General features: G+C 61.3%; 93 protein-coding genes and 8 pseudogenes (2 of these 101 only partly in view). 79 read left to right on the top strand and 22 right to left on the bottom strand.

Going from position 1 to position 115343, the window contains the following annotated elements; translation table 11 throughout:
* The 4 genes from AC0V7N_RS33470 to AC0V7N_RS33455 all read left to right on the top strand — a co-directional run.
* Window positions 1-700 carry the 3' portion of an SDR family oxidoreductase gene (locus tag AC0V7N_RS33470; protein WP_496627577.1) on the top strand. 107 nt of this gene lie to the left of the window's left edge, so only the last 700 of its 807 coding nucleotides appear in the window; the start codon falls outside the window, past its left edge; the stop codon is at window positions 698-700.
* Window positions 701-766: 66 nt separating this feature from the next.
* Window positions 767-1705: an ABC transporter substrate-binding protein gene (locus AC0V7N_RS33465; protein ID WP_475452479.1), complete on the top strand. Its 939-nt coding sequence runs from the start codon at window positions 767-769 to the stop codon at window positions 1703-1705.
* An 82-nt stretch (window positions 1706-1787) separates the two neighbouring features.
* Window positions 1788-2894, top strand: a complete 1107-nt coding sequence (locus AC0V7N_RS33460) for a quaternary amine ABC transporter ATP-binding protein (protein ID WP_475452478.1) — start codon at window positions 1788-1790, stop codon at window positions 2892-2894.
* On the top strand, window positions 2891-4867 hold the full coding sequence (locus tag AC0V7N_RS33455; RefSeq protein WP_496627576.1) for an ABC transporter permease subunit: 1977 nt from the start codon (window positions 2891-2893) through the stop codon (window positions 4865-4867). Before AC0V7N_RS33460 ends, AC0V7N_RS33455 begins: the two co-directional genes overlap by 4 nt.
* Window positions 4868-5004: 137 nt before the next feature.
* Here the strand turns inward: AC0V7N_RS33455 and betI are convergent, their stop codons facing one another.
* Window positions 5005-5682, bottom strand: a complete 678-nt coding sequence (gene betI / locus AC0V7N_RS33450; protein WP_475452476.1) for a transcriptional regulator BetI — start codon at window positions 5680-5682, stop codon at window positions 5005-5007.
* Between the two features lie 325 nt (window positions 5683-6007).
* Between betI and AC0V7N_RS33445 the strand changes: the two genes are divergently transcribed.
* The 4 genes from AC0V7N_RS33445 to AC0V7N_RS33430 all read left to right on the top strand — a co-directional run bounded on the left by AC0V7N_RS33445 (window position 6008) and on the right by AC0V7N_RS33430 (window position 10727).
* A complete protein-coding gene (locus AC0V7N_RS33445; RefSeq protein ID WP_475452475.1) occupies window positions 6008-6538 on the top strand; it encodes a thiamine pyrophosphate-dependent dehydrogenase E1 component subunit alpha in 531 nt (176 codons plus the stop codon).
* A gap of 112 nt (window positions 6539-6650) precedes the next feature.
* Window positions 6651-7106 (top strand): (2Fe-2S)-binding protein, encoded by a 456-nt coding sequence (locus tag AC0V7N_RS33440; RefSeq protein WP_475452474.1) that lies wholly within the window; start codon window positions 6651-6653, stop codon window positions 7104-7106.
* A 5-nt stretch (window positions 7107-7111) separates the two neighbouring features.
* Window positions 7112-9307, top strand: coding sequence for a molybdopterin cofactor-binding domain-containing protein (locus AC0V7N_RS33435; protein WP_496627575.1), 2196 nt, complete (start codon window positions 7112-7114; stop codon window positions 9305-9307).
* Between the two features lie 46 nt (window positions 9308-9353).
* The gene (locus tag AC0V7N_RS33430; RefSeq protein WP_496627574.1) at window positions 9354-10727 is read left to right on the top strand and encodes a c-type cytochrome; all 1374 of its coding nucleotides are present in this window, start codon (window positions 9354-9356) and stop codon (window positions 10725-10727) included.
* 17 nt (window positions 10728-10744) lie between these two features.
* Here the strand turns inward: AC0V7N_RS33430 and AC0V7N_RS33425 are convergent, their stop codons facing one another.
* Window positions 10745-11773 (bottom strand): FadR/GntR family transcriptional regulator, encoded by a 1029-nt coding sequence (locus AC0V7N_RS33425; RefSeq protein WP_475452470.1) that lies wholly within the window; start codon window positions 11771-11773, stop codon window positions 10745-10747.
* Between the two features lie 15 nt (window positions 11774-11788).
* Between AC0V7N_RS33425 and AC0V7N_RS33420 the strand changes: the two genes are divergently transcribed.
* The 23 genes and pseudogenes from AC0V7N_RS33420 (at window position 11789) to AC0V7N_RS33310 (ending at window position 34667) form a co-directional block, all read left to right on the top strand.
* Complete coding sequence (locus AC0V7N_RS33420; RefSeq protein ID WP_475452469.1) at window positions 11789-12583, top strand: substrate-binding domain-containing protein; 795 nt, start codon at window positions 11789-11791, stop codon at window positions 12581-12583.
* 8 nt (window positions 12584-12591) lie between these two features.
* Window positions 12592-13706 (top strand): annotated as a pseudogene (locus AC0V7N_RS33415) (mandelate racemase/muconate lactonizing enzyme family protein).
* Between the two features lie 17 nt (window positions 13707-13723).
* Window positions 13724-14524: an SDR family NAD(P)-dependent oxidoreductase gene (locus AC0V7N_RS33410; RefSeq protein ID WP_475452467.1), complete on the top strand. Its 801-nt coding sequence runs from the start codon at window positions 13724-13726 to the stop codon at window positions 14522-14524.
* A 17-nt stretch (window positions 14525-14541) separates the two neighbouring features.
* On the top strand, window positions 14542-15390 hold the full coding sequence (locus tag AC0V7N_RS33405) for an amidohydrolase family protein (protein ID WP_496627573.1): 849 nt from the start codon (window positions 14542-14544) through the stop codon (window positions 15388-15390).
* Window positions 15391-15556: 166 nt separating this feature from the next.
* Complete coding sequence (locus AC0V7N_RS33400) at window positions 15557-16594, top strand: substrate-binding domain-containing protein (RefSeq protein WP_496627572.1); 1038 nt, start codon at window positions 15557-15559, stop codon at window positions 16592-16594.
* 90 nt (window positions 16595-16684) lie between these two features.
* Window positions 16685-17695, top strand: coding sequence for an ABC transporter permease (locus AC0V7N_RS33395; RefSeq protein ID WP_475452464.1), 1011 nt, complete (start codon window positions 16685-16687; stop codon window positions 17693-17695).
* The gene (locus AC0V7N_RS33390) at window positions 17692-18648 is read left to right on the top strand and encodes an ABC transporter permease (protein WP_475452463.1); all 957 of its coding nucleotides are present in this window, start codon (window positions 17692-17694) and stop codon (window positions 18646-18648) included. Before AC0V7N_RS33395 ends, AC0V7N_RS33390 begins: the two co-directional genes overlap by 4 nt.
* Window positions 18645-20192 (top strand): ATP-binding cassette domain-containing protein, encoded by a 1548-nt coding sequence (locus AC0V7N_RS33385; RefSeq protein WP_496627571.1) that lies wholly within the window; start codon window positions 18645-18647, stop codon window positions 20190-20192. The genes AC0V7N_RS33390 and AC0V7N_RS33385 overlap by 4 nt, the downstream gene beginning before the upstream one ends.
* Window positions 20176-21111: a LysR family transcriptional regulator gene (locus tag AC0V7N_RS33380; protein ID WP_475460620.1), complete on the top strand. Its 936-nt coding sequence runs from the start codon at window positions 20176-20178 to the stop codon at window positions 21109-21111. Before AC0V7N_RS33385 ends, AC0V7N_RS33380 begins: the two co-directional genes overlap by 17 nt.
* Before the next feature lie 282 nt (window positions 21112-21393).
* Window positions 21394-21759, top strand: a complete 366-nt coding sequence (locus tag AC0V7N_RS33375) for a nuclear transport factor 2 family protein (protein ID WP_475452461.1) — start codon at window positions 21394-21396, stop codon at window positions 21757-21759.
* Between the two features lie 118 nt (window positions 21760-21877).
* On the top strand, window positions 21878-22558 hold the full coding sequence (locus AC0V7N_RS33370; RefSeq protein WP_496627570.1) for a patatin-like phospholipase family protein: 681 nt from the start codon (window positions 21878-21880) through the stop codon (window positions 22556-22558).
* Window positions 22555-23061, top strand: a complete 507-nt coding sequence (locus AC0V7N_RS33365) for a patatin-like phospholipase domain-containing protein (protein ID WP_496627569.1) — start codon at window positions 22555-22557, stop codon at window positions 23059-23061. The genes AC0V7N_RS33370 and AC0V7N_RS33365 overlap by 4 nt, the downstream gene beginning before the upstream one ends.
* Before the next feature lie 597 nt (window positions 23062-23658).
* Complete coding sequence (locus AC0V7N_RS33360; protein WP_475452459.1) at window positions 23659-24504, top strand: AraC family transcriptional regulator; 846 nt, start codon at window positions 23659-23661, stop codon at window positions 24502-24504.
* A gap of 308 nt (window positions 24505-24812) precedes the next feature.
* Complete coding sequence (locus tag AC0V7N_RS33355; protein WP_475460618.1) at window positions 24813-25160, top strand: ester cyclase; 348 nt, start codon at window positions 24813-24815, stop codon at window positions 25158-25160.
* Between the two features lie 64 nt (window positions 25161-25224).
* Window positions 25225-26204 (top strand): annotated as a pseudogene (locus AC0V7N_RS33350) (alpha/beta hydrolase).
* Between the two features lie 48 nt (window positions 26205-26252).
* Window positions 26253-26906, top strand: coding sequence for an NAD(P)H-dependent oxidoreductase (locus tag AC0V7N_RS33345; protein ID WP_496627568.1), 654 nt, complete (start codon window positions 26253-26255; stop codon window positions 26904-26906).
* Window position 26907: 1 nt separating this feature from the next.
* Window positions 26908-27768 carry an SDR family oxidoreductase gene (locus AC0V7N_RS33340; RefSeq protein ID WP_475452457.1) on the top strand — a complete coding sequence of 287 codons (861 nt, stop codon included), beginning with the start codon at window positions 26908-26910 and terminating at the stop codon, window positions 27766-27768.
* Between the two features lie 201 nt (window positions 27769-27969).
* A pseudogene (locus tag AC0V7N_RS33335) lies at window positions 27970-28659 on the top strand (pirin family protein); the annotation flags it as partial.
* A 702-nt stretch (window positions 28660-29361) separates the two neighbouring features.
* Window positions 29362-30942 (top strand): GMC family oxidoreductase, encoded by a 1581-nt coding sequence (locus AC0V7N_RS33330; protein ID WP_475452456.1) that lies wholly within the window; start codon window positions 29362-29364, stop codon window positions 30940-30942.
* A gap of 10 nt (window positions 30943-30952) precedes the next feature.
* A complete protein-coding gene (locus tag AC0V7N_RS33325; RefSeq protein WP_475452455.1) occupies window positions 30953-31936 on the top strand; it encodes an amidohydrolase family protein in 984 nt (327 codons plus the stop codon).
* Between the two features lie 35 nt (window positions 31937-31971).
* Window positions 31972-32457, top strand: coding sequence for a nuclear transport factor 2 family protein (locus AC0V7N_RS33320; protein WP_475452454.1), 486 nt, complete (start codon window positions 31972-31974; stop codon window positions 32455-32457).
* Between the two features lie 81 nt (window positions 32458-32538).
* Window positions 32539-32925 carry a DoxX family protein gene (locus AC0V7N_RS33315; RefSeq protein WP_475460616.1) on the top strand — a complete coding sequence of 129 codons (387 nt, stop codon included), beginning with the start codon at window positions 32539-32541 and terminating at the stop codon, window positions 32923-32925.
* Between the two features lie 1007 nt (window positions 32926-33932).
* Entirely contained in the window at window positions 33933-34667 is a 735-nt protein-coding gene (locus AC0V7N_RS33310) for an alpha/beta hydrolase (RefSeq protein WP_475460614.1), read from the top strand.
* 403 nt (window positions 34668-35070) lie between these two features.
* On the opposite strand, the gene AC0V7N_RS33305 is transcribed toward AC0V7N_RS33310, so the two are convergent.
* Together AC0V7N_RS33305 and AC0V7N_RS33300 are read right to left on the bottom strand one after the other, a co-directional pair.
* Window positions 35071-35280, bottom strand: a complete 210-nt coding sequence (locus AC0V7N_RS33305) for a hypothetical protein (protein WP_475452453.1) — start codon at window positions 35278-35280, stop codon at window positions 35071-35073.
* Window positions 35281-36215: 935 nt separating this feature from the next.
* Entirely contained in the window at window positions 36216-37655 is a 1440-nt protein-coding gene (locus tag AC0V7N_RS33300) for a calcium-binding protein (protein ID WP_475452452.1), read from the bottom strand.
* Window positions 37656-38832: 1177 nt separating this feature from the next.
* On the opposite strand from AC0V7N_RS33300, the gene AC0V7N_RS33295 reads away from it, so the two are divergent.
* Together AC0V7N_RS33295 and AC0V7N_RS33290 are read left to right on the top strand one after the other, a co-directional pair.
* On the top strand, window positions 38833-39237 hold the full coding sequence (locus AC0V7N_RS33295; RefSeq protein ID WP_475452451.1) for a hypothetical protein: 405 nt from the start codon (window positions 38833-38835) through the stop codon (window positions 39235-39237).
* The gene (locus AC0V7N_RS33290; RefSeq protein ID WP_496627567.1) at window positions 39234-40682 is read left to right on the top strand and encodes a lipopolysaccharide biosynthesis protein; all 1449 of its coding nucleotides are present in this window, start codon (window positions 39234-39236) and stop codon (window positions 40680-40682) included. Before AC0V7N_RS33295 ends, AC0V7N_RS33290 begins: the two co-directional genes overlap by 4 nt.
* A gap of 175 nt (window positions 40683-40857) precedes the next feature.
* Here AC0V7N_RS33290 and AC0V7N_RS33285 read toward each other — a convergent pair whose 3' ends face one another.
* Entirely contained in the window at window positions 40858-41076 is a 219-nt protein-coding gene (locus AC0V7N_RS33285; RefSeq protein WP_475452448.1) for a hypothetical protein, read from the bottom strand.
* A gap of 120 nt (window positions 41077-41196) precedes the next feature.
* On the opposite strand from AC0V7N_RS33285, the gene AC0V7N_RS33280 reads away from it, so the two are divergent.
* The 7 genes from AC0V7N_RS33280 (at window position 41197) to AC0V7N_RS33250 (ending at window position 49062) form a co-directional block, all read left to right on the top strand.
* Entirely contained in the window at window positions 41197-41706 is a 510-nt protein-coding gene (locus tag AC0V7N_RS33280; RefSeq protein ID WP_475452447.1) for a nucleotidyltransferase family protein, read from the top strand.
* The gene (locus tag AC0V7N_RS33275) at window positions 41588-42862 is read left to right on the top strand and encodes a glycosyltransferase (protein WP_496627566.1); all 1275 of its coding nucleotides are present in this window, start codon (window positions 41588-41590) and stop codon (window positions 42860-42862) included. Before AC0V7N_RS33280 ends, AC0V7N_RS33275 begins: the two co-directional genes overlap by 119 nt.
* Before the next feature lie 124 nt (window positions 42863-42986).
* A complete protein-coding gene (locus tag AC0V7N_RS33270; protein WP_475452445.1) occupies window positions 42987-43916 on the top strand; it encodes a hypothetical protein in 930 nt (309 codons plus the stop codon).
* Window positions 43917-44100: 184 nt separating this feature from the next.
* The gene (locus AC0V7N_RS33265) at window positions 44101-45483 is read left to right on the top strand and encodes an O-antigen ligase family protein (protein ID WP_475452444.1); all 1383 of its coding nucleotides are present in this window, start codon (window positions 44101-44103) and stop codon (window positions 45481-45483) included.
* 33 nt (window positions 45484-45516) lie between these two features.
* Complete coding sequence (locus AC0V7N_RS33260; protein WP_496627565.1) at window positions 45517-46488, top strand: Wzz/FepE/Etk N-terminal domain-containing protein; 972 nt, start codon at window positions 45517-45519, stop codon at window positions 46486-46488.
* Window positions 46489-46576: 88 nt separating this feature from the next.
* On the top strand, window positions 46577-47467 hold the full coding sequence (locus AC0V7N_RS33255) for a tyrosine-protein kinase family protein (protein ID WP_496627564.1): 891 nt from the start codon (window positions 46577-46579) through the stop codon (window positions 47465-47467).
* 65 nt (window positions 47468-47532) lie between these two features.
* Entirely contained in the window at window positions 47533-49062 is a 1530-nt protein-coding gene (locus AC0V7N_RS33250; protein ID WP_475452442.1) for a hypothetical protein, read from the top strand.
* A gap of 517 nt (window positions 49063-49579) precedes the next feature.
* On the opposite strand, the gene AC0V7N_RS33245 is transcribed toward AC0V7N_RS33250, so the two are convergent.
* The gene (locus AC0V7N_RS33245) at window positions 49580-50272 is read right to left on the bottom strand and encodes a helix-turn-helix transcriptional regulator (RefSeq protein ID WP_496627563.1); all 693 of its coding nucleotides are present in this window, start codon (window positions 50270-50272) and stop codon (window positions 49580-49582) included.
* A gap of 299 nt (window positions 50273-50571) precedes the next feature.
* Here AC0V7N_RS33245 and AC0V7N_RS33240 point away from each other — a divergent pair, with 299 nt between their 5' ends.
* Window positions 50572-52314 (top strand): PAS domain S-box protein, encoded by a 1743-nt coding sequence (locus AC0V7N_RS33240; RefSeq protein WP_496627562.1) that lies wholly within the window; start codon window positions 50572-50574, stop codon window positions 52312-52314.
* On the opposite strand, the gene AC0V7N_RS33235 is transcribed toward AC0V7N_RS33240, so the two are convergent.
* On the bottom strand, window positions 52311-52988 hold the full coding sequence (locus AC0V7N_RS33235; RefSeq protein WP_475452439.1) for a LuxR C-terminal-related transcriptional regulator: 678 nt from the start codon (window positions 52986-52988) through the stop codon (window positions 52311-52313). The genes AC0V7N_RS33240 and AC0V7N_RS33235 overlap by 4 nt on opposite strands.
* A 598-nt stretch (window positions 52989-53586) precedes the next feature.
* On the opposite strand from AC0V7N_RS33235, the pseudogene AC0V7N_RS33230 reads away from it, so the two are divergent.
* From AC0V7N_RS33230 to AC0V7N_RS33195, 8 genes and pseudogenes are all read left to right on the top strand, one after another.
* A pseudogene (locus AC0V7N_RS33230) lies at window positions 53587-54308 on the top strand (nucleotidyltransferase family protein).
* Between the two features lie 46 nt (window positions 54309-54354).
* Window positions 54355-55491 (top strand): DegT/DnrJ/EryC1/StrS family aminotransferase, encoded by a 1137-nt coding sequence (locus AC0V7N_RS33225; protein ID WP_475452437.1) that lies wholly within the window; start codon window positions 54355-54357, stop codon window positions 55489-55491.
* Window positions 55488-56159 carry a sugar transferase gene (locus AC0V7N_RS33220; protein ID WP_475452436.1) on the top strand — a complete coding sequence of 224 codons (672 nt, stop codon included), beginning with the start codon at window positions 55488-55490 and terminating at the stop codon, window positions 56157-56159. The genes AC0V7N_RS33225 and AC0V7N_RS33220 overlap by 4 nt, the downstream gene beginning before the upstream one ends.
* Window positions 56160-56230: 71 nt before the next feature.
* Entirely contained in the window at window positions 56231-57235 is a 1005-nt protein-coding gene (locus AC0V7N_RS33215) for an SDR family NAD(P)-dependent oxidoreductase (RefSeq protein WP_496627561.1), read from the top strand.
* Window positions 57236-57264: 29 nt separating this feature from the next.
* Window positions 57265-57744 (top strand): annotated as a pseudogene (locus AC0V7N_RS33210) (hypothetical protein); the annotation flags it as partial.
* Complete coding sequence (locus AC0V7N_RS33205; RefSeq protein ID WP_475452435.1) at window positions 57731-58993, top strand: polysaccharide biosynthesis/export family protein; 1263 nt, start codon at window positions 57731-57733, stop codon at window positions 58991-58993. The pseudogene AC0V7N_RS33210 and the gene AC0V7N_RS33205, both read left to right, overlap by 14 nt.
* A gap of 382 nt (window positions 58994-59375) precedes the next feature.
* Complete coding sequence (locus AC0V7N_RS33200; RefSeq protein ID WP_475452434.1) at window positions 59376-61130, top strand: type I secretion system permease/ATPase; 1755 nt, start codon at window positions 59376-59378, stop codon at window positions 61128-61130.
* Window positions 61131-61156: 26 nt separating this feature from the next.
* Window positions 61157-62494, top strand: a complete 1338-nt coding sequence (locus tag AC0V7N_RS33195; protein ID WP_475452433.1) for an HlyD family type I secretion periplasmic adaptor subunit — start codon at window positions 61157-61159, stop codon at window positions 62492-62494.
* A 40-nt stretch (window positions 62495-62534) separates the two neighbouring features.
* Here AC0V7N_RS33195 and AC0V7N_RS33190 read toward each other — a convergent pair whose 3' ends face one another.
* Window positions 62535-63956: a coiled-coil domain-containing protein gene (locus AC0V7N_RS33190; protein WP_496627560.1), complete on the bottom strand. Its 1422-nt coding sequence runs from the start codon at window positions 63954-63956 to the stop codon at window positions 62535-62537.
* An 80-nt stretch (window positions 63957-64036) separates the two neighbouring features.
* Complete coding sequence (locus AC0V7N_RS33185; protein WP_496627559.1) at window positions 64037-64426, bottom strand: hypothetical protein; 390 nt, start codon at window positions 64424-64426, stop codon at window positions 64037-64039.
* Window positions 64427-65405: 979 nt separating this feature from the next.
* Between AC0V7N_RS33185 and AC0V7N_RS33180 the strand changes: the two genes are divergently transcribed.
* From AC0V7N_RS33180 to AC0V7N_RS33115, 14 genes and pseudogenes are all read left to right on the top strand, one after another.
* Complete coding sequence (locus AC0V7N_RS33180; RefSeq protein ID WP_496627558.1) at window positions 65406-65603, top strand: hypothetical protein; 198 nt, start codon at window positions 65406-65408, stop codon at window positions 65601-65603.
* Between the two features lie 499 nt (window positions 65604-66102).
* Window positions 66103-70350 carry an Ig-like domain-containing protein gene (locus AC0V7N_RS33175; RefSeq protein WP_496627557.1) on the top strand — a complete coding sequence of 1416 codons (4248 nt, stop codon included), beginning with the start codon at window positions 66103-66105 and terminating at the stop codon, window positions 70348-70350.
* Between the two features lie 7 nt (window positions 70351-70357).
* On the top strand, window positions 70358-71959 hold the full coding sequence (locus AC0V7N_RS33170) for a beta strand repeat-containing protein (protein WP_496627556.1): 1602 nt from the start codon (window positions 70358-70360) through the stop codon (window positions 71957-71959).
* 12 nt (window positions 71960-71971) lie between these two features.
* A complete protein-coding gene (locus AC0V7N_RS33165; RefSeq protein WP_475452427.1) occupies window positions 71972-74131 on the top strand; it encodes a type I secretion system permease/ATPase in 2160 nt (719 codons plus the stop codon).
* Window positions 74106-75536: an HlyD family type I secretion periplasmic adaptor subunit gene (locus AC0V7N_RS33160; protein ID WP_475452426.1), complete on the top strand. Its 1431-nt coding sequence runs from the start codon at window positions 74106-74108 to the stop codon at window positions 75534-75536. The genes AC0V7N_RS33165 and AC0V7N_RS33160 overlap by 26 nt, the downstream gene beginning before the upstream one ends.
* 1025 nt (window positions 75537-76561) lie before the next feature.
* On the top strand, window positions 76562-78001 hold the full coding sequence (locus AC0V7N_RS33155) for an NAD(P)-binding domain-containing protein (protein WP_475452425.1): 1440 nt from the start codon (window positions 76562-76564) through the stop codon (window positions 77999-78001).
* A gap of 23 nt (window positions 78002-78024) precedes the next feature.
* Window positions 78025-79200 carry an acyl-CoA dehydrogenase family protein gene (locus AC0V7N_RS33150; RefSeq protein ID WP_475452424.1) on the top strand — a complete coding sequence of 392 codons (1176 nt, stop codon included), beginning with the start codon at window positions 78025-78027 and terminating at the stop codon, window positions 79198-79200.
* 13 nt (window positions 79201-79213) lie between these two features.
* Window positions 79214-80569, top strand: coding sequence for an LLM class flavin-dependent oxidoreductase (locus tag AC0V7N_RS33145; protein WP_475452423.1), 1356 nt, complete (start codon window positions 79214-79216; stop codon window positions 80567-80569).
* A 7-nt stretch (window positions 80570-80576) separates the two neighbouring features.
* Window positions 80577-80918, top strand: coding sequence for a DUF3088 domain-containing protein (locus tag AC0V7N_RS33140; RefSeq protein ID WP_475452422.1), 342 nt, complete (start codon window positions 80577-80579; stop codon window positions 80916-80918).
* A 4-nt stretch (window positions 80919-80922) separates the two neighbouring features.
* A pseudogene (locus AC0V7N_RS33135) lies at window positions 80923-82103 on the top strand (acyl-CoA dehydrogenase family protein).
* Entirely contained in the window at window positions 82100-83539 is a 1440-nt protein-coding gene (locus tag AC0V7N_RS33130) for an NtaA/DmoA family FMN-dependent monooxygenase (protein WP_496627555.1), read from the top strand. The pseudogene AC0V7N_RS33135 and the gene AC0V7N_RS33130 overlap by 4 nt, the downstream one beginning before the upstream one ends.
* Window positions 83529-84605 carry an LLM class flavin-dependent oxidoreductase gene (locus AC0V7N_RS33125; RefSeq protein WP_475452419.1) on the top strand — a complete coding sequence of 359 codons (1077 nt, stop codon included), beginning with the start codon at window positions 83529-83531 and terminating at the stop codon, window positions 84603-84605. The genes AC0V7N_RS33130 and AC0V7N_RS33125 overlap by 11 nt, the downstream gene beginning before the upstream one ends.
* 60 nt (window positions 84606-84665) lie before the next feature.
* Window positions 84666-85709: an aldo/keto reductase gene (locus AC0V7N_RS33120; protein ID WP_475452418.1), complete on the top strand. Its 1044-nt coding sequence runs from the start codon at window positions 84666-84668 to the stop codon at window positions 85707-85709.
* Window positions 85710-85788: 79 nt separating this feature from the next.
* On the top strand, window positions 85789-86649 hold the full coding sequence (locus AC0V7N_RS33115; protein ID WP_475452417.1) for an NADPH-dependent oxidoreductase: 861 nt from the start codon (window positions 85789-85791) through the stop codon (window positions 86647-86649).
* 29 nt (window positions 86650-86678) lie between these two features.
* On the opposite strand, the gene gcvA is transcribed toward AC0V7N_RS33115, so the two are convergent.
* The gene (gcvA, locus tag AC0V7N_RS33110) at window positions 86679-87689 is read right to left on the bottom strand and encodes a transcriptional regulator GcvA (protein WP_475452416.1); all 1011 of its coding nucleotides are present in this window, start codon (window positions 87687-87689) and stop codon (window positions 86679-86681) included.
* Window positions 87690-88031: 342 nt separating this feature from the next.
* Between gcvA and AC0V7N_RS33105 the strand changes: the two genes are divergently transcribed.
* The gene (locus AC0V7N_RS33105) at window positions 88032-89627 is read left to right on the top strand and encodes an ABC transporter substrate-binding protein (RefSeq protein ID WP_475452415.1); all 1596 of its coding nucleotides are present in this window, start codon (window positions 88032-88034) and stop codon (window positions 89625-89627) included.
* Between the two features lie 95 nt (window positions 89628-89722).
* The gene (locus AC0V7N_RS33100; RefSeq protein WP_475452414.1) at window positions 89723-91318 is read left to right on the top strand and encodes an ABC transporter substrate-binding protein; all 1596 of its coding nucleotides are present in this window, start codon (window positions 89723-89725) and stop codon (window positions 91316-91318) included.
* Between the two features lie 71 nt (window positions 91319-91389).
* Here the strand turns inward: AC0V7N_RS33100 and AC0V7N_RS33095 are convergent, their stop codons facing one another.
* Window positions 91390-92844, bottom strand: coding sequence for an FAD/NAD(P)-binding protein (locus tag AC0V7N_RS33095; RefSeq protein ID WP_475452413.1), 1455 nt, complete (start codon window positions 92842-92844; stop codon window positions 91390-91392).
* On the opposite strand from AC0V7N_RS33095, the gene AC0V7N_RS33090 reads away from it, so the two are divergent.
* From AC0V7N_RS33090 to AC0V7N_RS33080, 3 genes are read left to right on the top strand one after another with little or no spacing between them, the layout of a single operon-like run.
* The gene (locus AC0V7N_RS33090) at window positions 92836-92991 is read left to right on the top strand and encodes a hypothetical protein (protein ID WP_475452412.1); all 156 of its coding nucleotides are present in this window, start codon (window positions 92836-92838) and stop codon (window positions 92989-92991) included. The genes AC0V7N_RS33095 and AC0V7N_RS33090 overlap by 9 nt on opposite strands.
* 37 nt (window positions 92992-93028) lie before the next feature.
* The gene (locus AC0V7N_RS33085) at window positions 93029-94387 is read left to right on the top strand and encodes an LLM class flavin-dependent oxidoreductase (protein WP_475452411.1); all 1359 of its coding nucleotides are present in this window, start codon (window positions 93029-93031) and stop codon (window positions 94385-94387) included.
* Window positions 94384-95475 (top strand): rhodanese-like domain-containing protein, encoded by a 1092-nt coding sequence (locus AC0V7N_RS33080; RefSeq protein ID WP_475452410.1) that lies wholly within the window; start codon window positions 94384-94386, stop codon window positions 95473-95475. The genes AC0V7N_RS33085 and AC0V7N_RS33080 overlap by 4 nt, the downstream gene beginning before the upstream one ends.
* Before the next feature lie 35 nt (window positions 95476-95510).
* On the opposite strand, the gene AC0V7N_RS33075 is transcribed toward AC0V7N_RS33080, so the two are convergent.
* The 5 genes from AC0V7N_RS33075 to AC0V7N_RS33055 all read right to left on the bottom strand — a co-directional run bounded on the left by AC0V7N_RS33075 (window position 95511) and on the right by AC0V7N_RS33055 (window position 101924).
* Window positions 95511-96770, bottom strand: a complete 1260-nt coding sequence (locus AC0V7N_RS33075) for an FAD-dependent monooxygenase (protein ID WP_496627554.1) — start codon at window positions 96768-96770, stop codon at window positions 95511-95513.
* Between the two features lie 10 nt (window positions 96771-96780).
* A complete protein-coding gene (locus AC0V7N_RS33070) occupies window positions 96781-98004 on the bottom strand; it encodes an acyl-CoA dehydrogenase family protein (RefSeq protein WP_475452408.1) in 1224 nt (407 codons plus the stop codon).
* Window positions 98005-98019: 15 nt separating this feature from the next.
* Complete coding sequence (locus AC0V7N_RS33065; RefSeq protein ID WP_475452407.1) at window positions 98020-99057, bottom strand: ABC transporter substrate-binding protein; 1038 nt, start codon at window positions 99055-99057, stop codon at window positions 98020-98022.
* A gap of 9 nt (window positions 99058-99066) precedes the next feature.
* A complete protein-coding gene (locus AC0V7N_RS33060; RefSeq protein ID WP_353035441.1) occupies window positions 99067-100251 on the bottom strand; it encodes an LLM class flavin-dependent oxidoreductase in 1185 nt (394 codons plus the stop codon).
* A 62-nt stretch (window positions 100252-100313) separates the two neighbouring features.
* Complete coding sequence (locus AC0V7N_RS33055; RefSeq protein ID WP_496627553.1) at window positions 100314-101924, bottom strand: ABC transporter substrate-binding protein; 1611 nt, start codon at window positions 101922-101924, stop codon at window positions 100314-100316.
* A gap of 309 nt (window positions 101925-102233) precedes the next feature.
* On the opposite strand from AC0V7N_RS33055, the gene AC0V7N_RS33050 reads away from it, so the two are divergent.
* The 7 genes and pseudogenes from AC0V7N_RS33050 (at window position 102234) to greA (ending at window position 109176) form a co-directional block, all read left to right on the top strand.
* A complete protein-coding gene (locus AC0V7N_RS33050) occupies window positions 102234-103220 on the top strand; it encodes an ABC transporter permease subunit (protein WP_496627552.1) in 987 nt (328 codons plus the stop codon).
* Window positions 103220-104218 (top strand): ABC transporter permease, encoded by a 999-nt coding sequence (locus AC0V7N_RS33045; RefSeq protein ID WP_475452405.1) that lies wholly within the window; start codon window positions 103220-103222, stop codon window positions 104216-104218. Before AC0V7N_RS33050 ends, AC0V7N_RS33045 begins: the two co-directional genes overlap by 1 nt.
* A gap of 2 nt (window positions 104219-104220) precedes the next feature.
* Complete coding sequence (locus AC0V7N_RS33040; RefSeq protein ID WP_475452404.1) at window positions 104221-105219, top strand: ABC transporter ATP-binding protein; 999 nt, start codon at window positions 104221-104223, stop codon at window positions 105217-105219.
* Window positions 105197-106144: an ABC transporter ATP-binding protein gene (locus AC0V7N_RS33035; RefSeq protein ID WP_475452403.1), complete on the top strand. Its 948-nt coding sequence runs from the start codon at window positions 105197-105199 to the stop codon at window positions 106142-106144. The genes AC0V7N_RS33040 and AC0V7N_RS33035 overlap by 23 nt, the downstream gene beginning before the upstream one ends.
* 20 nt (window positions 106145-106164) lie before the next feature.
* Window positions 106165-107220 carry an aldo/keto reductase gene (locus AC0V7N_RS33030; RefSeq protein ID WP_475452402.1) on the top strand — a complete coding sequence of 352 codons (1056 nt, stop codon included), beginning with the start codon at window positions 106165-106167 and terminating at the stop codon, window positions 107218-107220.
* A gap of 73 nt (window positions 107221-107293) precedes the next feature.
* On the top strand, window positions 107294-107884 hold the full coding sequence (msuE, locus tag AC0V7N_RS33025; protein WP_475452401.1) for an FMN reductase: 591 nt from the start codon (window positions 107294-107296) through the stop codon (window positions 107882-107884).
* Window positions 107885-108695: 811 nt separating this feature from the next.
* A pseudogene (greA, locus tag AC0V7N_RS33020) lies at window positions 108696-109176 on the top strand (transcription elongation factor GreA).
* Window positions 109177-109245: 69 nt separating this feature from the next.
* On the opposite strand, the pseudogene AC0V7N_RS33015 reads toward greA, so the two are convergent.
* Window positions 109246-109377 (bottom strand): annotated as a pseudogene (locus AC0V7N_RS33015) (NADP oxidoreductase coenzyme); the annotation flags it as partial.
* Window positions 109378-109637: 260 nt separating this feature from the next.
* On the opposite strand from AC0V7N_RS33015, the gene AC0V7N_RS33010 reads away from it, so the two are divergent.
* A complete protein-coding gene (locus AC0V7N_RS33010) occupies window positions 109638-109856 on the top strand; it encodes a VOC family protein (protein WP_496627551.1) in 219 nt (72 codons plus the stop codon).
* Window positions 109823-110032: a VOC family protein gene (locus tag AC0V7N_RS33005; RefSeq protein WP_496627550.1), complete on the top strand. Its 210-nt coding sequence runs from the start codon at window positions 109823-109825 to the stop codon at window positions 110030-110032. Before AC0V7N_RS33010 ends, AC0V7N_RS33005 begins: the two co-directional genes overlap by 34 nt.
* Here the strand turns inward: AC0V7N_RS33005 and AC0V7N_RS33000 are convergent.
* Window positions 109957-110301 (bottom strand): hypothetical protein, encoded by a 345-nt coding sequence (locus AC0V7N_RS33000; protein WP_496628050.1) that lies wholly within the window; start codon window positions 110299-110301, stop codon window positions 109957-109959. The two genes, AC0V7N_RS33005 and AC0V7N_RS33000, sit on opposite strands and share 76 nt — an antisense overlap.
* A 238-nt stretch (window positions 110302-110539) precedes the next feature.
* Between AC0V7N_RS33000 and AC0V7N_RS32995 the strand changes: the two genes are divergently transcribed.
* Window positions 110540-112159 (top strand): GMC family oxidoreductase, encoded by a 1620-nt coding sequence (locus AC0V7N_RS32995; protein ID WP_475452399.1) that lies wholly within the window; start codon window positions 110540-110542, stop codon window positions 112157-112159.
* A 120-nt stretch (window positions 112160-112279) separates the two neighbouring features.
* On the opposite strand, the gene AC0V7N_RS32990 is transcribed toward AC0V7N_RS32995, so the two are convergent.
* The 4 genes from AC0V7N_RS32990 to AC0V7N_RS32975 are packed head-to-tail and all read right to left on the bottom strand — an operon-like array spanning window position 112280 to window position 114421.
* Complete coding sequence (locus AC0V7N_RS32990; RefSeq protein ID WP_167434275.1) at window positions 112280-112453, bottom strand: hypothetical protein; 174 nt, start codon at window positions 112451-112453, stop codon at window positions 112280-112282.
* Window positions 112454-112485: 32 nt separating this feature from the next.
* Window positions 112486-113613, bottom strand: coding sequence for a WD40 repeat domain-containing protein (locus AC0V7N_RS32985; RefSeq protein WP_496627549.1), 1128 nt, complete (start codon window positions 113611-113613; stop codon window positions 112486-112488).
* Between the two features lie 14 nt (window positions 113614-113627).
* The gene (locus tag AC0V7N_RS32980) at window positions 113628-113951 is read right to left on the bottom strand and encodes a hypothetical protein (protein WP_475452396.1); all 324 of its coding nucleotides are present in this window, start codon (window positions 113949-113951) and stop codon (window positions 113628-113630) included.
* The gene (locus AC0V7N_RS32975; RefSeq protein ID WP_475452395.1) at window positions 113948-114421 is read right to left on the bottom strand and encodes a hypothetical protein; all 474 of its coding nucleotides are present in this window, start codon (window positions 114419-114421) and stop codon (window positions 113948-113950) included. The genes AC0V7N_RS32980 and AC0V7N_RS32975 overlap by 4 nt, the downstream gene beginning before the upstream one ends.
* A 553-nt stretch (window positions 114422-114974) precedes the next feature.
* Here AC0V7N_RS32975 and AC0V7N_RS32970 point away from each other — a divergent pair.
* Window positions 114975-115343, top strand: partial view of an aromatic/alkene/methane monooxygenase hydroxylase/oxygenase subunit alpha gene (locus AC0V7N_RS32970; protein ID WP_197033322.1) — the 5' end (the start) only. 1305 nt of this gene lie beyond the right edge of the window; the window shows 369 of its 1674 coding nt (coding positions 1-369); its start codon is at window positions 114975-114977; its stop codon lies beyond the right edge, outside the window.

The following is a 115343-nucleotide window of genomic DNA, read 5'->3' as shown; positions in this document are numbered from 1 at the left end:
GGGTGACATCGATTGCGAGAGAGGTGCGGCTGCTGCCGCTGAGATCGGCCCGCAGGCGCAGTTTGTCGCGCTCAACGTTACGCAGGAGCACTCATGGTCGGCAGCATTCGAAATCGTGCTCGCGCACGCCGGCCGGATCGACATCCTGGTCAACTCGGCCGGCATATGGACGGGTGGCGATTTCATCGACTGCTCGCTGGCCGACTGGCAGCAGACGATGGATATCAACGCCACCGGCACCTTCCTGGGTTGTCGGGCCGCGGTAAAGGCGATCAAGGCAACGGGCAATACCGGCGCGATCGTCAACATCTCGTCGATCTACGGCAACATCGCCGCGGACGATGCCGTTGCCTATGCCGCCAGCAAAGGCGCTGTTCGGCTGTTGACCAAAGGTGTTGCGCTCTACTGCGCGGCCAATGCGCTGCCCGTTCGATGCAATTCCGTTCATCCCACTTATGTCGATTCCGAAATGCTGGAACGGTTTGCCGACGCCTTTGGCGGACGCGAGATGGAAGTCGCCAGACTGAGCAGCGTCGTTCCGATGCGCAAGCTGCCGGTGCCATCCGATATCGCCGAGGCCATCCTCTTTCTCGCATCGGATGCAGCTCGTTTCATCACTGGCGCTGAACTGCCGGTCGATGGCGGGATGCTGGCCGGCATAGTCGCTCCTGCCAGCATTCCAGCGCGGCTCGTGTCCTGACCGACCGGGAAGCGCGATCCGGGGTTACGGGTCAGACAAGACAACAAATATGGGAGGATGCACTTCATGCTTACCAAGATCAGAGTTGCCTTATGGGCCATCCCGGTTGCCTTCGGTGTTACGGTGGCATCGGGCGCGATGGCCAAACCACTCGGGGATACGACCACCGCCATCAAAATCGCGATCAACGAATGGACCGGCCAGAATCTGACCGCGCATATTGCCGGCAAGCTGCTGGAAAAACTCGGTTACAAGGTCGAATACGTAACGGCCGGAACGTTGCCGCAATTCACCGGCATTGCCAGCGGCAGCCTGTCTCTCTCTCCGGAAGTCTGGCCCAGCAATCTCGGCGACGTCTATCCGAAGGCGAAAGCTGAAGGGAAGCTGGAGGAGATCGGCGAACTCGGCCTGCAGACCCGGGATGGCTGGATCTATACATCAGACACCAAAGCCGTTTGCCCAGGGCTTCCCGACTGGACAGCCTTGAAGAACCCGTCATGCGTCCAAGCCCTGGCAACGCCGGAAACCTTCCCGAACGGCCGGCTGTTGGACTATCCGGCCGACTGGGGATCGGCGAGCGGTCCGGAACTCAAGAATGCCGATATTCCCTTCACCACCGTGCCGGCCGGATCGGAAGGGTCTCTCATCGCCGAACTGCAGGCTGCCACTGCGGCCCACAAGCCATTGCTGATGCGCTTCTGGGCACCGCATTGGGTTCTGGCCGAAGTGCCGGTCGAGTGGCTGAAGATGCCGCCTTGCGATGAACACAACCTGGCGGAGTGCATCGTTGCCCCACCCGTGATCAAGGTCGTCTGGTCGGGTTTCGCGGAAAAATGGCCGGCTGGTTATGCCCTGATGAAATCGCTCCAGGTCCATGCTGATGACCAGCAGAAAATGATCTACGCCGTCGACAAGCAAGGCAAGAGCCTGGACGTCGCTGTCGACGAGTGGATGGATCAGCACCAGAGCGATTGGCAGGGCTGGTTCAAGGCCGCACAGAATTGATCGTCCATGGCCGCGTTACTGCCCCTCCGTTCTCGGCTCAATACATCGTCACTTTGCTGGCGGCCGTAGAGAAAGTTGGTTCATGATGAGCCCTGTAGATGGGACCGGACTCTCGCTTGAGTCGACAGCTGAGGCGGTCGCCAAGCTTCGATGCCGAAATATCTGGAAGATCTATGGACAGCGGCCCGCCAAGGCGCTGGCCACGGCGCTGGCAGCTTCGGAACCGCCACTGACGTTGAAGCGTCAGCTGGAAGAGACTGGCCATTTTCTCGCCTTGGCGGATGTCAGCTTTGATGTCCGGCAAGGCGAGATCTTTGTTGTCATGGGCCTCTCCGGATCAGGCAAATCAACGCTGGTGCGATGTCTGTCGCGTCTTGTCGAGCCGACGAGCGGCGAAGTCTGGCTTGGCGACGAGAACCTGCTGGCCGCGAGCGAGCGCCGGATGGTTGAAGTACGGCGCAAGGTCATGGGGATGGTGTTCCAGAACTTCGGGCTGTTGCCGCACCTGGATGTCCTCGACAATGTCGCGTTTCCGCTGCGGATGCAGGGTATGCCGCCGGCCGATCGCACTGCAAAGGCTCGCGATATGATCGAGCTGGTAGGGTTGCGCGGCCGAGAAAACAGCATGCCCCTCGAGCTTTCCGGAGGCCAACAACAGCGTGTCGGCATCGCTCGATCGCTGGCTGTCGACCCAGAGTTATGGTTCCTCGATGAACCGTTCTCGGCGCTCGATCCGCTGATCCGACGCCAGATGCAGGACGAATTCCTGCGGCTGCAGCAACTGCTGCAGAAAACGATTGTCTTCATCACGCACGATATTCAAGAGGCCTTCCGACTGGCGGATCGGATCGCGATCATGCGCGAAGGGCGGATTATCCAGATCGGGACGCCTGCTGACATTCTGCTCACGCCAGTCGACGCCTACGTTGCGAGCTTCACCGAGGATGTATCGCTGGCCAAGGTGGTGACCGCAGGCTCCGTCATGGCCAAGCTTCCGGGCAACTGGGACGCAAGTCGGGCTCACGAAATCGATGCAGCGACCCCGATCGAAATGCTGTTGCCACACAGCCTTGCAGGCACACAGACATTTGTCATCACCCGCGAAGGGGAGGGACCGGTTGGCCTGCTGACCTCCGAGATCATTGGGAAGGTGCTGGCCAATGACACGGCGCGAAGGGTGACTCGGTGAGCATTCTGGCTGCTTTGCCTGTGCGGGTCGACAATCCGCCTGTGTGGCTTCGGCGGCAGACGGTCTGGCTCGGCATTCTGATTTTCGTCGCGCTTTGCCTCGCCCAGCGAACAGCGTGGCCCTGGCTTCTGACTTACCCCAAGGCCTGGATCCTGCCGATTGCGCCGGCTGTGAGCGGCATCTTCGACTGGCTCGTGCCGCTGCTGACCCCGGCCTGCGCGGTGATATCATCGATCCTGGCCGCCGCCCTCGATGCTTGCGGTTTTGTCTTGCGCTGGATGCCGTGGCCGGCCTCAATTGTTTTCTTCGCATTGCTCGGTTGGTGGGCGCAAAGCTGGCGGCTGGCGCTCTTTACCCTAGCCGCTCTCGGTTACATCGTGCTCGCCGGTTACTGGCAGCAAGGCATGAACACCTTGTCCATGGTAATCCTCGCCGTGCCGCTTGCCGTCGCTATCGGCTTCCTGCTCGGGGTCGCTGCTCACACGTCGCACCCTGTGCGAAGGGTGACGCTGGTGGCGCTCGATCTGTTGCAGACGGTGCCGGCCTTTGCCTTTCTCATCCCGCTTTTGTTGTTGTTCGGCTTCGGACCGATCGCGGGCCTGGTTGCCTGTGTGGCTTACGCGATCCCGCCCATGGTCCATTGCACCATGCTCGGCCTCGCGCGTGTACCGGTCTCTCTGCTGGAAGTGGGTGGCATGGCCGGTTGTACGCGATGGCAACGTTTCCGGCATGTCGTACTGCCGACCGCCCGACCGCAAATTCTGACCGGCGTCAACCAGACGACCATGGCGAGCTTCAGCATGGTGATCATGGCGGCGATCATCGGCGGCTTCAACGACGTCGGCTGGGAAGTGCTCAATGCGATGCGCAAAGCCGATTTCGGCCACAGCCTGTTATCCGGCCTGGTCATCGCGGTGCTGGCGATGGTGGTCGATCGCATCACCCGCGGCTTCGCGCAACCAGGCCACGGCTCGGGCCACCAAACGCGACATGATGCCGTCCGCGTGGCGGCCGTCCTGGCAGTCCCGCTTCTCGGCGGCGTTTTGTTGCATCTTGCGCCGGCAAGCATGGCGCGGATCGATGCACTGCAGGGCGTGATCGATCCCAATGCCTTGAACACGCTGGTGCTCGATCTGGTCCGTGCCTTTTCGGCGCCACTCGACAGCTTCAAGGTGTTTGTCCTCTATCATTTCATGCTGCCGCTTCGGATCGGATTGGCTGCTGCGGTGACGCCCTTCACCTGGGGCTTCGCCTGGACACCGCAGGCAAGCGCCCTCTATGCCGCGACGACGCTGGTGCTGGCGGCTTGGCTGATGGTCAAGGGCCGGTGGGGCGCTGGCATTGTGGTGCTGCTAGGAGCCGCATTGCTGCTCTTTGGCTTCAACGGGTTCCCTTGGCCAGCATTCATCGCGGTGACAGCAGGGCTTGCCTGGTCGGTCGGCGGCGGCAGGTTGGCGGTTCCGGTCGTGGTCGGGACGTCCTTCGTCGTTACGGCAGGCCTCTACGAGCCACTAGGACAATCCCTCTATCTCTGCGTCCTGGCGGTCCTGATCTGCACTTTTTCAGGAGGACTGATTGGCATAGCGGCGGCAAAGAGCGACCGGTTTTCGGCTCTCCTGCGGCCATGCTGCGATACGCTGCAAACCATGCCGCAATTCATCTTCCTCATCCCCGCATTGATGTTCTTCCAGGTGGGTGAACTCACGGGCCTGATTGCGATAGCACTCTATGCAATCGTGCCGCCAATTCGCTACGTCGAATATGGGATAAGAAGCGTGCCGGCCGATCTTGTCGAGACGTCGCGCCAGATTGGCTGTACTGCCTGGCAGCGCCTGATCCATGTTGAATTTCCAGTCGCAAAGCCGGAAATCGTGCTTGGCGTCAATCAAACCATCATGGCGGCATTGTCGATGTTGCCTGTGGCCGCTCTGGTCGGCACGAAGATCTTGGGCAGCAGGTCTATATTGGACTGAGCAAAGCCGATGCGGGTCTTGGTTTGGTCGCAGGCTTGTCGATTGCAATCGTCGCGATGATCTCGGATCGCATCATGCGGGCGACCGTTTCAAAAGCTGGTAACCTACTGGACTAGCGACCCAGGCGAGAACAGGTTTCAATGGCGTTTGGATACGCGCGGACGACCGAGTGTCGGCGGGCTGCTTGAACCCAACAGGCTGTCGACCAGGCTGGTCAACATGGCCAGAGCTGCTTCTCGCGACGGTTCGGTCTTGGTCGCAGCCATGCGAACCCAGATGCCATCCATCAACATGGCGATCATTTCCGCCGCGCGCTCAGCCTCCACCTTGGGCAGGAGCTGGCGCAGTTCGTGCAGCAGATTGCTGCGCATGCGCGCGTTCTGGACATTGAGCAATCTTGCGAAACGTGCGGAGAAGGTTGCTTGAGCGCAGTAGGAAATCCAATATTGAGCCCGGCTGGCGATGTACATCCGCTCGTCGAAATTGCCATTGCAGATCGTGGTTAGACGTTCGTGCGGTGTCTTGCAGCGGCGCAGGCTAGCTGCGATCTGTTCCGAGATCAGCCGATTCCCGAAGCGTACGGCGGCTTCCAGCAATTCGTCCTTGCTGGTGAAGTAATGGTGGACCAGGCCGCGCGACATGCCGAGGCGATCGGCTACCTTGGCCAGCGTCACGCCATGGAAACCTTCCTCGGCAAGGACGTCGAACGCCACCTGCTGCATGTCCTTGCGGCGTATGTCGCGAATTCGTGTTTTCATCCAGTCCTCTGGAGCATGATCCCGAAAAGGGGGAGTCCTGTTTTCGGAAAAGATCATGCTCAAACAAAGAGATAGAGCCCCCTCCCGATTTCATTGAGATGGCGCGCTCTTCAGGCCACTGACAGCACGCGGCCGGGGCGACAGTCAAGGCAGATTATGCCTTGAGCCCATAAATTGGCATGCTGCCAAAAAATTGGCTTATGAGCCAACTTTTTGTTGACAAGAGCCTGCCCCGACGCCAACCTGCACCAATCGCATTGAAGCATTGGGAGAGGCGAATGGTCCGGCTCGACGACAGAGTTGCGCTGATTTCAGGGCGCGCGGCAGGCGAGGTTGCGTTCGCTACAGCTGCACCCGTCGCCATTTCCAACGCGATCCGTGCATGGCCGAGGACCCACTCATGCAGATGAGCCGGCAGACATTGCGCACCGCTTATCGCCAGATGCGGACGATCCGCGCTTTCGAGGATGCTGTGAACCGCGCTTTCTCCAATGGCGAGATACCGGGCTTCGTTCACCTCTACAGCGGTCAGGAAGCCTGTGCTGTCGGTGTCTGCATGCATCTCGATGACCGTGACTACATCGGCTCGACTCATCGCGGCCACGGTCATTGCATCGCCAAGGGGTGCGATATCGACGGCATGATGATGGAGATCTTCGGCAAGGCGGGCGGCCTTTGCGGCGGCAAGGGTGGCTCGATGCACATCGCCGACATCGAGCGCGGCATGCTCGGCGCCAATGCCATTGTCGGCGGCAGCCCGCCCTTGGCGGTCGGCGCCGCGCTGACTGCCAAGACGCTCGGAACCGACCGTGTCGCCGTTGCCTTCACCGGCGATGGCGGGTCCAACCAGGGGACGATGTTCGAGGCCATGAACATGGCCGTTGTCCTCAGGCTGCCGAGGCAAGGCCGGTAAAAACATTAGCAAGGATGGGAAAGACTGCAAGCCGGTCGCATGGTTCCATCGCCTGTCCCGACGATCCCGGCCGAGGGGTGAAGCTGTTTCTTCAGGGGCGGGAGAACCACATTTGATCACGATCGACATCAATGGAACGTCGCGGCTAATCGACATCGAACCGGATACCCCGCTTCTGTGGGTGTTGCGCGATGTGATCGGTCTGACCGGTACAAAATTCGGCTGCGGCATCGCGCAATGCGGCGCTTGCACGGTGCATATCAACGGTGCTGCCATGCGCTCCTGCTCGGTGCCAGTCGGCGCTCTCGACGGCGCGAAGGTCGTTACCATCGAAGGCCTCTCCGCGGACAACAACCATCCGGTGCAACGCGCATGGATTGAAGAAGGCGTTCCGCAATGCGGCTACTGCCAGTCCGGGCAGATCATGGCCGTGGTTGCGTTCTTGAAGAATTTCGCCGCGCCGACGGATGCCGACATCGACGCGAATATCTCCAATATCTGTCGTTGCGGCACCTACGAACGACTGCGCCGCGCCATTCATCGCGCCGCCGACATGGCGAAGGCCTGAGGAGGATGGCCAAGACCCGTTTCGCCTCACCCGTCAGCCGCCGCGATTTCATTTTCCTGGCCGCGTCCGCCGCGGGCGGTTTGATGCTGGGCATCGGCGCCGCTCCGAGCAACGCCCGCGCCGCAACCATCGCGAACCAGCCCTGGACCGACAATGACTACGCGCCGCATGAAATCGACGCCTGGATCGCCATCGACCCGGATGATTCGATTCTGATCCGCTACCAGCGGTCGGAGATGGGGCAGGGCAGCATGACGGCGCTGCCGATGCTGATTACCGAAGAGCTGCAATGCGACTGGTCGCGGGTGCGGATCGAGTATGCCTCGTCGAACCGCAGCATTCGGGAGAACAGAATCTACGGCAACATGTACTCGCACGGCAGTTTCTCCGTTCGCGAGTCGCAAAAGATGGTGCAGCAGGTCGGCGCCAGCGCGCGGGAGCGCATCATTGCCGCGGCCGCCGCGCGCTGGAACGTTTCGGCTTCAGAATGCACTGCGGCGCAGAGCGCGATCACCCATCGACCTTCGGGTCGCACGCTGCGTTACGGCGAGCTCGCCGCCGACGCCGCAAAGGTCGTGCTGGCAAAGGAGCCGGCGATCAAGGCGCCGGATCAGTTCACTTTTCTCCCCCGGCCGATGCCGCGCGTCGACCTGGTGCACAAGACCAACGGATCGGCCATGTTCGGCATCGACGCGCAGGTCCCAGGCATGGTATTCGCCGCCATCAACGCTTGTCCGGTACGTGGAGGCAAGCTTAGGGATGTCGATGAGTCCGTGCTGTCAGGTGTGCCCGGCGTCGTTGGCGTGGTCAAACTTGAAAATGCCGTTGCCGTCGTCGCGACGGGAACCTTCTGGCGCGCCAAACGCGCCCTGTCCCGCCTGCAGCCCGAATGGGATGTCGGGGTCGGCGGAAGCGTCGACAGCGAAGGGCTTTCGACCGAATTCCGCGCCGCGTTGAGCGAACCCATGGTGAGCGCGCGCAACGACGGCGATGTCGACAAGGCGATGGCGGGCGCGGCCAAGACGTTCGAGGCCATCTATGAGACGCCTTATCTGGCGCACTCGCCGATGGAGCCGATGAACGCGACCGTGGATTTGCAGCCCGACCGGCTCGATGTCTGGGTCGGAACGCAGGATGCGGAGGCGGCGCTCGGCGCGGCCGCGCGTGCCTCCGGCTTGAAGCCGGAGCAAGTCCACATTCACAATGCGTTCCTCGGAGGAGGCTTCGGCCGTCGCGATGCCAGCGACGAGATTGCGCAAGCCATCGCCATCGCGAAGGCCGTCAAGCGTCCCGTCAAGCTGATCTGGACGCGCGAAGAGGACACGCGACAGGACAGGTTCCGCCCGCATGCGGTGGTCGGCTTCAAAGCTGCAACGGGGTCCGATGGAATGCCGGTCGCGTGGTCGATGCGGGTGGTAACCTCGTCGATCTTCAAATGGTACGGCGTTCCGTTTCCAGCCGATCAAGCAGAGCCGATGGCCGTCGATTGCCTGGCAAGCAACGGCTACAACGTCCCGAACACGCGCGTGGAAGCGCTTCTCAGGGATACCCACCTGGCGGTGTGGTTCTATCGCGCGCCCGGCGGCAACCAGAATGTCTTCGCCATCGAGGGTTTCCTCGATGAGATCGCGTCGGCGAGCGGCATCGATCCCTATCAGATGCGGCGCAAGCTCCTCGAAGGCAAGCCGGACTGGCTCAGGGTGCTGGATACCGCAGCCAAGGAAGGCAATTGGGGCAAACCGCTGCCAAAAGGCAGCGGGCGCGGCATCGCCATTTGCAACTTTGTGGACAGTATTTGCGCGCAGGTCGCCGAAGTTACGGTGAACCCGGACGGTCATCTGAAGGTCGATCGGGTCACTGTCGCGCTCGATACCCGTCACATGGTCAATCCGCAGACCATCGTAGAGCAGGCCGAGGGCTCGGTGATCTTTGGATTGACTGCCGCTCTGTACGGTAAGATCACGATCAGGAACGGCGCCGCGGTGCAGGGGAACTTCGACACCTATCGCATGGTGCGGCTTGCGGAAGCGCCGAAGATCGACGTGCATCTGGTGCCGAGCGGCGGGGACATATGGGGCGGCGCGGGTGAGCCTGCCGTTCCGCCGGTCATCGCAGCGGTGGCAAATGCGATCTTCGCGGCGACGGGCAAGCGCATTCGCGCGCTGCCGATCATGGACACCGATCTCAGGGAAACGGCGTAGGCCGGTGAGCCGACGATCTATGTCAACGACTGCTTGGCGCCCGTTGGTGGGGGCGGCTTTTGCTCGAGGATCCAGAGACGTGAAGTCTGTTTTGAGGAAGGCCTTTTTGGGCGGGCTGATCTTGCTGTGCGCCGTGGCGATATTCGCCTATTTCGTGCTGGCGCAAATTCATGAGTTCCCGCTGCAGGCCGCGGGAGATGTCGGTCCGTCGCTAAGTGGCGACGAATATCTGGCGCGAGCCTCGGATTGCGTCGCTTGCCACTCGATCCCCGGCGGCAAGGCGTTCGCCGGCGGCCTCAAAATGGGCACGCCGCTCGGCGCCATATATTCGACGAACATCACACCGGACCCCGAGACGGGGATCGGCAGTTATAGCGTGGCTGATTTCGATCGTGCCGTCCGGCAAGGCATTGCCAAGGACGGCCGCCGCCTCTATCCGGCGATGCCTTATCCCTCTTACGCCAAGCTTTCCGACGCCGACGTGGTGGGGCTCTACCGCTTCTTCATGAAGCAGGTGCCCCCTGTCCATCAGCCGAATCTGAAGAATGAGATCCCGGCGCTGCTCAGCTTCCGCTGGCCGCTCACCTTCTGGAATTTCGTCTTCGCCCCAAATGGCAGCTACGTCGCCAAGGCGGACCATGATGACGCGTGGAACCGTGGCGCCTATCTGGTCCAAGGCCCCGGCCATTGCGGTGCCTGTCACACGCCACGCGGCATCGGTATTCAGGAGAAAGCGCTGGACGACAGCGGTCCGCGCTATCTCGCCGGAGCGGAACTGGACGCCTGGTACGCGCCGAGCCTGCGCGGCGACATGAGGACCGGTCTCGGCACCTGGTCGAAGGAGGACATCGCGGCGTTTCTCAAGCATGGTCACAACCGTGTCGGTACTGCATTCGGGTCGATGACCGAGGTCGTCAACAATTCCACGTCGTACTTGTCGGACGGCGATATCGACGCCATCGCGATCTACCTGAAATCGTTGCCGGCGACGTCCCTGCAGCAGGCAGTTGCCTATGACAACACGACAACCGCGACACTGCTCAACAGGCCTGCAACGCAAGCGGGCGGCGTCATTTACGCCGGTACCTGCGCAAGCTGTCACGGGTTTGATGGCAAGGGTTTCACGCCGTATATGTCTGCCCTTGCCGGCAACCCGGTGGTGCTTGACGAGGATCCGTCTTCACTCATCAATTTGGTGTTGAACGGCTCGATCCCGCTCGCCGCCCAAGCTACGCCTGACGCCTACCGCATGCCGCAATTCCGGCAGCAGTTGTCGGACCAGGACATTGCTGACGTGCTCACCTTCGTTCGCGTCGGTTGGGGCAACCAGGCGCCGCCGGTTACTGCCGCGCAAGTCGCCAAACTACGTGGCAACACCGATCCCATGAGCGATCAGGTCATCATCCTGAAAATGCGTTGATGGATCATTTTGCAGCATTATCTCGTGGAGCCCCTGATGAACGCGCTCAGCACCGCGTCCAGATGCTGTTTCATCGCCCTTCCGGCGGCTGGCGCATCGCCGGCGGCGATCGCCTCGAAAATGCTCTTATGTTCGGTGGCTGTTTCTGCCGGACGGTCAGGCCCTACAAGCATTTTCTCGAAACGTTCGAACAGTGGCTTTGTCCGATATTCCCACAGCTTGGAGACGACCACTTCGTAGGCCGGGTTTCCGCTCGCCCGGGCGATCTCGACATGAAACAGGCGATCCCCCTCTCGGTAGCTTTCCGACGTTGCGGACTCTGCCGACTCCTGCAGGCGCATCGCCGAGCGCATGCCGTCGAGATTCTCCTGCCTATGGTTGGCGGCCGCCAGTTCAGCTACCCGAGGCTCGATCACTCGTCTCGCCTCCATGATCTGAATGGGTCCGATGTCCACTTCAGGAGGATTCGATGTCGCCGGACGCTGGGCGCCCAACAGGACCTGGACCCCATGGCCGTGTCGGATGGCGACGCGACCGGTCACCTCAAGGGCAATAAGGGCTTCGCGTACCGACGTCCGACTGACCGCCAGTTGCTCGGCAAGTTCCCGCTCGGAAGGCAAGAAGGTGCCAGCGGGAAACAGTCCCTGGTCGATACGCGTCTCCAGCAGTTCGGCGATCCGACGATAAAGACGGGTCGTTTCCAATTGCGGCAGACGCGCCGCGGCCCTCTCTTCGGACGAGGATGGCTGTGCCGGATCCGTGTTGCGCAAAATTGGTTCTCTCTCTGCGTCGGTCTGAAGGTCAGCTGCATGCCGCGCGTCGCCAGCCGACGGACTGTCTGCTTCGGCCTCATGGAAGTTTCTCATTGACGGCGTAAGCGAAATTGGATTACTGGTCAAGTGGTTGGACCACTGGGCCAGTATGCTAAACTGCTGGACTGCTGGGAAGACCGACGCCGGGAACCGGAACCAGGGAGGAGCCGTATGATCGACGATAGACTGCGGTTTCGCCTGATTACGATCGCCAGCGATGAGGAACTGTTCCATGTCGTCGAGCGCGGGATGAGTGATGCCGCCACGGCGTTGAATGTGGATGCCGAACTGGTAGGCACCCCCGGCTTCGATGTGGATGATGTGATCCGCATGGTCCGGTCTGCCGTCCACGCCGGCGTCGATGGCATAGGGCTCAATATTTTTCACCCCACCGCCCTGGCAGGCGTTGTCGCCGAAGCAAATGCCGCCGGCGTTCCGGTGGTCGCCTTCAACATCGATGCGGCCAAAACCGGCAGCGGCAATCTCAGCTACATCATGCAGGATTTCTTCGCCGCAGGTGCGATCCTGGGACGCCGCGCGGCTGCGTCTATTGGCGATGGCGAACACATCATCGTCGCCATGCATGACGGCGGCGTGGGGGCACTGGAGGAGCGGGCGGCCGGGATCGCGTCAGGCCTTGCCTCGCGAAGCGCCGTGGTCACACCTATCGTCACCGGACGCGTGCCCGCAAGAGGCGCGGAGATTCTCGAGGAAGCCCTGGCCCGTTTGGGCGCCCACGCAATCATCGGCACCGGCCAACCGGACACCGAGGCAGCCGGGCTGGTTGCCAAAGCGAGTCCGAAGCGCGCCCTCTACGCGGCGGGTTTCGATCTGTCGCCTGGCATAGTCGACCTTATCGCCGAGGGGCATCTCGACTGCGTCGTCGATCAACAGCCCTACGCTCAGGGCTTCTATCCAATCGTGCAACTCGCTCTCTACCGGCGATTTGGCCTGATGCCGCCGTCTCTGGACGCCGGTGCTGCCATCGTCGATCGCCAGAACGTCGAACTGGTTCGCCAGCTCAGCAAGCAATCCATCCGTTAGGTCGCCACATGAAAATCACGTCCGTCGAGCCCTTCATCGTGCATGCGCCGATAAACGTCCCGTCGATCTCGGACTCGACCCATACGATCACCCATTGGGGAATAGTCGGGGTCAAGATCGGTACGGACAATGGTCTTTTCGGCTACGGCTATACCGGCACGCACGCCCATCTTGAGTCCGACCGGCTGGTGACTTCCTGCATCACCGGATCCTACAGACCGATGCTGATCGGCGAGGACGCGCTCGATGGAGACCGGTTGTGGCTGAAGCTGGCGCGTTTTCCTGCGGTGCAATGGGTAGGCAGAGCCGGCATCACCCATATCGCGTTGGCTGCGATTGACATCGCCTTGTGGGATCTCCGCAGCAAGGCCGCTGGACTGCCGCTCTGGAAGCTGCTTGGCGGCGCCACGACCGAGCGGCTGGAAGCCTACAACACCGATATCGGCTGGCTCTCCATTCCCAAGGACAGACTTGTCGATGGCTGCCGGCGAGCCATCGAGCATGACGGCTTTCGCCGTCTGAAGATCAAGGTGGGCCACGCCGATCCCATGATCGATATCGACCGCTTCGAGGCTGTGCGAGAGGCCGTCGGTCCCAATGTCACAATCGCAATCGATGCAAACGGCAAATGGGATCTGCCAACCTGTCAGCGGTTCTGCGCGCAGGCCGAACCGCTCGACGTCTACTGGTTCGAGGAACCGATGTGGTATGACGATGTGGGTCCCACGCCGCGCTTGCGCGATCGACGTCGATCCCGGTGGCGCTCGGCGAGCAGCTTTATACCGCCGAAGCGTTCAGCACCTTCATCGATGCCGGCGCGGTGCAATATGTGCAGCCTGACGTCACGCGGGTCGCCGGCATCACCGAATACATCCGGGTCGCGCACAACGCGCACTCGCACCGTTTGCCGGTGGTCGCTCACGTGGGCGACATGGGGCAGGTGCATGTCCACCTTTCATACTGGCATCCGGCGACCTCGATGCTGGAATACATTCCCTGGATCAAGGACTGCTTCGTCGAGCCCATCAAGGTGGAGGGCGGCCACTATGTCCGGCCACAAATGCCGGGGGCCGGTTGCACGCTGACCGACCAGGCCGTGTCGGCATTCGGTCAGCCCTGTTAGTGCCGGAGGAGAAGATGGTGAAGCTTCTGCCAGTGGAGCGTGAGTTCGAGGGCCGAACGGCCTTTGTCGTCGGAGGAAGTTCCGGCATTGGCCTGGCCACGGCACGGCTGCTTGCCGAGCGGGGCGCCAACGTCGCCATCGTCGGTCATGCGGACGACACACTCATCGTCGCGAAACAATTCACCGACGATGGGCTCAAAGCGATTGGCTTTGTCGGCGATGCCAGCCAATCCGCATTCGTAAACCACGCCATCGATCGGACCGTCGAGACCTTCGAAGGTCTCGACATACTGGTCTGCTCGGCCGCCATCCATCCCGTTGGCGATGTGCTGGAAACGGACGAGCCGACTTGGGACCGAACTTTCGCGGTCAACGTGAAGTCGATGTATCTTACCTGCCACTACGGTGTGCCGCATCTGATTGCCAGCAAGGGTGGGTCGATCATCACCGTGGCCTCGGTGCAGGCCACATCGAACACGCCCGGCGTTTGCGCCTACGCGACGACGAAAGGCGCCATCATAACGTTCACCCATACCCTCGCCGTGGACCTGGCCAAGCACAACATCCGCGCCAACACGATCTGCCCGGGGTCGATCATCACGCCGATGCAGGAACATTTTGCCAGGGCGAACGGCAATGGGCGCAGCGTCGAGGAAATGTACCGCGAATTCGCAAAACCGGTGCCTCTCGGGCGCCTAGGTCACGCCTGGGAAATCGCCGAACTCGCCGCCTTTCTGGCAAGCCCGAGGTCGGGGTTCTGCACCGGAGCGCAATTCACCGCCGACGGCGGCCTGCTGGCGGGCTTGCGGATTTTCTAGAGCGGCAAGGAGAGAGAATGAGCATGCGTCGCATCGATACTCACATGCATTTCTGGACCCTGGCGATGGAGCGATCCTACTCGCTCTGGATGACGCCCGAACTGAAGGTTCTCTACGGCGACTACGGTCCGCGTGATGCCCGACCGCTGATGGCGGCGAACGGCGTCGAGGGCTGCGTGCTGGTCGCGGCCGGGTCCACCGCCGAGGAGCTGGGTTATCTGCTCGGCCTTGCCGAGGGACACGACTTCATACGCGGTGTCGTCGGTTGGTTGGATATGCTGGCTGCCGATGCGGTTCGTGACCTTGAGCAATGGGCTCATTCGCCGGTGCTGAAGGGTATTCGGCCCTACCTGCAGGATCTTCCCGAGGATGACTGGATCCTGCGTCCTGAACTCGATGCGGTGGTCAGGAAGCTGCCCGAACTCGGCCTGCGTTTCGACGCCCTGATCAAGCCGCGGCACATACTCAACACGGTCCGTTTCGTCGAGCGCTATCCTGACCTCCCGGTCATTGTCGACCATATGGCGAAGCCGATGATCAACCAGGGAGAGCTCAAGTCCTGGGCCCGCGACATGGAAGAGTTCCGTCAGCTCGGCCACGTCCATTGCAAGCTCTCTGGCATCCTGACCGAAGACGGCCCCGAATGGACGCTCGAACGGGTGCGACCCTATCTGGAAACCGTCATCGACATCTTCGGACCAGACCGCCTCGTCTTCGGCAGCGATTGGCCCGTGGTCAATCTGGTCGCCGAGTATGGCGCGTGGGTCGATGTCGTCGATGCCGTTCTCAAGCACATGACGCGCGCCGACCAACAGAAGGTTTGGGCTGCGAACGCCGAAGATCTACGGCCTCTGAGGCAAGACTAGCCGCGCACCGTCTGATCGCGAGGCTGCAGGCAACAGGATACTGCCCATTTGGTGGACCCAGTCCCCCAATGGGTCGGCAAGGCGCAAAGCTGGGCGCCAGGACAACCAGCGAGCAACTTGGGAGGATGAATTGACGATAGGACAAATACAAATTGAAACCAGTCTCATGACTGACCGCGCGAAACGCGTTGGTCGCGGCGTACTCGCCGCGTGCCTCGCCGGCCCGCTGGCGCTGTCACCCGCGAACGCGTCCGATCACAAAATTGCGCTCGTGCCGGGCGGACCGCACCCGTACTTTGCCGGCTGGGAGCCCGGTGCGGCCGATGCCGCGAAGGATTTCGGCATTGGAAAGGTCGAGTACCAGGTGCCGGCCGAGTGGAAGCTTGAGGCTCAGACGCAACTGCTCGAAAGCCTTGCGGCGCAGGGCACCAACGCGTTTGGCTTCTTCCCCGGCGACGCCGTTGGCATCAATTCGACCTTGGGAGAACTGAAGGCAGGCGGCATTCCTTCGATTGCGATCGCAGGCTGCGCCAAGGATCCGACCGACGCGGCATTCTGCTTCTCCACGGATGTGTTTCAGGCCGCCTATGTCGGCACCAAGGCGCTGATCGCGGCCATGGGCGGCAAGGGCGCCATCGTCCATGTCGCGGGGTTGCTGGTCGACCCGAACACCACGCTGCGCGAGCAGGCGGTGCAGAAGGCTGTCGATGAGACCCAAGGTGCGGTCACGCTTCTGCAGACTGTCGGTGACACCGACAACCAGGAGCAGGGCGACCAGAAGATCAACGCCTTGCTGGCCGCCCAGAAGGACAAGATCGGCGGCATCATCGCCACCGCCTATATCTCCTCTGTTGTTACTGCGACCGCGCTGCGCAATCTCGGTGACAAGCGGATCAAGATGGTTGGCATCGACGACGACAAGATCGTGCTCAACGGCATTCGTGACGGCTTTGTCGCTGGTACGATTGCCCAGAACCCCTACGGCCAGGCCTATATCGGCGCCTACGCGCTCGATCTGTTGGCGGGCGGTTGCACCGTCAAGGCGGATGCGCCGTGGATCACCACGCCACAGACCGCTCATTTCGTCGACTCCGGCACCGTCGTGGTCTCGGCCGCCAACGTCGGCACCTATGCCGAGGACCTGAAGGCGCTGACCAAGAAGATGCAGGCGACTTTCAAGGACACCTACCTTACCTGTAAATAATCACGCGGGCGGTGCCGATCGCCGGCGCCGCCCTGTTACCCGGCGTCGGTCATCATTCCGGGACAGGTCAGGTCAGTCGCGAGCAGGTCAATGACAGCACAAGTCCCGGCAAGGTCGGGTGCATCCATTTCGTTCACAGGACTGCTGACGCGGGGATCGACCCAATTTGGCCTTTTGATCATCCTGTTCGTCCTCTGGGTGGTGTTCGCCACCCTGTCGCCAGGTTTCCTTTCGAGATTCAACCTGAATTCGATAGGTCGTTCGGTGGCTGTGGACGTCGTCGTGGGCTTCGCTCAGATGGTCGTCCTGGCAACAGGTGGAATGAACCTGTCGGTAGGCGCGATCGGCGTCTGTTCGGTCATGCTCGCCGGTTACTTTCTCCAGGTCTTGGGATTGCCCATACCGCTCGCACTCGCTGGTACGTTGGCCTTCGGCGGCTTGCTCGGGTGGCTTAACGGGACCGCCATCACCAAGACTGGCGTGAACAGCTTTGTGGTGACGCTGGCGACGGCCAGCCTGTTTTCGGGCGGCATGCTGATCCTCAGCCATGGTGTGCCGCTCAACGGCCTGCCGCGTGAAATCGGGACCTTTGGCAAGGCGATGGTTGGCCCTGTTCCAGCGCTTGCCGTCGTGGCCCTGCTGATTGGCGGCCTGCTCTACATGCTGTTCGCGCACAGCGTGCTCGGCCGGCAGATACTCGCGGTCGGCGCCAACGCCAGGGCAGCGGAGATGTCGGGCATACCGGTGCCCCGCGTGATCGTCTTCGTGCATGTGCTGTCAGGAGCACTGGCAGCGGCCGCCGCCCTGATGCTGATGGCGCGGCTCGGCGCGGCAATGCCGGCAGTGGCTGGCGACGACTGGCTTCTGCCATCCTTCCTTGCGCCTGTCATCGGTGGCACGTCGCTCGCCGGCGGCGCCGCATCCGTGATTGGCACGATCCTCGGTGCGCTGCTGGTTTCCACCATTCGAAGCGGGCTTTTGATCCTGCAATTCGCGAGCTTCTGGCTGCAGTTCTTTCTTGGCGTGTTCCTGCTCGCGGCCATCCTGATCGAACGCTATCGATCGGTGCTGTCGGCCCGCCAACAGACGAGGCAGGCATGAGACCGCTTACGGTTCTGCTCCGCCAGCAATGGTCCGGCATCTTCCTCGCCGTGGTCCTGGGCATCGTGGCGTTGAGCATCGCAACCCCCACCTTCAACACCGAATTCAACTGGTTTGTCCTGCTGCGCAGCATCTGCGTCGTCGCGCTGGCTGCCTTCAGCCAGATGATCATGCTCGGCGTCGGCCAGATGAACCTCTCTGTCGGCGCGTTGGGAGGACTGGTTGCCATCCTGGTCGGGGGCCTCATGGACTGGTGGGGGGTCCCGGCCATCCCGGCCGTGTGCATTGCTGTTCTGGTCGGCGGCGCAGCCGGCTTGCTGAACGGCTGGCTAACGGTCAGCACCGGTATCAACGGCTTCGTGGTTACGCTCGCCACGGCTTCGGCATTCTCCGGCATCAATCTCGGCCTCACCAAGGCTGTGCCGTTCTACAACCTGCCTGCCGGCTTCGTCGCGTTCGGCAATGGCCGCATCGGGGCGTTCCCGCTCCTGATGGTCGTTCCGATCATCGTCACCGCCTTGCTCGCGGTCTTCCTCAATCGCACCGTCAAGGGTCGTCACCTGCTTGCAGTCGGCGGCAACAGCAACGCGGCGGAGCTTTCGGGCATCTCGGTATCGCGCGCAATCATGCTGGCGCATGGTCTTTCCGGTCTTATCGCCGCCATCGCCGGCGTGCTCGCGGTGGCGCAACTCGGATCGGCTCAGCCCACCATCGGATCGGACTGGCTGATCATCTCTTTCGCGGCGCCGATCATTGGCGGCGCGAGCCTGTCAGGCGGCTCGGTGTCGATAACGGGGACGGTGATCGCCGTTGTTCTCATCGGACTGATCCAGAATGCGATGGTTCTGCTTGCGGTCGATCCCTATTGGGTAACGTTCCTGCTCGGCGCATTGATCCTGGCCGCAGTCTGGATAAACCGGGCCCGCACGGTTCACATGGAGCGGGCGCAATGAGGCTTGCCCTCCAAAACATCATCAAGTCGTTTCCGGGAGTTCGCGCTCTCAGCAATGCGTCGCTGACCCTGGAGGGGGGCGAGATCCATGCGTTGATAGGGGAAAACGGTGCGGGCAAGTCGACCCTGATCAAGATCATCACCGGGGTCTACAAAGCCGACAGCGGCAGCCTCAAGCTCGATGATCGCGACCTGTTTTTCGCCTCGCCCAGGGATGCGATCTCGGCGGGGATCGCCGTCGTCCATCAGGAGCGCAATCTCATCCCGCATTTTTCCGTGGCCGAGAACATCCTTCTGGAGCGGCTGCCGACGCGGAACGGACTGGTCGACTTCGCCCGCGCGCACGCGGAGACGCGCCAGCACCTGGCCAAGGTTGGGCTCGATGACGATCCGGCTGTCGAAGTGCGGCGACTGAGCGTTGCCCAGATGCAGATGGTCGAGATCGCAAAGGCTTTGAGTCACAAGGCGAATGTGCTGTTGCTCGACGAGCCCACCGCGTCACTCACGGAAGCCGAGGCGGAGACCCTCTTCCGGCTCGTTCGCCAGTTGCGGGAAGCGGGGACGGCGATCCTCTTCGTCAGCCACAAACTCGAGGAGGTGCTGTCGCTCTGCGACCGTGTCACTGTGTTGCGCGACGGCGAGACGACGCTGATGGGCGCACCGGTGGCGGGCATGACGCGTGGACATCTGATCCAGGCCATGATCGGCAGATCGGAACGCCCTGTGCTGCCACGCAAGCAGCAGCCGCATATGGATCAGCCGCGGCTGCAGGCCCAGGCTCTTGCCACCTCCTACGGACATGAGGGAGTCGACTTCACCCTTCACCGAGGGGAGATTCTCGGCCTGTACGGCCTGGTGGGTGCTGGCCGGACCGAACTTGCGCATGCTCTTCTGGGACAAGGCAAGATACGTTCCGGCACTGTCCTGGTTGACGGTGTGGCAGTGCGCGTGCGCTCGGTGCGCGACGCCATCAAGCGATTGCGCATAGGCTATGTCAGCGAGGACCGACAATATGAAGGCGTGATCCTCGATCACCCCATCCGCAGCAATGTCGCGATCACGGTTTGGGACTTTATCGCTCGCAGGCTCGGCCTGCTCACGCGCAACGATGAGATCGCTTTGGCCGCGCCGCTGGCCGCGCGCCTCGAGATCCGCGCCCCGAACCTCGAACAGCGCGTCGGCAATCTGTCCGGCGGCAACCAGCAGAAGGTATCGCTGGCGAAATGGCTGGCGGCCGACGTCGACATCCTCATCATCGACGAGCCTACCGTCGGCATCGACATCAAGGCCAAGTCCTATATCCACGAACTCATCAACGAGCTCGCGGACAGGGGCATGGCAATCCTGCTTATCTCCAGCGATATGCCTGAAATGGTGGCGATGGCCGACCGCATCCTGGTGATGCACGACTTTTCGCTGATCGACGAATTCGTCAACGACAGGCGCTACGAAACAGCCAGCGCCAGGATCATGGACGCCATCCATTCCGTGAGTGCTGCAGCGAACCAGGAGGTCGAGATCCGTAGCCATGGCCAGACTGCCTGATTTTGAAGGTCTCGCTATCTTCGCGAAGGTCGCGGAGTGCCGCTCTTTCGCGGAGGCGGCCGCGGAGCTGCGGCTGTCGAAAGCCACGGTGTCCAAGGCGATCAGCAGAATTGAAGCGAAGATCGGGGCGCGGTTGATTGTCCGCACGGCCCGGCGCTTTGACCTGACCGAAGCCGGGCGCCAACTCGTGGGACGCGCGGCGCATATTCTTGCCGAAGGGGAGGCGGCCGAGGATGCCGCGCAGGCCGAGGCAAGAACACCACAGGGACTGGTGCGTCTTGCGGCGCCAATGTCGTTCGGTACGCTGCATGTCGCTCCGCTGTTGCCGGAATTCCTTGCCACCTACCCGGATATATCAGTCGACCTGCATTTGAGCGACGCGACAACCGACCTGATCGGCGAAGGTTTCGATGCAGCGATCCGCATCGCCGTCCAGCCCGGCAATACGCTTGCCGTGCAGCGTCTTTGCGAAATGCCGCGCTATCTGGTCGGCTCTCCGGACTATCTCGACAAACACGGGCGCCCGAAACATCCTCTTCACCTGACACAGCACCGCTGCATCTGCTACAGCTACACCGGGAACACCGAGATCTGGCGCTTCACCAAGGGTGGCAGGTCCGCCAGCGTGAAGCCTTCGGGCCCACTTCGCGCGAACAATGGTCACGCCATCATGGCGGCACTGATTGCAGGCACCGGTCTCGGCGTCCTGCCGGAGTTCTTCTTGCGCGAGGAGCTCGAGTCTCGCCGGCTCGAGCGCTTATTGCCTGAATGGTTCATTCCGCTTGGCGCCGTCTACTGGGTGACGCCGCCCGAGGGGCCGTTGCCCAAGCGCGTCGAAGTCCTCGGCGAGTATCTTGTCAAGAAGCTCACCCGGGAGTGGGGCGAGCCGGGTTACTTGCCTGCCGCATCCGGCATGTGACCAGCGGCAATCGCTCGCCCGCGGCGAATTCCTCAACCTTCATCGCGCCTTGGCGGCAAAATGCGCCGGGAACCGGCATGGCAGGCAATCGGGGTCAAAAGAATCGCAAATCCGGGAAAGACGCATACCACTCCGCTTGATGGAATGGGCGCAGATGCAAGCCGGCTGGTTGGCAGGTCGAGGACTATCTGTGTCCATTCGTGAAGGCGGTTGGCGTGCTTGCCCGTAGCGGGCCGACACATAAGCTGCGCGTAATCGTTGGCATTCCAATGGAGAAAAGCCATGTCCGCAACACCATCGGCACTAGCGCTTCGCAATCTTCACGACGTGTTCGGTGAGACCGACCCCAAGCGTCGGCGCGCAACGATCGAAGAGATTTTCCACGAAGACGCCGTCTTCTACGAGCCACGCGGCGCCTACCATGGCTGGGATGAAATTGACCGCGTCGCAGGCGTGATCAAAGCCATGCATCCCGATTTCAAGTACCAACTGCTCAGCCCGCCTGAGGAGGTGGGCAATGGCGGCCGGGTTCGGTGGGTAGAGGGCAGCCCCGGCAAGCCGGCTGAGGTGGCCGGGACCGATATCATAGTCGCCCGCGACGGCAAGATCGCCGCAATCTATCTCTTCTTCGACAAGCTTCCGGATTGAACGTTGAAGCGACTAGCGTAGCTGCGGGAGCAAGAGCGGTAAAGAAATCCGCAAGCCGGGGAAAGACGACGCCGGTGAACCGTGTTTCGGTCGCCGGCGTTTTCGCGAGCGAGCAGTCATGGCGCAAACCGTCGGAGTCCCGCTTCTGCCGGCCAAAAGGCGGCGCTGTCGTTTCGCGTCAATAGGGTTGATCTCCTGCCTCGTCTTCCTTGCTGGATGCGGAACCCTTACGCGCACGGCATATACCGCTGCCGAAGCAGCAAGGCCCGAGGTCCTCGGCGTTTCGACCTTGCGATACTTTGCCGACGATCCAATCCAATCACTCGACGCACTTCGCCCGCGAGCAACTGTCAACGGCGAGATCACCTATCTTGCCCTGTCTGGCGGCGGGGCCGATGGCGCGTTCGGCGCAGGGTTTCTCGCCGGGTTGTCCGATGCCGGCAAGCGGCCGGAATTTTCCGCCGTGTCGGGGGTAAGCACCGGCGCGCTGATCGCACCCTTTGCCTTTCTTGGCCCGCAATACGATCAGAAGCTGAAGGAACTTTACACCAGCGGAATAGCAGCAGGCCTGGCGCAGGGTGGAGGCCCGCTCGGTATCCTCTCGACTTCAGGGCCATTCGCCAACCATCGCCTGGAGCGACTGGTGGACCGCTATGTGGATACACAGTTGCTGCAAGCGGTCGCGGTCGAAAGTACAAAAGGGCGCCGGCTACTGGTCGTCACGACCAATCTGGACACGCAACAGACCAACATCTGGGACATGGGTAGGATCGCGGAACTAGGCACCCCGGCGCATTGACGCTGTTTCGCAAAGTGCTCACCGCATCAGCAAGCATTCCCGTCGCTTTTCCGCCCGTCCCCATCCAGGCAGAGGTCAACGGACATCATTTTGAGGAGCTGCATGTTGACGGTGGCGTGACATCGCCGGTCCTCACCTTGCCAGAGACATTTCTGCTACGGGGGCGTCGCGTGCCCGGACCGCCGATAAACATGTACATCTTGATCAACAACGAAGTCGATCGGCGCTTTGAAGTCGTTCCGGGTGATACGAAATCACTTGCGGTGCGCAGCGCAAGCACCTTGGTCAAGGTGCAGACGCGTTCGACGATTTTCGATTCCTATCACCTCACGCGCCGCAACAATTTCAAATTCAACCTCGCCTATGTCGGTGGCGACTTTCACGGGGAGGAGACGCAAGATTTTTCCACCGGCTTCATGCGGTCCCTCTACCGGTATGGATATGCGAAGGGCCGCTCGCCGGCAGCGTGGATACATCAGCCGCCACCCGAAGCCTCGCATTAGCCCGCGACCAGTTCTTCTTCCAAACGAGCCGCAGCACCCCGCCACTTCAGTGGCCAGGGTACCGCTCTCCCGCACATGCAGGGGGCGCGAATCTCGTCGATCTTCGCCTCGCCCGCCTGCGATGGCAAAACTGGTAACGGGCAAATTGTTGTTGGCTGAGATGCGCCCAACGCACATTTCTCCTTGCAGGCCAATCTCACCCGGGCGTTCCACCGCGCGACGCGGCGGTGACGCCTGACGAATACCGGCGTCGAAGATGTCAGCTCGCACTGTTCTAACCATTTGCTTTCACACGATTTCTAGATGGAGAGCGGCCATGCACTCGTTCTGGAGTTGGTTCCGGCCAGAAGTTTGGCACTGCCATGAGTACAGATTCCGAAACCATTGGTTTCGATAGTTTCTATTTCTAGATCGAGCTTATGCTCGTATAGTGGGCCAATGCTCAGACAGCCGATTTTCGCAGTCTCCTTTGTGTCCCGTGTCAGTCGCGAAACGGTGTTGGGCAATGGGAGGAAAGCTCAAAGGAGGAGTTCAAGGGAGTGGGTGCGGCCGGGGTAACCAATAGCATTCTCGCAATGTTCGACGATGGAGCGAATTTTGTCAGCGAACCTTGAACATGAAAGGCGTGACAATGACGCCGTGAGTGCCGGAGCCGCAAACTATCAGCTGCATCGCGCCGAGGCGCACCGGATGCCATTTGCGACGCAATCACAAAAGGTGAGCGAGCAGGAATTCCAGCAGATCCTCGACCTTACGCCGTTGTTCGTAACCGTCCTCGGGCCTCGCCGGGAACGTCTCTACGTCAACCGGATGGGGCTGGAGTTTCTCGGCACCACTCACAATCGCTGGCGTGACACTCGGCCCGAGGCCGAGCTTCACCCGGAGGATTTGGAACTGGTCCGGCTTCATTGGGATCGCGCGTTTTTAGACAGCCTTCCCTTTGAGTGTGAATTCCGGTCGCGCAGGAGCGATGGGACGTATCGTTGGCTTCTGGGGCGCTGCACAACTGTCTGTGACGAGGAAGGCCACGTCCGTCGCTGGCATGCCGCGTTTACCGACATCGATGACCGCAAGGAAAGGCTTCGGCAGGAGAAGGCTGCGTTTCACGCGGTGATCGGCCTCGACGACAGCCGCCTCCAACGCGTTCTCGACTATATCGCCGCAAATCTCAAACGCGACGTGACGCTTGAAGACCTTGCCGGGATTGCGGGCTACAGCACCTTCCATTTCGCCCGCAAATTCGCGCTTGCGGTAGGAGTTCCACCGCACCGCTATATAGGCCGCATGCGTCTGGAAAATGCGATGGCTGAACTCGAGGCTGGCAAACTATCGCTGGCGGAAATAGCCTTCAATGCGCATTTCTCATCCCAGGCCAGCTTCACCCGCGCCTTCCACCGTGCGACTGGGACGACCCCCAATGAATATCGGCGGCGGAGACGCTAGCGAGACGTCGGCATATTCCGCCCCTCGCTGTGGCTCTCCAGGGCTCCGCATGCGCCGCCGTGCGCTGCTCCCAGGGCATTCTCATAACGCCGCAGGCCTAAGCAAGGTCGGCACAAACATCCGCAAGCAAGGGAAAGACAGCACCGTGCCCCGATGCTGTTATTCCTCCGGTCGATGCCTTAGCTCGACCGGAGAGCAGTCCAATTGGGTAGCGAGATGAGCACGAACACTGCAGAGCAAGCCCGCAACGAGAAGCTGATCCGCGAGCTCTACCATCTTGCGGAGGCAGCCTCGAAGGACACGCCAGGATTTGTATCCTCTTCGCGGATGGCGGTTACTTCTACGACGTCTCCGCCGATAAGAAATATTACGGCTCCGACATCGGTGTGACCGTCGACCTCTATGCCGCCGCCTTTCCCGATATGCATAGGGAACTCTACAGCCTGTATTTCTCCCGGAATGTCGTCATCGTTGAATTGTCCTTGAATGGCACTCACAAGGGCGGTCTGGTCACCCCTGCGGGAACAATTCCCGCGACCGGTAGAGAAATACACGCACCCTGCTGCGACGTCTTCCACATTGAAAACGGGAAGGTCACTTCGTTTCACTGCTACCTGGCGGCGACGATCATTCAGGCTCAGCTGGGGCTGTCTTGAGCGATGGTGATGTCATCCAACAAGCCGCCAGGCATGGCTCAGGGCGCTTTCCCGTTCCCAATCGATGAGGATCCGCCGATGCAAGGACCGGCTTCGGACAGCGCATCGACAGGGTTCGTGGTCATACATCCGCTCGATCCCCCAAGATGCCACGATCACCGCCGCAACACGCGCCATGGTCGCCCCCTTCAAAGGCGTACAGCGTGGAATCGCGGCACGCGGACAATTCGATGCTCTGATGGAGAGCGTGTTGCCGCGTGACGAGGTGACATTTCAAGCGGATGTCGTGGGCGGCATACCAGGGATCTGGGTATATCCTGCGAATTGGCGGTCCGACGAGGCGATCCTTCATCTGCACGGCGGCTGGTTCAATCTTGGATCCGCCAAGGCTTACCGTCATCTTGTCGCGCATATCGCCGCGAGAGGGGGAGCAAGAGCGTTTATCCCAGACTATCGGCTTGCGCCGAACAGCCCTTTCCGGCAGCCACGGACGATGTGCTTGCATGTTACCGAGGACTTGCCGGGAGCGGCGTTCGCCGGATTGCCCTTACCGGGGATTCCGCCGGAGGGAACCTCGCGCTGGTACTTGCTTCGCGCCTCATCGGCAAAGCCGCTCCCGCCAACGCGCCACTTGTCGCGGTTGCCGTGCTGTCGCCAATTACCGACCTGACGCTTTCCGGCGCGACCTACGAGACGCGCGCGGATGCCGATCCCTTTTTCACGCGTCCTCAGGCCGCGGAACTCATCTGCTCGTACCTTGGCGATGCCGACCCGAAGCAGGCGCTGGCCTCACCACTTCAGGGTGAACTGGCCGGGATGCCACCCGTTCGCATTCATGTCGGCGATGACGAAGTGCTGTTGGACGACTCGCGCCGTTACGCCGAGCGCGCGTCCGCCGCGGGTGTCGACGTCCGGCTCGATGTGTGGATGGGGATGCCGCACGGGTTTCCCGCAAGCATTGGCAAGTTGCAGGCCGCAGCACAAGCGCTGAATGCCGTCGGCGCTTTTCTTGCCGTGAGGCTGCAGGCGCGCCCGGGCCAATAGTATCCACAAGGGGACAAGTCGCCGGTCGCCGTAAGCCGACACATGTCGTTGTCGACAGCCGGCTTCGTAAACGGGGTCAGTACATCACCGCAAAAGAACACACCTGGAGAGCAAGACATGTCCAAGCCCAAGATTGCCGTCATCATCGGCAGCATTCGTCCGACCCGCCAAGGCGACAAGCCCGCCAAGTGGCTCGTTGAACAGGCCAAGGCGTATGGCGCCTTTGATGTCGAACTGGTCGACCTCAAGGATTATCCGCTGCCGCTGTTCGACGCGCCTGCAACGGACCTGTGGATGCCGACTCCCAACGAGATCGCCGCCAAGTGGCAGGCCAAGCTCAGCGAATTCGATGGCTTCATCATCGTCACCCCCGAATACACCCGCTCTATTCCCGGCGCCCTGAAGAATGCCATCGACTGGGCCTACAAGCCGTTCGTGAAGAAGGCCGTGGCCTGTATGAGCTACGGCTCGGTTGGCGGCGCCCGCGCCGTCGAGCACCTGCGCACCATCATGATCGAGATGCAGGTGGTCAACGTCCGTCACGGCCTGCACATTGGCGGCTCGGAATTCGGCCCGATCATGTTGGGCCATAAGACCTGGGACGACGTGCTGCCGCATCAGGTGCCTTTCACCAAGGATGTGTTCGACAACCTGCTGTGGTGGACCAATGCCACCAAAGCCGCCCGCGCGCTCGGAGATTGATATGAAAATCGGTGTGAGTGGCGCCAGCGGCCATCTGGGGAGTGCCGTGGTCTCGGAATTGCTGCAGCGTGCCGGCGGGCATGAGGTCGTGGCTATCACGCGCACGCCCGAAACTGTTCCTGGACCTGCTCAGGGACGGTTCGGGGACTACAACCAGCCACAAAGTCTCGCGCAGGCCTATGCGGGTCTCGATCGCCTGCTCATCATCACGACGGTCGATTCCGAACCTGGAAAGCGCGGGGCGCAGAACGTTGCTGCCATCGACGCGGCCGTGCAGGCGGGCGTCAAGCATATCGCGTTCATGTCGGCCGTTGGCACGCGCCAGGAGGACGAGCCGGCGCGCGGCGCCTCCTACTGGCGGGGCGAACAACATCTCATCGCCACAGCGCCGGCCTGGACGATCCTGCGCATGAATTTTTATGCCGAAGCCTTCGTGCCGCTGGCGCAGCAGGCGCTGGCACAGGGCGTTCTGGCCGGGCTGGCCGAGAACCGGGCCGCTTTCGTCGCGCGCGGTGACGTGGCGGCCGCCGCGGCGGGAATCCTCACGGGCCACGGCCATGCCGGCGCGATCTACAACGCCACCGGTCCCGAACTTCTGTCGGGGGCGCAACGCGCCGGCCTGATTGCTGAAATCGCAGGACGGCCGGTGGCGTTCCGTGTCATCACCGAAGAGCAACTGCGCGCTGCACTGGCGAAAGCGGGCCTGCCACCGGGCGCCGTCGACATCGTCACAAGTGTCCAGGCGAGTTTTGCGGCAGGCGCGTTCGATATTTTGACCGGCGACGTCGAGCGCCTTGCCGGTCGACCGCCAAGGCCCCTGCGCGACGTGCTTGCCGCAGCTCTGAAGGCGCTGCCTGACTGAGGCCCCCCTGAACGATCTCTGGCCGGGCAGGGTCTGTGGGCGGGCTGCTGAGCTCGCCTTAACCGAGGACAAGCGAATGAAGGTCAAAGCCCTTCAAGAATCGATCGGATCCGCCATGCCGTTCGCCGGCCCGGTCGCTGTAGCCAAAGCGGCCGACGGCGAACACCCACCTGTCTTCAGGACTTTGCCCGGGGCGCGGCCATGATCGAGCGCAGGCCCTTCGACGGGCTCCCCAGCGAGAATCTGGGCTGGCTGAAAAAACAGCGTCATTTCTCCTCGACCGATCACGGCGACCGCTCGAGAGGTGCATGGGGCTGTGTGCGTGCCTGGGACGACGACGAGATTGCGTCGAATGCGGGCTTTGCCATGCAGGTGCATGCCGATATCGAGATCATCACCTTTGTCCGGGAAGGCTCGATCACGCATCGAGACAGTCTCGGCAATGAAGGCAGGATCGACCCGGGAAACATGCAGGTCGTCAGCGCCGGCACCGGCTTGCGGCATGCCGAATACAATCTGGAGCAATCGCCGGCGCGGATTTTCCAGATATGGATCACGCCGCGCTCGCCCGGCGGGGCGCCTGCATGGGGAGTTCACCCATGTCCCAGGGCCGAACGTTCAGGATGTTTCGTGGCAATCGCGAGCGGCGACGACAGCGACATCGATGCACTGCCCATTCGCGCAAGCGCCCGCGTGTTGAACGCAAACATTAAGGCCGGCAGTCCAGTCGAATATGCACTTCGCAAGCCGCGGCTTGCCTACCTCGTGCCGTCGTCGGGCATAGTCGATGTCAACGGCGAACGAATTCACGCGCGCGACGGCGCGGCCATCAGCGATGTCGACACCATCAGGGTCACGGCGATCGAAGATGCCAACGTCGTCATGGTCGATGTCCTCGAAGATGGCGCCTGCGGTGATACGAATTCTCGACAGGAGAAGTTCGGCTCCTCCGCCGCTCGCCTGATAGGGCCGGGCTGGCGGATCGGCAGGGATTGGTCTGATGGGAAGAACGGGAAAGATCGGCCTTCGAGCCAAGCCGCTTCGCGGTTGGATCGAAGCCGGAGCTTTCACCACAACTCTGCCGGTCCCTAGATCAGGATGACGTCTCGTTGAAGCGTCATCCTGATCTAACTCTCTTTTCCGAAACTCGTCCCTACTTTTCGGGATCATGCTCTAGCTTTCCGGGCGGCACATGACCGCACCATCGAAGACTCCTCGCCGATGTCCCCCTCGCATCGGCGGCAGCGCTCTCAGCGCGATGACGGGTCTCGAAGGCGTGCCGCCCGGGAGCCCGCATTGTCTGCCGTCGGTACCTCGCCCGACCAAGCTAGCGCATCTGCAACAGACCAACGATCGACGCGGTTGCCAGTTGAGGCAACGGCCAGGCTTGCCGGGAACTCAGGACCCAAGGTTGGCGGCCTTGCGCAAAGATGGTCAAAACATCCGCAAGTGCGGGAAAGACGCCAGCCGTGTCGCATGCTTGCTTCGTTCCGTTCTTGAGAACGGTGAAGTCACGCTCATGCGGTCGCTGCATTTCCCCAATGACGCTGCCATCAGCATGAACGTCCCTTCGATAGTGGATCGTGCGAGGAGATGCCCAGGATGAGCGACGCCGGAGCCAAACCGCAAGCGATCAAGAGTTCTTACGACTACATCGTCGTAGGTGCTGGGGCCTCCGGCTCCGTCGTTGCCGGGGAATTGTCCAAGACTGGAGCCGAGGTGCTGGTGATCGAATCGGGGCCTGATGATACGTCCCCGACGATCAGCAATCCCAGCATCTGGTTCTACAACATGGCCAGCCCCCTCAACTATGCATTGCCGATCAAGCCGACCCCAAAAGTCGGCAATCGTGGTCTCGCGCTCGCGCTCGGCCACGTCCTCGGCGGCGGCAGCTCCATCAATGCGATGGTGTGGACCCGCGGTATGAAGCGCGACTACGATGCCTGGGCGAGCTCCGGCGCCCAAGGCTGGACCTGGAAGGACGTCCTGCCGATGTTCAAGGCGCAGGAGGACTGGGAGGGCGGCGCGAGCGAATGGCGCGGCGTCGGCGGACCCATTCATATCCGGCGCCCCCACGATCCCCATCCGACTGCACGTGCGGTCGTCGAGGCAGCCGCACAGATGGGCATTCCCGTTCTCGACGACCTGAACGGCCCGATGCGCGATGGTGCCGGCTACATCAACATGAACATTGCGCGTGACGGCACGCGCGTCAGCGCCGCCCGCGCCTTTCTGCATCCCAACCTCGGCCGCGCGAATCTGACGCTTCTGCTCAACACGAATGTCACAAGGGTTCTGTTTGCCGGCGATCGTGCAAGCGGGGTCGAGATCGTCGCCGCCAACAGCGTGCGGACGGTTTCGGCGACGCGCGAAGTCATTCTCTCGGCGGGGACGATCCACACTGCGCAGCTTTTGATGCTGTCGGGCGTCGGCGAAGCAAGCGCGCTGAAAAAGCTGGGCATTGCGCCGGTCGCCGATCTGCACGGCGTGGGCCAGAACCTCCAGGACCACGTGCATTTGTCGGGCGTTGTCTATCAGTACAAGGGAAAATTCCCGGACCGCCCCGCCGACAGCAACGCGGTCGAGGCCGAGGTTAACCTCTCGACGGGCGTGGACGGCCACGGCACCGACATGGTCCTTGTCCTCGAGCAGATCCCGAACGCTTCCCCGGAACTGCAGGCACGCTTCGGCGCCTTGCCGGAGAATTGCTTCACCATCTCGCCGTCATTGGTTCAACCGACCAGCCGCGGGCAAGTGTGCCTGGTGAGTGCGGACTGGCGCATTGCTCCGACGATCGACATGAATTTCCTTGGCACGGACCGCGATCTCGAAGCAACGCTTTGGGGTGCGGAGGCTGCACGGGAGCTTGTGAGCCAGAAGGCATTCGACGGAATTCGGGAGGTCGAAAAAATTCCCGGCCCGACGGTCAAGAGCAGGCAGGACCTCATTGATTTCGTGCGCATGGGCACTGGCAGCTTCGGGCACCCGATAGGCACCGCTCGAATGGGCAACGGCGCCGATGCCGTCGTCGACAGCGAACTTCGCGTTCATGGCGTGCGCGGTCTGCGTGTGGCTGACGCCTCGATCATGCCGTCCATCACCTCCGGTGCGACCAATGCCCCCTCGATCATGATCGGCGGCCGCGCGGCTCAACTGATCGAAGCGGCCACATGATGGGGGCGTCATGACCTTCACGATTGACGTGCATCAGCACATTCTCCCGGACTTCTTCTTCGAAGCGACGAACGAGACGGATCATCCTGTCGGCGGAGTAGCGCCGGCGCGTTGGTCGAAGGAGTCGGCTTTGTCCTTCATGGATGATGCCGAAATCGACGTCTCGGTCGTCTCGATCAGCACGCCCGGCGTCCACGTCGGCGACGATGCCGCGGCCGGCGATCTTGCGCGTCGCATGAACGAGCTTGCCGCTCAGCTGATCCAGGAGCGTCCCGATCGCTTTGGCGCTTTCGCCGCTCTGCCGCTGCCCGACCTGGACGGCTCGCTGCGCGCACTGGAATACGGTCTGGATGTCCTCAAGCTGGATGGCGTGCTCTTGTTTTCAAACGCGCGCGGCGTCTATCTCGGCGACCCCCGGCTAGCGCCTTTGTTCGAAGAGTTGGAGCGCCGCAAGGCCACCGTCTTCGTCCACCCCAACGCGGCGCCGGATCCTTCCTCCCTGCTCCTCGGCCTGCCGGATACGTTGATCGATTTCACGGCCGACACGACCCGCGTGGTGGCGCAACTGCATTACCGCAACGTCTTCGCACGCACGCCGAGCGTGAAGTACATTTTTCCTCACGGCGGCGGCACCATACCGTATCTCGCCACACGGTTCGAAATCATCGACAAGATGGGAGTCATTCCAGGGGGTGAAGCGCGCGGGACCGCGGCGCAGATGCTTCGCGGCCTCTACTGGGACACGGCCTCGGCCTGGCGGGCGCCTATCCTGCACATGCTTCGTTCGGAAGCCGGCATCGGACAGGTGCTCTTCGGTACCGACTACCCGTACGTCCGTCGGGATCTCACCATAGCCTGCCGCCGGGATATCGAGACAAGTCCGGAACTGGGCAGCGACGAAGTCCGTGCCATCCTTGCAGACAATGCGCAGCAGCTGTTTCCGCGGTTCGCGCCGCGGGCGTCGGGGACGTCTTCGAACCTGCGATCCGCCTGATGACGACGAGCAAGCATTGAGCCAAGGAGCAGCCCATGGAGCCCCCATCACGACTTCGTTGGCAGAACGGCCTCACCTTACGGGAGGTGGCAGATCGCCTTGCCATTCGCGAGCTCGTCGATGCGTACGCCTATTGCGCTGATCGCCGGGACGCCGAAGGCCAGATGTCGTTGTTCACGGCCGATACCGAGTTCCTCGTCTACATGGATAGCCGAAATCCTGTCCCCAGCCAGGAGATTCGCGGTCGCAAAGGCCTGCGCCCCGTGTTCGAGAACCTGAATACATACGAGGCGACGACGCACTTCAACGGTCAAAGCACAGTGACGTGGGGCGAGGATGCCGCAACGGGTGTGTCCTATTGCCTGGCGCACCACGTCAAGGTTGACGGCTCAAGCAGGAGCCTGATGGTCGCCTCAATCCGCTACCTGGACCATTTCGTGAAAATCGACGGCCATTGGTACTTCAAACAGCGCAAGCTGATGGTCGATTGGATCGACACCCGCCCTATGGGTGCCAGCTGAAGACTCTCGAATTCGCCAGTCGACGTCGCCTGATTTCTTCCCCGCTTGTCTGACCTCGCCTCAAATCAAGGAATAACTTCGATGACTTCAATGCGGTATATTCCGTTCGTTGGCCGTCTCCTGATCGGCGCGCCGTTCGCGATGAGCGGCCTCAGTAAACTGGCGGCGATCGGTCCGACCCTGGCCCTGATCCAGGCGGTTGGCCTGCCGCTGCCGCCGTTGGCTTTGGCAGTTTCGGTGCTTGTCGAGGTGGGAGGAGGGCTCCTGCTGGTCGCAGGCTTCCAGACCCGTGTCGTGGCCGCGGCACTCGCGCTTTTCTCCTTGGCCACCGCGTTGACGTTTCACACCAATTTTGCCGATCAGAACATGCTGGCCCATTTTCTCAAGAACGTGATGATGGCCGGCGGGCTGCTTCAGATCGTTGCGTTTGGCGGGGGAGCGCTCAGCCTCGACAACCGCCGCGCCTAGGGTGCAATAGTTGCGGCTAGACTAGGAACGGTTGTCCTGCCAGCCAGGTAAACACCGGCGCTCGGACACGCGAGTTAGGTGGAAAGCGCGGTTCCCCAGCTCTGCCGCCGGTTCTTGGCGGTGGCGGCCTGCTCGATGAGATCGGCGACAGCCTTGGGTTTGCAGACGTAGACGGGCATGGCTGCCGGGCATTTTCCACGGTCTTTGCCTTGGCGCGGCTGGCCATCTGGCGCTGTGCCGGCGGCGGGATCACGTGATCTTCGGTGGCTACCAGGTACCAGCTCCAGGCCAGCGCAGTGACCTTGCTCTCGCGGGTCACGATTGAGGAATCAAAGGCTCGGCCGCGCGGCTGATGGCGCTCGACCCGCTGTCTGCAATGACGGCTTTGCCTTGTTTGAGAGCGATAGGAAAACTCAAGTCAGCCAGTCAAACAAACAGGTGCTGCGGGTCACACATTGCTGCCGCGGAGCGTCTCGAACAGGAACTAGATGCGCTTCTCGCCCTCGCCGATCCAGTTCTCCAGCGGGCTGACGGTGGCCAGGTCCCAAACCAGCCGGACTCGTATGGTCAACACGGATTCGTCGCCCCTTTTTGTGGGATGAAAGAGACACTGCGTGCATGGAAAACCAGTCCTCTTCCTGGTCCTTAGGTTCGCCTGACCATACGAGGGAATACGAAGGATGGGTCGGCGACATTTGCCAGGGTCAGCATCCAGTAGGCAGCGTTCGTGCACGCGCCCGTCACCTCGCGCCAAGCGAAGCCGAGGCAATGGCTAACAGACAAAACCGCCGCTGAGACTTAAAATCAAAGCGATCTCAAGCTAAAATCAAGGGGTCCTGAAGGTCGGCTGAAAGCGCGCCCTTCCGGTATGCCGCATAGTTCTCCTGCAACACAGAGACAGCCGCAAGGCAGCGTCTGAAACCACGGAAACCATCAACCCAACCTTGAACCCAGGAGTACTTGAAATGACCAAGATCGCACTCACCGCCGCTGCCATCCTCATCGGCATGGGCACGGCTTTCGCGCAACCGGCTCTGGCTAAGTCCCCCGCCGGCGTCAAGAACATCGTGCTTGTGCACGGCGGCTTCGTCGACGGTTCGGGATGGAAAGGCGTCTACGACATCCTGACCAAGGATGGCTACACCGTAAGCGTCGTCCAGAACCCGACCGTATCTCTCAAAGAAGACGCGCTCGTCACCCGCCGTGCGATCGATGCCATGGGTGGCAAGGTCGTGTTGGTCGGCCACAGCTATGGCGGTGCCGTTATCAGCGAAGCCGGCACGGACGCCAACGTTGCGGGCCTCGTCTACATCGCGGCCTTTGCTCCGGACAAGGGTCAGTCGATCATCGAGATGCTGGCCAACCCTGAGAAAGCAGACCCGGTGCCGCCGATCTTGCCGCCGGTGGACGGCTTCCTGTTCCTCGACAAGGCGAAGTTCCACACGTCTTTCGCCGGCGATGTCAGCAACCAACTCGCCGCGTTTATGTACGCCTCGCAGGTGCCATTCGGTCTTGAAGGCGCGAGCGGCAAGGTGAGCGATCCGGCCTGGCGGGCAAAGCCGTCCTGGTACCTGTTGACCACCGACGACAAGATGATCCCGCCGCGTGTCCAGAAATTGATGGCGGATCGCGCCAAGTCGCAAATCACCGAGGTCGCTGCAAGTCACGCGGTCTACGTGTCGCAGCCCAAGGCCGTGGCCAAGATCATCGAGAAGGCGGCTGAGGCCCTCTCGGCGAAATGAGCCAACGCGGCGGGGAGGTACTCCCCCGCCGTCGCCCCCTAAGCGGGCAAAGCGCGGTGCAGCCATTGAAATTTCACGAACGCATGCCCGAGACGTTGCGGAAAAATGTGCCACAAATTGTGATACCTATTGTGCTACAAATCGGGATCAACAACAGAAAAATGAAGCAAAAACAAAGTCTTGTGGGGAGTGTCGATCCCAGCCAACGGTAATAGGGGAAGCACTTCGCATGGCCCGTTGGCGAACTCAAATGAACAAGCTCAAGGGATTGTCACAGTCTGCAGGATGCTTGCTGCACGGAGAGCTTAGGCACTTGCCGGAGCCCCGTGATGCAACTGCCCGAAAATGGCAGTGTCTGACATTGCGATGTAGCCAGAATAACTTACGAAGATCGTGCTTTCGCTCAACCCTGCGCTCGTTTGACCCGCTCGCGTACCGCGACGAGGCGTTCTTCCTTCGCCTGAAGATCCCGCATCGCTCGTTCCAGGTGGTCGTATTGCGGAAGCAATGTCTCGCCTTGGTCACCACGCGCAACGATGATCTCCGCAACGCGGTCGAGCGCTCGTTCAATGCGCTCCGCAGTAATAGCATGACCAGTGGTCGAGTGCGTCACGACATCGCCTCCTGGCAAACGATGAACTCATAATTGATAGTAGTTGGATTTGCGTTTCGGGAGAAGCGACGATCTTGGTCCGAGCGCTAAATTGCGGCGGCGGTCGACAACGGGGGCGGCGATATCGTTTTCGAGGGCTAAACACCCGCTTGCTTGACGGTACTTTTGAGCTAGATTATTTTACGCTGTCGGACGTTACGACGCGCGAAAATCGTCCGATTGAGCTCGATAGTTGGTGAAACCTCAAAATTTTTTTTGCGGCGATTTTCTCTTTTAAATCAATAGCGTAACTTTTTGACGGCCCGCGCGTCGGCTTTTCGAACGGTAGCCAAGAAAAACCCATCTAGATCAATGACCTAGCTGGGCTAAAAACAATCGAGTGGGAGTGAGGGTTAGCGTAGTCTGCAGCGCTCCGGCGTAGTTTTTCGCAGAAAAAACAACTATTTGCGGTTCATCTCATTCACCATCGGCCCTACATCATCAACTGAACTCTTCGGTAGCCTAAGTCGCTGATTTCTTTGGCCTCGTGCAAACCGGGGCGCGTTCGACGTAAGGGCAGCTGATCAAGTCGAGTGCCTGACGAGGCAGTCGCTCACGCAATCTATTGTACGATGTGGCCGGAGACCGCTACGGCCTTTCCCCAACGAGCGCTGACACACATATGGTGACTCGTGAAAATCGACAGCGACGGCGACTTGAGCGTGGGCCTCCCGCAAAATGCACTATTCATGCGCGTGTTCGGCATCAGTGCTTGTGCGGACGCCTGATCAGCCGCCAACTCCGCTCGTCGCTCAAGACTAGGCGGCCGCAGGCAGAAGTCGAACCCGAGCGTTGCGTCTGCTGGCGATCCGTGCTGTGAGCGTTCATAACACCGCAATGCTCGAGAAACGTCTGGCCCGATCCATCTCAGGACCCAGGCGTTTCGCCGAAAGGGCTCAGGTCACAAGGAATGACGATGCAGTTAGCGATAGGTGCGGAGAAAGGCTGGCGAACTGGATCTGATGTGCGCCACCAACCCCGTCGCTATCGAATGAAAGCGCTCCGGTCGAACTGTTGTAGATGATGTGTTGGCTGCTGGTGTGCGCAGCCGAGCCAATGTGGAATGCCCCCGTTGGCAGCGCACCTGGCTGGAGCCCCTTAAACACGGTGTGATCGATCTGGATCTTGTCTTCGGTGACGCTGAAGTCCGTGATCTTGTCGACATTGCCGGCACCGAGCGCGGTGTTGAAAACGAAGACGTCCTTGCCTCCATAACCAGTCAGCGTGTCGGCCCCGCCGCCACCGTTGATGACGTTGGCGCCAGCATTGCCTTGAATGGTCTGGGCGAATCCGTTGCCGGTCAGGTTGATTGGCGCGGTGCCGGATCGGTTCGCGGTAGCGAGAAGCTCGATCTCCGAGCCAGGCAAGAGAGCATAGCTCACCGAGGCAAGCACCTTGTCCGTGCCGCCGCCGATCGCCTCCATCACCCTGTCGCCGGTATTGTTGACATAGTAGGTGTCGTTGCCGGCGCCGCCGATCAGCGTGTCGGCGCCGGTGGTTCCCTGAAGAACGTCCGCGCCGGGGGTGCCATAGAAAGTACCGCTGGTTGGCGACGGAGGTGGGGGGCTGGGCGGAGGCGGGGTGGTGTTCAGGCTATTGTGCTGAAGGAAAAAGGCCTGCAGTGCCGGATCGCTTCCAAGCGCCGTGTCGCCTTGCTGGGAACCCCAAGCATAGGCATAATCGAAGGCAGGTGACGGATCCAGCGAGGCCCAGTGGTCCATCATGGTCTGTTCCTGGGACGCAGTGGGCATCACATATTGGCCACCAGTGTCGGTGGTCCAGGTGCCACCCCCAAATGTCTGATAGACTGGAACAATCTGGCTGACCGGGATGCCCGAGGCTACTGCCGCAGCCACGGTTCTGTCGATCATGTTGTAATCGATCGTGGTTGTTCCCGTGCGCACCGGGTAGGGATCCAGTCCGTAGTAGTCGATATGTGTGTTGGCGGGATTGTAGGTGTTCGTGAAGTCCGGGCTCGCGGAAGCCCCCATATTCATCATGGTGATGAAGGTCTTCGCGCCAGGCACATTGTTATGAATCCAGTCGGATTCCGCCATCAGATTCGCGGCGGAAGCGTAGGTGCCCCACTTGCCGGTGGGATCCGGCTCGTCAACGAGGTAGAAGCCAAACAGCTTTGGATTACCAATGTAGGGGGTGACCTGTTGGATAAAGCTGGATGTTGCTCCATTGACATCGTTCAGGAAGACCAGGCCCTGCATTCCGGCCGGCAGCGCGTTGAGCTGATCGACGGACTGAACATCAGCCAGATTGAATCCGGCCGTCGCAATGTTCGTGCCCAATCCGCCTGAACCTGATGCGTAATGGAGCGTTGTCATCCGATTTCCTTCGTCTGATTCGGCAAGCCCCCTGCGTCTGCCTACGCGAAGGTTATAGTAGCGACAAGTCAAATACCGATATCGCCCGGTCAGAATAGGTGATCAGCGAAGCGAATAGCCGCCGGCAGGAAGTCATGGGCCTGCTCGGCGCATGGCTGGAGCCAGCCTTTTGGGGCGACGGTCAGTGCCTGCCGCCGCGGTTCCGTCGTCCCCGAATGCGGTGCAAATTCGGCGCTACCGGCTGGTTGATCCGATTGCCCTGCACCTGGGCAATCACGGTAGCGCTACCCTTTGATCCGATGCGTAGCCGCCAAAACCACCTCGGCGCATCGCTGCATGTCGGAACGCTCTCTGCTTCATTCAAACGGACGAGGACAGTGGGCAAGCATGCCCCTAGCGTGGCGGGTGTTATTCGCACGGAAGCGATCAGACCGGCCATGACAGCAAATCCAGACGCCAGCCACTTCGCGCGATCGAGGCACCGCGCGCACTCGGGAGTGGCAGGATGAGCCCGCACCTAGTCTGCGTGGGGGGCGAGGATCATCCGTTGAGATCCCGTTCCTGACAGCGCTGCGCGAAAGAGGCTTACGGGTCACCGCGGTCTCCAGTGACGATGGCGCCGCCTTTTACCGCATGGCATTCCCCATCGCCGATTTAGGTTCGATAGCTTTGGCAGTGGCAGTGGGGAATGGAGCGCTCTGCGCTCACAGATCGATGACCATTTGTGACTGCACCAAGCAAAGAAAACTCGGCCTCGGGATTTGAAATTGGCATGATCATTGAATTTTTCGGACCACCGGGATCCGGTAAGACGACCCTCGCGCATGCGCTTGCCGGCCGCTTGCGCGACAGAGGATACATGGCCAAAGTAATCCTCTGCTATCAGCCTCGCAGTAGAGGTGGGGGGTGGAGTTTTTTCGGGTTACTTTCGATAAGTTATAGAATTTATTCGGCTTTAATTTCAATAGTGGCGATAGTGACATCGTCATTTAGAGATGGATATGAGTTAAAAGTAAGCAATAGTTTGGTAAAGATTATGCCGCCAGAAGGTATTATATGGCGTGTCCGGGTATGGCAATATATTATACGGTTATCGCGTTGCTGGAAGCAGGCGAGCAAATCGACTGATATAGCAATATTTGATCAGGGTTTTGTTCAGGCGGTCGGGTCGCTAGCGATGTTCAATGGCGCCGCGGACGACAGGTCAATCGCCCAGGCGCTTCATTTCGCCCCCCAGGCCGATCTCGTGGTTCGAATGGTCGTGCCGCGCGATGTCGTGGAAGCACGGCTGCGTGCAAGGATGATGAGCGAGCCGGCCGCGGAGCGACTCTTTGAGGTGGACGTCGCAGGCAACATGAACTCCTTTGGCGTATTCGACGATATTGGCGATGTTCTCTCGAAAGCGCACCGAAACATCGTGTCGATTCAACCGATCGACCAACAATCAACCTTCAGCGGCCTCCGTCGGGTGGAAGAGGAAATCCTGGCGCGGCTATCCCCAGTCGGGGCCCCCGTCATCAAAAGGCGGCGAAGGCAAAACGAATTGCCGGCCATGCGCAAGCGTGGAAAGAGCGAAGCATGAACGACCGCTCCGAAGGGGATCCGCTCCAGTATCAAGCGGCCGAGGGGGTCGCCGACCCGCTGTCTGTCGCAGCCGCGGGTACCGCCTCCATCGCGATGCCCACTCGGCGTCACGACGTTGGCCGACGCCTCGTTCATGCAAGCATCTTCGCCCTTCTGGTCTACATCGGGGGTGCCGGGCTCACCAGCATGGCACAGTTCGGGATCGCGCGCCTGGTCGGTGCCACAAGCTACGGCATCTACTCCTACTCTCTGGCATGGAGCACAGTTCTCGCCTCGCTCTCGATGCTCGGCTTCAACATTTCGCTTCTTCGCTTCGTGCCGGCATACAAGGCCGCCGGGCGTTTGGACCTGGCTCGGGGGGTAATCACCTTCGCGTTGTGGTGGTCGCTGTCGACGGCGACGCTGGCGGGGTTGGCCGGAGCAGCGTTCATCGTCTTTCTGCCTTCGAACCACCTTCACCAGGAGCTTCAGACGACAATGCTCCTCGGTATGGCGGCTGTGCCGCTGATCACGGCCTACGCCCTTGGCGCTACCCTGGTTCGTGCCTTTGGAGGCGTGGTGTCGGCTCTTTTGCCCGAGCGCGTTGCGCGCGATGGACTTCTGTTGGCTTTACTGGGCGGCGCGGCGTTTTCGGGCTGGTGGACCCTTGATGCACCGTTCGCGATGATGGCAATCGTTGCAAGCTCGGCCGTCACGGTCGGGCTCGTGTTCGTCACAGCAATGAGACTATGGCCGGCCGGCCTGCGAGACACTCAGGCGACCTACACTGAGCGCCAATGGTGGTCGGCCGTCCCCCCGACCATGCTTGTCACCGGGCTCGACGTGTTCATCAGCCGCACTGGGGTCGTGCTTCTGGGCTCGACCGGCCAGGTCCGCGAGGCTGGTATTTTTGCCCTGGGTCTGAACGTGGCGCTGCTCGTGGGCCTTTCCAGCGTCGCTGTCAGCACGATGTTCTCGCCAACAGCTGCGGATCTTCATGCCCGCAAGGATCACGAAGCGTTGCAACGGCTGTTTTCGCGCGCTGCCGTTCTAAGTTCCGGTGGGGCGCTTGCGATCGCTGTTCCATTGCTGCTGGTCACCGAACCGCTGTTGCGCTGGTTCGGTGAGGATTTTGCGGCGGGAGCACTGATCGCGCGGATCCTCATCATGGGTTACGTCTGCACCGCGCTCTGTGGGCCCCAGCTCAATCTTCTGACGATGACCGGACACGAATGGGCCGCTGCGACGACGATGGTTGCCGGCGCCATGGCCAACATCGTGGCCTGTGCGGTCGGCATGGAACTGGACGGCACGATCGGTGCGGCGGCGGGCGTCGTGCTCGCTTTGGTCGTCTGGAACTCGGCGATGGCAATCTATATCCGCAAGCGATTGAACATCTTGCCCGGTCTGGCCTTTGCTGCCTTGGCTTTGAGGCCGGGACAGCTCAGAGCTCGCTGGGGATAGCAGCTGCCCCAATTCGTGGGGTTCGATGCAATGATATCCACCGGTCATCAGCCTAGCCTCGTTCCGCAATATGAGCCCGAATCTCCGACTCTCGAACGGTCGGGTCGCTTCCGGCCGTTGTGACCCGACGGAGGAAATCAACCTGAAACGAAGCGCGTATTTGAAAAGGAGGAACCTATGACAAACAATCAACACCGTCGCAACGCTTCGACGAATACCAGCCTTCTAAGACACTCTGGTTTTGGTCAGTAGTGTGCGCTGCTGTGCTGACGATGATAGTCGGCTTCACTGCCGGCGGTTGGGCCACCGCACGAACAGCGTCGGAAATGGCGAAGACCTCCGCCATCAAGGCGAGGGCTGAACTGGTCGCCAATCTTTGCGTCGAAAAGTTCATCACTGCATCCAATGCGAGCAAGAATCTGGCCAAGCTGAAGGGAACGTCTTCCGTCTTCCTACCAGCGAGATAGTTTCATCACCGATGGCGGTCGGGTGAAATTGGCTGGCTTGAAGAAGGATGCATCGAAGCCATGCTGGGGCAAATCATCTCCTACAAACGCACGAAGACGCTCGGGAAGCTTTGTGTTTAGTTTTTCAAATCCGCTACAGCCCGCCCGTGATCGCCGGAATCGGGCTGACGCGATCACGACACGATACTTCAACGATTGCGAGCTCTAGCAACACGAAGGATAACATGAAAGCTGTCATTCAATGCGGCGGGAAGGGAACGCGCTTACGTCCGCATACATCCATTTGCCAAAAACCGCTGATGCCGATCGGAGCGCGGCCCGTCCTCGAGCTCGTGCTCAAATGGGCTCCGGCGCAATGGCATCAGAGAAGTTTACATCACGACCGGATATCTTGGCCACCTCATTCGCAGCGTTTGTGGCGATGGGAATCAGTGGAACATGCGGATCAACTACACGCAGGAGCTGGAGCCGCTCGGTACGATCGGACCGTTGTCACTGCCGCGCGAACACCTCGATGCGCCGTTCCTAGGAGGTGGGCAGATGTCGAATGTACATAGCATGAGCCGGCCGTATGGCGATCGTAGGCAGGGGCCTCACCTCCTTCGTGACGATCCAAATGGGACGCCTATGGAGGGACGCGGCCCCCTGCAGCCCCATCTGCTCTATATCGGAGGCGAAGACCATCATCTTCGTATTCCGGCCATGTCCGCCCTGCGCAATCACGGCTTTCGCGTAACCGCGGCTGGAACAGGCGAACCCGCCCCGTTTGCGCAAGCAGGCATCAACTATCGGCGCTTCCATTTCGACCGTTTCGTCAGTCCGCTGGCCGATTGGGCCGCGGTCAGGAGCATTTCGAAGATCCTTGTCGAGGTGCAGCCCGATCTCGCACAGAGCTTCGACACCAAACCATCCGTGTTCCTTCCTTTGGCTGCGCGAAGCACTCCTGGCGTATTGGTCATTCGCACGATCAACGGACGGGCTTTCCTCTATTCGTCGCGATCTCCCACGGCCTTGACGTTGCGTCCAGTCTATCGCGCGCTCCACAAAATTGCGGCTCGCACTGCCGCGGCCACGGTTTTCGAAATTGGTGACGATCTTGCATTCTTCGAGCGCCACGGAATGGCAGGGAAGAAACCCGTGCTGATACCTGGCGCTGGCGTCGATGTCGATGGATTCGATCGAGCATTGACGTCAGGGCCTTCGCCAACCCAGCTTCGCAAGGAGCTTGGGCTCGGCGACGCCGAAGTCGTGATCACCGTGACGCGGATGACCCGGCAGAAAGGTATTCCGGCGCTGCTCAAAGCGGCAGCTAAGGTGCACGAAGTGCGTCCCGATGTACGCTTCCTGCTTGTCGGGCCGCGTGAATCCGAAGGGCCGCTTGCGGTGACGCAAGCGGAGATCGAGCGGCATGCGCCCTACGTGAAGGCGATAGGACCGAGATCGGACATCCCATCACTGCTCGCGCTCGCGAATGTATTCGCGTTTCCGACCGAGTATCGGGAAGGCGTGCCACGGGTGCTTCTCGAGGCGGCACTCGCCGGTGTGCCGATCGTGACCACCACCATGCCCGGTTGCGCCGAGGTCATTTGCGACGGATGGAATGGCTACCTGGTTCCGCCCGGAGCACCCGCATGTTGGCTGCAAAAATTCTCGACCTGCTCGGCAATCGAGAGAATGGGCGAATCATGGCCGGTCGCGCGGCCGTGCGCGTAAGGAAGGAATTCTCCCTCGAAAACGTTGTCGCTTGTCAGGCCGCTCTCTACAGGGACCTCATTGATCGCTCGGGCGGGACTCGGTTCAAGGATGACAAAAACGCGCGCGAGCAAAGAGGTCACACATGCGGTTCGCCATAGGGATGAGTGCACAGGCCGTGCACCTCCTGCGGTCTGCGGGAGCAGCTCAACTGGCCGCGAGTACATTGCTCCTGCAAAGCCTTGTGTTTGATGTGCCAGCGCGCGCAGAGCCTAGAACCACGTTGCACTTCGCTTCCAATGGCAACTTCAACTCGAACGGGAATTATCTTCCCGGCGCCGTTGGGTTTAATCTGGCGGACGTCAATAGCGTCACTCAGCTCAACTCTTTGCCGGACGGCGTCAGGGGCCTCGTGTGGGTTGGCCAGTGCAACGGCGTCGATACCACGTTCCTCAACACCGTCCGGCCGTACATCGGCAACGTCAAACTGTTCGGCTTCTATCTGATGGATGACCCAGATCCAACGGGACTGCTGCGCCGTCGCTGCACAGCTGACAATCTGAAGGTCGAGTCCGACTGGATTCATGCCAACGTGCCCGGCGCAAAAACATTCATCCTCCTTATGACCACGACTTCGTCCAGGAAGCCGTCGTTCACAGGCACCTATAACCCCACCAACTCACACGTAGACCTGTTCGGTATCGACCCTTATCCCTGCCGAACGGAGTTGAAGGGTTGTGATTACAACGAGATCGACCTCTATATCGCTGCGGCGGAGTCCTCGGGCGTGCCACGCGACAGTATGGTCCCGGTCTATCAAACCTTTGGCGGCGGCAACTGGGTCGATGACGGCGGCGGTCAGTATACTCTGCCGACTGTCAGTCAGCTGGAGCAAATTCTGGCCCGTTGGGACGCGCTCATACCAACACACGTGTTCGACTACGCCTATAGCTGGGGATCGCAGAATGCAGATACGGCGCTCGGCAGTTCGCCGGATTTGCAGGCGGTGTTCTCGCGCCGCAATGAAAGCTCGATAAATTTTAGATTGGATCGCTCGGGGATACTCAAATGGTGACCGCTCGAGTGCGGCGCAACCGAGAAACGTGCCCCGTAGGCTATGGGCTTGGAGGCCGCCTAACGGGGAAGACTGACAAGCGGTTTGGGACATCGTCCGCTGCCCGGCGATCCACAATGAGGTTGCAGATCGCTGCTCTCAACCGCCGGCTGAAGCACGAACCTCTGGATTGGGAGGTGTGCCGATGATACCGGACGTCTTGTTCGCGCTCGGGCTGCTGCTGACACCTGCTTCGCAATTGCGGCTCGCGGGCTTTCCGGTGGGACCGGGCGAAATTTGTCTTGTTATCTGGATAGTTCTCATACTCGGCCGCGAGGCGACTCGCCTTGGCTCGTCCCTTACGCCGGCTCTTTCGCGACTACTTATCTTTTGGTCGTTTTTTGCCATTGCGCAAAGCCTCGGCACGCTGACAGCAGCACTCATCGGCGATCGGCACGATCCCGAGTGGTTCATACATGATGTTATGGCCTATCCTCTTTTGGCCGCCGTAAGCTGCCTGAGCCTGATCGGGCCCCATGCCGGACCCCACTTGCGTCGCGTCAGCTGGCTTCTGTGCGCGCTCGGCACCCCGGTTGTCGCCGCGCAGCTCGCTGACGCCTGGGGACTGTTCGATATCCCGTCGGTCGATCCTTGGTGGTGGGATCAAGTCCGTGGCTGGTCATCGAACCCTCATCAGCTTGCCGTGCTTTGTATGGTGCTTGGAATTCTGTCGCTTCATCTCGCCGAAACCGCCACCCGGCTCGGCACGAGGATTGCCGCCCTCGCCTGTGCTATCGTCCCCGTCTACACGGGCCTGCTTACGGGCAGCGATTCATTCAGTCTCATTCTTGTTGCCACGGGCCCGATCTTCATTGCATTCAAATTCCGAACTTGGCTTGTCTCACGTGCACCGCGGGTCAGTTTCCGCTCCGCGTTCGCCTGGATGATCGTGCTGGCTTTACCGCTGATCGTAGTTTCGGTGGTCCCGCTGGCTTACTCGATTGCGGTCGAGGCTCAGGGCCTCGCCAATTCGATGGAACGGGAAAATCCGGAGCAAACGGAGGAGAAGACCTCGCTGCGATTTGAGCTATGGGGGCAGGCGATCCGGCGGGGCGTCGGATCGGGGATGCTGGGTTTGGGCCCTGGGCCGCACCTCGAAATACCCCATTCCATCGTGTCCCAGAGGAACTTGGAGACAGAACAGCCCGACTTTGTCGAACACCCCAAACTCACCCTTGCGCCGAACTTCGAGGCGCACAACACATTTCTCGATCTTTTCACCCAAGGCGGGCTGATCATCGTTTTGAGCTTCATCTGGATCGTGGCAACGGCTTTCTGGTTCGCCTACCGGACCGGGCAAGCGGGGCTTCCGTCCCTGCTCTGCGGTCTCTGCATATACTCGATCGCTACCTTCGTCCTCAGGCATCCGGTCTTTTGGTTTGTGATCGCACTCTGCCTGGTCGCGGAGCCTAGGCCAACGGATCGAGTGCGGTCCGTCGCCGGAGGCAAAGCGCTGAGCGGCATTCTTCCGCGTTCTCCGCTCCGGATCGGATATGGCACGAGCAAACTGCGCGTCAGGTCGAGCTAATTGCGGAGACGGACCGCTGGCATGGAGGTACGGATGCATTTGATGGATAGCACGGGCGGCGAGACATGGTCCTCCAAGGTCAGGCGCCGGACCACCAAGGCGCGCAGTCCCACCACCGACCCCATGCCATTTGAACCTGATTTCGAGAACGAGCGGCCAGACAATCACGCCACGACAGTTCCCGAACCGGGTTTCCAGCAGGTGATCGGGATCCTGCGTCGGAGGATCAAACCTATTCTCACGGTCGCGGCGTTAGGAACGATACTGGCCGGTGTCGCCGGTCTACTCATCACACCCAAATATACCGCAACCGCGCAAGTCCTTGTTCGGGCTGCCACTCCCCTCAGCCCTGAAGCGGTCCAGCAGGCCGTAGACACTCAGTTGACGATGCTGGCCTCTCCCGTTCACTTGCATAGCGTCCTTGACAGCCTGCGGAAAGAGACAGGCTTCCGAGGAGCGACATCCGAACCCGAAGCGAACTCGGCTGCCACCGCGCAAGCTCCCGCCGTGCCAAGCACGGCCGAAGCCGGGCCACTGAGCTTGAAAGAACTCAAGCGGCGGCTGGATGTCTGGATTGGGGCGCTTACCGGGCACAAAAGAGACGGAACAGGGCTCACATTCGACGATCTCCAGCGCCGCCTACAGGTCCTGCAGGACCACCGCTCACGTGTCATCGACGTCAGCTTCGAGTGGACGAGCCCTGAGAAGGCTGCCGAAATCGTCAACCGGACCGTCGAGCTCTACGTCCAGAACGGCATCGAGCAGCAGCGGGCCTACAGCACCAACGAAATAGCTCGGCTCGAAGAACGCATTTCGGTTGTCAAGGGCGAGATCGAGCAGGCTAACGCGGCCCTCCAGGCAAGCCAACTGCAGTCCGGTGCAAACCGGATCGTCGGCAGCGAGGCACAAGAGGCTGCTCCAGACCCGCAAGAACTGGAGCGTTGGGCGGCCACCAGCGCGCAGCTTTACGAGAAGTCTTATACAACGACAGAAGGATATCCGTGAACGAGACGAGCTGGTAGATCCAGAAGCAGCTATCCTCTCGCTTGCGTCTCCGCCGTCCCGGCCGAGCTCTCCGAATCCGATCCTGTTCGTGCTCCCTGCCTTGATCGCCTCTTTGATCTGCGCGAGTTTGCTGGCTCTCACTCTGGAACGGCTGGATAGAGGCCTGCGAAGCGAGCGCGAAATTGACGATGCGCTTGGTCTCTCGTGCATCGGCCTTGTACCGCGGATCCCCCGCAGACACCTATCTCATCTTGGCAAATATCTCCGAGCAAAGCCGTTTTCCCCTTACGCGAGCGCATTATGGTCGGTGGTCGCGACGCTGCGGATGGCAAAGCCCGGTAACGCGAAGGTGGTTTTGATCAGCTCCAGCATTCCTGGGGAAGGGAAAACCAGGTTCGCCCAGAGCCTCGCGACCTACATCAGCTTTCTTGGACGTAGCGTGCTCTTAGTAGGTCTCGATTTTCGGAAAGGCTCGCGAGTTGGCGAGTTCAACGACAGACGAATCGTCGATTTGTCCCTGCAAAACCGACCGCCGGAGGAGCTCATCCGGCATATCGCGGAGGCTGGGTTCGACTATCTCCCGATGCCCGGTTACCGCCTCGATCCCTTGACCGCCACCGAACAGATGGCGGACCTCATCCGTCAGCTTCGCGAGCGTTACGATTATGTGATTATTGATGGTCCGTCTGTCCTTGGTGCTGTGGAGGCTCGGTTGCTTCCTTCGATTGCCGACAGATTGCTTCTGGTCGTGAAATGGGGAAGCACAAGACGCGAGGTGGCTCAGAATGCGTTGGATCTGCTTCATAAGTCCGGCGGTCTCAACAAGGAGCATAGCGATCTTGCGATGGCCATCGCGACACAGGTCGATCTCAAGAGACACGCTCGATATCGCTACGGTGATGTGGGCGAGTTCTCGTCGGGGACGGACGGAGCAGATAGCGGCCAATCGAAGCCACAATCGCAATACTTTCATCGTTAGTCCAAAGGATGAGGAATAAGACGTTTTCAAAACCGCGCAATTGTCCAGGCGGAAGGGGCCGAAAGATGAAACATGACGCTCTACACAAAGCAGATGTGATCGGCCGCTCGGGCGCGGAGAACGCGATCCTGCCTCTGATACTGATGGTCTTGAATGACTTTCATCGGCAGAAAATTTCCTATTGTTCCTGGAAAAGCAGCAAAAGGGTCTATCGAGGCTTAGCGGGCGATGGAGATCTCGATCTACTTGTCGCGAAACAGGATCTGCACCGCGCCCAAGCAATTCTCCTTGAGCGGGGCCTCAAACTTTTTCCTTGCGTAGCGTTCCGTGACCATCCCTCGATCTTGAGCTTTCTAGGTTATGACGAACCGAGCAGCCGACTCGTTCATCTTCATTTGCACTTCCGATTGGTCGCGGGCAACAGCCTCCTCAAGAACTACTGTCTACCATGGCAAGAAGCAATTTTGGCGCGGACTATCGTTCATCCAATGCTGCCGATCCGTGTGTTGGATCCGGTGGACGAGGCATTGCTGTTGATCGTACGCAGTTGCCTTGAATTGAGGCGGTCAGATCCTGTTATGCTCCGCAACTGGCGGGCTGAAACGCGCAAGTTCGCGCTCGATCGGATGGAACTTGCCGCCCGCGATGATCGCTCGACGCTCGGCAGCCGAGCCGCTGAGTTGTTGGGTGATGATATGGCAGAGATGATTGTCGCCGCCATCTATGGCAAACCGACGCTGGAAGATCAGCGACGCCTCCGGAGGCGCATCAAAAGGCATTTCCATCCTCATCGCACCTACAACGCATTTGAGGCGGGGCTGCGGAGCCTGGGGCGCGCCGTCCATTGGGTTGGTGGCAGCTTGAACAAGCGTTTTCTCTGGGCACCCCGCCCGTGGAGCCGTCGTGCGCCGGGTGGCGGCCACGTGGTGGCTGTGGTCGGCGTTGATGGCAGCGGGAAGTCCACCGTCGTCGCGACAATTCGGGAATGGCTTAGCGAGGAGATTGATGTCGTGCCAATCTACTTCGGCACCGGAGCCGGAAGGCCGTCCTTCGTACTATGGCCGTTCAAGCTGATGGTACCCTTGATCACCCTCTTGGTTAGGACCAAGCCCAAAGGCGCATCGCACGGCAAGATCTCAGATCGGCCTCCAGGCCCGCTCTACAGTATGCTCCTGATGGTCTGGGCCACAGCCGTTGCTATCGAGAAGCGCATCAAACTGTCGGCGGCGCATCGCGGAGCCAATCGGGGGCTGGTGGTCATTACCGATCGATACCCGCAGAATGAGATCGATGGTTTCAACGAAGGTCCGCTGATGTCACGTCTGACTGGGGTGCCGCGATGGCTACGTCGGTTCGAGGCAACAGCCTATTCTCTTGCCCATCGCCTTCCACCAGATCTCGTCATCAAGCTGATTGTCCCGCCAGAGATTTGCGCGAAGCGCGAGCCAGACATGGATCCTGCTGTGATAACGAACCGTATCGAGGCGATTCCGCGATTGGCGTTCTCGGGAGCGCACGTGGTTTCCATCGACGCCCAACAGCCTCTGGCAGAAGTTATTCGCGCGGTGAAACAAGAGGTTTGGCGGATACTTTAGCGCCTTGTAGTGCTCTCAAATTCCCTGACGACGGACACTGTTGTCGCCGTGGAGAAGTCGATGAGGCTGGTGGCCGCGCGTCGTGGAGCGATCGAGGAATGGTGGTCGTCGTCGACGGATTTCCCCAGGATCAGATCCTGGATTCAACGATACACCCTTGTTACCCCGACTGGCACATATCCGGGTCTGGCTTCGACGGTTCGAGGCTAGGTCATACGCGCTTGCCCGGCGTCTGCCGCCGGATCTCGTGATCAAATTGCAGACGACGCCCGAAGTCATCATGACGCGTGAGCCGGACGTGAATCCTCTCGTCATCCGAAGGCGGACGTCAGCGCTGCAGCAAACTGTCCTTTCGAAACTCCGCCGTGTTGAGCGTGGATGCCGGGCAGCCACTGGCTGACGTCATCCGTGCCGCCAAGGCCGAGATTTGGCGGCGGCTTTGAGCAAATAGGGCAGGCTCCGAACGTGATCATCGCAGGCGGATGCCACGGTTCAGCGATTGGACAGATCGTAGCCCCTACGGCAAGACAGAAATGCGCCCCAAAAGAGCCACCAGTTCCGCCTGGCGCTTCGTCTCGGTCTTGGCGAACAGCGATGCAAGCTGGGAGCGGATCGTCGTGCGGCTGAGGCGCCAGCTGCGGGCGATATCCAAAGGGGCATCGCCGTGAGCCAGGCGCAACGCAAGATGCGTTTCCGCACTCGTCAGGCCGAACATCCTCTGCAGTGTCCCGGGATTTACCGCCGATCTGTTCTTGCGATCGAGCAATGCGACGATACACGTTCCGTCGGCTGCGATGAGGCCCGTTTCATTCAGGATCACCGGCCTGTCGTCCCTGCTGCAGATCACCACCCAAGAGAGCGACCCCGGCAGGAAATGGGCCGGAACATTCGCAACCAGCCGCCTTAGCGCGGCCGAAAGTTCGCTGGCCATGTTGGCCGCTTCGCCTGGGCGCTCAAGCGTTTTTTGGGCGGCCGCGTTCCACTCGATCACTCTCTTTTCGCGGTTCAGTACCAGATAACCGCAGCCGATGCGGTCAAGCATGCCGGTGATGGATTCCCAACCGCGCCGCGTCAACCCGTCAACCCGAGCGTTCGACCGATCCGAAGTATTTAGAGATTGCGTTGTGTGTGCTTGTTGGCCATACCCATCCTTCAGCACAATGTATTGTCCGCCCGCAAACGTATCGTTGCGCCTGTCAATCACGTTCATTTTTCAACCCCAACCTAGTTGCCCAACCTAGTCGTCTTCCACGAGGAGTAACCCTCAAAAATTACTATTTGTTTCTCCAGATTTATTGATAGAGTTTATTCATACATCTTGAATTTAGACATGACTGTACGGATTTGCAGCGGGTTTTGAGCCGTCGCATTCGATGAAACATGTATTTCTGATAAGTCCATCCAACCTGATTCTATTCGCCGGCTAAGGCCTGGCAATCCGGCAGTGGTACTAGGTAGCCCATTTGCGTCTAGTCTCGACGATCTAGTCAGAAGGTTGTAGTCTGACGCATGGGTTCGTATCTACGTTGGCTGAATTCGAACGTGTCGGGCACACCGTTGGCCCATGTGGCTTCCATAGTGGTGCTCACAGTTTCGATAATATTCGAAACAACAAATTCGGTACATATTGGCCAGGGTGGGGATTTTATTGCATGTATTCCCGCCATTATTATCATTGTATACCTTGAAGGCCGCGCGGCCGCGATAGCCGCGACGCTTGCGATGGCGGTTGCCGGCCTATGGGCGCGAAGCGTCTTGAACGCGCAAATCTCATCTGAAGACTGGACGCGCGTCATCCTACTCCTGGTCTCGGGTGGCGTAATCGCCTCGGTGTTCCACCGCCTGCGACAAGACTTGCGTGAGGCGCTCGAGGTCGCAGAGCAAAGGCTCGCTGCCGTCGAGGCGACCGAGAGCCGCTACCGTTGGGCCTTCGAGCGTGCTGCGATGGGTTTCGCAAACACCAACAAGAAGGGCGAGGTGTTGCAATCCAACAGGCGCCTTTGTGAGATGACAGGCTACAAGGAAAAGGAACTTGCCCAATTGCCGCTCAAGGCACTCGTTCACCCGGACGATCAAGATTCCGTGCAGCAGCTGTTGGAAGGTCTCGACAATGACGCGACTTCGTTTGGATCGGAGGTCCGGCTGCTAAGAAAGGACGGTACGGCACTCTGGACTCGGCTGACCTTGTCTTCGTCCCGGCCCCACGGAGTTCTCTCGGAGAGCGTGTTCGTGGTGGTCGACGATATTTCGGAGCGAAGAACGGCGCGCGAGGCGCTTCGGGCTCAGAAGGAATGGCTTGATCTAGCCCTGTCTGCCGGACGCCTGGGTACATGGCGAATCGATGTCAAGGACGGGACAGTCACGGGCTCGGGCAAGTTCTGGGATATTCTCGGCCTGTCTCCAACTCCAATGCGCCCCTTGGACGAGCTTTCGACCGTGGTCCATCCGGCGGATTGGCCGAAGCTGGCAGCCTCGATAAGGCCGTCATCGGTATTGAATTACGATACAGAAATTCGTGTACGGCGGACAGACGGTCATATACGCTGGGTTGCCCTGCGCGGGCGTCAGGAAAAACATGGCGACCGCCTGTTGCGCGTCGGAGTGGCCGCCGATCTGACCGAGCGTCGACAGACCACGCTTCTGCGAGCCGCTGCAAAGAAACGCGAGCGCATCATGCTCGAACAACGCCATCGGTTCGGCAACTTGTTCTCTGTAATCACGGCGCTGGTGAAGATGATCAATGTTCCCGAGAACAATGTTGCAAAATACAAAGAGATGCTGATCGATCGGATTCGAGCGCTGGAAGCGACGCATTTGCTGCTTTCACGCCACACCAACTCATCAGGGATGCTCCATGATCTTGTTGCCCGGGAGTTGCAACCCTTTGCGGAGACGCGGGACATAACAATCGCAGGCCCTTCCGTGATGTTGCCGGCCGGCGCCGCCGAGAGCCTTGCCATGGTTCTTCACGAACTGACGACCAATTCCGTGAAATATGGCGCGCTGGGGGATTCACACGGCCGGATTGAAGTAAAGTGGGAGTTCGCATCCGGCGACGCGGCTGAGGATCTCGCGTTCGATTGGGTGGAATCGGGGCGGCGGACGATCACAAGCGTCGTGCGTCACGGTTTCGGTTCCATGATAATCGGCCTGGACGGTACGCCGCTTGTCGGCCATTCCCCAAAACTGGAAGTATCTGAGCACGGACTGCGATATTCGCTACGGCTATCGCGGAAGGAAATCGAATTCTAACCCACGTTTTTCGCGTGCCAGGTTTGTAGCAAAACGGCGGCTTCAGTCCGGTTTCGCACCCCAAGCTCGCGCAAAACGGCCGCAGCGTGGATCTTCGTTGTCGCTTCGGCAATGTCCAAATTGCGAGCAATCTCCTTGTTCGAGTACCCTTCCGCCATCAGCTTCAGGACCTCCTTCTGTCTCGATGTCAACCTGCTGAAATTGCCGGCGCCCACGCGCCGTTGCCCCTGGTATCTCTGAGAAGGCGAAGGTACGTGCGGTCCTTGTCCGGCAGACGTTCGCGACAGAAGTGCTGGAACATAGATGCGACCGGCGAGGATCTCCTTTACAGCCAGCACGACTTCCTCGTCCTTTTGCGACTTTACGATGTAGCCGTGAAGCCCGATCGAAAGTGCCTTCAGAATCTCCGCGCGTGAATCATCGCCGGAAACAATCGCGAAGCGCGTATCAGGATAGGCAGATAGTACGTCGCCGAGCACTCCCTGATCGAACAGGCCCGGCATATTCAGGTCCAGTATGGCGAGATCGATCGAAGCCTGCTGTTCCAGAAGACTGACCACGGCGTCGAAACACGCAGCGTCGAATATTTCGACGCCCGGAATACCTGCCGTCAGTGCCAGTCGCAATCCGTAACGATACAGGCCGTGATCGTCGGCGATGACGATCCGATACATTGAACTACCCCAACGCTCACTCTTCGCCCCGCGAGCAAACCCGAACCAGTTCGCAGAGGCTCTGTTACCCTGAGATGCGCGGAACTGTGATGAGCTTAGAATCGTGGCCAACCACTTGTCGTGACATCCCCCGCGAGGTTCACGGCGTCCCATCCGCAACATCGCGTATTTCTAATATAATCCAATTTAGCGAAAAGCTTCTCTCTTTTTGTGAGCCTGACGCGTGAGGTGCCTGCCGGACGATATCGAGCCGGATTCCGGGCTCGGTGTGCTGCACAGGCTTTTTGTGTCGGCACCTGCCACAGGCCAGTTCCTACGCCTGGTGGATCTCTGCCTTTTCATTGCAAAACTCACGCGGATTCCATTGGTCTCATAGTCAGGCCCCGATCGCTTAGGTTTGTCCTCGATCCTTCGCGGCTATCTAGACCAGAAACGCGTCGGAACGTTGCCATTCGAATGCACGACGACACCACTTCAGAGTGGCCATACCATTCACGATGCAGTGTTCGGATTGGGCTAAGGGGCGACCCTTCGAGCACTCATCCGGCAGTTGGCTGGTGATGATGATGCTCGGGCTCAATGACCTTGGGAGGCTTGGATGAAAGCGGTGATTCAATGCGGTGGAATGGGGACACGCCTTCGGCCCTTCACATCGGTCTTGCCAAAGCCACTCATGCCCATCGGTGCCCGGCCCGTTCTTGAGTTGCTCCTGAAGTGGCTGCGTCGCAACGGCATCGACGACGTCTATATCACGACCGGATATCTCGGGCACCTGATCCGCAGCGTCTGCGGCGATGGCTCGCAATGGAACATGAGGATCAAATACACGCAGGAAATGGAACCGCTCGGCACCATCGGACCGCTCTCTCTGATCAGGGATGAACTGACCGAAACATTCTCGTGCTCAACGGCGATGTCCTTACCGACCTAAGCCTCAGCCGATTTATAGCTGCTCACCGGCTGCATAAGGATCCGGTGACGATCGCGACGGCATGCCGCGTGATCAAGATGGACTTCGGTGTCATTGACGAAGTGAACAATGCCGTACAACTCTTCCGTGAGAAGCCGACGCTTTCTCATCTTGTCAGCATGGGAATTTACTGCATGGACCCGACCGTTCTGCAGTTCATTCCCTCGGGTGTACCATTCGGGTTCGACGACCTGATGCTGCAGATGATGCAGGGCGGCACGACCGTGCACGTGTTTAAACATGACGGTCTTTGGCTCGACATCGGTCGCGTCGACGACTTCCAGAACGCACAAGCGATAGCGTGGGAAGAGCAGTCGGCTTCAATCGAAGTCGCCGCTGCGGCAGCATGAAAAACCGGATGTCGCGAGGCCGCTAACGGCAGCCAGGGAGGTCACGATGCTCTTGGTAAGTGCCCCGATCCTGGGCGTGCCGGAGAAGGCAGCTCTATCGAAGGTGATTGATAGCGGCTGGCTGACCATGGGCGACCGGGTACGGGCCTTCGAAGAGGCCTTTGCCGGCATGCATGGGGCTGAGGACTGCGTCGCGGTCAGTTCTTGCACCGCAGCGCTTCATCTTATTCTGCATGCACTCGGAATAGGACCCGGCGACGAAGTGCTGGTTCCGTCCATGACCTTCGTTGCGACCGCGAACGCGGTGCTTTACGTCGGCGCGACTCCCGTCTTTGTCGACATCGAGTCAGCCGACGTGCCGTTGATGTCGATTGTTGAGGCGGAAGCACGCTGCACGTCGCGCACCAAGGCTGTAATTCTCGTGCACTTCGCAGGCTACCTTGCCGACCGGGAACAATGGCAGAGGTTCGCCCGCGCCCACGGGCTGCACATCATAGAGGACGCTGCGCATGCTCCAGGCTTGAAGCAAGCCGGGACGTTTGGCGCCGCCGCCGCCTTCAGCTTTTACGGCAATAAGAACATGACAACGGCCGAGGGTGGGGCTGTGATCGCCAGGGATCCCGACCTGCGCGACAGGATCCGCCGGGCTCGCGGGCACGGGATGACCACCGGCACCCATCAGCGATTGAACAGCCGCACGCCGCAGTATGACGTCACCATGCTTGGCTTCAACTACCGTATGGACGAGTTGAGGGCGGCAATTGGGCTGGTGCAATTGCAGAATCTGCAGGAGTGGAATGAGATCAGGCGTATCCTGGTTGTCCTGTACCGGCGCCTCATCGCAGATTATTGCCCGGCGGTGGCAGTCCCGTTCAGCGAACCGCGGACATCCGCTTACCATATCATGCCGATCCTTCTGCCGCGCTTCGCCAACCGGCAAGACGTTGTCGACCACTTGCGGAACGAGGGGATACAAACCACGATCCACTATCCTCCGGTCCACCGGATGACGCTCTATCGCGAGCGATTTCCAGGGACCCAACTGCCGGTGACAGACGAATTCGCCCAGCGCGAACTGACAATTCCACTTCATCCCCAGATCACCTCGCCGGTGGTCGAAGCGGTTGTGGCCGCTCTGGCAAACGCGCTGAGCAATTGCGTGCAAGCGGGAGCAGCGGCATGAATGCTTCGGATTTATCCCTGCATCGGCACTTCGCTCCAAACCCGCCCCACGGGCTTGCGAGACGAGCGATTGATCTCGTCCTGGCAATGACAGCAGCGGTGGTTCTGGCTCCGCTGATGCTGCTGATCGCCGTGGCCCTTATGCTCGAAAGCGGCTGGCCTGTCTTGTTTGTCCAGACCCGTCTGGGCGCAGGCGGCCGGTCCTTCCGCATATACAAGTTCCGAAAGTTCGCTGTCCGCTGCAGCACGCATGGTCTTCCGCTGACTGTCGCCGGTGACTCTCGCATGACGCCAATAGGCCGGCTTCTCGCGGCTGCGAAGTTCGACGAGTTGCCGCAACTCTGGAATGTCCTGAAAGGCGAAATGGCAATTGTCGGGCCACGACCGGAAAGCCTTGCTTTCGCGGATTGTTTCCTTGGGGGCTTCGAGTCCTTGCTGCAATACAAACCGGGCCTGCTCGGTCCCTCTCAGACCCTCTTCCGGCACGAGGCCTGCCTCTATCCGCAATGCGTGGATCCGCTGCAGTTTTACCGGGAGATCTTGTTTCCGGCCAAGGCGAGGATCGATCTCTCCTACTATCCGAAGCGGACGATCGGCTCCGACATCGCCTGGATGATGCGCGGCTTTCTGGCAATCCTCTGCCCGGCTAGGTCGCCGGTCGGCATTTGAGAAGCCTTGACATGCTCGGGCGCTGTTGGATCCAGGAGGTCAGTGCTTCAGGTTAAGGGGGAGGCTTAGTCATGGCCTACAACGGCAAGAAAGTCCTGGTCACCGGCGCGGATGGATTCATCGGGTCGCATCTTACCGAGGCGCTGGTCCGCAACGGGGCAGATGTCACGGCACTGGCCCTTTACAACTCATTCGACAGTCACGGTTGGCTGGATGACTTGCCGGACGCCGTTCGAAGCCGGCTGAAGCTCGTCCGCGGCGACGTTCGCGACAGCGCGTTCCTCAACCGGATCGTGCGTGGCCAGGCGGTCGTGTTTCACCTGGCAGCGCTGATCGCCATTCCGTATTCATATGCGGCTGCTCAATCCTATGTAGAGACCAACATACTGGGCACCGTGAATGTGCTCGAAGCGGCGCGCCAATGGGAGACCGAGCGCGTTGTGCACACCTCAACGAGCGAGGTGTATGGCACCGCGCTGACCATGCCCATCGGTGAAACCCACCCGCTGCAAGGACAGTCGCCATATTCGGCATCCAAGATCGGCGCCGATATGATGGCAGAGTCCTACGCCAGGTCGTTCGATATCCCCGTCGTCATCATGAGGCCCTTCAATACCTACGGCCCGCGCCAGAGTGAGCGGGCAATCGTGCCGACAATCATACGCCAGGCCCTCGATTCGAATTGCCAGGCGATCATGGTTGGGGACACCAGCCCGATCCGTGACCTCACTTTTGTCGAGGACACTGCGGCGGCATTCTTGACGGCAGGTTTGGCCGGGCTCGAGTTCGGCCGCGCCTACAATGCCGGCAGCCAGCGTGCCGTGACGATCTCTGATGTGTTGGATCTTGTGCTCGAACTGAGCGGCTCCAAAAAGCCGGTCCATCGCGACGAAAGCCGCTTGCGGCCGCAAAACTCGGAGGTCCGAGCGTTGCTCGCGGATTCCTCGCGCTTTGAAAATGAGACTGGATGGCGGGCACAGACCAGCTTGCGCGATGGCCTGGAGCGAACCATCGCGTGGTGGCGCGCGCGCCTTGGGGAAGGCCGGGTACGCCGCGAAAAGGGCTATATGACATGACCCTGTTTCGCCATCGTGCATGGCCGCTGATGTTGATTGCCGGCGACGGCAGTGAGATCTACGTCGGGATAAGCAAATCCGACCCGGACAAGTATCAGGTGATCAAGCGCAGGTTATCCGACGGGAAGGTCACTTCGCTGACGAAATACGGTGAAGCTCAGCACGCTTCACCCAGATCCCTGAGCAGGCCTGGCTGGGTGTTCCTGACCTATACCGGCAACCCGGATCAGGTCTCGAAGCATCCGGATTGGGCGCCTTATGTCCGGGAAGTGATCGCGTTGCGCATTGATGGCAGCGGTGACGTTGCGCGCATCGTCCAGACCCGGAACGTCCCGTTCGACTATTGGAGCGAGACCTACGCCTCGCCATCCCCGGATGGTTCGCAGGCGATCTGGTCGAGCAACTGGGGCGTGCCTGGCGGTCCAGTCTACGATTTCGTCGCTCGCCTCGATTGGCCTCGGGAGGGCCCTTCGAAGCCAACTGAGGTTGTCGCAAATGGTCTTCACTAATCGACATGCTCTCGCCCTCATCGCCGCCTTCTGCACCGCGCGTGTGGCCGTGGCGGCAGACATTTCGGCCCCCTACCAGCTTTCCCCAGGCGACACGGTCGAGATAGGAATTGCCTCCATTCCCGATCGCACGCAGCGTGCCGTGGTCCAGATGGACGGTACGATCGCGCTTCCCGAAGTCGGCATGATCTCGGTCGGGGGTCTGACTTCGACCCAGTTGCAGACACGCATGGAAACGATCTTGCCTAGCAAGATCTTTCGCATGCGCCTGGCCGACGGAAGAGAACAGATGATCGTCATCAAGCCAAGCGACGTGACCGCCATCATCGCCGAGTACCGTCCGATCTATGTGACTGGCGATGTGCTCACCCCAGGACAGCAAACCTATCGTCCGCTGATGACGGTCCGGCAGGCAGTTGCGGTTTCAGGTGGGTTCAGCCTTTTGCGGACGCGGGCAAATCAGAATGGTCCTGATCCGGTTGATTTGCGACGCGACTATGAATCGCTTTGGGGCGAATACACCAAGGCCTACCTTCACGGCGCCCGCATTCGGGCCGAACTTCAGAACAAGGACAGCTTTGACACCCAGATGCCGCAAGGCTCGCCGTTGCCGGACAGTGTCGGCGCGGCGATCGCCCAGTCCGAAAGTGAGGCACTCAAGATTGCGCTTGGTGATTATCAGCAGGAGCAGAGTTTCCTCGACAAGGCCGAGAAGGACACGGCGGCTCAGGTGGAAGTGCTTGCCAAGCGCCAGGAGGTTGAGGCCGAGGGGGTCAAGGCGGATGAGGAGGACATGGCGCGGGTAACCAAATTGTATGAAGCAGGCAACCTGACAAACAACAGACTGGCTGACGTCCGGCGCGCCCTGCTTCTCTCGTCCAGCGGGGCGCTTCAAACATCAGTCGAACTGATGCGGACACAACATCAGCAGGACGATTACGCCAGGCAGCGCGAGCACGTCGACAACCAGAGAAGGATCGACCTCCTGACCGCACTGAAGGACACCGACGCGCTGCTGGCGGACCTCACCTCGAAACTTCATGCCACCAGCCAGAAATTGCAACCCACCGGAGCGTCCGCGCTGCCCCTGCCGATCGCAGGCGAAACGGTCCGGGCCCAAGTGACGATCGTCCGCAAAGTAGGTGATGAATGGCGAAAACTGGCCGCCGACGAAGACGCGGCGGTGGCGCCTGGCGACACCGTTGAGGTGAGGTTCACGAGCGACCTCGAAAGCGCTGCTGCCCAATAGGGCAGCCCCGGTCGAACCGACACTGTTCGAAAGACGCGATCCCAAAGGCGGAATCAAGCCTAGTGTATGGCACCACGCTGGATGACCCTTCCTGAAATTGTCATGTCAGTTCCGAGGGCATAGCGAGCAAGCGTTCGGCGCCAGTTTCCGATTGCCCGCAAACCACTGCTTTCAGTACTTATCCCCCGCTTTGGTAAGCCAGCTTCGAGTTCTCAGGGACTACGTCACGATTTTGCTGCATTTTGCCCAGAGTCACATACGTTAGAGGGGCATAATGTTCTATTTCGAGGGGAAGCAAGCTGCTCGAGGACGATAGAAGGTTGTCCATCATCGGCACAGCCAACAAGATCACGCGGCGATTTCGCGTGAAAGATCGCTGGCCATGAGGCCGAGGGACAGGCGCTCGCTCGATCTGCGTGCCGCCATGTTGGGCTGTGTACCAGGGCTGGCTGGTGTTGGCCTGTTTTCCGCGGTCATAAACATTCTGGCGCTTACCGGCTCCGTCTATATGCTTCAGGTCTACGATCGCGTCCTGCCTTCGCAGAGCGTTCCGACACTTGTCGGATTTACGATTGGGATGCTGGGCCTCTACGCGGTCTATGGGCTGCTCGATTTCGTGCGGCTTCGCCTGCTGGTTCGAATCGGCAATCGCGTCCACAAAAATCTGCAGCAAAAGGTCTTCGCTCTCTCGCTCTCTCTGCCGCTCATTGCCGGGCAGGACGCGAGCCGAGTGCAGCCGCTTCGTGATCTGGATCAGTTGCGCGGCTTTCTTTCCGGATTGGGGCCGACTGTCGTCTTCGACGCGCCCTGGATACCGTTCTATCTGGTGGTCATCTATCTGCTGCATCCGTCGCTCGGCATGCTGGCAACGGTCGGTGCGATTGTCGTCGTGCTGTTGACGGTGGTCGCAGAAATCCTCGGCCGCAGACCGGTCGAGCGTGCGTCTGAAGCACTTCTGGCACAGCGGACCCTTGCCGATTCCGGCCGCCGCAACGCGGAGGTCGTGCGTGCCATGGGCCTTTCGGGGCGGCTTGGCCGGCGCTGGAGCGAGGTCAATCATGCGTATCTCATGCACCAGGAGCGCCTGTCCGACATTGTTGGCGCCACCGGTTCACTGTCGAGGGCGCTCCGAATGGCCTTGCAGTCTTCGGTTCTCGGGCTCGGCGCCTATCTCGTGATCGGTGGCGAGGCTTCGCCAGGCGTGATCATTGCGTCTTCCATATTGCTGGGCCGCTCGCTGGCACCGGTTGATGCGGCGATTGCAAACTGGCGAGGGTTTGTGGCGTTTCGGCAGAGCTATTTCCAACTGGCGGCTGCTCTGGCCGCTTTCGGAGACCAAAACGAGCTTATGGAACTGCCACGCCCCCAGGCCATGCTTGCGATCGAGGACCTGACAATAGCGCCGCCAGGCCAGCAGAAACCGACAGTGGTCAATGTAGGCTTCCAATTGTCGGCGGGCGCGGGGATGGCCATCGTCGGTCCCAGTGGGTCCGGAAAAACCACGCTTGTGCGCGCTTTGGTCGGCGTGTGGAAGCCGTTTCATGGAACGGTAAGGTTGGACGGGGCCTCTCTCGATCAATGGGATTCGGAACGGCTCGGCGCCCATATTGGCTATTTGCCACAGGATGTTGAACTGTTTGACGGCACGGTTGCCGACAACATTTCGCGGTTCGGTGGCAAGGGCGACGCCAGAGGCGTGCTGGCAGCTGCCAGAGCGGCGGGCATCGACAAGATGATCATGCGCTTACCGGAGGGCTTTCAAACGCGGGTAGGGGAAGGAGGAACGGCACTGTCGGCCGGACAGAGGCAACTCGTCGGGCTTGCCAGGGCACTTTACGGCGACCCGTTTCTCGTCGTCCTCGACGAGCCGAATTCAAACCTGGACGTGGATGGCGATGCCGCCTTGGCCGGAGCAATCCTGGCGGTGCGCCGGCGTGGAGGCATCGTCATAGTTGTTGCGCATCGTCCCTCTGCCCTGACCAATATCGACACGGTACTCGTAATGTCGAATGGGAGGCTTCATTCCTTTGGCTCACGCGAGGAGGTTCTGGCGAACGTTATCCGACCCTTCCCACCAGCTGCAGAGCGGCCAGGTTCGGTCGTCCCGCTGCAGAAAGGGGTGAGCGGTCATGCGTGAGGTCTTGCTCTGTGTCTGATGCGGCAATGTCGTCATATGCCCCGGCTGATCGTGGAAGGACCGGGACCAAACCACTCGACGCGTCGGATGGCATCCGGGCCAATCTGATCCTGGGCTTGGTGACCACAGTTGTGCTGATTGCCGGTGGAGGGCTTTGGCTCGGCTTGACCAAAATCGCCGGCGCTGTGATCGCGCCCGCCACCGTGGTGGTCGAAAGCAACATAAAGAAAGTCCAACATCAGACCGGCGGCACCATCGGCGGAATCTTCGTGCAAGACGGCGATCATGTGCAGGCCGGCGATGTGGTGGTCAGGCTTGACGACACGCTGATGCGGGCCAACCTGCAGATAATCAATGTGGACCTCGATCGCGCGACCGTTCGTCTTGCGCGACTTGAGGCCGAGGGACAGGGGCTGCCGGAAATGACGCTTCCGGCCAGTCTCGAGGCCGAGAGGGGCAATCCGGAATTGGCCGGGCTTGTCAACGGCGAGCGTGCCGTGTTCGAAAGCCGTGCGGCTGCTTTGGCAGGACAGAAGGCGCAGTTGCAAAGCCGCTCGAAACAACTCGAAAATCAGATCGAGGGACTGAAAGCGCAGCAGGCCGCGACAGACGAGTCCGTGGTCCTTCTTGATCACGACCGGGCCGACGTCGAAGCGCTCTATTCGAAAAAGCTGGTGCCCAAGGAAAGGGTGAGCAACGTCAGGTTGGAAGCGACGCGGGCCCATGGAGAATCCGGACGCCTCGCCGCGGCGGTCGCGGAGACGGAAGCCCGGATCAGCGAGACCGAGCTGCAAATCCTCCAACTGGATGAGCAAAGGCGCAGCGACGTAACGGGCGAACTCCGCGAGACGGAAGCCAAGGTGACGGAACTCAACGAGCGCAGAGTTGTGGCGCAGGATGAACTGACCAAAACGACCATCCGCGCTCCCCAGTCGGGAACAATACAGGAATCGTCCGTCCACACGATCGGCGGTGTGGTCGGTGCCGGGGAAGTGCTCATGATGGTTGTTCCCGATACCGACGATCTCGTCGTGGATGCGCTCATCCCTCCATCGCGCATAGATGACGTTCGTCCTGGTCAGCCTGTGTCAATCCGCTTTCCGGCTTTCGATGCCGGCACCACGCCTGCCTGCCAAGGCAAGGTTCGGCGCGTTTCGGCGGATCTGATCAAGGATCAGCAACACCAGCTCTCGTATTTCTCGGCGCGTGTCAGTGTTGAAAACAAGGTGGACTGCCTGACGGGAGCAAAGGTGCTCAAACCGGGAATGCCGGCCGAAGTCCACATAAGCACGGACCAGCGCAGTGTCTGGTCCTACCTGCTGAAGCCCCTTACCGATCAGATGTCCCGGGCCTTCAGCCAATGACTGTTGGGAGCGAGCCGCAAATAGGAGCGGCTCTTTCCTCCTACGACGCGGTGTGGGCCCCCCGGCGAACGCGACGTGCGGCGCGCGCAGTTCGCTCCGCCATCACGGGAGCCTCTGCCACAATGCTCTCATGCTGCAAGGCGTTCGTGACCCTATGGAGCCTCTCATAGGGCAGTAATTCCCTGATCCGGGCGTTGACCGATGCAATTTCGGCCCGAAGGTCTTCGCATTCCTGGCGGCGGATATCGAGTTGTATCTGGTCGGACGCCTGCTGCAGTGAAAGCTGTGAAAAATTCGCGGTTACCTTCGAAAGGTTGAACTTGTCGGTGTCGGTCTCCTTGGTGAGAGCAGCCAGCCGTTCATCTGCCACCTGCTTTTCCGCCACGGCCTCGCTCCATTGAAGCTTGAGCTTGGCAATCTCGTTTGAGGCTTCGTTATTTGCGCTTGATGTAAGCTCCAGTCGCGACTGGAGGTTCTGAATTTCAGAACGCAATCCTCGAATCTCGGCACGGCAGCGCTCGAGCTCGGCTGCCTTGTCCTCTTCCATGATACGGGCGGCTTCCGTCACTTGGGCTAGTTTCGCCTGGGTGCCCTCGAGTGTCGTGTGAAGCCGCGTCGCCTCCTTCTCGCTCTTGCCGAGAGCGCCCAGAACTTCGGAATTTCGCGCCGCTTCGTTGGCGTGGATCGTTGAGAACTCGTCGAGTCTGTGGCGTGCCTCATCTTCCCGCTTCAGCGCCTTTTCGAGGTCGATCGACAGGCTCACATTCTTTTCGCGTAGCAGTTTGTTCTCTCTCGCGCGCCTATCGGCCTCGACGGTTACGGCGGCAAGCGTGTTTGTGATATCGCCAAATTCCGCTTCATTTGTTGCGGTCGTATTGGCTGCCTCCACGAGTTCCAGCCTTGCCGCGGCCAGCGCACCGCGAAGTGCTTCACTGGCCTGAACCAGGCTTACGTCGCGCTGCTGCAAGGTCTCTATGATGCTTTCGTGCTCATGCTGCTTTCTGGTCAGGTCGTTGAGCTTGTCGCACAGGACTCTTTGATCGGCGGTCAGGCTTAGATTCGTCAGCTCCAGTTCGTTGGCGCGAAGAATGTCAGCATGAAGGATGTGGAAGAATTCGCGTGTCAGGTGGTGCGTGCTTGCGATCTCCGACAGCTTCGCGTCGATCTCCTCGAAATGGAGCTTCGCATCGTGGAACAGCCCATCAAAGGAACTCAACGCAGCCATACGGCTCTGCGTATGGGAGGTCAGCCGTCGTCCGGGCTCAAGCGTGCTCGCGTCGTGTTCGGTTTCCGGATTGTCATCCTGTTCCGGGGGCGCCTCGCCCGGGACGGTGTCGTTTTCCAGAGGTGACAGGTCATCCAAACCAAGGCACTCGTCGACAGCGTCCGCCAAGTCAGCTTCGAGTTGCTCGAATGACTTCTGCGTATTGTCGGCACGCTTGATCAGGTTCCTGAAGTTCATGCCCTGACATCACCCTTCAGCTTGCCTAGACCCAGCAAGGCACGCGGACTGAGATTCCTTTTTTGTAGCAAGGGATCAGTTCAGTGTCTTCGTTCAATCAAACGATGCCAGGCGTCAGCGATTTGGCGCCGGCAACGGCGGAAATTTGTCGGAAATTCGCCGAGAACTGCATGCGGCAGGCCCAGGGTTGGGATTGTCGTCGCCACCTCCAAAGACCCTCCCGGCCTATGCCGGGTGGGCTTCTCGCGTCGGCTAGCCTTCGTCTTCGGCGCACCCTTGTCCCCAATGGAATAGGCAAAAACTTTCCCGCGCACCTCGTCCGTCACCCGGACCCAATCCCTTTCCCACGTTCGAAGGCTGATCTTTCGATCGGTCAGTTCCAATGCGGCCAGGAAAGGAGTGGGAGCATCGATCGCCCGCGATCTGATGGCACGGTCGTTGCGCATTTCTTCAACGAGGTAGGTTGGCATTCACCTGCTCCACAAAGCCATTGCCTATTAATGTCGGCCAATGAACTTGGTTGCAGCCAACCTGCACCGGACGACAACCGCAGGTGTGGGCCACTCGGGCATTGGGGGCAACGAGCGGGCCGCTGGGGCCAATATCCCCAACCCGCTCGAGACCCGGTCTTGCATCCTGGCTCGGCGCCCTTGCTGGCCTGCAAAAGAGCCCGGAAAAGTCGAAGACCGAACGGGCTATACGCCTCGTGCCAGCACGTCGACATGGATCGAGTTCAGAGGGGATCAAGCGTGGTGCAAGCGAGTGAACGCGAGCAGATCATGGCCTGCAATCGCAAGGCGCGCTTCGAACGTGGCAGGCCGGTCATGGGGCGGCCCGGCAGCCCGCCGTTGTGCTCAGCCAGGCGCCGGGCCTAACCGGCGAGCGTTGGGATGATTTGGTCGCCGGCTGGGAAAAATATGCGTGTGCGCTAGCGGAAGGCATCATTCGAACGAACACCGTGTTCGTCGCGTATTCGATCTTCGTGAGGCCGTGAAGGCCGCCGGGTGGTGTTCATAGCCAACAAGGCTGTCCTGTCAGAACTGCTTTCATCACAATGAAGGGCGACAAACGGAAGACTCTATGGGATCGGGTAAGAGAGACCGGCGCGCAACCGCCGAAGACGGAATGCGGTGTCCGGACAGGCCTTTTGGCCGCGTCAAGTTCCTGAATGACCGGGGAGGGTACAATACGTGTCTCCTGAAGGATTTCGTGACATCGGACGGATGCGTTGGCTGCGACACGGTGAATTTGATCTGTCCGCGAAGGCGGTCGCCGAGGCTGAGCGCGCCGAACGCGCCACCAAGATGGCCAGATTGAGATTGCTTCGTACCCAGTTTTTGTTAGCGGAGGCGGATCTGCAGGTTTCGTTTGTTGAGGAGCTCGACTGCTCTCTGCTTCTCGAGGCACTGAGAGACACCAGGGAGTCCTCCCACGGGAAACCTCCTCTCCGTGGAGTTGATCCGCATCTATAGCAAGCTCGGCTTTCCGCAAGGAATCGGGGCTATCCGCATATTCGATATTGTTGGGATCGTCGGCCACTCGCAGGTCGCCGATGCATGGTTGTCCTCCGGCGACTTGACATCAGGGCCGTGCCCGCGGCTGCTAAAAAAGACCGCCTCTGCGCTGGCGAGCCCCTCGTTCGAATGATGCGATTCCGCTAGCTCGAGCGCATGATTTCGTCAGCCGGCATCCCCTACCTCACGCCAGCCGGTTAGGCCCGGCGGTTGACTGATCGCCCCCGATCGTAATCGCCGGGCCGCCCGCTTGCGGCGTGTGATCCTGGCTCGCGTTCGTGATCCGACCTGTACTCAGCACACTTGGACCAGAATTGGTCTAACGGGGAATTCGAATGGTCCGTACCGCCCTCGTTGGTGCCTGGACCATGCCTCCTTGTGGGGGTTAGCGACCTGTATCATTCGAATGGAGGGTGCGCACGGCGCCGCCCCGATCTATTCCGAAACACTGCGTCAATTCAGGATGCGTCAGGCGAGGGCTACACGGCGTTTGTCGTTTCGGCCGCACAAAAGTCGAGACGCATCGAGGAGTTGCGCGAAGGGGAGGAAGCCGAGTCCGATCTCACAAGGATCGGATCGATGTCCAGGGCTATCACTGGACGATGATCCTCCACTCCGATCGGGGGTTTCGAATGACCAGCTCGTCTCAGATCAACACCCTGCTCTCCGGTATTTCCGATACATCAAGCGACCCGCCGCACAATGCGCTCGCCGTCGGCCCAAACAACATCGTCACGGCGGAAGGATCGCGGATCGAATGGACGGATTTGTCCGGAGGCTCGTCAAACGTCGAATCGATGTACCAGTTCTTTGGTTCGCTCGGCGCGACCGCGACAAATGCCCTTTTCGATCCGCGCGCGACCTATGACAGCGTAAACCAGAGATATATCGTCACTGTCGACAACGTCGGCTCAGGCGGCACGATCAGCAATATCGACATCGCCGTATCGCGGGACTCGAACCCCAATGACGGCTGGTATTTCTACTCGCTGAACACGTCGCTCACGATCAACGGCCAGTTGACGGCGGCCGACCAGCCGACCGTGTCGGTGGACGGCACCAACATCTACATCACGGCGCCGCAATACAACGTCAATGTCTCCGGCTTTGCCGGCACTGAACAATGGGTCATCGGCGATACGGCGGGCGCCGGTGGCGGCGTCTACAACGGCGGCACGATGACGGTCGTCGCCAACCAGATCGCTTCGCCCAATCAAGGCATCGCCAGGGTCGTCGCGGGCAACAATGGCCAGACTTACTACGCCTCCGCGGAGAACACCGGTAGCCAGACTCTCGTCACCCTGCAGGCCTACAACCTTGCCACCAACAGTTTCGGCCCGACAGCCACGGTGTCGCTCGGCAACATCGACCAAGGTGGCGGAGGATCAGACTACACGGCGCAGCAGCAAGGCACGAGCGTCTTGCTCGATGCCGGCGACGCGAACATCCAGAACCTCACCTATGCCAATGGCTTCCTCTACGGCGTCTCCGAGGTGATGCCGGTCGGATCGAGCGTTCCAAATGTCCACTGGTTCAAGATCGACGTCACCAATCCGAGCAGTCCGACCCTCGTGGCGCAGGGTGATGTTCCAGGGGCGGCGATTGGCAACGGCGTTGCCACATTCGACGGCTCGATCGCCGTCGACGGGGCGGGTGACGTCATCATCAATTACACCGCCAGCGGCCCGGGCATGTATCCGGCCGACTACTACAGTTTCATGGCGGCGGGCGATCCGTCTGGCACCTTCAGCGCTCCGGTTCTCTATCAGGCAAGCTTGAGCTACCTAGCCAATGGCGATGGCGGAAATGTCCAGCGCTGGGGCACCAACTCCTCGGCGACCGCGGATCCCAGCGATCCGAATTCTTTCTGGCTATCGAATGAATACGTCGCCAATGGCTGGTGGCAGACGTCGGTGGCACAGGTCGCGATCCAGACGCCGACCGCGAATGTGACGGATCGTCTGCTCAAAGACACCGGCGCATCGTCGAGCGACCAAGTCACGAGCAACCCCAAGCTGATCGGCACCGGCATTGCGAACGCCGTCGTTTCCTTCACGGTGGATGGCAACCCGATCTCGACCACGGTAACGGCAAGCAATGGCGGCGCATGGACCTTCACGCCGACGGGGCTTGCGGACGGACAGCATACGATCGTGGCCAGCGAGACGGGCGCGCCCGGGAATCCCTCACCTGCCTCGTTGACGTTCACGCTCGATACCACGCCGCCGACGGTGACGATCACCAATGCCGGCGGCTCGGCCAGTCAGCCGGCTCTGACAGTGACGGGAACTGTCAGCGACCCCGATATTTCGGGTCCTGGCACGACAGTCGCGATATTCGACGGCACGACCCAGGCCGGAACGGCGACCGTCCAGGCGGACGGGACCTGGAGCAGCACCATCACCTTGACCAATGGCACAAATACCCTGACGGCGAGAAATATGGATCTCGCGGGCAATGCCGGGGTCAGCGCGCCGGTCACCTACACGATCACGACGCCGGCATCATCGGTTCAAACGCTGTTCACGGGCATCTCGGATACGAGCGATGACCCGCCGGACAATGGCCTCGCGGTGGGACCGGGCAATCTTGTCATGGCCGAGGGGCAGCGGGTCGGATGGACAAACCTGACCGGTACCGCCGCCACATCCATGTCGGCTTACAGCTTCTTCCCTCCGCTGGGAGGCGCCACTTCATGGACCGGCTCGCTGAAAGACACATCCAGCGCCTATGATGGCGTCAACAATCGGTTCGTCTACGCCACCGAAAATCTCAATCCGCATACCAGCCCCGGCAGCACCAATGAAGTGTTTGCGGTTTCCAAGGATTCGAATCCGAACGACGGCTGGTATTTCGGTTCGATCAGCACCTCGACGATCATCAATGGCGTTGCGACCGAATCCGACGAGCCGACCGTATCGGTCGACGGAACCAACATCTACATCGCGGCTCCGCATTACAACGCCTCCGGTCCGGGTTACCTGGGGTCGGAGTTGTCGGTCATCAGCGATACGACGGGAGCCGGCGGCGGCATCTACAATGGCGGTACGCCGACGGTCATAGCAGACCAGCTTACCGACCCGAGCCTGGGCATTTTCCGCGACGTGGCGGGCAACAACGGCAAGACCTATTTCGCCAGCACCCATAACAGCGGCGGCCAGAGCTTCATGGCGTTGCAGACCTACGATGTGGCTTCGAACACGTTTGGGTCCATGACCAACGTCTCGTTCGGCAACATCGACCAAGGCAGCGGCGGCGCGAACTTCAGCGCCCAGCAGCAAGGTTCAAGCGTGCTCCTGGACGTCACCGACGGTCGAATCGGCAATCTCGTTTATGCCAATGGGTTCCTTTACGGCACGAACGAGATTCTGCCAACTGGATCAAGCGTTCCGAATGTTCACTGGTTCAAGATCGACGTCAGCAATCCGGCCAACCCTGTCCTTGTGGCGCAAGGCAACATATCCGGCGATGCCATCGGCGCAAACGTGGCGACATTCAACGGCTCGATCGCCGTCGATGCGGCAGGCGACGTGATCATAAATTTCAACGCCAGTGGTCCGAACATGCTTCCGTCGGACTACTATGTCCTTGGCAAGACCAACAATCTGGCCTTTGGATTCACCACTCCGACCCTCTATCAGGCGAGTTCGCAGCCGTTCGCCCTGGACACCAATCGCTGGGGCAGCAACTCCTCGGCCGTCGTGGACCCCAACAATCCGAATTCGTTCTGGATATCGAGCGAATACATCGCAAACAATTGGTGGCAGACTGCCGTCGCCCATGTCGTTGTTCAGGACCCAAGTCCAACCATCGCCTCGATCTCGACGTCTGGTACGGGGATCGCCAACGGCAGTGGTGACTTGAATGCGGGCCACATCGTCACGATGACGGTGAATTTCAGTGCGGCGGTGACGGTGGACACCACAAATGGTTCGCCGGGGCTCACTCTCAGCGACGGCGGAACAGCGACCTATAGTGGCGGCTCGGGCACGACGGCACTGAGCTTCAGCTATACCGTGCTTGCCGGGCAGAACACGTCCGACCTGACCATCTCCTCGCTCAATCTGAACGGGTCGACCGTCAAGGACGCTTTCGGAAACGGCGCCAATCTCTCGGGCGCCGCCAACTACAATCCAGCGGGCATATTGCAAATCGATACGACGATGCCGGCGATCGCCTCGATCTCGACGTCCGGTACGGGGATCACCAACGGCAATGGCGACCTAAATGCCGGCAAGATCGTCACGCTGACGGTGAATTTCACCGAGGCGGTGAGCGTGAACACCGCGGGCGGTTCGCCGAGACTTCTGCTCAACGACGGCGGGATAGCAACCTACAGCGGCGGCTCGGGCACGACCGCATTGACCTTCAGCTACGCTGTGTCCGCCGGGCAGAATACCCCGGACTTGACCGTGTCCTCGCTCGATCTGAACGGATCGGCCATCGCCGATGGTGCTGGAAACAGCGGCGATCTCTCGGGCGCCACCAACAACAATCCGGCCGGCACACTGCAGATCGACACGATAGTGCCAATCATTGCCTCCATCGCAACGTCCGGCACGGGGATCACCAACGGCAATGGCGACCTGAATGCCGGCAAGACCGTCACGCTGACGGTGAGCTTCAGCCAGGCGGTGAACGTGAACATCGCGGGCGGTTCGCCGAGGCTCCTGCTCAACGACGGCGGGATAGCAACCTACAGCGGCGGCTCGGGCACGACCGCATTGACCTTCAGCTACACTGTGTCCGCCGGGCAGAACCCCCGACCTGACCATCTCCTCGCTCAATCTGAACGGATCGATCATCGCCGACGGTGCTGGAAACAACGCCGATCTCTCGGGCGCCACCAACAACAATCCGGCCGGCACATTGCAGATTGACACGATAGTGCCAACCATTGCCTCGATCGCGACGTCAGGCACTGGAATCGCCAACGGCAATGGCGATCTCAATGCCGGCAAGACCGTCACGCTGACGGTGAATCTCAGCAAGGCGGTAACGGTGAACACCGCAGGCGGTTCGCCGAGGCTCCTGCTTAACGACGGCGGCATAGCGACCTATAGCGGCGGCTCGGGCACCACGGCGTTGACCTTCAGCTATACCGTGCTTGCCGGGCAGAACACCCCCGACCTGACCGTGTCCTCGCTTAACCTGAACGGCTCGACCATCACCGATGCCGCGAACAACAGCGCCAATCTCTCAGGCGCCACCAACTACAATCCGGCCGGCATATTGCAAATCGACACGGCGGCACCGACCATCACCACCATCTCGACGTCCGGCACCGGGATTACCAACGGCAATGGCGACCTGAATGCCGGCAAGACCGTCACGTTGACGGTGAACCTCAGCCAGGCGGTGAACGTGAACACGGTGGGCGGTTCACCGATGCTCCTGCTCAACGACGGCGGAACAGCGACCTATAGCGGCGGCTCGGGCACGGCGGCATTGACCTTCAGCTATACCGTGCTTGCCGGACAGAACACTGCCGACCTGACAATCTCTTCGTTCAATCTGAACGGATCGACCATCGTCGACGGTGCGGGAAACAGCGCCAATCTCTCGGGCGCCACCAACTATAATCCGGCCGGCACACTGCAAATCGACACGACGGCACCGACAATCGCTATCAACACGATAGCCGGCAACAACAACATCAGCGCCTTGACAGCATTGCTCGGATTCGCCGTCAGCGGCACCACGACCAATACCGAGAACGGCCAGATAGTCGCGGTCAAGATCATCAACAGCCAGAATGTGGTCGTCGACACCTATACGACTTCCGATCAGAACAACGCCTGGTCCGTGAATGTGACGAGTGCGCAGGCACAGGCGCTTATTGACGGCATCTACACGGTGACCGCCAACGTGGCGGACAAGGCGGGCAATCTCGCCCCACCGGCCACTAGGAGCCTCACGGTCGAGGAAGACAACAAGCCCGAAGCGCCGATCCTGACCATCATCAACACAGGGCTGACGGTCCAGGCACAAGGCTCGATCGCACTCGGGATCACCGCAACTCCTGTTGATTCCGACGATAGCGTCACCGTGAAGATCGCGGGTGTGCCGAGCTATGAGACGATCACGGCCCCCAGCGGCTACACCGTCAGCAAGGCGCTGCAGTCGGACCACAACTACACGTGGACGATCAGCGGGACCTCGTCCACGACAGGCAAGCCGCTCACAGGGCTTACGCTCGCGTCCTCGTATACCGGCACGGGCCATCCCGTCGCCACGCTGACGGTGACCGCGAGCAATACGACCTTTGGCGAAACAGCGAGTTCGCCATCCAAGACCATGACGGTCACGGATCCCCCGGCGATCACGACCAGCCCGACTTCGAACCTCGTCGCGTTGTTCAACCAATACGCGGCGTCGGGCTTCCACGGCAGCCGGGCCGACGCCGGCGAGATCGCCCCGGCATGGACGCAGCATGGCGGCCACGATGTCGTGGCGTTCCTGGCGACGCCAGGCCATCTCGAGCGCTAGAGAGGGACCGGAATGGCATTCGGGGGCCCTCAGGCAGGGCGGGAGGACGATCAGGGGCTTGGCGCACTGGTCATGCTCCTGCAACTCAATGGCGTTGCGGCCGAGGGGCCACAGATCCGTCACAGGCTCGGCCAGGCGCGTATCGGCACGACCGAGATGCTGCGCTGCGCCAAGGACCTCGGGCTCAAGGCGCGCAGTGTCAAAAGCGCCTGGCCCCGTCTTGCCCGCACACCCTTGCCGGCCATCGCGGCGCTCAAGGATGGCGGCTTCCTGCTGCTCGGCAAGGCTGGGGAAGAGCAAGTCCTTGTCCAGCGTCCCCATGCCCCGCGCCCGGAGGCATTGTCGCGCGCCGAGTTCGAGGCGATGTGGGACGGGCGGTTGATCCTGATGACGCGCCGCGCCTCCCTGTCAGACCTGTCGCGGCGCTTCGACATCACTTGGTTTCTTGGCGCGATCCGGAAATATCGCCATCTACTGGGCGAAGTCCTGGTCGCGTCTCTTTTCTTGCAGCTCTTCGCGCTTATCAGCCCACTCCTCTTCCAGGTCGTGATCGACAAGGTGCTGGTGCATCGGGGCATCAGCACACTGGAAATCCTCACCGTCGGGCTCGTGGCGATCGCGGTCTTTGAAGCAACCCTCGGCGGACTGCGCACATATCTTTTTGCCCATACGACCAACCGCATCGATGTCGAGCTCGGCGCGCGCCTGTATCGGCACCTGATGGCGCTGCCGCTCGCCTATTTCCAGGCGCGACGCGCCGGGGACTCGATCGCCCGCGTGCGCGAGCTCGAGAATATCCGCAATTTCCTCACCAGTTCGGCGCTGACCCTCGTCGTCGACCTTGCCTTCACCGTGGTCTTCCTCGGCGTGATGGTCGTCTATTCCCCGCTCCTGACCTTGGTCGTGCTGAGCGCCTTTCCCGTCTATATCGGCGTTTCGGCGGGCGCGACGCCGCTCTTCCGCAAGCGGCTCGACGAGAAGTTCAGGTGCGGCGCCGAAAACCAGGCCTTGCTCGTGGAGAGCATCACCGGGGTTGAGACATTGAAGGCGCTGGCGGTCGAACCGCAGATGCAGCGCCGCTGGGAGGAACAGCTTGCCGCCTATGTGGCTGCAAGCTTCAGCGTGATGAGCCTTGGCAACATAGCAAGCCAGGCCATCCAGCTCGCAAGCAAGATCGTCACCGCCGCCATCCTGTTCTTCGGCGCCAAACTCGTCATCGATGGCAAGCTGACAGTCGGCGAACTGGTGGCCTTCAACATGCTGGCGAGCCGCGTGAGCGCACCAGTGTTGCGGCTGGCACAGATCTGGCAGGATTTCCATCAAGCGCGCCTGTCGATCGAGCGGCTCGGTGATATTCTCAATACGCAGCCCGAGCCGACGCTCGGCGCAGGCCGTGCCTCGCTGCCGCCGATCCGTGGGGAGATCACCTTCGAGCATGTCAGCTTCCGCTACCGCATCGATGGGCGGGAGGTGCTGCACGATGTGAGCTTTCAATTTCCGCCCGGCCAGATCGTGGGGCTCGTCGGCGCTTCCGGTTCAGGTAAGAGCACGATCGCCAAGCTCATCCAGCGCCTCTACGTACCCGAGAGCGGCCGGGTGCTGGCCGACGGCGTCGATCTCGCCATGGTCGATACCGCCTGGCTGCGTCGGCAGGTAGGCGTCGTGTTGCAGGAGGACGTGCTGTTCAACCGCTCGGTGCGCGATAACATCGCACTCGCCGATCCGGCGATGCCGATGAAGGATGTCATCGCAGCGGCAGAACTGGCCGGAGCCAACGAATTCATCCTCGAACTCCCGGAAGGCTACGATACGGTCATCGGCGAGCGTGGCTGCTCGCTCTCAGGCGGCCAGCGCCAGCGCATCGCCATTGCCCGTGCACTTGTTGGCGATCCGCGCATCCTCATCTTCGACGAAGCAACGAGCGCCCTCGACTACGAGAGCGAGCGCATCATCCAGGACAATATGCGCAGCATGGCGGAACGGCGCACCGTGATCATCATCGCCCATCGCCTGACGATGGTACGCCATGCCGACCGCATCATCACGATCGATCGCGGCCGTATCGCCGAAGACGGCACGCATGCCGACCTGATGCGCTCGAACGGCCGTTACGCCAACCTGCATCATCTGCAAGCGGGGAACACGAATGGCAGCCGCCGGAAACATCGTTGAATTTCCAGCGCGGCAGGTTCGCCGCCGCGATCACGAGACCGCCTTCCTGCCCGCGGCGCTCGAAGTCATGGAGACGCCGCCTTCGCCTATCGGCCGCGCCATCGGCGCGACCATCATCGCCTTTTTCTGCCTGGCTCTCACCTGGGCCACGGTCGGCAAGGTCGATATTGTCGCGACAGCCCCCGGCAGGATCGTGCCGGATGACCGCGTCAAGGTCATCCAGCCGTTCGAGACCGGAATCGTGCGTGCAATCCATGTGCGCGACGGCGCCTCGGTCAAGGCCGGCGACGTTTTGATCGAGCTCGATCCGACCGTCAGCGCGGCCGAGACCGACCACATCAAGAGCGATTTCGTCGCCGCGCAGCTCGAGGTGGCGCGGCTGCGGGCGGCGCTCGCGGGCAATGCCAATCCCCTGGATGATTTCGTCGCTCCCGCCGATGCGAGCCAGGCCTTGATCGAGACACAACGTCGCTTCCTCGTGATGCAGACGGCCGAGCAGGACGCCAAGCTCGCCGAGATCATGCGCCAGCTTGCCGAGAAAGAGGCGGAGGGCGAGACAATCACCGCCACCATCGACAAGCTGCAGGCAGTTCTCCCGCCGCTCCAGGAGCGAGTGAAGATGGACAAGAGCCTCTACGACAAGGGTCTCGCCTCAAAGATTACCTATCTCACCGACCTGCAGGACCTCATCAGCCAGCAGCACGATCTCCCGGTCCTGGAGAGCCGCGGGCGCGAGGTCAACGCGGCTGTCTCAGTCTTGAGGGAGACGCATTCGCGAGCCGAGGCCGAATACCGGCGCTCGCTTTTCGATGATTTGGCGAAGGCGGAGCAAAAGGCGGCCGGCCTCGCCCAGGACATGATCAAGGCAGAGCACAGGGCGAAGATGCAAACCCTGATCGCCCCCGTCGACGGCGTCGTGCAGCAGCTCTCCGTGCATACGATCGGAGGCGTCGTCACGCCGGCACAGTCGCTCGCGGTCGTCGTGCCGGCCGACGCCGCTCTCGAGATCGAGGCCATGGTGTCGAACAGCGATATCGGCTTCGTCTCCCCGGGGCAGGAGGCGGAGATCAAGGTCGATACCTTCAATTTCACGCGCTACGGGCTCCTGCACGGGCGGGTGCTCGGCGTCTCGCGCGATGCCGTCAACAATGACAAGCGCGACGATGCCTCACGCGAGCCACCATCCACGGCAGAGAGTTCGACGACCGAGACAAGGGGGCAGGGGCTTGCCTATGTAGCGCGCGTTTCGCTTGACCGCACGCAGATGCAGATCGAGGGTAGATCAGCCGATCTGTCGCCCGGTATGTCGGTCACGGTCGAGATCAAGACCGGCTCACGCCGTATCATCAGCTACCTGCTTTCGCCGCTCATGCGCTACAAGCAGGAGATCCTGCGCGAGCGGTGAGATACGAAGAGGACATCCTGGGCCGGCGGGCTTGCTTGAATTGGACCCTGATCAGCGTCGGTCGCAGGGTTCATTCATGTTGACCACCTGCTGATCGCGCTGCGTGACGGCACTTTTAAGCGAAGTTGTTTTTCGGGGTCGGATGCCACGAGGCGCAAAAGTCGACCGATTGGTCCCGATAGCTGGTGAAACCTCAAAATATTTTTCTCGGCGATTCTCCCTTTAAAATCAAAAGCGTAACTTTTTGACGGACCATGCGTCGGCTTTCGATGCCGCAGGAAAGAAAAACCCAGCTAGATCAATGGCCTAGCTGAGTTGGAAACAATCGAGTGGGAGTAGGGGTTAGCGTACTCCTGAGCGCTCCGACGTAGCTTTTCGCAGAAAAACAACGATTTGCGGGTTATCTCATTCACTATCGGCGCCGCATCATCAACTAAAGTCTCCGACTGCCTAAGTCACTGATTTTTCTGGCCCCATGCAAACGAGGGCCTTGTTGGGGTGTGAAGGGCAGCAGATCAATCTGACGGTACTTTTGCCGGTACTTTTCGTACGCGACTCAATGTCCGAGAAAGTACCGTCACCCGTTTTCTCGGCCTGACGGTACTTTTTTGTAGGCCAAAACTTTGAAATATATACAGAAAATGGCTTTCCGGGTGACGTTTCGGCGCGAACGGTACGTTAGCACGTTCCGGCATCGGCCAAGGCTTTTTGCGAATGCGAGTGAAAGCTCGTGAAACGGCCGTCCGTGCCGACGGACAGGTTTCTACAGGTGGCCGCGTAGGGACGCGGGACAGGCTGTTCCGCCCACGGCGGTCCGCAGAACGCGGCTGCGGCCCGGCCATCCGCTGGCCGGGTAGTATCGCGTCTCCTGGAAAGCTCTGATCTCCATTCGCCCGATGGCGCTCCCGATTGTGAAATCGGATGCAAGTGAAAAAAACTACCGGGCAATCAAAGCAGACATTTCTGGACTGTTTGCCGACCGGGGCGGAGTTTGGCGCAACGCTTGAACTTCAGCCGGGACCGAAATGGCTTTATCGTCCGATCCAGATCTCCACGCCCGCGAAACACTTCGGCTGATCGGCCCTGATCCGCAGAACTGGGTGCCGGACCGCGAGGGCATCAACCATAATGTCTTCATCGTCGGAGGCGGGCAGACGGGCGCGACCTTTGCCTTCGCGTTGAGGCGCGCCGGCATCGGCAAGGTCACGGTCATCGATGCCGCGCCGGATGAGAGCAAGGCCGGCATCTGGCTCACCCATGCACGGATGAACAGGTTGCGGACGCCGAAAGGCCTGCCGGGACCGGAACTCGGCCTGCCGGGCTTGAGCTTCCAGTCCTGGTACGAAGCCCGCCACGGTGCGGAGGCCTATGCCGGCTTCGACCGCATCGCGCGGACGGATTGGGCGAACTACCTGAAATGGTATCGCGACTTTCTCGGCATCGGCATTCGTTACGGCACACGCCTCCTGCGCATCGAGCCGGCTGATGGGCATCTTCGTCTTCACCTCGAGGTGGAAGGCAGGTCATTGGTCGAAACGACGCGCAAGATCATCCTGGCCAATGGATTTGGCGGCAGCGGCGGTGCGGTGCTACCGGCTGTGCTCGCCGCTCTGCCTCAAGGTTTTGTCGCGCACAGTTCGGCTGCGATCGATTTTGGCTCGCTCAAGGGCAAGGCGATCGCTGTCGTTGGGTCAGCGGCCTCGGCATTCGACGCAGCCGCGACGGCACTCGAAGTTGGGGCAAAATCGGTGCGTCTGTTTGCCCGCCGCACCAGCATCGCCAGCGTGCCGATCAACCGCGTCCGTGGCTATACCGGCGCCTATGACAACTATCCGCGCCTGCCCGATGCAGTGCGCTGGCGTCAGGCGCTGCGGTTTCGCGATGCCGGTTCGACGCCGCCACCCGATGCCGTGGAGCGGGTGGTGCGGCACAAGAATTTCCACCTGCATCTCGGTGCCCCCTGGACAAATGCGGATGTCGAAGACGGCAAGGTCGTCACCGATATCGCCGGCGAGACATTTGCTTTCGACTTCATCATAGCCGGCACCGGCTACTTCGCCGACCCGACACGCAAGCAGGAATTCTCCGATTTCGCCGCCACAATCCGGCTGTGGCGTGACCAGTATGCACCACCGGAAGGCGAGGCCGATGAATTTTTCGGCGCCCATCCCTATCTCGGTCTCGGCCATGAATTCCTCGAAAAGGCGCCGGGCGAGGCGCCGTTCTTGAAGGATGTCCATGTCTTCAATCCCGGCGGTTTCGTCAGTTTCGGCCTGCCGATTGGCGATGTCCCATCGATCAAACGCGATGTACCGTCCGTGGTCGCGCGCATCAGCCGCGATCTCTTCCTCGCCGACCTCGACAGCCATGAGAGCCGCATAACCGGCAGCCATCCGGCCGAATTCGGCGAGGAGGCCTATGCCTCTTCCGTCTGGCAGCCGGCACAGACCATCGCGGCGGAATAGACACATTTTCATGGATATTGCAGATGACCTTCAGCCCTGACCTGTCCGACCCGTTCGTTGCCACGGCTGTCGAGTTGCGCGGTATCTTCGACCGTGATGCCGTGGCGCGCGACAAAGCCGGTGGACGGCCGGTCGAGCAAATCCGCCTGCTGAAGGAGAGCGGCCTGCCGTCGGCGCAGATTCCCAAGCGCTACGGCGGCAAGGGCGCTTCCTGGCTGTCGGTGCTTCGCGTCGTGCGCGAATTCGCCCGTACCGACGGCTCGCTCGCCCATCTCTACGGCTATCATCATCTGCCGCTCAACGGCGTGCTGTTTCGCGGCACGCAGGCGCAGAAGGACCAACTGCTGACACGATCGGCCCAGGAAAACTGGGTCTGGGGCAATTCCGGCAACGCCATGTCGAAAACCTCGTCGGCCAAGCGCAACGGCAAGGGCTGGATTCTCAGCGGCTTTCGGCCGTTCTCTTCCGGTTCACACATCGCCGATTACATCCAAATTGCCTGGGAGGACGGTCAGGACCGGCTGGCGGCGGCGATCCCGGCCGATCGCGAAGGCATCGTCATCGAAGATGACTGGGATGGTGTCGGCCAGCGCCAGACGGGTTCCGGCAAGGTGACATTCAAGGACGTGCATGTCGGCGACGATGAGCTGATCGGCTCGCCCGCGGTGCCGCTGACGCCCTTCCAGACACTGACGTCACTTTTCCAGCAGGCGGTCCTGCTCAATCTGTTCGTCGGCAGCGCGCAGGGAGCGCTGAGCGAAGGGCGCGACTACACGGTCTCGCAATCGCGCCCCTGGATCTATTCCGGCAACGAGAAGCATACGGACGACCCGTTCGTGCAACGCAAATATGGCGACCTCTATATCCGCACGCTCGCTGCCGCCGAACTCGCCGATGTGGCGGCGCGCAGCCTCGATGCCGCTTATATCAAGGGCGAAGCCTTGACCCTGGAGCAGCGGGGGCAGACGGCGATCGACCTCGCCACTGCCAATGTCTATGCCGGGCAAATCGGCCTTGATGCGTCGAGCGAGGTCTTCGAGGTCATGGGCGCCCGTTCGGCGACCAAGGCCAATGGCTACGACAGGTTCTGGCGCAACGTGCGCACGCATACGCTGCACAATCCGGCCGAATACAAGAAACGCACCATCGGCACCTGGTTGCTTACCGGGGAATTCCCGGTCGGCGGACTGTATCGCTGAGGAGGCGAAAGACATGGCCAGGCGCAAGGACAAACTCAAGCTTGGAGCGTTTCTGCTCTTCACCGGCCACCATGTGGCGGCCTGGCGCCATCCGGCGGCCAGTGAGGGGACCAGCCTTGGCGACTATGTCGAACTGGCCAGGCTGGCGGAAGCGGCCAAATTCGATGCGATCTTCTTTGCCGATGGCGTCGCGGCGCGGTTGAGCAACCTCGAGGCCGCCAGCCGCAAGGCGCATAGCGGCGTCTATCCGTTCGAGCCGATCACGCTACTTTCCGCGCTGTCGGCGGTGACCAGGAACATCGGCCTCATCGCCACCGCTTCGACCAGCTATTCCGATCCCTACAATCTGGCCCGCCAGTTTGCTTCGCTCGACCATCTGAGCGGCGGGCGCGCAGGCTGGAACCTGGTCACCTCGTCCGATCCGGACGCGGCTTTCAATTTCGGACACGAGGCGCATATCCAGCATGGCGACCGCTACGACCGCGCCGAAGAATTCGCAGATGTCGTGCTCGGCCTGTGGGACAGCTGGGAGGATGATGCCTTCCCACGCGACAGGACAAGCGGGCGCTATTTCAACAAGGACAAACTGCATGTCCTGAACCACAAGGGCGAGCAATTCAAGGTGCGAGGTCCGCTGAACACGCCGCGAACTCCGCAAGGTCATCCCGTCGTCGTTCAGGCCGGGGCGTCCGGCCCCGGCAAGGAGCTGGCGGCGCGCACGGCGGAAGCGATCTTTGCCGCGCAGATCACGCTCGACGAGGCCACCGCCTTCTATGCCGACGTCAAGGGCAGGCTCGGCAAATATGGCCGCTCGGACGACGATCTGAAAATCCTGCCCGGCATCTTCCCGGTCGTCGGCCGGACCGAAGCCGAGGCGCAGGAGAAATTCGAACAGCTGCAGGACCTGATCCAGCCGGAAGTCGGCCTCGGCCTGGTGTCGGCGCTGGCCGGCGGCTTCGACCTCAGCTCCTATCCGCTCGACGGGCCTGTGCCGGAATTGCCGGAGACCAATGCCGGCAAGAGCCGGCAGGCGTTGGTGGTCGAGCTGGCGCGGCGCGAGAAGCTGACGATCCGGCAGCTCTATCTGCGCATCGCTGGCGCACGCGGCCACTGGCAGGTGGTCGGTACGCCGGAACAGATCGCCGACGCGATGGAAGAGCGGTTCGAGAATTACGGCGCCGACGGCTTCAACATCATGGCGCCGATCATGCCTGGCGGCCTGAAGGACTTCATCGAGCTGGTGGTGCCGGAACTGCGCCGCCGCAGCCTGTTTCGTGAAGAGTATGAGGGCAGGACCTTGCGCGACAATCTCGGCCTGAAACGGCCGGCAAACCGTTTTTCGCGGCGTGCCGCGGCAGCCGCGGAATAGGCGGACCATGGCGCGCGACAAGCTCTTTCTCATTCAGCCGGGTTTCTCCGACCCAAAACATCCAGGCAGGACATTCGTCTGTCCCTATTGCAACCAGGTCGAAGGGCTGCTCGCCGCCTTTCCCGATCTCGCCGCCAGACTGGACGTCGAGCGCGTTCCGTTTGCGAGGCCGAGGGGCAAGGTGATCGACGCGCTTGGCGAACGGCATCAGTCCCTGCCGGCGCTCGTCATCGGCAGCGATCCGCCCACCGACCTGCCGACGGCCAAGGGCAAGGCTTTCGCCGACGACACCAAGCGCATTCTTGCGCTGCTTGCCGAGCGCCACGGCTTCCCGAATTTGCACGAGTGACAAGATGACCTTCGATCCCGATATTTCCAATCCATGGACAGCCAAGGCGGTCGAGCTTCGCGATATCTTTGCCCGCGACGCGGTCGAGCGCGACCAGCTTGGCGGCAGGCCGAGCGAACAGATACGCCTGCTGAAGGAAAGCGGTCTGCTCACCATCGTCATCCCCAAGGAATTCGGCGGCGCCGGTGAGCCCTATCGACGGCGCTGAAGATCGGCCGGGAGTTCGCCAAGGTCGATGGCTCGATCGGCCACATCTACGGCTACCATTTCAGCGCGCTGATCGCAGCCAGGCTGAATTCAGACGAGCCGCTTTCAGCCGACCTTTTGCGGCGTTCGGCCGCCGGCGACTGGTTCTGGGGCAATACCGGCAACAGTTTTTCGAAAACACTGTTCGGTCGCAAGGACGGCGAGTGGACAATCGTCAACGGCTTCAAGCCCTTTGCCTCTGGCTCCCATGTCGCCGACTATCTTTCGACTTCGTGGGAAGACGAGGTCAGCGGCGAGCGGAAATTCGCGGCGATCCCCGCGGACCGTGAAGGCATCACCATCCTCGACGACTGGGACGGCATCGGCCAGACGCAGACCGGCAGCGGCAAGGTCGCCTATGAGAACGTCAGGATCCATGACAGCGAACTGGTGCGCGGCTGGGTCGACGCGTCGCTGCCTATCCGCACCATCGGGCCATTGCAGCAGCAGAGCGTGCTGCTCAATGTCTTCATCGGCACGGCCCAGGGCGCGCTGCTGGCGGCACGCGACTACACGATCAACAGTTCTCGGCCATGGATGTATTCCGGCGTCGAGCGCCATATCGACGATCCATGGATCAAGCGGCAGTATGGCGAACTCTGGGTCAAGACGCGGGCAGCAACGGTACTGGCCGATCGCGCGGCGGCGGCGATCGATCGTGCGATCGCGCGCGGCAAGGCACTGACAGAGGAAGAGCGCGGCGAGGCGGCGGTTGCCGTCGCCGCGGCAAACGTGCTGGCGGGCGATGTCGCACTGGAAGTCACGAGCGAGATCTTCGAGGTGATGGGCGCCCGCTCGGCGGTGCGCAAATACGGCTTCGACCGCTTCTGGCGCAATGCACGCATTCACACCTTGCACAACCCGGCCGAATACAAGACCCGCACCGTCGGCACCTGGTATCTGACCGGCGCCTATCCCGAGCCCGGCGTGTTTCGATGAGCCGCCGGCAGCTCCATCTCAACGTCAATATCCTGCATGCCGGCTTCTCGCCGGCGGCATGGCGGATGGACGGCGTCGATCCGTACGCCGCCTTCACCGTCGACCACTATGTGCAGGTGGCGAAGATCGCAGAGCGCGCCAAGCTCGACGCCGTATTCCTTGCCGACCAGGCGGCAATCTCGGACCGCATCGACTATCGTCCGATCACGTCGCTGGAGCCGACCATCGTACTGGCGACGGTTGCTGCCGCAACCGAGCGCATCGGCCTGATCGCCACCGCTTCAACCAGCTTCAACGAGCCGTACAACATCGCCAGGCGCTTCGCGACGCTCGACCATGTCAGCGGCGGGCGTATCGGCTGGAACATCGTGACCACGGCCGACCCCGCCTCGGCTCGCAATTTCGGCCTCACCGGTGCGATCGATCATGGCCGGCGCTACGAGCGGGCGGCGGAATTCACCGAGATCGTCAAGGCATTGTGGGACAGCTGGGAGGACGATGCCTTCATCGGCGATGTCGCCAGCGGGCGCTTCGTCGATGCCGCCAAGGTTCACGCCATCGAGCACAAGGGTGCACATTTCTCGGTGCACGGGCCGCACAATGTGCCGCGTTCGCCGCAAGGGCATCCGGTGGTCATCCAGGCCGGTGGTTCCGACGACGGCAAGGACCTCGCGGCCCGCCATGCCGAAGCCGTTTTCTCGGCCTCGCAATCCCTCGAAGAAGCGCTTTCCTATGCACAAGAGCTGAAGACACGCGCCCAGATTTACGGCCGCACCGGCGGTGTGCCGCTCAATCTCGCCGGCCTGGCCACCATCATCGGCAGCACCGAGGCCGAAGCGGAGCGACGGCAAGAAGAGCTGTGGGACCGCATCCCGCTCGACTACAGCCTTGGGCGGCTGTCCGGCGTGCTCGGCATCGATCGCGAGCGGTTGAAGCTGGACGAGAAGTTGCCGGAAGGGATTCAACTGCCTCCCAACGGCGGCCACACCTTCTTCAAGGCCACCCTGGCGCTTGCCCGCGACAACGATTTCACCGTTCGCCAGCTAATCCGGGCGCTGAACGGCAGCACCGGCCACCGCACCATCGTCGGCACGCCGGAGCAGATCGCCGACGATATCGAACGATGGTTTGCCGCCGGCGCCGCCGACGGCTTCAACCTGATGCCGGACGTGCTGCCGACCGGACTGGAGGTCTTTGTCGATACGGTGGCGCCGATTCTGCGCCGGCGAGGCCTGTTCCGAACGGACTATGAAGGGCGCACGCTGCGCGACCATCTCGGCCTTATCAGGCCCGAAAGCCGTTTCGCACCGCAGCCGCACAAGGCGCCAGGGCTGCTTGGGCCAACCATTGAATGGTCATCAAAATACAACGGAGCGGAAGGTCCTGCCATTGACCTCCATGCCCGGCCAAAATACAGGCCCGACCATGAGCGCTGATACCGAATTTCTTTGGTACATCCCGAACCAGGTCGACCCTGGTCACCGCGGCGAGCCCGCCGTCGAGAACCACAACAGCCTGGAGACGCTGACCAGCCACGCGAAGGCGCTTGAGGAACACGGCTGGAAGGGCGCGCTGATCGGTACCGGCTGGGGTCGGCCCGACACTTTTACCATCGCGGCCTCGCTCGCCGCGCGAACCAACTCCTTCGAGCCGCTCATCGCGATCCGCCCGGGTTACTGGCGGCCGGCGCACTTCGCATCCGCCGTAGCCACGCTCGACCAACTGACCGCCGGTCGCGTGCGTATCAACATAGTGTCGGGCAAGGACAATCTCGCTGCGTATGGCGACAGCGAAGGCGACCAGAACCATCGCTATGCCCGCACCAGAGAGTTCATGCGGCTGGTTCGCAGACTTTGGACCGAAGAAAACGTGACCTTTGCGGGCGAGCATTTCCGGGTCACAGGGTCTACCGTCATGCCCCGCATCCATGTCCGTGGCGATCGTCGCCATCCCAAGCTCTACTTCGGCGGCGCATCGGAGGCGGCCGAGCGGGTGTCGGCCAGCGAGGCGGATGTCCAGCTCTTCTGGGGAGAGCCGCTCGACGGTGTCCGGGAGCGGATCGACCGGCTCAAAGCCTTGAGCAGGGAACTAAACCGAGACCTCCCGCCTCTGGAATTCGGGTTGCGGGTCACCACGCTGGTCCGCGACACCGCTGGGCAGGCCTGGGCGGACGCCGAGGCGAAGGTCGACGAGATGGCCAAGGCCAAGGGCGCCGGCTGGAACGATCACGGTCGGGCGGTAGCGGCGGGTCAGCAGCGTCTGCTCGATCTGCACGCGCGCGGCGAGGTGCTGGACGACAACCTCTATACGGCCCCGGGCAAGTATGGCGGCGGCGGCGCCGGCACCACCTGGCTGGTCGGCTCGGCCGTCGACGTCGCCCGCTCGCTCGGCAAGTACCGGGATCTGGGCATCACGCACTTCGTGCTCTCGGACACGCCGTATCTCTCCGAGATCAAGCGGCAAGGCGATCAGTTGCTTCCGCTTTTGCGCAATGGGGTCTAGACCGCACCTCTTGAACCGGTAAGTGCCGGCGAGGGAAGTAGCGTGCAGGGAAGGGTTTGGATGAAGAGAACGATTTTGGGTCCAGAAGGCCCGCAGGTGAGTTCGATCTGCCTGGGATCGATGACCTGGGGTCGTCAGAACACCGAGGCCGAGGCGCACTCACAGCTTGATCGTGCCGTCGAGCGTGGCGTGAATTTCATCGACACCGCGGAGGTCTATCCCGTCAACCCGGTTCGCGAAGACTCGGTCGGTCGAACCGAAAGCTACATTGGAAGCTGGCTCGCGCCGAGAAGCCGCCGTGACGATTTGGTTATCGCCACCAAGGTGTCGGGTCTCGGCCAGGACGTCGTGCGCGGCGGCGCGAAGATCACCGCCGAAACGCTGCGGACCGCGGTTGAGAACTCACTGCGCCGGTTGAGGACGGATTACATCGATCTGTACCAACTCCACGTACCCAACCGAAGTCACTATCATTTTCGCCGGGTCTGGAGCTTCGATCCGTCCGGACAGGTGAAGGCGGAGACCGTTGCCGGCATGGCCGAATGCCTGGAAACGCTCGCCGCGCTTCGCAATGAAGGCAAGATCAGGCATTTCGGGCTATCGAACGAAACGACATGGGGCATCTCGCAGTGGCTGCGCCTCGCCGACGACGGTGTCGGTCCTCGCCCGCTGACGATCCAGAACGAATATTCGCTGCTCTGCCGGTACTACGATACTGACCTTGCGGAGCTTGCCGTGAACGAGGGGGTAACGCTGCTTGCCTATTCGCCGGCGGGAGCGGGCCTGCTCAGCGGCAAATACCGCCCCGACTACTCGCCGGAAGGATCGCGTCGCGCACTCAACGGCGATCTCGGCGGCCGTTGCACGCCGAGGGTGTGGCCGGCGGTCGATGCCTATGTTTCGATCGCCCAGGAGGCTGGCATCCACCCCGTGACGATGGCAGTCGCTTTCGTGCGGTCTCGCCCGTTTCCCGTTGTCCCCATCGTCGGGGCGACGAGCGTGGAACAACTCGACCATGCGCTCGATGCGGCTTCGATCGCACTGTCGCCGGAGATACTGGCACGGATCGGCGAGGCGTACAGGGCGCATCCAATGCCATTTTGATGTGACCTGTGCCACTTCAATCAATCGGCATGCCACGTGCCAGCTAGCCGATAAGCCAGATTGCCAAATAGGGAAGACGATGTCACAGCCGGCCGCCTTCAGCATCCGCCCTTCCGACGCCGACCTGCATGGCGAAGCGGCGCTACGGCGGCGTTATCGAGCGCCGCAAAGCGCGCATACCGGAAACTGGAACGAAGCCCTCGAGGCGATCCTTTCGCATCGCTCGGTCCGCAACTATCTCGCCACGCCGCTGCCCGACGGGACGCTGGAGCTGATCGTCGCCGCCGCCCAGTCGGCGCCGACTTCGTCCAATCTCCAGGCGTGGAGTGTCGTTGCCGTCGAGGATCCGGCGCGCAAGGCGCGGCTTGCCGGACTGGCGGCGGTCAATCGCCATATCGAGCAGGCGCCGCTGCTGCTCGTCTGGCTGGCCGACCTGTCGCGGCTGCGCACCATTGCCGAGGCAAATGGCCGGGCGGGCGAGGGGCTCGACTATCAGGAAAGTTTTCTGCTGGCCGTGATCGACGCAGCGCTCGCCGCACAGAATGCCGTGGTGGCAATCGACTCACTCGGGCTTGGCTCTTGCTACATAGGCGCGATGCGCAATCATCCCGAGGATGTGGCGCAAGAGCTTGGCCTGCCGCCGGAAACCGTGGCGGTGTTCGGTGTCACTGTCGGCTATCCCGATCTCCTGGCTGCGACCGATATCAAGCCCAGACTGCCGCAGCGTCTGGTGCTGCATCGCGAGCGCTACCAGTCAGACCTCGATCCGGACGATCTTGCAGCCTACAATCAGACGCTTCGTACCTTTCAGCGGGAGCAGGCCATGCCCGTGGTCGACTGGACGGAGCTGATGTCGAACCGCATCGGCAGCACGGCAGCGCTGAAAGGCCGCGATCGCCTCGGCGATGCCCTCAAGGCCCTGGGCTTCAAGCTGAAATAGCCGAGTGCCATTTGTTTGCGAGACCGAGGCTATTCCGCCGCGATGATGGCGATACTAGCCGGAAGCGCTACCGGCGGCGTGAAGTCGAGAGCGCCGAGCTGGCGCGCCTCGGCCTTCAGCCAGCCATGAAAGCGCTCGACCATCTCCAGCTTTGCCTTGTGCGCCGTCGTCGCGAAATAATAGGAAAACTCGACCGGCTGCGGTGAGCCGAACGGACTGACCAGCCGCCCTGCGGCAAGGTCAGGCTCGGCCAGCCGGAATTTGCCGAGACCGATGCCTTTGCCCGCAACGGCCGCGTCGAGCACCAGCGATGACTGGCTAAGCCGAATGCCGCCCTCGACGAGGCGGCTGGACAGACCGTTGGATCTGAGCCAGCCCTTCCAGTCGGGGCAGCTCGGGTCGCGTTCCGGTCCGTCCTCATGCAGGATCGGCGCGTCACGCAGCCCCTCTGGCCCGCGATAGAGGCCGTGCATGCGAGCAAATTCCGGGCTGCAGACGGGCAGCACCGCTTCCGAAAACAGGCGTTCCGTGAGCAGGCCGCCATAGGCGCCCGGCCCGTAACGAATGACACAGTCGATGTCTTCGCTGGCGAAGTCGGCAAGTCGCGTCGATGCATCGACCAGCACTTCGAGGCCGGGGACCGCATCGCGCAGCGCATCGAGGCGCGGGATCAGCCATTTGCTGGCAAAAGAGGGCGCGACCGAGACCTTGATCGGCGCATCCTCCTCGTCGCCGGAAATCCGTGCGACCGACTCGACAACGACGTCGAAAGCCTCGGTGAGGCCGGGCATCAGCGCCTGGCCGGCCGAGGTCAGCAGAAGCTCGCCGCGGTTGCGGTGGAACAGCGGTTGACCGAGATGATCCTCGAGCAGGCGGATCTGCTGGCCGATGGCGGCGGGCGTCACATGGAGTTCTTCGGCCGCCCGCGTAAAGCTCAAATGGCGGGCGGTTGCGACAAAAGCGCGAAGCGAGGTCAATGGCGGCAGTCTCGCCAGCGTCGGCCGCAGCTTCCTCGGTCTTGCGCGAATGAGATCAACCATGAGGCGCATTCAACACGTTCAGGCCCGGCGCGACGAGGGCGGGCTTTGCGCCAAAGCCCCCGGCGGAAAATTTGGTTTGCCGCCGCATCACGCGAGCGGGAACGGAAATCTAAAAAATCCTAATGTCTACTATTCTTGTAGAAATAAGATCGGAGCGCTGATTTGGGCGTCGGCCGGCTCGCTTGGTCCTGGAATGAAACGGTCGTGCGAAGCGCCGCTTTCGGCAGACGATAGAAAATCATTCTTCCGGTTTTGCAGCGTGGCGGGGATCATCGCATCGAGGCGCCGGAGTGCGTTCGGCCGCCGGATGCCCATCGAAGCCGTTTTCCGGAGCTCAGGACCATGTCTGTCAATCGTCGTCATTTCAACCAGCTCTTGCTGCTTGGCGGTGCGAGCTTCGCATTGCCCGGCCTTTCCTTTGCCGCCGAAGGTACGCCCGTCCAGGGCGGCACGCTCAACTGGGCCTATTATCCCGATCCCACCTCGCTGATCGCCATCAACACCTCGTCGGGCACCGGCCAGGCGATCGGTCCCAAGGTGAACGAAGGCCTGCTGGATTTTGACTATGACCTCAACCCGAAACCGTTGCTGGCGACGGAATGGTCGATCAGCGACGACGGCCTGCGCTACACCTTCAAGCTGCGCGAGGGTGTTAAATGGCACGACGGCAAGGACTTCACCTCGGAAGATGTTGCCTTCACCATTTTCCGGCTGAAGGAGGCGCATCCGCGCGGCCGCATCACCTACCAGAACGTGACGGCGGTCGAAACGCCTGATCCGCACACGGCCATCATCGTGCTGTCAAAACCGGCACCCTATCTGGTTACGGCGCTGAGCAGCTCAGAATCGCCGATCGTGCCGAAGCATGTCTACGAGACGTTCAAGCCGGCAGAACAGCCCAAGCTGGAACAGACGATCGGCACCGGCCCGTTCGTGCTCAAGGAATGGGTACCCGGCAGCCATCTGATCTTCGACCGCAATCCGAACTATTGGGACGCGCCCAGGCCCTATCTCGACCATGTGGTGCTGCACGTCATCCTCGATCCGGCCGCGCGCTCGGCGGCTCTCGAAACCGGCGAGATCGATATCGGCGCCAATCCCGTGCCGCTGGCCGATATCGAGCGGCTGAAGGCAAACCCGGCTTTGGTCGTCGACACCAACACCTACGCCTATTCCGGCCCGCAGCAGCAATTGTTCTTCAACTACGAGAACGAAATCCTGACCAAGCGCGACGTGCGCCTGGCCATTGCCCACGCGATCGACCTGCAGAAGCTGGTCGACATCGCTCTGTACGGCTATGCGCAGGTATCGCCGAGCCCGATCAGCACCGCCCTGCCCAAATGGTATGATCCGAGCATCAAGGCGCGCGAGCCCGACCCGAAACTGGCGGAGAAACTGCTCGACGACGCTGGCTATCCGCGTGGCGCCGACGGCACGCGCTTCAAGCTCAGGCTCGCCTACAACGCCTTCCTGCAGACCTCGTATGCCGACTTCATCAAGCAGTCGCTGGCGGCGGTCGGCATCGATGCGGAGATCCTGAAGCTCGATCTGTCGACGTTCCTGAAGACCGTCTACACCGACCGTGCTTGGGATCTGGTGGTCGAGTCGCTGTCGAACACCTTCGATCCGACGCTGGGCGTCCAACGCGCCTACTGGTCCAAGAACTTCAAGATCGGCCTCGTCTTCTCCAACGCCAGCCACTATGCAAACCCCGAGGTCGACAAGATCCTCGAAGCCGCCGCCATCGAGCCCGACGAGACCAAGCGCCGCGAGCTCTGGTACAAGTTCCAGCACATCATCCATGACGACGTCGTGTCGGTCGATCTCGTCGCGGCCGGCGCCCAGATCGTCGCCAACAAGAAGGTCAGGGATTTTGCCCCTGGCGCTCAAGGGATCAACAACAGCTTCGCGCAGATATGGCTCGCGCCAACCGCATAGGTGCTTGGATCGCTTTGGCGGGGATCGGCGCGTGCCAATGCCGATCCCGACTTTTCTCCATGAAAGATAAATCGCGAAAACGCGGAGTACCGTCCATGACCATCAACCGACGCCTGTTCAATCAGTTCCTGCTGCTGGCCGGCGCGAGTGCCGGACTTCCAGCCGGGGCATTCGCCGAAGACGCAAAGCCGGTGGCCGGCGGCACGCTCAATTTCGTCTATTATCCCGAGCCCAACCAGATCGTTTCCATCAACACCAGCGCCGGCGGGCCGGCCACCATCGGTCCGAAGATCTTCGACGGCCTGCTCGCCTACGACTACGATCTCAATCCGCGGCCGCAACTGGCCACCGAATGGTCGATCAGCAACGACGGGCTCGAATATGTCTTCAAGCTGCGCCAAGGCGTGAAGTTCAGCGACGGCCATGATCTGACCTCCGAGGACGTGGCCTTCTCGATCTCGCGGCTGCGCGAAGCACATCCGCGCGGGCGTATCACCTTCCAGAACGTCAACGACATCGACACGTCGGATCCGCATGTCGTGAAGATCAAATTGTCGAAACCGTCCGCCGCGTTGATCTCGGGGCTGGCTGCGACGGAATCGCCTGTGGTGCCCAAGCATATCTACGAGAAGCTGAAGCCGGCGGACGATCCGTCCTTCGAGCAGATCGTCGGCAGCGGACCGTTCGTGCTGAAGGAATGGGTGAAGGGCAGCCACATCATCGTCGAAAAGAATCCGACCTATTGGGATGCGCCCAAACCCTATCTCGACCGGATCATCTTCCGCTTCATCACCGATCCGGGGGCACGCGCCGCCGCACTGGAGACGGGTGAGGTCGACATCGGGCCGAACCCGGTGGCGTTTGCCGATCTTGAGCGTTTCAAGGCGCTGCCGCAATTCGTCGTCGACAGCACGGTCTTCGCCTATAGCGGCCCGCTGCACCAGCTGATCATCAACCTCGAAAACCCGATCCTGAAGGAGAAGAAAGTCCGTCAGGCAATCGCGCACGCGATCGACCTCGACGCGGTGAATGCCATTGTCTTCTATGGCTACGGCCAAGTGTCGCCGACACCGATCAGCGTCGTCAACAAGAAGTATTTCGATCCCGACGTGAAGGCCGCGACGTTCGATACGGCGCTGTCGGAAAAACTGCTCGATGAGGCCGGCTTCAAGCGGGGAGCGGACGGCATCCGCTTCAAGCTCAGGCTCACCAACAATCCCTATAACCCGTGGGGCTATGCCGACTTCCTCAAGCAGGCATTGGCCAAGATCGGCATCGATGCCGAGATCGAAAAATTCGACTTCGGCACCTATGTCAAAACCATCTACACCGACGGTACGTGGGATCTGTCGACGGAATCCTGCGGCAACATCTTCGATCCGAGCGCCGGCGCGCAGCGGCTCTACTGGTCGAAGAACATCAAGAAGGGGCTGCCGTTCTCCAACGGCGCGCATTATCAGAACCCTGAGGTCGACCGGCTGCTGGAAGCCGCATCGGTGGAACTCGACGACGCCAAGCGCAAGCAATTGTTCTTCAAGTTCCAGGAGATCATTGCCGACGAGTTGCCGATCATCAATTTGATCGCGCCGCCGACCATCATTATCGCGCGCAAAACGGTCAGGAACTACGCGCCCGGCGCCGAAGGCCTGTCGGCCAATTTCGCTGACGCCTATATCGATCCGAACGCCTGAACTGCGGCGATCAGGAAGAAAAAAGGGCCGATGCGACCCTTTTTGCTTCTGTTGTCTTGAGGGCAGAACGGTCAGGCCAGGGCGCGCAGCCTTGGGCTGGCCTCAAGCAGAAGGCCGGCAAGGGCGATGGCCTGCGCCAACTGTTCGCCGATCGAACTCGATTCCCAGGCGACGCCGCGCAGAGGATGGCCGATGGCGAACAGATTGCCATGGGTTCTGCCGTCTCGGGAAATCACCTGGCCGTCATGCGTGGCGTCGATGCCGAAGCCGGTTGCATGCGGTCTGACGACGCCGTTCTCGAGCAGACTGCGAACGAACGGATCGGCGATCCGCCGCCAGTCATGTTCCTGATGGCCACGGCAGTTGACGACACCATCGAAACGCAGCCATTCGACCGCGCCGGTATCGCGCCAGCGGATCTCGGCGGCGATGCCGCCGGCTTCCGGATACAGTGCCAGCACCCGTCCGGCTCCACCCGCCCAGCGGCCTTGCTTCTGCGCCAGTGCAACGCGCTCGAAGCTTGGCGGTGCCGCCCGGTGCGCGGTGACATCCCAGAAGGCGCGAAGGTGGCGCGTGAACGTCAGACGCTCCCTGTCGGCGGCGCTTTGCCACAAGGCCAGGATCCAGGGCCGGATCGCCAGCGGCAGTCCTTGCCAATCCAGTCCGGCGGCCGTGATCGCGCGACGTTCGGCCTTGACCAGGGCGAGAAGCGCCCTGGTCGTTTTCGGCAATGGCCGGTCGGTGAGGAAGTCGCGCCAAGCCTCGGTGTTGCGCCGCGGCTCGACAATTTGTCCCCGGCGCGACACGACGCGATAGCTACCCTCGAAGCCGCGCGCCTCCATGCTGGCGACGACGTCGACCATGCTCAGGCTGGCACCGATGAGCAGCAGTTGCTTGCTGCCGGCGAGCCGGTCGAGTGACGCCGGATCCCAGGGATTTGCGACATAGCGGTGATCGTTGATTATGAGCGCTTCCGTGGCGGGCGGCTCGCTCTGAAAAACCCCTGTCGCCAGCACGGCCTCATCCGCCAGCAATTGCTGCCCGTCGCTGGTGCCGACGCAGACTCCGGACGGACCGGTCAGCATATCGACGGCGGATGCCTTGATGTGGCGCAGCGAGGAACGCCCGTCTGCTTCTCTGACAGCTCTGGTCAGTTCCGACTGGACATAGCTGCCGAACAGCCAACGCGGCGGACTCGAGTCCGGCACATCCGCGGGCGGCGCCCAGCCGTGGTCGGGTCCATTTGCCAGCAGCCAGCGAACGAGGTGATCGGGGTCGTCCGGATGCAGCGAGAAGATGCGCGCCGCGCCGTTGACGAGGTGTTGCGGATCGGCGGTGCCATAGGCGACGCCGCGACCGAGCTGGGCTCGGCGCTCGATGATGGTGATCGCCAGCGGCTCGGTCGAACGGTCAAGCAGCTTGATCGCGGTGACGGCGCCGGCAAAGCCACCGCCGACGATGATAACTGAGCGAGGGATCGAACGCGGAGAGATGATCGAAGGCGGGGAGGAGGAGGTATGAAGCATCAGGAACCTTTGCAACGCCGGCGGTCGGTGGCTCTAGCCATCACCTCGGCGGTGACCATCGTGCTGTCCCATAACCCGATGTCAAAAAACAATAATTGCCAGCCGGTGAAAGGCATTCTTTCGCTCAGCGTGTTTGGCAGGCGCTAGATAGGAAAGCCCTTTGCGACCAGCCCGAGAGCTGCTGATGACTGAAGATCGAAAGATTAGGCTTGGAGCCTTCGTCCGCGGACCCGGCCATCATGTCGCTGCCTGGCGCCATCCCGATGTGCCGGCCAATCCGGGCCTGAGTTTTCAGCACTATGCGGACGCCGCTCGCACCGCCGAGCGCGGTCTCTTCGACATGGTGTTTCTCGCCGACAGTCTCAGTGCGCGCAATGGCGAGCAGCCGATTGAGACTTTCGAACGCACCGGCCATGTCGTGCATTTCGAGCCGCTGACGCTTTTGTCGGCGCTCTCGACCGTCACGCAGAGAATCGGGCTCGTGGCGACAGCCTCGACCACCTATTGGGAGCCTTTCCACCTGGCGCGGCTGTTCGCTTCGATCGATCATCTCAGCGGCGGCCGGACGGGCTGGAATGTCGTCACCTCGGCCGATGCACCGGCGGCCGCGAATTTCAGCCGCGACCAGCATCCCGTCCATGCCGATCGCTACGACCGCGCCGAGGAGTTCGTGGCCGTGGCACAGAAGCTATGGGACAGTTGGGACGACGACGCCTTCGTCGCCGACAAGGCTTTAGGCATCGCCATCGACCGGCATGGCATCCATGCCCCTGACCATGTTGGCCGGCATTTCCGGGTCAAAGGGCCGCTCAACGTCGCCCGTCCGCCGCAGGGCCATCCCGTCATCGTCCAGGCCGGTTCGTCCGATGCCGGCCAGCACCTTGCGGCCAGGACGGCTGAGGTGGTTTTCACCGCTCATCCGACCATCGAATCGGCGCGCGGTTTTTACAGCGAGCTGAAGGGCCGGCTGGGCGCCTTCGGCCGCTCTGCCGATTCCTTGAAGATCATGCCCGGTGTCTTCCCGGTCGTTGCGCCGACGCGCACGGAGGCCGAGGACAAGTTCGACGCCATCCAGCGCCTGGTCGATCCGGTGGTCGGCGTCGCACTGGTCTCCGGATTGCTCGGCGGCGTCGATCTCTCCGGCCATCCACTCGACGGACCATTGCCGGAACTCGGCAGTTCCGATGCGGTGAAGAGTCGCCTGAAAGTCGTTTCCGAGCTTGCCGCGAGCCGGAACCTGACCATCCGACAATTGTATCTCGCCGTTGCCGGCGCGCGCGGCCATTTCCAGATCGTCGGCACGCCAAAGGATGTGGCCGACATGATGGAGGAGTGGTTCGTCGGCAGGGCAGCCGACGGCTTCAACGTCATGCCGCCGATCCTGCCGACGGGCCTGACCGATTTCGTCGACCTAGTCATCCCGGAACTGCAGCGGCGTGACCTGTTCCGGACCGCTTACGAAGGCAGGACGTTGCGCGAGAATCTCGGCCTTGCGCGTCCGCTCCGTGGCGCTGCCGAACAGCAAGAGAGGAAAGCATCATGAGCGACAGGACGATCGATTCCAGCACGTTTCGCCAATGGCTGGCGGATGGCGAGGAACTGGCGGTGTTGGATATCCGCGACAGCGCGACTGTCGGATACGCATCGCCGCTGTTCGCCACCAATCTGCCCGCGGCTCAGGTCGAAGCGGAAATCGACCGCTTTGTCCCGCGCAAGTCGGTGCGCACCGTGCTGGCGGATGACGGCAGCGGCTTCGCCGAGCAACTTGTCGAAAGACTGGTCGGGCATGGCCGTACCCAACTGTTTGCGCTGGCCGGTGGAATTCCGGAATGGACGCGTGACGGAATTGATGACTTACCGACCTTCGATACGCCGGGCGTCGATTTTTCGCTGGCGATCCGCGACGAGAAGGGCACGCCGGTCATCACCGCCGAAGAACTTGCGGCACTCAAGCGCCAAGGCGCCGATGTGGTCGTCCTCGACAGCCGGACGGTGGTGGAGTTCGACAAGGACCACGTGATGGGCGCCATCAGCGTGCCGGGTGCCGAGTTGGTGCTGCGCTTTGCCGACCTGGTGCCATCGCCGAAGACGCAGGTGGTCGTCTCTTGCGCCGGCCTGCCGCGCGCCATCATCGGCGCGCAGACGCTGATTGACGCCGGCGTGCCCAACAAGGTCGCCTATCTGCACGACGGCACCAAGGCATGGCGCGAGGCCGGTCTTGCGCTCGAAATCGGCAAGACCGCGGCCTACGGTCCGGCAAGCGAGGATGCGAAGCGCTTCGCCGGTGAGCACATCGCAAAACTTGCCGAAGGCGACAGTTTTCCCCGCGTCGACCCTGCAACGGCGACGGTCTGGGCGAAGGACGACAAGCGGACCACCTACCTTCTCGACGTGCGCACGCCGGAGGAATTCGCGGCAGGCCACATTCCTGGCTCGATCTCGTCGGAGGGCGGGCAGTTGCTCGGCGTCGCCTACCGCACCATCGCCGTGCGCGGCGCCCGCGTCGTGCTGATCGACGATCTGCTTGGCGTCCGCGCGGCGACGACGGCGCACTGGCTGCAGCGGCGCGGCTTCGAGATCGCCATCCTCCTGCATGACTTCCAGTCGGCGAGCCTGGTGGAAGCAGCGTAAAGGCAGGAGAGCTGTCAGTCGATTTTTCGAGGCCGCTATTCGGCGGCTTCCTTTTGGCGGCGGCCCGAGAGGACGTTCTTCTGCATCGCCGTCAGCGAAGACCGCACCGCGTTGGCGCCGTGCTCCAGCATCTTCGCCTCATAGTTTGACAGGGCTTCGAGCAGCGGCTTGCCGCCGCGTCTGGCGGCCACCAGTTCCGGCACCAGCAGCCCGGCGTCATAGATCGCGGTGTTGCCGCCAAGCGCGCGGAAATAGGTCATGGCGTGGATGGCGTCGCCAAGCAGCGTCACCCGTTTCGTCGGCCAGGGATCGACAGGCTCTGAGCTGTGGACATGCAGCAGTGCCACCGTCGACGGATCGGTGTAGCGAATAAGGTTGACGATCTCCGGATGCCAGTGCCCGATCTTCGAAATCAGAAGATCAAGCAGTTCGGAGCCGGAGAGCTTCGCCAATACGTCATCCGTGGCAAGCTCGTCCTTTTCATAGGCGGTGTTCCACCAGACATAGCTGGTGGTGTTGTTGAAATGGAAACCGGCAATGTCCTTGTGGGTGTCGTCGTCCAGCCCGATCAGCCCATATTTGCGATAGGCCTCGACAATGACACGATGGCTGGTGACCATCAGCCCGTGACCTTCCGTCGGCCTGACGCCGGCATTGTAGTCGAGCAGCAGCGGCGAGATCTGGTGAAGGGCTGCCGCATGCAGCGTCATCTTGCCGGCGAGGCGCCGCACACCGGTGTCGAAGCTCCGCGCATGCGGCACCAGCTGCTGGCGCACGCGCGAGCGGGCGCCGTCGGCTCCGACTAGCACATCGGCATGGATTGAAGAGCCATTCTCGAAATGCGCTGTTACCGAGCCGTCCGGCTGCTCCTCGTAGCGTGAAAAGACCTTGCCGTAGCGCACGACGCCGTCGAGGCCGGAAAGCAGCACCTGGCGTAGCGTGATACGGCTCACCGACTTTTCGATATGCGTGTCGTCGGCCTCGCCGAGCGTGTTTCCGCCGCCCCAGGCATCGTCGCCCAAGGTCGCGAAATTCTCGTCGAGCAGGATGTTTCGGTCCGGCGCCTGGCCGAGCGTGGCGACAAAAGCCTCGTAGAGCTCTGCCGGCAAATTGGCGATCAGCGAATCGATGCCGCGCTGGCGGATGCGCAGCCGAAAGCCCTGGACATAATCGGTGCGGGCGCGATCCTTCTCGAAGACCGCGACTCGGATGCCGTTCTTCTTCAGGCCCTGCGCCAGTGTCAGGCCACCGGGACCTCCGCCGATGACAGCGACTTCGACATGTTCCGTTGCCATCGGATCGCGCTCAGCCGACCGCCGCAAGCCTGGGCTTGCCAGTGGCAATAGCCGGTGCCTCGGCGATAGGTTGCCGGGCGGCATGGCGACTGAGCGTCGCCTTGGCGGCGATCGTCCGGATCATGTGGTTCTGCGGCGCGTGCGAGCGTGCGGTCAGCGCATCGCGATGATGACGTTCGAGCTGGAAATCTCTGTTAAGGCCGGGATTGCCGGCGAGCTCCAGTGCCAGCGAGGTGACAGCGACGGCATTGTCGATGACGACATGCCGGACTGTCATGCCGTCGGTGCCGACAGGTCGGCCGGCATCGACGTCTTCGGCGAGCGAACGCAGCAGCCGCGTGCTGGTCGCAAGCCGGACCTCGATCTCGCCAAGCCCCGCCTGGATGTGCGGCACGGTCGACAGCGGCGCGCCGAGGCTCGCCGGCGCATGCGTGGTGACGAAAGAGACCAGCCGGTCGCGGGCAGCGCGAGCCGCACCATGATAGACAGCGCCGATCAGTGAAAAGAAGAACGCTGTCGAACCCTCTTCGCGCCTCAGCGGTTCGGACGCCGGCTGTGTCTCGGTAATGTCTTCGGCAGGAACAGCAACATTATCCAGAATGATATCGTCGCTGGCGGTGGCCCGCATGCCGGCGGCGTTCCACTTCTTTTCGATACGCAATCCGGGTGCGTTGGTCGGCACCAGGAACGAGGCGAGGCGCGGTTGCGGCTCGTCGGTCAGCGCCAGCAAGTTCACCCATTTCAGAATAGGAATGCCGGTGACGTAGTTCTTGTGGCCGGATATCCGCCAGACATTGCCGTCGCGCCGGGCAATGGTTTCGGGCGACTTGCCATGGGCGGGCGAGCCGATCCCCGGCTCGGCCTGCGCGGCGTTGATCAGGGCAGGGCCGTGACGGCCGGCCTCGACAATCCGCTGAACCAGATGGCGCGGCCATTTTCCGGATTTCCGCAGCGCGTACTGGCTGTTGTAGTGCATGGCCAGCACCAGCGCCGTCGATGGCTCGCCACGGCCGATCTCGGCGATCACCGCCTGGGCTTCCGTCAACCCGCCACCGAGGCCGCCATGCTCGCGCGCCGTCACCAGGCCAAGCAGCCCGGCCTGGTGAAGCCGGTCGAAATTGACGAAGGGGAATTCCCCGGTCTCGTCGTGATGTGCGGCGGTCAGCGCGAAGTCGTCTGCAAGGCTTGCTACCGTGTCGAGGAGTTGCGGAAACTCGGGGATCGTCGAGGTCATGAAGCTGGCGTCCTTTCAGGCGGCGGCGCGAATGTTCACCTGATCGAGCGGCCGGCAATCGACCCAGGCCTCGACATCGAAATCGCTGGCGAGAAAACCCCAGTCGCGCAGGAAATTCTTGTAGTGGGAAACCGCCGCGACGAGCTCGGGCTGCAGTCCGAGGCCGAGATGCTTGTGGACATCCGGGCCGTTGGCGGCCAGCACCTGCTCCTCGGTGGCGCCGGATTCGCGGGCGACGAAGCGCCGCGTCTCTTCCGGATGCGCCTCGGCCCAGGCACTGGCGCGCAGGATCGTCTCGATCAAGCGCGCGACCAGGTCAGGGCGTTCCTCGGCCAACCGTTCGTCGACGGTCAGCACGCGCGGCGAACCGGAATTGATGCGGATGTTGGGGTCGGGGTGGAAGCCGAATTCGGCGACCTGGATGGCGCCGATCAGATTGGCGACGTTGATGCCGGCTGTGCCCTTGACATAGATGGCGTCAACTTCGCCACGGATCAGCGCGGCGGCTTCCTCGCCATAGGCCTGCTTGCGCTTGAGGCCGAACAGCGACGGGCCTTCCTGGCTGTCGAGCACGCTGTCGGCCAAGACGATGTCGACGATCTCGACGTCGTCGGGGCTGAGGCTTTCGAGCGACAGCGCAGAGACCAGGCCCTTCAGCGCCGTCGCTCGCATGAAGTCGACGATGCCTTCGGGGCGCCGGGCGATGCCGAAGCGGCGGCCTTTCAGGTCGCTGGTCGTCCTCATGCCGGAGCCAGGCAAGGTGATGATCGCCTGGAATTCGTCGGTCCAGGTGATGCCGACGAGACGCGTCTTGCGCCCTTCGGAGCGGGCACGGATCGGCGGCACGTTGCCGCCGTGGCGGAACGACCAGTCGAGCGTGTGGTTGAAATGGCTCTGGCGGATGTCGCGGTTGGGCGAGTCGATGATCGACTTCAGTTCGATCCCTTCCTTGCGGAAGGTTTCGTCGAGAAGCCCGAGTTGCGCTGCAAGCCCGACAGGCGTCGGCACCGGGCAGCGTGTGTACCAGATTTCGGAGATCGCATTCGTGCTCATGATTGCTCCTCAGGCGTTGCGCAAGCCGGCCTGCTTCATCAGCGGCAGAATGTTCTCGCCGAAGAATTCGAGGTCGGGCTTGAAGTCGAAGAAGGAGAGCTGCAGGCCGTCGATGCCGGCGTCCTTCAACTTGACGAACTGGTCGACGATCTGTTCGGGCGTGCCGATGAGGTAGATGTTGCCGCCGACCTTGGCGTAGGGATCGTCGCGACCTTCGCGACCTTTCCAGGCCTGGGCGTCGCTGTTGAAGGTCTGGAACCCTTTCGGCGTGCGGCTGTCGGCGTGGGCGACGATCTGGTCTGCAACCGCCCAGGCTTCCTTCTCGGTCGGCCGGCTGATGACCAGCGGATTGAGCAGCGTGCGCACCTTGCGGCCGACACCAAGGGCTGCGTCCTTGACCTTCTTCGTATGCGCCGGCAGTGCCTCCAGCGCGCTGGCGATATCGGAGCCGGCCGGGCTGGTGACGAAGACGATGTCGGAATAGCGGCCGGCAAAGGAAATGCCGGCGTCCGAGCCGGTGGCGTTGACCAGGATCGGCCGGCCGTAATTCGGCTTCGGCGTGACGAAGCCGCCATTGAGTTTCCAGCTCGATTCTCCCGAGAAGGAGAAATTCTCGTCGTCCTGCCACAGCCGCTGCAGCACTTCGACGAATTCGGCGGCCAGTTCGTAACGGCGGTCGTGCTCGATGCGGTTCCAGCCGAACATCTCATGTTCGACGGCACGATGGCCGGTGACCACATTGATGCCCCAGCGGCCGCCAGAGATATGGTCGAGCGTGGCGCCGAATTTTGCCAGATGCAGCGGATGCCAGGGGCCGTAGAGAACATGCATGGTCGAAATCAGCATGATCTTCTTGGTGATCGCGGCCATGGCCGCCACGGACACAAAACTGTCCAGCGCCTGGCCGTTGAATACCCCCCCATAGCCGCCCTTGGGCAGCCATTGGCTGAGCGCGAAGACGAGGTCGAAGCCAAGCTCCTCGGCCTTGAGCGTCAGGTCGCGATTGTAGTCGAAGCGCCAGTCGGTCGAGCGGGGCAGGGTGGAGTTGGTCCAGCCGCCGGCCTGGATCGGCAGGAACAGCCCGAGCAGCACCGGCTGCTGAAGCGCTTTCGAGAGCGGGCTGTCCGGATAGTCGGTTGGCGCCTTGAAGAAAGGCGTGCCGACGATGGAACCAGGCTTGTGGGCGAGCGTCATGGCGAAATCTCTCGGGGAAGGAGAAGAGAACATGCGCGAAAGACCGCGCACGGGTTGGCGGATCAGGCGACGATATGGGCCGAAGCGAGGCTGCCGGCATTGCCCTCTGCGCCCACCGTGTGATCGGCGATGCGCCTATTGTAGAGGGTGATTTCCGGCTGGCTGACGATGCCGATGTCAGGCAGGTCCTCGACAAGAATCTGCTGGATCGCGACCCATTGCTTGAAGCGCTTTTCGTGATCGACCTCGACGGCGGCCGCTTCAAGAAGCTCGTCGACCTTGGGATTGCTGTATTTCGAACCGTTGGAGAACGGCACGCCCGGCTTGAAATTCTTCGACCAGTAGAGGCGCTGTACGCCGACCGTCGGGTCGAACAGATTGCTCATGCCGTTGAAGGTGAAGTCGAAGTCACGGTCGGTGTAGATGCGTTTGGTGTAGGTGGCGAAATCCTGGCTGCGCACGGTGACTTCGACGCCGACCGCGGCCAGTGCCTGCTTGATGTAGTCGGCGCCGCGCTTGTAGGTCTCGCCGCTCGGCACATAGTCGTGGACAAGCTTGAGACGGGTGCCGTCGGCATCGCGCGGCAAACCCGCTTCATCGAGCAGTTTCTCGGCAGCGGCGGTGTCGACCGGATAGGTCTTGAGGCCGGCGACGAACCACTTTTTCAGATTGGGGTTGATCGGGCCGGGAATGGTCTCGCCATAGCCATAGTTGATCGTGTCTCGGATGATGTTGCGGTCGATGACATGGGCGAAGGCGCGCCGGACGCGAACATCCTGGAAATAGGGTTTCTCCAGGTTGAACTCGACCCGGCTTATGCCGTTGGAATACTGATAGCCCTGCTTCTCGAAGCCGATATGCGGCAGTGTTTCGAAGCGCTGCAAATCGCTGTACGGGATCGGCGTCGCCGGCGCCAGATCGATCTCGCCGGTCTCCAACGCCAGCGCGCGCGCCGAAGCGTCCGGGATGAAACGGACGATCAGCCGGTCGAGATAGGGGCGCGGCGCGTCCCAATAATCGGGATTGCGTTCGTAGACGATGTGGCTGCCGCGCACCCATTCCTTGAAGACGAACGGGCCGGTGCCGACGGGAGCGACGTTGACCGGATTTTCGGCTGCCTTGGTGCCGTCGTAGAGGTGCTTCGGCACGATCGGCGTTTCGGCCGCGGCCAGCGCCGTGATCAGATAAGGCGCCGGCTTCGACAGGACCAGTGTCACTGTCAGCGGATCAGGTGTCTGGATGTCGACAAGATTGAGGAAGGTGTTGCGGCCACGCGGATGAACATCCTTGATCGTGGCGATCGAGTAGGCGACGTCGGCGGCGGTGAATGGCTGGCCATCATGCCACCTCACGCCCTCGCGCAGTTTGAAGGTGTATTGCAGGCCATCGTCGCTGACCGCCCATTGCCTGGCCAGCGATGGGCGCGGTGTGAGATCGAAATCATAGGTCAGCAGGCCCTCGGTGGTCTTTGCCGAGACGTAGACGGAATTGAACGCCGTGTGGGCGATCGTCGTCAGTACTGGTGGCTCGGCCGACAGCAGCAGCGTCGCCGTCCCGCCCTGTTTCGGCTCGGCGGCGTAGGCGCTGCGCGATGCAGGCAACAGGGTTGCTCCGAGCGCCGTTGCCGAAAGGCCGAGGAACCTGCGGCGGTTCGGAGTGAGGAAATGAGACATGGCGCCTGGTCCTTTTTTGCTGCCGGCATCGATGGGCAGGTCGTCGGCCGCTGTGAAAAATCCGTCGTTCCAAGGGCGGGCCGGTTTGTGAAAAGATTTGGCCGTCCTGGTCCTACGCTTAAGATTTCATGCCTCGAACGGCTAATTTCGTAGCATGGGATAAAATTCTATTCTGCAAAAGTGCCATTTGCGGAATAAATTTCTTAAGTAAGATTTGACAATGTCTATAAATCTTGTCAACTAAAAAGCACGGAACTTTCCGAAAACAGCAAACCCGCATCGTCAGCCACAGCCGGGATAGCGAAAACAATGTCGACCCTGAACCGTATTGTCAGAACCTTTCGGCGCACGGCCATCCAGGCGGTGCCGACAGTTCTGGGCATCGTCATCCTGAACTTCTTTCTGCTGCAACTCGCGCCGGGCGATGCAGCCGACGTCATGGCCGGCGAGGCCGGTTCGGCCACGGTGGAAACAATGGCCGCACTGCGCCAGCGCTTCGGGCTCGACAATCCGCTGCTCGTCCAACTGTTCAACTATCTCTACAATCTGGCGCATTTCAGCCTCGGCTTTTCGCCGCGCTACGGCATGCCAGTCGCCGACCTGATCGGCCAGCGGCTGCCGGGCACGCTGTTGCTGATGGCGGTGGCGTTGACCATTGCGATTGCGCTCGGCCTCGTCCTCGGATCGCTGATGGCGGTGTTTTCCGGACGGCTGCCGGATCGCCTGCTCTCGGTCGTTTCGCTGCTGTTTTATTCCATCCCCGGCTTCTGGATCGGCTTGATGCTGATCGTGCTTTTCTCGGTCAAGCTCGGCTGGCTGCCGAGCGGCGGTTCGGGAACCATTGGGAGCAACCTGACCGGCCTGGCCGACCTGTGGGACAAGGTCCGCTACATGATCCTTCCGGCGCTGTCGCTGGCGCTGTTCTATGTGGCGATCTATGCGCGGCTGACGCGTGCGGCGATGCTGGAAGTCCAGTCGCAGGATTATGTGCGCACCGCCGCGGCCAAGGGCCTGTCGCCGACCGTCATCACCATCCGACATGTCCTGCGCAACGCGCTGATCCCCATCACCACCATGGCTGGCATGCATGTCGGCGGCATGCTGGGCGGCGCCGTGGTTGTCGAGACCGTCTATTCCTGGCCCGGCCTCGGGCGTCTTGCCTTCGAGGCGGTCATGGGCCGCGATTTCACGGTGCTGCTTGGCATTCTCTTGCTGTCGTCACTGCTGGTCATCGTCGCCAACGCGACCGTCGATCTTCTGCACGCCTGGCTCGATCCCCGCATCGGAGTACGCTGATGGCCTCCACCGATTTCGCGGCCGGCGATGCCCGCTCCCGCCGCGTCTATGCCGAGGCCCGCGAGCCTGCGGTACCACCTGAGGCCGAAACCAAGAGCTGGAGCAATCTTCACGCGCCCGATGCGCGCTCCGCCTCGGCGGCGTCAGTACCGGTTGCGGCGGGTGGCCGCGCGCTGAAGGTTTTCCTGCGCAATCCCAACGCCATGTTCGGGGTGGTGTTCCTGTCGCTGGTCGTGCTGGCCGCATTGCTGGCGCCGGTTCTCTATCCGGCCGATCCGCTGTCGATGGTGGCGCGGCCCTTCCTGTGGCCCGGGCAGAACCCGGCCTTCCCATTGGGAACGGATTCTATGGGCCGCGACGTGCTTTCCGGTATTCTGCATGGCGCGCGAATTTCGCTGTTCGTCGGCCTGGTGGCGACCGCACTCGGCCTCAGCTTCGGCATCCTTGTCGGCGCCACCGCCGGCTATTTCGGTGGCTGGATCGACGACCTGCTGGTGCGCCTGATCGAGATCTTTCAGACCATACCGAGCTTCGTGCTGCTGGTCGTCATGGTGGCGATCGCGCAGCCGACCGCGTCCGTGGTGACGGTGGCGATTGCCGTCATCACCTGGCCGACGGTGGCGCGGCTGACCCGCGCCGAATTCCGGGCCATCCGCGAGAAGGACTTCGTCATGGCCGCTCGCAGCCTCGGCTATGGCCATGCTCGCATCATCTTCCGTGAGATCCTGCCCAACGCGCTGCCGCCCTTGATCGTGACCTCGTCGGTGATGGTGGCGACGGCGATCCTGATGGAATCGGCGCTGTCCTTCATGGGCCTCGGCGATCCCAACGTCGTCAGCTGGGGCTCGATGATCGGGTCGGGCAGGGAACTGATCCGCACCGCCTGGTATCTGACGGCGCTTCCGGGATTAGCGATTGTCTTTACCGTGCTGGCGCTGAACCTGATCGGCGACGGCCTCAACGACGCGCTCAATCCGCGCTTCTCGCAGGAGCGCTAGAGATGGCCGCTCCTTTGCTCAAGGTCGACAATCTGACGGTTCGCTTCCCGACCACCGAGCCGGTCAGCCGGCTGAGCTTCGAGGTTGCCGAAGGCGAGACGCTGGCGATCGTCGGCGAATCGGGCTCCGGCAAATCGCTGACAGCACTTGCCCTGATGCAGCTTCTGCCGCGCTCGGCGAAGATCCCCAATGGCAGGATCGAGTTCGCCGGCAGGGATCTGCTCGGTCTCGACCAGAAGGCGATGCGGAACCTGCGCGGGCGCGAGATCGCGATGATCTTCCAGGAGCCGATGACGTCGCTCAACCCGGTGCTGACCATCGGCCGGCAGATAACCGAGGTGTTGACGCTGCACGAGGGCATACGCGGCAAGGCCGCGCGGAGCCGTGCCATCGAGCTTCTCAATCTGGTTCGCATTCCCGATCCGCAGCGGCGCATCGACGACTATCCCCACCAGCTTTCCGGTGGCATGCGCCAGCGCGTCATGATCGCCATCGCAGTTGCCTGCCGGCCGCGCCTGCTGATCGCCGACGAGCCGACGACGGCGCTGGACGTGACCATCCAGGCACAGGTGCTCGACCTGCTCGATACTTTGCGCCGCGAACTGTCTATGGCCGTCGTGCTCATCACCCACGATCTCGGCGTCGTTGCGCAGTGGGCGGACAAGGTTGTCGTCATGTATGCCGGCCGCAAGGTCGAACAGGCACTGCCCGGGGCACTATTCACAACACCGCTTCATCCCTACACGCGCGGCCTGCTGGCCGCCTCGCCGCGGCTGAAGACCAATCTCCACTACCGCGACGCCAGGCTGACGGAGATTCCCGGCAGCATCGTCTCGGCCGCCGGCGAGAAGGGCTGCCCGTTCCGGCCGCGCTGCGGGGTGGCGCGTGACAGTTGCGCCCATTTCGTGCCCGACCTCGTTGAGGTTGGCGAAGATCGCCTCGTCGCCTGTCCCCACAGCTTCATTCCGGAGGTTGCGCATGGCGCTGCTCTCGGTCTCTGACCTCTCGACGCATTTCCACGCCCAAGGTGGTGCGCTGCGCGCTGTCGATGGCGTTTCCCTCGAGGTCGCGCGCGGCGAAACGGTTGGCCTCGTCGGCGAAAGCGGTTGCGGAAAGTCGACGCTCGGCAAGACGATCATGCGGCTGGTCGATGCGACCAGCGGCAAGATCGAGTTCAACGGCACCGACATCACCGCTCTCGATGCCCGCCGGCTGAAGGCGGCGCGCCGCAACATCCAGATGATTTTCCAGGATCCGTTCGCGTCGCTCAATCCGCGCCACACGATCGGCGACATTCTGACCGCGCCGTTGAAGGTCCATGGCATCGGCAACAAAGCCGAGCGGCGCAAAATTGTCGAGGATATAGTCCAGCGTGTCGGCCTGCCAACCGATGCTCTCGGCCGCTATCCGCATGAGTTTTCCGGCGGTCAGCGCCAGCGCATCGGCATTGCCCGGGCGCTGATCCTCAATCCGGAACTGGTCGTCTGCGACGAGCCAGTGTCGGCGCTCGACCTTTCGATCCAGGCGCAGATTCTCAACCTGCTGGTCGACATGAAGCGGCAGCTCGGCCTGTCCTACCTGTTCATCTCGCACGACCTGTCGGTGGTCCGCTATTTCGCCGACCGGGTGCTGGTCATGTATCTCGGCCGCATCGTCGAAAGCGCCGACAATGCGACGTTATGGACCTCGCCCAAACATCCCTACACGCGTGCGCTGATGGAAGCTGTGCCGGACCCGGCACGGCGCCGCCAGGCCGCACCGATCCACGGCGACCTGCCGAGCCCGCAGAACATTCCAAGTGGCTGCCGCTTTCATACGCGCTGCCCGCTGGCGACCGATCTGTGCCGCTCGCAGGAACCGGCATTCCGGGCGATTGCGCCGGGACACCACGTCGCCTGCCACTACGCCGAGCCAACCCTCAACTGAAAGTTCAACGGAGCAGAAAAATGTCCGATTACCGCTATCTCGGCCGGAGTGCCCTGAAGGTTTCGCCGCTCAGCCTCGGCACGATGATGTTCGGCGGGCCGACCGAGGAAACGGTCGCGCACCGCATCATCGACAAGGCGCGCGAGCAAGGCATCAATTTCATCGACACCGCCGACGTCTACCATAACGGCAAGTCCGAGGAAGTGGTCGGCCGCGGCATCAAGGCGACGCGCGATCATTGGGTTGTGGCGACCAAATTCGTCAACTCGCATGACAAGGGTCCCAATCTCGGTGGCCATTCGCGCAAATGGGTGATCCAGACCGTCGAGAACAGCCTGCGCCGCCTCGGAACAGACTATATCGACCTCTTCTACTTCCACCGCGCCGTCTTCGACGCGCCGCTGGAGGAGCCGGTGCGGGCCATCGCCGACCTGATCCGCCAGGGCAAGCTGCGCTATTTCGGCGTCTCGAACTTCCGCGGCTGGCGCATCGCGGAAGTCGCCCATCTGGCGGATGAACTCGGCATCGATCGGCCGGTGGCCAGCCAGCCGCTCTACAACATCGTCAACCGCACCGCCGAAGCCGAGCAACTGCCGGCCGCCGCCTACTATGGTCTCGGCGTCGTCTCCTATAGCCCGCTGGCGCGCGGCGTCCTGACCGGGAAATACGAGCCGAACCAGGCGCCTGTCGCAGACTCACGGGCCGGCCGTGGCGACAAGCGCATCGCCGAAACCGAGTGGCGTCCGGAGTCACTTGAGATCGCCAGCCAGATCGCGGCCCACGCGAAATCGCGCGGTGTCTCCGCCGCCGATTTCGCGCTGGCCTGGGTCCTGAACAACCGGCTGATCACGGCGGCGATCGCCGGCCCGCGCACCGAGGAACAGTGGGACAGCTACGTGAAGGCGCTGGATTTCAGGCTGAGTTCCGAGGACGAGGCCCTTGTCGACCGCCTCGTCACCGCCGGCCATGCCTCGACGCATCGGTTCAACGATCCGAGCCACCCGGTCGAAGGCCGCGTGCCGCGTTCGGAGCCGGCAGCACCAATCCCACTGACGCGGCCTCTGCGCGCCGCCTGACAGTTGCCATGGATTGGCGGGGCTTTGTTTGCCCCGCCCGACGACGTCCCAATCGTTTCGGACAAAAGAGCCCATGAATTTCCATGTCGAACGGCTGCGCCAGAACATCGTCATGCTTTCAGGCAACACCCACAGGCCGTCGAAATCACGGACGCTGGCACATCATCTGGGTGAGGCGCTGCGCGAAAGATTGTCGGTCACGGTGAATTTCCTCGATCTCGTCGATGCCGGCCGCGGCCTGGGGGCTGCGTTCACGCGCAAGGAATTAACGCCGGAGGCGCTGGACGTGGTGGAAGCTGTCGAGCAGGCTGACGCGCTAATCGTCACGACGCCGGTCTACAACGGCTCCTATGCCGGCCTGTTCAAGCATCTGTTCGACCTCATCGATCCGCTGGCGCTCGTCGACCGGCCAGTACTGATCGGCGCGACAGGCGGCGGCCAGCGCCATGCGCTGGTGGTCGAACATCAGCTCCGCCCCCTGTTCGGCTTCTACTCGGCGCTGACGGTGCCGAGCGCGGTCTATGGCAGCGACAACGATTTTTCCGACGGCAAGCTTACGGAACCGTTGGTTCTGGCGCGGGCCGCGCAAGCCGTAGACCAGTTCGCCGCCTTGCTTTCGGCACGGCAGCCAAAGAGCCAACCGGTCAGGCTGGCTTCAGGCTGACGCATAGCTTGTCAAGCACGCGCCAGATAGCCGCGAGGTCCCGCGAAAAGTAGCCTGTCTGCGGCAGTGAATGCCGACAACGTGACGAGTTGATCTGGACTCAACTGGAGTGCTCGCCGCGGGCTTCGCCACCGAATACGAGAACATACAAAGGAAATGTTTGGGCGAACCATCCACTAACTTTTTGTTGAAAAGGCTACGTCCCTCCGACCCCGCCATGACTATTGATTTTGCCACGAGAAAAATGCGCTAGTTGGAGAGATGACGGTACTTTTTTAGACGGCTTGGGCACGCCGTCAAACGCCGCAAAGTGCAAAAGTCGCCCGATTGACCTCGATAGTTGGGGAAACCTCAAAATATTTTTTGCGGCGATTTTCCCTTTAAAATCAAAAGCGTAACTTTGTGCCGGTCCATAGGTCGGCGCTTTGCGTCACAAATAAGAAAAACCCAGCTAGATCAATGACCTAACTGGGTTGGAAACAATAGAGTGGGAGTGAGGGTTAGCGCAGTCTGCAGTGCTCCGGTGTAGTTTTTCGCAGAAAAAACAACTATTTGCGATTTATCTCATTCACCATCGACCTTTGACCTCGTGCAAACCGGGGCGCGTTCGACGTAAGGGCAGCTGATCAATTTGACGGACTTTTCATCTGCGGCTGAATGTCCGAGAAAAGGACGTCAGCCGTTTCTTGGGTCCGACGGTGCTTTTCGGGCCAATATTTTGAAATATATGAAGAAAATCGCCTTCGGGTGACGTTTTCGCGCGGACGGTATATGGTCTAGTACAGCCGGCCGCGACAGGAGTCTTGCCCAAATGAGCGTAGCCTTTGCCAAGGAGGAAAGTGCCGAGGCAGCATCGGAAACCATCCTGCCGGCTCGCCCTATCTCGGACCGGATCAACCTCGTCACGGAGGCGGGCCTCAAGATGCTGCAGGATGATTTGGCTCGCGCCCAGCAGGCTCTTGAAGCCGCCAACGCGCTGGAAGATGTCAACGAGAGGCGACGGCAGTCGGCGGTTCCGGTTCGGGATATGCGCTACTATGCCGAACGCATCCGTACGGCGCAGCTTATGTCGGCTCCTATTTCCAATGAAGTGATCGCCTTCGGTCACACCGTTACCTTCGAGCGTGATGATGGCCGCACGCAAACCTTCCGCATCGTCGGTGAAGATGAGGCCAACCCGTCTCAAGCTTCCATCGCACGGTTCACCGGTTGCCATCGCGCTGATTGGCAAAACCGTTGGCAACGTTGTCCAACTAGGGCAGCGCGAACTTGAGATCATATCCGTTTCATAGTTTGACATCGAGGTAGGACGCAGCAGCCGGCAGATGCATCTGCCGCTGCTGCGATACGAGCAACAGCCAGGGATCGGCTTTCGCAATCTCGCGATGCTCCCCGAAAGGGACCGCCAAGATGATTGTGTCGGCCTCGAGTGCTTCCCGCAGCGACTTGGCGACGACCGTGGGTCCAATCGCCCGAGCCTGCGGCGCCAACGCCTACGCTCTCGCCAGTCAGACTCTCGGGTAGTTGATTCCAGGACGCGGGCCAGTGCGGCAGAGGGGCTAGCTTTGTCTAGCGCCACTTTTTACTGGCGAATTCGATGGCGTGAAATTGCCCAGGGCTGGGTGTGGTCTGTTAGGGTTGTAGTCCTCCCTTCCATGGATCGATTGCTGTCCGCGATCATGTCGGTGGCAAGCAGCCAACTCAAAACTTGGCGACCTTGGCCTCAGATCCCAGTTTGGCTAGAGTTGGCAGCATGTTGAATGCTATTCACCACGTCGCGCTCATCTGCACCGACTACGCCCGGTCACGACGGTTCTACGTCGAACTCCTCGGCCTCGATCTGATCCGAGAGGTCTATCGGGAGGAGCGGCAGTCATGGAAGGCTGATCTGCGGATCGGATCCGTCCAACTTGAATTGTTCTCCTTCCCGCACCGGGGATGCGGCCCTCCCATCCAGAGGCGACAGGCTTGAGACATCTGGCATTTGCTGTGGCGGATCTTGATCCGGTAATAGCGCGGCTGGAAGCCGCCAACGTTACCGTTGAGCCAATCCGGATCGACCCCTATACGGATCAACGGTTTACATTTTTCAGAGACCCGGATGAGTTGCCGCTGGAACTGTACGAAGTCCCTGAAGGCCCTCCATGACGAACCCTGGGGCGATGAGGGTTCAGTTCGATGCCAGGAATTATGTCGTGCAGCCGCCATATCGCGACGACAATCTTGTTCTTTGGGATTTCGGCGACGATGATCAGCAGCCTGAGGATGCCGAGCAGGTTTTGTCGACCGCGCGGATCCGCCAGGAGAAGAATGATCACCGCCCCGACCGCGTCGAACCCGAGAGCAGGCCGGATGGCGATGCAGGCCGGATCGAGGGGGAAGAGGTGCCCTTGGACGGCGTGCAGGACTATGGTCAAGCCGGAACGTCTCCGCTCGCTGTGGGCAGCCCCACGACATCCTTTGAAGTAACCATATGGCGTCCGGGTGCTGGTGCGACCGCCGCTTCAACAAGGATGGCAGCTATTCGTGAGGCAAGGTTTATGTGGAGCGCTCGAGGAATGCAGCGGTTGCCGATGCATACGCGCGACGCTATCGCCTGTACGGTGAGATCAACCAGGCCATGTGGGAGCGCATCGCCGGACAGCAGGCCCGCACGTGACCGAAGTTTCACCATCTCCGTTCGGCGACTACGACTATGTCATCGTTGGTGCGGGTTCCGCCGGCTGCGTGCTCGCCAACCGGCTCTCAGCAGATCCGCGCAACAAGGTGCTGCTGCTCGAGGCCGGTGGCAGCGACCGCTATCACTGGGTCGATATCCCGATCGGCTACCTCTTCTGCATGGGCAACCCGCGCACCGACTGGATGATGAAGACCGAGCCGGAGGCCGGCCTCAACGGACGCAGCCTCAACTATCCGCGCGGCAAGGTGCTTGGCGGCTGTTCGTCGATCAACGGCATGATTTACATGCGTGGCCAGGCAGCCGACTATGAGAGCTGGCGGCAGGCCGGCAATGTCGGCTGGGGCTGGGACGATGTGCTGCCGTATTTCCGCAAGTCGGAAGACTATCATGGCGCCAGGAGCGCCATGCACGGCACCGGCGGCGAGTGGCGGGTCGAACGGCAGCGTCTGTCCTGGCCGATCCTCGACGCGTTCCGGGACGCCGCCGAGGAACTCGGCATTCCCCGCACCGACGATTTCAACACCGGCACCAATGAAGGTTCGGGCTATTTCGAGGTCAACCAGCGGCGGGGCGTGCGCTGGAACACATCGAAGGCGTTTTTGCGCGGCATTGCGGCGCGCAAGAACCTGCGCGTGATGACGGGGGCGGAGACGGAGCGGCTCGAATTCGACGGCCGGCGTGTCATTGGACTCGTCTTCCGCCAAGGCCACCGCTTGCACAGGGTCGGCGCCGGACAGACGATCCTTGCAGCCGGCGCCATCAATTCGCCGAAGCTGCTCGAACTGTCGGGTGTCGGCCGACCGGACCTGCTTTCGGACATTGGCGTGGATGTCCGCCATGCCTTGCCGGGCGTCGGTGAAAACCTGCAGGACCATCTGCAGCTCCGCACCATCTTCAAGGTCGCCAATGCCGCGACGCTCAATCAGCGCTATCACAATCTGATCAGCCGCGCGTCGATGGGCGTGGAATACGCGCTCAAACGCAGCGGGCCGCTGTCGATGGCCCCGAGCCAGCTCGGCATTTTTGCCAGGAGCGATCCTCGCCTCGCAACGCCTGATCTGGAATATCATGTGCAGCCGCTGAGCACGGACCGGCTTGGCGAGCCGCTGCATCGCTTTCCCGCGGTCACTGTGTCGGTCTGCAATCTGCGCCCGGAAAGCCGCGGTACTGTGCATATGGGATCGTCCGATCCGCGCGAGGCGACGAAGATCCGGCCGAACTATCTATCCACCGAGGGAGACCGCGGCGTCGCCGTCGCTTCGCTGCGCCATGTTCGTAGCCTGATGAAGGCGCGGGCCGTGGCACGCTTTGCGCCCGAAGAGATGCTGCCCGGCACGCAATATCAGAGCGACGAAGATCTCATCGGCAAGGCTGGCGATATCGGTACGACGATCTTCCATCCCGTCGGCACCTGCAAGATGGGCTCGGACTCGATGGCGGTGGTCGACGATCGGCTGCGTGTTCACGGGCTTGCCGGACTGCGCGTGGTCGATGCCTCGATCATGCCGACAATCGTCTCCGGCAACACCAACTCTCCTGTCGTCATGATCGCGGAGAAGGCAGCGGAGATGATCCTGCTGGATCCGCGCCAATAATGTTGTGGCGATATGCGACGTCCTGCGGATGCCGATGTCGCGCGACCATACCCTAGCAGCGGTAGCGCCTCCGCCGCATAGGGATCGCCTCTTCGCCTGAGCAACCGGCAGTCTCGTCGGCTAGTTGGTCTTCAGCTTGCCGACGCGGTTTTCGGCGATCCAGCGAGCGGCGAGCACCAGCGCACCCATGCTGAAATCCTTGCCATGCTTGGCCACCATTTCTTCCGACAGTTCGGCCAGCCGTTCGAAGAATTCGTCCTTGCTCTTGTCCTCTGCGGTGAGTTCGGTCTGCATTTCATCCTCCTGTTTCGTGCGGGCTTTGTCCGCTATTTGAACATCTGCGCGGGAAAGGTGACGATCGCGGCGGTGCCGTCGACAGCGCCGATCGCCAGATGCCGCCCGTCGCCGGACCAGGCCAGCGCGGTGACCGCACTGCCCAATGGTCTGACGACGAGCTCGTCCCGCGCGCCGATCTGGGCGATGGTGATGCGGCCGTTGGCGTAGCCCGCCGCAATCAGCTTCTTCTCCGGATGCGCCGCCACCGCCTCGACCAGAACCAGCCCGGCGCGACCCGTCTCCAGCGCGCCCGAGGTTTCGCCGCCGACCGGCGGCGCGGTCATCGACCAGCCGGCGATCCTGAACGCGCCGGACGCAAACAGCGCATGCGCCGGCTGGCTCCAGCACACGGTGCGGACCGGCGATGGAAACCCCGCGACCACGTCTGCTCGGCCGTCAGCCAGGCCGACCAGCGCAAAGCCGCCTGTTTCGAGCCCGCAGGCGAGCCAGGTGCCGTCTCTGCTCCAGCGTATCGACACCGGGCGCGCGGAAAGCGGGATGTCACGTATCAAGGCTGCGTCGCCTTCGACCTCCCAAATCGACAGCCCTTCGCCAAGGCCGCAGGCAAGTCGCCGCCCGCCTGGCGAGAAGGCAAGTGCATCTGTCGATGATGTCACATCGCGTTCCAGCCGTGTGGCATTGCCTTGGCCGTACGACAGGAAGACATCATGCCCGTTGCTGACGGCTGTCGTGCCCGCTCGCGCGCTGTGGTCGAGGGCCACGATTGGCCCGTCTACCCTGGTCAAGGGGGCTGCGACGCCACCGTCGGCGATCAGATGCAGCACGTCGCCGCTCGCCGCGCCGACGAGGAAGCCGGAATGCGCATCGGCGGCGAGCGGGACATCGCCATCTCCGAATGCCGCCGTGGCGATCAACGGCGCTGGCGGCTTTTCCCTGGGGCGGATCGTCGTCTGGCCGAGATCATTGCTCACCCTGATCCGCGCTTCCGGCGGCTCGTGATCCGAGACCGCGGCAATGGCGACGGTCCCGTCGACGCAAGTGAAAGCGACAGCCGAACCGTCGGCGTTGAAGCGCAGATCGGCGATCGCCGACGGCCGCTGCCAGTTGCGGGCCAGAAGGTCGAACAAGGTCAGGTTCTGCATCGTCTGCTGGTTCATGCTTCTCTCTCCCGTCAGGTCTCGTCCGCCGCTGCGGCCAGCTTACGGTCGACGTCCTCGACATCGCCCTCCGCAGCTATGATGCGATCCTCGCAAGCCGCGCATGCCTGCATAATTGCCGCGGCGCTCTCTTCAGCCTCATGCAAGTCCCGCACCAGTTGCTCGCTGGCGCCGCTTCTGCCGATTTCGAGCTCCAGGCGCAGCACGTCCATTTCGATGCCGGCGCGTTTCTGGTTGAGCCGCAGCGCCTCCGCGGTAAGCGCCGAGACGCTGGCGACGAGATCGAGCCGGCGGGCAAGCAGCGCGTCACGCCTGGCCGTTTTGGATCCTTGGGTCATTTTTCGCTCCCCGAAGACCCCTGCGGTTTCTCGAAAGCCGACAGCAATTTGGGCAATGTGCCGGCCTGCGACTGAAACTGTTTTTCGGCCGTTTCGATGTGGCTCTTCAGCTGGTCCCAGATGTCGACGCGGATCATCGATGTCGTGTCGCCGGTCAGGCGCTCGATCTCTTCGACACGGAACTGGCGCGTCAGCGAAACCCCGGAAAACACGAAGTCGCGCAGCAGGATCGCGTGGTTTTCGATGAACAGATGGATCATCGGATGCGTCTCCATGGTGACGCCGCCGGCGGCAAGCTCGGCCCGGATGAAGTCCTGGAAATGGCTCTGCAGGCGGTGCTGGCTCTCGCCCATGAAGCGCATGACGAAGACCAGATCGCGCGGCATCAGCTTGACGAGATCGCCGGTGACGCCATCGGCATGGCGGGACATCGGCTCGGGTGACCCTCGGCTGTCCTTGTCGTTCGGCATGGTCTTTCTCCAGCGCGAAGCCCGTCGATGGGCCGTCACCTTCAAATAGTCTGGAAAGACGAAGAGTTAAACAGATAATATGAGTTTTGGAGTTTGCTGCGATTGCTAACTAAATATGTTGCACATGCGAATATACGGTAAATATTACAGGCGTAAGTTACAACTGTAAAAGAACGTTACAGTTGGGAGCGGGGTTTCCTACCGAAAGGGCGACGGTCTTGTTTTGAATGCCAGCCATGGACGCTATTTTAAAACTGGCACGGCGCTTGCATTGGTCATTTTCATAAGAAGCCCATCGCGCTTGACGCGGTGCCAAAAGAACGAAGGAACGGAGGAAGCAGAACCGCTTCGATACGCCCATCGCACATGCGGTTGGCGTCGCGGATCCCTGCCAGACGCCTCGAAACCTTTGCCCCGATCCACTTGAACGGCCGGACCTCGGGTCGCGCCTCGACGCGCAACGCTTTGTCATGCCGCTCGCACTCTCACTGGCGGTGCTTTGCCGCTTCATGCCGGGGTCAAGGGACCTGCGGCTCAAACCTGGTGGAGGCTTATGACCATGACGTCTCTGACGCTCAACAAGATTACCTCGCAACGCGGAATCTCCGTCGGCGAGGCGACCAAGAAGATTGCCGATCTCGGATGGAATCCTTCCTACGTGCAGGAAGCGATGACGTTTCCGACCGACTACAAGATCAACAAGACGCCGCGCGACCCGATGAAGCAGGTCCTGCGGTCCTACTTCCCGATGCAGGAAGAGAAGGACAACCGCGTCTATGGCGCGCTCGATGCGGCCTTGCGCGGCGACATGTTCCGCAACGTCGAACCGCGCTGGGTCGAGTGGATGAAGCTCTTCCTGGCCATCATTCCGTTCCCGGAAATCTCCGCCGCCCGCTCGATGGCGATGGTCGCCCGCATCGCT

This window comes from Mesorhizobium kamtschaticum (assembly GCF_056174585.1).
The sequence above is the reverse complement of the archived record's forward strand: the minus strand, read 5'-3'. Positions and strand labels throughout refer to the sequence as shown.

Bases quoted from the DNA above. Each gene is read 5' to 3' on its own strand.
- AC0V7N_RS32990 (WP_167434275.1), bottom strand. From the start codon at position 112,453: ATGCAGACCGAACTCACCGCAGAGGACAAGAGCAAGGACGAATTCTTC.
- AC0V7N_RS33380 (WP_475460620.1), top strand. From the start codon at position 20,176: ATGGCCAGACTGCCTGATTTTGAAGGTCTCGCTATCTTCGCGAAGGTC.
- AC0V7N_RS33375 (WP_475452461.1), top strand. From the start codon at position 21,394: ATGTCCGCAACACCATCGGCACTAGCGCTTCGCAATCTTCACGACGTG.
- AC0V7N_RS32985 (WP_496627549.1), bottom strand. From the start codon at position 113,613: ATGAACCAGCAGACGATGCAGAACCTGACCTTGTTCGACCTTCTGGCC.
- AC0V7N_RS33425 (WP_475452470.1), bottom strand. From the start codon at position 11,773: ATGGAACAGTTCCTCATCGCTGGCGATCGTAATCAGGCGAAACCGCAG.
- AC0V7N_RS33270 (WP_475452445.1), top strand. From the start codon at position 42,987: ATGCGGTTCGCCATAGGGATGAGTGCACAGGCCGTGCACCTCCTGCGG.
- AC0V7N_RS33260 (WP_496627565.1), top strand. From the start codon at position 45,517: ATGCATTTGATGGATAGCACGGGCGGCGAGACATGGTCCTCCAAGGTC.
- AC0V7N_RS33175 (WP_496627557.1), top strand. From the start codon at position 66,103: ATGACCAGCTCGTCTCAGATCAACACCCTGCTCTCCGGTATTTCCGAT.
- AC0V7N_RS33265 (WP_475452444.1), top strand. From the start codon at position 44,101: ATGATACCGGACGTCTTGTTCGCGCTCGGGCTGCTGCTGACACCTGCT.
- AC0V7N_RS33320 (WP_475452454.1), top strand. From the start codon at position 31,972: ATGGAGCCCCCATCACGACTTCGTTGGCAGAACGGCCTCACCTTACGG.
- AC0V7N_RS33005 (WP_496627550.1), top strand. From the start codon at position 109,823: ATGCGGCCCTCCCATCCAGAGGCGACAGGCTTGAGACATCTGGCATTT.
- AC0V7N_RS33315 (WP_475460616.1), top strand. From the start codon at position 32,539: ATGACTTCAATGCGGTATATTCCGTTCGTTGGCCGTCTCCTGATCGGC.
- AC0V7N_RS33080 (WP_475452410.1), top strand. From the start codon at position 94,384: ATGAGCGACAGGACGATCGATTCCAGCACGTTTCGCCAATGGCTGGCG.
- AC0V7N_RS33400 (WP_496627572.1), top strand. From the start codon at position 15,557: ATGACTGACCGCGCGAAACGCGTTGGTCGCGGCGTACTCGCCGCGTGC.
- AC0V7N_RS33050 (WP_496627552.1), top strand. From the start codon at position 102,234: ATGTCGACCCTGAACCGTATTGTCAGAACCTTTCGGCGCACGGCCATC.
- AC0V7N_RS33435 (WP_496627575.1), top strand. From the start codon at position 7,112: ATGGCCAAGACCCGTTTCGCCTCACCCGTCAGCCGCCGCGATTTCATT.
- AC0V7N_RS33200 (WP_475452434.1), top strand. From the start codon at position 59,376: ATGAGGCCGAGGGACAGGCGCTCGCTCGATCTGCGTGCCGCCATGTTG.
- AC0V7N_RS33145 (WP_475452423.1), top strand. From the start codon at position 79,214: ATGGCCAGGCGCAAGGACAAACTCAAGCTTGGAGCGTTTCTGCTCTTC.
- AC0V7N_RS33445 (WP_475452475.1), top strand. From the start codon at position 6,008: ATGGCCGAGGACCCACTCATGCAGATGAGCCGGCAGACATTGCGCACC.
- AC0V7N_RS33075 (WP_496627554.1), bottom strand. From the start codon at position 96,770: ATGGCAACGGAACATGTCGAAGTCGCTGTCATCGGCGGAGGTCCCGGT.
- AC0V7N_RS33090 (WP_475452412.1), top strand. From the start codon at position 92,836: ATGAAGCATCAGGAACCTTTGCAACGCCGGCGGTCGGTGGCTCTAGCC.
- AC0V7N_RS33030 (WP_475452402.1), top strand. From the start codon at position 106,165: ATGTCCGATTACCGCTATCTCGGCCGGAGTGCCCTGAAGGTTTCGCCG.
- AC0V7N_RS33205 (WP_475452435.1), top strand. From the start codon at position 57,731: ATGGTCTTCACTAATCGACATGCTCTCGCCCTCATCGCCGCCTTCTGC.
- AC0V7N_RS33065 (WP_475452407.1), bottom strand. From the start codon at position 99,057: ATGAGCACGAATGCGATCTCCGAAATCTGGTACACACGCTGCCCGGTG.
- AC0V7N_RS33220 (WP_475452436.1), top strand. From the start codon at position 55,488: ATGAATGCTTCGGATTTATCCCTGCATCGGCACTTCGCTCCAAACCCG.
- AC0V7N_RS33465 (WP_475452479.1), top strand. From the start codon at position 767: ATGCTTACCAAGATCAGAGTTGCCTTATGGGCCATCCCGGTTGCCTTC.
- AC0V7N_RS33105 (WP_475452415.1), top strand. From the start codon at position 88,032: ATGTCTGTCAATCGTCGTCATTTCAACCAGCTCTTGCTGCTTGGCGGT.
- AC0V7N_RS33125 (WP_475452419.1), top strand. From the start codon at position 83,529: ATGAGCGCTGATACCGAATTTCTTTGGTACATCCCGAACCAGGTCGAC.
- AC0V7N_RS33190 (WP_496627560.1), bottom strand. From the start codon at position 63,956: ATGAACTTCAGGAACCTGATCAAGCGTGCCGACAATACGCAGAAGTCA.
- AC0V7N_RS33405 (WP_496627573.1), top strand. From the start codon at position 14,542: ATGAGCATGCGTCGCATCGATACTCACATGCATTTCTGGACCCTGGCG.
- AC0V7N_RS33185 (WP_496627559.1), bottom strand. From the start codon at position 64,426: ATGCCAACCTACCTCGTTGAAGAAATGCGCAACGACCGTGCCATCAGA.
- AC0V7N_RS33115 (WP_475452417.1), top strand. From the start codon at position 85,789: ATGTCACAGCCGGCCGCCTTCAGCATCCGCCCTTCCGACGCCGACCTG.
- betI (WP_475452476.1), bottom strand. From the start codon at position 5,682: ATGATCTTTTCCGAAAACAGGACTCCCCCTTTTCGGGATCATGCTCCA.
- AC0V7N_RS33085 (WP_475452411.1), top strand. From the start codon at position 93,029: ATGACTGAAGATCGAAAGATTAGGCTTGGAGCCTTCGTCCGCGGACCC.
- AC0V7N_RS33290 (WP_496627567.1), top strand. From the start codon at position 39,234: ATGAACGACCGCTCCGAAGGGGATCCGCTCCAGTATCAAGCGGCCGAG.
- AC0V7N_RS33285 (WP_475452448.1), bottom strand. From the start codon at position 41,076: ATGAACTTTTCGACGCAAAGATTGGCGACCAGTTCAGCCCTCGCCTTG.
- AC0V7N_RS33045 (WP_475452405.1), top strand. From the start codon at position 103,220: ATGGCCTCCACCGATTTCGCGGCCGGCGATGCCCGCTCCCGCCGCGTC.
- AC0V7N_RS33195 (WP_475452433.1), top strand. From the start codon at position 61,157: ATGTCGTCATATGCCCCGGCTGATCGTGGAAGGACCGGGACCAAACCA.
- AC0V7N_RS33295 (WP_475452451.1), top strand. From the start codon at position 38,833: ATGTTCAATGGCGCCGCGGACGACAGGTCAATCGCCCAGGCGCTTCAT.
- AC0V7N_RS33155 (WP_475452425.1), top strand. From the start codon at position 76,562: ATGGCTTTATCGTCCGATCCAGATCTCCACGCCCGCGAAACACTTCGG.
- AC0V7N_RS33250 (WP_475452442.1), top strand. From the start codon at position 47,533: ATGAAACATGACGCTCTACACAAAGCAGATGTGATCGGCCGCTCGGGC.
- AC0V7N_RS33240 (WP_496627562.1), top strand. From the start codon at position 50,572: ATGGGTTCGTATCTACGTTGGCTGAATTCGAACGTGTCGGGCACACCG.
- AC0V7N_RS33130 (WP_496627555.1), top strand. From the start codon at position 82,100: ATGAGCCGCCGGCAGCTCCATCTCAACGTCAATATCCTGCATGCCGGC.
- AC0V7N_RS33100 (WP_475452414.1), top strand. From the start codon at position 89,723: ATGACCATCAACCGACGCCTGTTCAATCAGTTCCTGCTGCTGGCCGGC.
- gcvA (WP_475452416.1), bottom strand. From the start codon at position 87,689: ATGGTTGATCTCATTCGCGCAAGACCGAGGAAGCTGCGGCCGACGCTG.
- AC0V7N_RS33035 (WP_475452403.1), top strand. From the start codon at position 105,197: ATGGCGCTGCTCTCGGTCTCTGACCTCTCGACGCATTTCCACGCCCAA.
- AC0V7N_RS33370 (WP_496627570.1), top strand. From the start codon at position 21,878: ATGGCGCAAACCGTCGGAGTCCCGCTTCTGCCGGCCAAAAGGCGGCGC.
- AC0V7N_RS33140 (WP_475452422.1), top strand. From the start codon at position 80,577: ATGGCGCGCGACAAGCTCTTTCTCATTCAGCCGGGTTTCTCCGACCCA.
- AC0V7N_RS33235 (WP_475452439.1), bottom strand. From the start codon at position 52,988: ATGTATCGGATCGTCATCGCCGACGATCACGGCCTGTATCGTTACGGA.
- msuE (WP_475452401.1), top strand. From the start codon at position 107,294: ATGAATTTCCATGTCGAACGGCTGCGCCAGAACATCGTCATGCTTTCA.
- AC0V7N_RS33340 (WP_475452457.1), top strand. From the start codon at position 26,908: ATGAAAATCGGTGTGAGTGGCGCCAGCGGCCATCTGGGGAGTGCCGTG.
- AC0V7N_RS33245 (WP_496627563.1), bottom strand. From the start codon at position 50,272: ATGAACGTGATTGACAGGCGCAACGATACGTTTGCGGGCGGACAATAC.
- AC0V7N_RS33325 (WP_475452455.1), top strand. From the start codon at position 30,953: ATGACCTTCACGATTGACGTGCATCAGCACATTCTCCCGGACTTCTTC.
- AC0V7N_RS33060 (WP_353035441.1), bottom strand. From the start codon at position 100,251: ATGACGCTCGCCCACAAGCCTGGTTCCATCGTCGGCACGCCTTTCTTC.
- AC0V7N_RS33310 (WP_475460614.1), top strand. From the start codon at position 33,933: ATGGGCACGGCTTTCGCGCAACCGGCTCTGGCTAAGTCCCCCGCCGGC.
- AC0V7N_RS33460 (WP_475452478.1), top strand. From the start codon at position 1,788: ATGATGAGCCCTGTAGATGGGACCGGACTCTCGCTTGAGTCGACAGCT.
- AC0V7N_RS33095 (WP_475452413.1), bottom strand. From the start codon at position 92,844: ATGCTTCATACCTCCTCCTCCCCGCCTTCGATCATCTCTCCGCGTTCG.
- AC0V7N_RS33280 (WP_475452447.1), top strand. From the start codon at position 41,197: ATGCATCGAAGCCATGCTGGGGCAAATCATCTCCTACAAACGCACGAA.
- AC0V7N_RS33165 (WP_475452427.1), top strand. From the start codon at position 71,972: ATGGCATTCGGGGGCCCTCAGGCAGGGCGGGAGGACGATCAGGGGCTT.
- AC0V7N_RS33120 (WP_475452418.1), top strand. From the start codon at position 84,666: ATGAAGAGAACGATTTTGGGTCCAGAAGGCCCGCAGGTGAGTTCGATC.
- AC0V7N_RS32975 (WP_475452395.1), bottom strand. From the start codon at position 114,421: ATGCCGAACGACAAGGACAGCCGAGGGTCACCCGAGCCGATGTCCCGC.
- AC0V7N_RS33300 (WP_475452452.1), bottom strand. From the start codon at position 37,655: ATGACAACGCTCCATTACGCATCAGGTTCAGGCGGATTGGGCACGAAC.
- AC0V7N_RS33040 (WP_475452404.1), top strand. From the start codon at position 104,221: ATGGCCGCTCCTTTGCTCAAGGTCGACAATCTGACGGTTCGCTTCCCG.
- AC0V7N_RS33070 (WP_475452408.1), bottom strand. From the start codon at position 98,004: ATGACCTCGACGATCCCCGAGTTTCCGCAACTCCTCGACACGGTAGCA.
- AC0V7N_RS33150 (WP_475452424.1), top strand. From the start codon at position 78,025: ATGACCTTCAGCCCTGACCTGTCCGACCCGTTCGTTGCCACGGCTGTC.
- AC0V7N_RS33010 (WP_496627551.1), top strand. From the start codon at position 109,638: ATGTTGAATGCTATTCACCACGTCGCGCTCATCTGCACCGACTACGCC.
- AC0V7N_RS33420 (WP_475452469.1), top strand. From the start codon at position 11,789: ATGAGTGATGCCGCCACGGCGTTGAATGTGGATGCCGAACTGGTAGGC.
- AC0V7N_RS33160 (WP_475452426.1), top strand. From the start codon at position 74,106: ATGGCAGCCGCCGGAAACATCGTTGAATTTCCAGCGCGGCAGGTTCGC.
- AC0V7N_RS33330 (WP_475452456.1), top strand. From the start codon at position 29,362: ATGCCCAGGATGAGCGACGCCGGAGCCAAACCGCAAGCGATCAAGAGT.
- AC0V7N_RS33225 (WP_475452437.1), top strand. From the start codon at position 54,355: ATGCTCTTGGTAAGTGCCCCGATCCTGGGCGTGCCGGAGAAGGCAGCT.
- AC0V7N_RS33215 (WP_496627561.1), top strand. From the start codon at position 56,231: ATGGCCTACAACGGCAAGAAAGTCCTGGTCACCGGCGCGGATGGATTC.
- AC0V7N_RS33390 (WP_475452463.1), top strand. From the start codon at position 17,692: ATGAGACCGCTTACGGTTCTGCTCCGCCAGCAATGGTCCGGCATCTTC.
- AC0V7N_RS33385 (WP_496627571.1), top strand. From the start codon at position 18,645: ATGAGGCTTGCCCTCCAAAACATCATCAAGTCGTTTCCGGGAGTTCGC.
- AC0V7N_RS32980 (WP_475452396.1), bottom strand. From the start codon at position 113,951: ATGACCCAAGGATCCAAAACGGCCAGGCGTGACGCGCTGCTTGCCCGC.
- AC0V7N_RS33275 (WP_496627566.1), top strand. From the start codon at position 41,588: ATGCGGATCAACTACACGCAGGAGCTGGAGCCGCTCGGTACGATCGGA.
- AC0V7N_RS33055 (WP_496627553.1), bottom strand. From the start codon at position 101,924: ATGTCTCATTTCCTCACTCCGAACCGCCGCAGGTTCCTCGGCCTTTCG.
- AC0V7N_RS33395 (WP_475452464.1), top strand. From the start codon at position 16,685: ATGACAGCACAAGTCCCGGCAAGGTCGGGTGCATCCATTTCGTTCACA.